Annotated in this window: 92 protein-coding genes, 1 pseudogene and 3 riboswitches; of the genes and pseudogenes, 30 read left to right on the top strand and 63 right to left on the bottom strand. The window is 68.0% G+C overall.

Annotated features, from left to right (window positions below; translation table 11 throughout):
• The 5 genes from L0977_RS25630 to L0977_RS25625 all read right to left on the bottom strand — a co-directional run.
• A partial coding sequence (locus tag L0977_RS25630; RefSeq protein ID WP_326491089.1) for a methyl-accepting chemotaxis protein occupies window positions 1-1,219 on the bottom strand: 1,219 nt, incomplete at its 3' end.
• Window positions 1,220-1,221: 2 nt separating this feature from the next.
• The gene (locus tag L0977_RS19975; RefSeq protein WP_234266622.1) at window positions 1,222-3,204 is read right to left on the bottom strand and encodes a Cache 3/Cache 2 fusion domain-containing protein; all 1,983 of its coding nucleotides are present in this window, start codon (window positions 3,202-3,204) and stop codon (window positions 1,222-1,224) included.
• 22 nt (window positions 3,205-3,226) lie between these two features.
• On the bottom strand, window positions 3,227-3,757 hold the full coding sequence (locus L0977_RS19970) for a chemotaxis protein CheW (protein WP_234266621.1): 531 nt from the start codon (window positions 3,755-3,757) through the stop codon (window positions 3,227-3,229).
• Between the two features lie 214 nt (window positions 3,758-3,971).
• On the bottom strand, window positions 3,972-4,502 hold the full coding sequence (locus tag L0977_RS19965) for a chemotaxis protein CheW (RefSeq protein WP_234266620.1): 531 nt from the start codon (window positions 4,500-4,502) through the stop codon (window positions 3,972-3,974).
• A 13-nt stretch (window positions 4,503-4,515) separates the two neighbouring features.
• The gene (locus L0977_RS25625) at window positions 4,516-6,276 is read right to left on the bottom strand and encodes a methyl-accepting chemotaxis protein (protein WP_326491088.1); all 1,761 of its coding nucleotides are present in this window, start codon (window positions 6,274-6,276) and stop codon (window positions 4,516-4,518) included.
• Window positions 6,277-6,570: 294 nt separating this feature from the next.
• Here L0977_RS25625 and L0977_RS19950 point away from each other — a divergent pair, with 294 nt between their 5' ends.
• Complete coding sequence (locus L0977_RS19950; protein ID WP_234266619.1) at window positions 6,571-7,263, top strand: transglutaminase-like domain-containing protein; 693 nt, start codon at window positions 6,571-6,573, stop codon at window positions 7,261-7,263.
• A gap of 21 nt (window positions 7,264-7,284) precedes the next feature.
• On the opposite strand, the gene L0977_RS19945 is transcribed toward L0977_RS19950, so the two are convergent.
• From L0977_RS19945 to metX, 3 genes are all read right to left on the bottom strand, one after another.
• The gene (locus tag L0977_RS19945; RefSeq protein WP_234266618.1) at window positions 7,285-7,860 is read right to left on the bottom strand and encodes a TMEM165/GDT1 family protein; all 576 of its coding nucleotides are present in this window, start codon (window positions 7,858-7,860) and stop codon (window positions 7,285-7,287) included.
• A gap of 5 nt (window positions 7,861-7,865) precedes the next feature.
• Window positions 7,866-8,050, bottom strand: a riboswitch (yybP-ykoY riboswitch).
• A 36-nt stretch (window positions 8,051-8,086) separates the two neighbouring features.
• On the bottom strand, window positions 8,087-8,668 hold the full coding sequence (gene metW, locus L0977_RS19940; RefSeq protein WP_234266617.1) for a methionine biosynthesis protein MetW: 582 nt from the start codon (window positions 8,666-8,668) through the stop codon (window positions 8,087-8,089).
• Window positions 8,665-9,870 carry a homoserine O-succinyltransferase MetX gene (gene metX / locus L0977_RS19935; protein WP_234266616.1) on the bottom strand — a complete coding sequence of 402 codons (1,206 nt, stop codon included), beginning with the start codon at window positions 9,868-9,870 and terminating at the stop codon, window positions 8,665-8,667. Before metX ends, metW begins: the two co-directional genes overlap by 4 nt.
• Window positions 9,871-9,917: 47 nt before the next feature.
• A riboswitch (SAM riboswitch) is annotated at window positions 9,918-9,993 on the bottom strand.
• A gap of 267 nt (window positions 9,994-10,260) precedes the next feature.
• On the opposite strand from metX, the gene L0977_RS19930 reads away from it, so the two are divergent.
• Window positions 10,261-10,656, top strand: coding sequence for an RNA recognition motif domain-containing protein (locus L0977_RS19930; protein WP_234266615.1), 396 nt, complete (start codon window positions 10,261-10,263; stop codon window positions 10,654-10,656).
• Between the two features lie 111 nt (window positions 10,657-10,767).
• On the opposite strand, the gene L0977_RS19925 is transcribed toward L0977_RS19930, so the two are convergent.
• From L0977_RS19925 to L0977_RS19910, 4 genes are read right to left on the bottom strand one after another with little or no spacing between them, the layout of a single operon-like run.
• Entirely contained in the window at window positions 10,768-11,589 is an 822-nt protein-coding gene (locus L0977_RS19925) for an SDR family oxidoreductase (protein ID WP_234266614.1), read from the bottom strand.
• Window positions 11,564-12,223 (bottom strand): LPS export ABC transporter periplasmic protein LptC, encoded by a 660-nt coding sequence (lptC, locus tag L0977_RS19920; protein ID WP_234266613.1) that lies wholly within the window; start codon window positions 12,221-12,223, stop codon window positions 11,564-11,566. The genes L0977_RS19925 and lptC overlap by 26 nt, the downstream gene beginning before the upstream one ends.
• Window positions 12,220-12,786 carry a KdsC family phosphatase gene (locus tag L0977_RS19915; RefSeq protein ID WP_234266612.1) on the bottom strand — a complete coding sequence of 189 codons (567 nt, stop codon included), beginning with the start codon at window positions 12,784-12,786 and terminating at the stop codon, window positions 12,220-12,222. The genes lptC and L0977_RS19915 overlap by 4 nt, the downstream gene beginning before the upstream one ends.
• Before the next feature lie 38 nt (window positions 12,787-12,824).
• Entirely contained in the window at window positions 12,825-13,823 is a 999-nt protein-coding gene (locus L0977_RS19910; RefSeq protein ID WP_234266611.1) for a KpsF/GutQ family sugar-phosphate isomerase, read from the bottom strand.
• 61 nt (window positions 13,824-13,884) lie between these two features.
• Here L0977_RS19910 and L0977_RS19905 point away from each other — a divergent pair, with 61 nt between their 5' ends.
• Both L0977_RS19905 and L0977_RS19900 read left to right on the top strand, forming a co-directional pair.
• Complete coding sequence (locus L0977_RS19905; RefSeq protein ID WP_234266610.1) at window positions 13,885-15,870, top strand: monovalent cation:proton antiporter family protein; 1,986 nt, start codon at window positions 13,885-13,887, stop codon at window positions 15,868-15,870.
• Window positions 15,871-15,927: 57 nt separating this feature from the next.
• A complete protein-coding gene (locus L0977_RS19900; RefSeq protein ID WP_234266609.1) occupies window positions 15,928-16,473 on the top strand; it encodes an adenine phosphoribosyltransferase in 546 nt (181 codons plus the stop codon).
• A gap of 32 nt (window positions 16,474-16,505) precedes the next feature.
• On the opposite strand, the gene L0977_RS19895 is transcribed toward L0977_RS19900, so the two are convergent.
• The 7 genes from L0977_RS19895 to rpmH form a co-directional block, all read right to left on the bottom strand.
• Complete coding sequence (locus tag L0977_RS19895) at window positions 16,506-17,177, bottom strand: hypothetical protein (RefSeq protein ID WP_234266608.1); 672 nt, start codon at window positions 17,175-17,177, stop codon at window positions 16,506-16,508.
• 81 nt (window positions 17,178-17,258) lie between these two features.
• Window positions 17,259-17,750 carry a Crp/Fnr family transcriptional regulator gene (locus L0977_RS19890; protein ID WP_234266607.1) on the bottom strand — a complete coding sequence of 164 codons (492 nt, stop codon included), beginning with the start codon at window positions 17,748-17,750 and terminating at the stop codon, window positions 17,259-17,261.
• 103 nt (window positions 17,751-17,853) lie between these two features.
• Entirely contained in the window at window positions 17,854-19,275 is a 1,422-nt protein-coding gene (mnmE, locus tag L0977_RS19885; RefSeq protein WP_234266606.1) for a tRNA uridine-5-carboxymethylaminomethyl(34) synthesis GTPase MnmE, read from the bottom strand.
• A 157-nt stretch (window positions 19,276-19,432) separates the two neighbouring features.
• The gene (gene yidC / locus L0977_RS19880; protein ID WP_234266605.1) at window positions 19,433-21,130 is read right to left on the bottom strand and encodes a membrane protein insertase YidC; all 1,698 of its coding nucleotides are present in this window, start codon (window positions 21,128-21,130) and stop codon (window positions 19,433-19,435) included.
• The gene (gene yidD, locus L0977_RS19875; protein ID WP_234266604.1) at window positions 21,127-21,417 is read right to left on the bottom strand and encodes a membrane protein insertion efficiency factor YidD; all 291 of its coding nucleotides are present in this window, start codon (window positions 21,415-21,417) and stop codon (window positions 21,127-21,129) included. Before yidD ends, yidC begins: the two co-directional genes overlap by 4 nt.
• Window positions 21,407-21,826: a ribonuclease P protein component gene (locus L0977_RS19870; RefSeq protein ID WP_234266603.1), complete on the bottom strand. Its 420-nt coding sequence runs from the start codon at window positions 21,824-21,826 to the stop codon at window positions 21,407-21,409. The genes yidD and L0977_RS19870 overlap by 11 nt, the downstream gene beginning before the upstream one ends.
• An 85-nt stretch (window positions 21,827-21,911) precedes the next feature.
• A complete protein-coding gene (gene rpmH / locus L0977_RS19865; protein ID WP_234266602.1) occupies window positions 21,912-22,046 on the bottom strand; it encodes a 50S ribosomal protein L34 in 135 nt (44 codons plus the stop codon).
• A 259-nt stretch (window positions 22,047-22,305) separates the two neighbouring features.
• Between rpmH and dnaA the strand changes: the two genes are divergently transcribed.
• The 5 genes from dnaA to L0977_RS19840 all read left to right on the top strand — a co-directional run bounded on the left by dnaA (window position 22,306) and on the right by L0977_RS19840 (window position 29,766).
• Window positions 22,306-23,694 carry a chromosomal replication initiator protein DnaA gene (gene dnaA / locus L0977_RS19860; RefSeq protein WP_234266601.1) on the top strand — a complete coding sequence of 463 codons (1,389 nt, stop codon included), beginning with the start codon at window positions 22,306-22,308 and terminating at the stop codon, window positions 23,692-23,694.
• Window positions 23,695-23,795: 101 nt separating this feature from the next.
• The gene (dnaN, locus tag L0977_RS19855) at window positions 23,796-24,902 is read left to right on the top strand and encodes a DNA polymerase III subunit beta (protein ID WP_234266600.1); all 1,107 of its coding nucleotides are present in this window, start codon (window positions 23,796-23,798) and stop codon (window positions 24,900-24,902) included.
• An 81-nt stretch (window positions 24,903-24,983) separates the two neighbouring features.
• Window positions 24,984-27,620 carry a DNA topoisomerase (ATP-hydrolyzing) subunit B gene (gyrB, locus tag L0977_RS19850; protein ID WP_234266599.1) on the top strand — a complete coding sequence of 879 codons (2,637 nt, stop codon included), beginning with the start codon at window positions 24,984-24,986 and terminating at the stop codon, window positions 27,618-27,620.
• Between the two features lie 59 nt (window positions 27,621-27,679).
• Window positions 27,680-28,825 carry an ATP-binding protein gene (locus L0977_RS19845; protein ID WP_234266598.1) on the top strand — a complete coding sequence of 382 codons (1,146 nt, stop codon included), beginning with the start codon at window positions 27,680-27,682 and terminating at the stop codon, window positions 28,823-28,825.
• Between the two features lie 98 nt (window positions 28,826-28,923).
• Window positions 28,924-29,766 (top strand): DUF3883 domain-containing protein, encoded by an 843-nt coding sequence (locus tag L0977_RS19840; RefSeq protein ID WP_234266597.1) that lies wholly within the window; start codon window positions 28,924-28,926, stop codon window positions 29,764-29,766.
• A gap of 32 nt (window positions 29,767-29,798) precedes the next feature.
• On the opposite strand, the gene L0977_RS19835 is transcribed toward L0977_RS19840, so the two are convergent.
• The 7 genes from L0977_RS19835 to L0977_RS19805 form a co-directional block, all read right to left on the bottom strand.
• Window positions 29,799-30,584, bottom strand: coding sequence for an NYN domain-containing protein (locus tag L0977_RS19835; RefSeq protein WP_234266596.1), 786 nt, complete (start codon window positions 30,582-30,584; stop codon window positions 29,799-29,801).
• Between the two features lie 47 nt (window positions 30,585-30,631).
• Window positions 30,632-30,913: an acylphosphatase gene (locus L0977_RS19830; protein ID WP_234266595.1), complete on the bottom strand. Its 282-nt coding sequence runs from the start codon at window positions 30,911-30,913 to the stop codon at window positions 30,632-30,634.
• Window positions 30,914-31,010: 97 nt separating this feature from the next.
• The gene (locus L0977_RS19825) at window positions 31,011-31,928 is read right to left on the bottom strand and encodes an EamA family transporter (RefSeq protein WP_234266594.1); all 918 of its coding nucleotides are present in this window, start codon (window positions 31,926-31,928) and stop codon (window positions 31,011-31,013) included.
• Window positions 31,925-32,968, bottom strand: coding sequence for an SDR family oxidoreductase (locus L0977_RS19820; protein ID WP_234266593.1), 1,044 nt, complete (start codon window positions 32,966-32,968; stop codon window positions 31,925-31,927). Before L0977_RS19820 ends, L0977_RS19825 begins: the two co-directional genes overlap by 4 nt.
• A gap of 5 nt (window positions 32,969-32,973) precedes the next feature.
• Window positions 32,974-33,906, bottom strand: coding sequence for a bile acid:sodium symporter family protein (locus L0977_RS19815; protein ID WP_234266592.1), 933 nt, complete (start codon window positions 33,904-33,906; stop codon window positions 32,974-32,976).
• A gap of 18 nt (window positions 33,907-33,924) precedes the next feature.
• Window positions 33,925-35,289, bottom strand: a complete 1,365-nt coding sequence (locus tag L0977_RS19810; RefSeq protein ID WP_234266591.1) for a flavin-containing monooxygenase — start codon at window positions 35,287-35,289, stop codon at window positions 33,925-33,927.
• Window positions 35,290-35,332: 43 nt separating this feature from the next.
• Entirely contained in the window at window positions 35,333-36,166 is an 834-nt protein-coding gene (locus tag L0977_RS19805) for an SDR family oxidoreductase (RefSeq protein ID WP_234266590.1), read from the bottom strand.
• A 95-nt stretch (window positions 36,167-36,261) separates the two neighbouring features.
• Here L0977_RS19805 and L0977_RS19800 point away from each other — a divergent pair, with 95 nt between their 5' ends.
• Entirely contained in the window at window positions 36,262-37,032 is a 771-nt protein-coding gene (locus tag L0977_RS19800; RefSeq protein ID WP_234266589.1) for an IclR family transcriptional regulator, read from the top strand.
• A gap of 30 nt (window positions 37,033-37,062) precedes the next feature.
• Here the strand turns inward: L0977_RS19800 and L0977_RS19795 are convergent, their stop codons facing one another.
• Complete coding sequence (locus tag L0977_RS19795) at window positions 37,063-37,500, bottom strand: PACE efflux transporter (RefSeq protein ID WP_234266588.1); 438 nt, start codon at window positions 37,498-37,500, stop codon at window positions 37,063-37,065.
• A gap of 73 nt (window positions 37,501-37,573) precedes the next feature.
• On the opposite strand from L0977_RS19795, the gene L0977_RS19790 reads away from it, so the two are divergent.
• A complete protein-coding gene (locus L0977_RS19790) occupies window positions 37,574-38,482 on the top strand; it encodes a LysR family transcriptional regulator (RefSeq protein WP_234266587.1) in 909 nt (302 codons plus the stop codon).
• Here L0977_RS19790 and L0977_RS19785 read toward each other — a convergent pair.
• A complete protein-coding gene (locus L0977_RS19785; protein ID WP_234266586.1) occupies window positions 38,475-38,846 on the bottom strand; it encodes a YgiW/YdeI family stress tolerance OB fold protein in 372 nt (123 codons plus the stop codon). The genes L0977_RS19790 and L0977_RS19785 overlap by 8 nt on opposite strands.
• A 218-nt stretch (window positions 38,847-39,064) precedes the next feature.
• Between L0977_RS19785 and L0977_RS19780 the strand changes: the two genes are divergently transcribed.
• Both L0977_RS19780 and L0977_RS19775 read left to right on the top strand, forming a co-directional pair.
• On the top strand, window positions 39,065-40,342 hold the full coding sequence (locus L0977_RS19780) for a M14 family metallopeptidase (RefSeq protein ID WP_234266585.1): 1,278 nt from the start codon (window positions 39,065-39,067) through the stop codon (window positions 40,340-40,342).
• A gap of 20 nt (window positions 40,343-40,362) precedes the next feature.
• Window positions 40,363-41,556, top strand: coding sequence for an MFS transporter (locus L0977_RS19775; protein ID WP_442786655.1), 1,194 nt, complete (start codon window positions 40,363-40,365; stop codon window positions 41,554-41,556).
• Window positions 41,557-41,574: 18 nt separating this feature from the next.
• Here the strand turns inward: L0977_RS19775 and L0977_RS19770 are convergent, their stop codons facing one another.
• From L0977_RS19770 to L0977_RS19750, 5 genes are all read right to left on the bottom strand, one after another.
• A complete protein-coding gene (locus tag L0977_RS19770; protein ID WP_234266583.1) occupies window positions 41,575-42,876 on the bottom strand; it encodes a TRAP transporter large permease in 1,302 nt (433 codons plus the stop codon).
• Window positions 42,866-43,378, bottom strand: a complete 513-nt coding sequence (locus L0977_RS19765) for a TRAP transporter small permease (protein WP_234266582.1) — start codon at window positions 43,376-43,378, stop codon at window positions 42,866-42,868. Before L0977_RS19765 ends, L0977_RS19770 begins: the two co-directional genes overlap by 11 nt.
• 21 nt (window positions 43,379-43,399) lie before the next feature.
• A complete protein-coding gene (locus tag L0977_RS19760) occupies window positions 43,400-44,428 on the bottom strand; it encodes a TRAP transporter substrate-binding protein (RefSeq protein WP_234266581.1) in 1,029 nt (342 codons plus the stop codon).
• A 70-nt stretch (window positions 44,429-44,498) separates the two neighbouring features.
• Window positions 44,499-46,064: an indolepyruvate oxidoreductase subunit beta family protein gene (locus L0977_RS19755; protein ID WP_234266580.1), complete on the bottom strand. Its 1,566-nt coding sequence runs from the start codon at window positions 46,062-46,064 to the stop codon at window positions 44,499-44,501.
• A 13-nt stretch (window positions 46,065-46,077) separates the two neighbouring features.
• Complete coding sequence (locus L0977_RS19750) at window positions 46,078-48,228, bottom strand: thiamine pyrophosphate-dependent enzyme (RefSeq protein ID WP_234266579.1); 2,151 nt, start codon at window positions 48,226-48,228, stop codon at window positions 46,078-46,080.
• 121 nt (window positions 48,229-48,349) lie between these two features.
• Between L0977_RS19750 and L0977_RS19745 the strand changes: the two genes are divergently transcribed.
• Window positions 48,350-49,276: a LysR family transcriptional regulator gene (locus L0977_RS19745; RefSeq protein WP_234266578.1), complete on the top strand. Its 927-nt coding sequence runs from the start codon at window positions 48,350-48,352 to the stop codon at window positions 49,274-49,276.
• Window positions 49,277-49,286: 10 nt separating this feature from the next.
• Here L0977_RS19745 and pncB read toward each other — a convergent pair whose 3' ends face one another.
• From pncB to L0977_RS19715, 6 genes are all read right to left on the bottom strand, one after another.
• Entirely contained in the window at window positions 49,287-50,477 is a 1,191-nt protein-coding gene (gene pncB / locus L0977_RS19740) for a nicotinate phosphoribosyltransferase (protein WP_234266577.1), read from the bottom strand.
• A 22-nt stretch (window positions 50,478-50,499) separates the two neighbouring features.
• The gene (locus tag L0977_RS19735; RefSeq protein WP_234266576.1) at window positions 50,500-51,363 is read right to left on the bottom strand and encodes a cysteine hydrolase family protein; all 864 of its coding nucleotides are present in this window, start codon (window positions 51,361-51,363) and stop codon (window positions 50,500-50,502) included.
• 27 nt (window positions 51,364-51,390) lie between these two features.
• The gene (locus L0977_RS19730) at window positions 51,391-52,677 is read right to left on the bottom strand and encodes an O-acetylhomoserine aminocarboxypropyltransferase/cysteine synthase family protein (protein ID WP_234266575.1); all 1,287 of its coding nucleotides are present in this window, start codon (window positions 52,675-52,677) and stop codon (window positions 51,391-51,393) included.
• A 4-nt stretch (window positions 52,678-52,681) separates the two neighbouring features.
• On the bottom strand, window positions 52,682-53,149 hold the full coding sequence (locus tag L0977_RS19725; protein WP_234266574.1) for a CoA-binding protein: 468 nt from the start codon (window positions 53,147-53,149) through the stop codon (window positions 52,682-52,684).
• A gap of 75 nt (window positions 53,150-53,224) precedes the next feature.
• Entirely contained in the window at window positions 53,225-53,680 is a 456-nt protein-coding gene (locus L0977_RS19720; protein WP_234266573.1) for a BON domain-containing protein, read from the bottom strand.
• 52 nt (window positions 53,681-53,732) lie between these two features.
• Window positions 53,733-53,951: a CsbD family protein gene (locus L0977_RS19715; protein ID WP_234266572.1), complete on the bottom strand. Its 219-nt coding sequence runs from the start codon at window positions 53,949-53,951 to the stop codon at window positions 53,733-53,735.
• Between the two features lie 234 nt (window positions 53,952-54,185).
• Between L0977_RS19715 and L0977_RS19710 the strand changes: the two genes are divergently transcribed.
• Both L0977_RS19710 and L0977_RS19705 read left to right on the top strand, forming a co-directional pair.
• Complete coding sequence (locus L0977_RS19710) at window positions 54,186-54,428, top strand: ATP-binding protein (protein WP_234266571.1); 243 nt, start codon at window positions 54,186-54,188, stop codon at window positions 54,426-54,428.
• Between the two features lie 124 nt (window positions 54,429-54,552).
• Window positions 54,553-55,218 carry a nitroreductase family protein gene (locus L0977_RS19705; protein WP_234266570.1) on the top strand — a complete coding sequence of 222 codons (666 nt, stop codon included), beginning with the start codon at window positions 54,553-54,555 and terminating at the stop codon, window positions 55,216-55,218.
• Window positions 55,219-55,249: 31 nt separating this feature from the next.
• On the opposite strand, the gene phnN is transcribed toward L0977_RS19705, so the two are convergent.
• The 3 genes from phnN to phnF are packed head-to-tail and all read right to left on the bottom strand — an operon-like array spanning window position 55,250 to window position 57,280.
• A complete protein-coding gene (phnN, locus tag L0977_RS19700; RefSeq protein WP_234266569.1) occupies window positions 55,250-55,822 on the bottom strand; it encodes a phosphonate metabolism protein/1,5-bisphosphokinase (PRPP-forming) PhnN in 573 nt (190 codons plus the stop codon).
• Window positions 55,819-56,532 carry a DUF1045 domain-containing protein gene (locus L0977_RS19695; RefSeq protein WP_234266568.1) on the bottom strand — a complete coding sequence of 238 codons (714 nt, stop codon included), beginning with the start codon at window positions 56,530-56,532 and terminating at the stop codon, window positions 55,819-55,821. The genes phnN and L0977_RS19695 overlap by 4 nt, the downstream gene beginning before the upstream one ends.
• Complete coding sequence (phnF, locus tag L0977_RS19690; protein WP_234266567.1) at window positions 56,522-57,280, bottom strand: phosphonate metabolism transcriptional regulator PhnF; 759 nt, start codon at window positions 57,278-57,280, stop codon at window positions 56,522-56,524. The genes L0977_RS19695 and phnF overlap by 11 nt, the downstream gene beginning before the upstream one ends.
• Window positions 57,281-57,763: 483 nt before the next feature.
• Here phnF and L0977_RS19685 point away from each other — a divergent pair, with 483 nt between their 5' ends.
• From L0977_RS19685 to L0977_RS19675, 3 genes are read left to right on the top strand one after another with little or no spacing between them, the layout of a single operon-like run.
• Window positions 57,764-58,102, top strand: coding sequence for an NIPSNAP family protein (locus L0977_RS19685; RefSeq protein ID WP_234266624.1), 339 nt, complete (start codon window positions 57,764-57,766; stop codon window positions 58,100-58,102).
• Window positions 58,099-58,443 carry an antibiotic biosynthesis monooxygenase family protein gene (locus L0977_RS19680; protein WP_234266566.1) on the top strand — a complete coding sequence of 115 codons (345 nt, stop codon included), beginning with the start codon at window positions 58,099-58,101 and terminating at the stop codon, window positions 58,441-58,443. Before L0977_RS19685 ends, L0977_RS19680 begins: the two co-directional genes overlap by 4 nt.
• Window positions 58,444-58,447: 4 nt before the next feature.
• Window positions 58,448-59,143 (top strand): ArsR/SmtB family transcription factor, encoded by a 696-nt coding sequence (locus L0977_RS19675; protein WP_234266565.1) that lies wholly within the window; start codon window positions 58,448-58,450, stop codon window positions 59,141-59,143.
• Window positions 59,144-59,155: 12 nt separating this feature from the next.
• Here the strand turns inward: L0977_RS19675 and bla are convergent, their stop codons facing one another.
• Entirely contained in the window at window positions 59,156-60,049 is an 894-nt protein-coding gene (bla, locus tag L0977_RS19670; RefSeq protein ID WP_234266564.1) for a class A beta-lactamase, read from the bottom strand.
• Window positions 60,050-60,153: 104 nt separating this feature from the next.
• Here bla and L0977_RS19665 point away from each other — a divergent pair, with 104 nt between their 5' ends.
• Window positions 60,154-61,020: a LysR family transcriptional regulator gene (locus L0977_RS19665; RefSeq protein ID WP_234266563.1), complete on the top strand. Its 867-nt coding sequence runs from the start codon at window positions 60,154-60,156 to the stop codon at window positions 61,018-61,020.
• A 1,203-nt stretch (window positions 61,021-62,223) separates the two neighbouring features.
• Window positions 62,224-63,048: a hypothetical protein gene (locus L0977_RS19660; RefSeq protein ID WP_234266562.1), complete on the top strand. Its 825-nt coding sequence runs from the start codon at window positions 62,224-62,226 to the stop codon at window positions 63,046-63,048.
• Here L0977_RS19660 and L0977_RS19655 read toward each other — a convergent pair.
• The 5 genes from L0977_RS19655 to L0977_RS19635 form a co-directional block, all read right to left on the bottom strand.
• On the bottom strand, window positions 63,005-63,487 hold the full coding sequence (locus tag L0977_RS19655; protein ID WP_234266561.1) for a DUF488 domain-containing protein: 483 nt from the start codon (window positions 63,485-63,487) through the stop codon (window positions 63,005-63,007). The genes L0977_RS19660 and L0977_RS19655 overlap by 44 nt on opposite strands.
• Window positions 63,488-63,709: 222 nt before the next feature.
• Window positions 63,710-65,335, bottom strand: coding sequence for an ABC-F family ATP-binding cassette domain-containing protein (locus L0977_RS19650; protein ID WP_234266560.1), 1,626 nt, complete (start codon window positions 65,333-65,335; stop codon window positions 63,710-63,712).
• 169 nt (window positions 65,336-65,504) lie between these two features.
• Complete coding sequence (locus L0977_RS25715) at window positions 65,505-65,759, bottom strand: hypothetical protein (protein ID WP_234266559.1); 255 nt, start codon at window positions 65,757-65,759, stop codon at window positions 65,505-65,507.
• Window positions 65,760-65,934: 175 nt separating this feature from the next.
• The gene (locus tag L0977_RS19640) at window positions 65,935-66,384 is read right to left on the bottom strand and encodes a carboxymuconolactone decarboxylase family protein (protein ID WP_234266558.1); all 450 of its coding nucleotides are present in this window, start codon (window positions 66,382-66,384) and stop codon (window positions 65,935-65,937) included.
• Window positions 66,385-66,544: 160 nt separating this feature from the next.
• Window positions 66,545-67,474: a sigma-70 family RNA polymerase sigma factor gene (locus L0977_RS19635; RefSeq protein ID WP_326491087.1), complete on the bottom strand. Its 930-nt coding sequence runs from the start codon at window positions 67,472-67,474 to the stop codon at window positions 66,545-66,547.
• 119 nt (window positions 67,475-67,593) lie between these two features.
• Here L0977_RS19635 and L0977_RS19630 point away from each other — a divergent pair.
• Window positions 67,594-67,743 (top strand): annotated as a pseudogene (locus L0977_RS19630) (DUF1428 domain-containing protein); the annotation flags it as partial.
• A gap of 12 nt (window positions 67,744-67,755) precedes the next feature.
• Here L0977_RS19630 and L0977_RS19625 read toward each other — a convergent pair.
• Entirely contained in the window at window positions 67,756-68,361 is a 606-nt protein-coding gene (locus L0977_RS19625) for a glutathione S-transferase family protein (protein ID WP_234266556.1), read from the bottom strand.
• Window positions 68,362-68,475: 114 nt separating this feature from the next.
• Here L0977_RS19625 and L0977_RS19620 point away from each other — a divergent pair, with 114 nt between their 5' ends.
• On the top strand, window positions 68,476-69,444 hold the full coding sequence (locus L0977_RS19620; RefSeq protein WP_234266555.1) for a helix-turn-helix transcriptional regulator: 969 nt from the start codon (window positions 68,476-68,478) through the stop codon (window positions 69,442-69,444).
• Window positions 69,445-69,756: 312 nt separating this feature from the next.
• On the opposite strand, the gene L0977_RS19615 is transcribed toward L0977_RS19620, so the two are convergent.
• From L0977_RS19615 to L0977_RS19585, 7 genes are all read right to left on the bottom strand, one after another.
• The gene (locus L0977_RS19615) at window positions 69,757-71,535 is read right to left on the bottom strand and encodes a retron Ec67 family RNA-directed DNA polymerase/endonuclease (protein ID WP_234266554.1); all 1,779 of its coding nucleotides are present in this window, start codon (window positions 71,533-71,535) and stop codon (window positions 69,757-69,759) included.
• Between the two features lie 502 nt (window positions 71,536-72,037).
• Window positions 72,038-73,873: an allophanate hydrolase gene (gene atzF, locus L0977_RS19610; protein ID WP_234266553.1), complete on the bottom strand. Its 1,836-nt coding sequence runs from the start codon at window positions 73,871-73,873 to the stop codon at window positions 72,038-72,040.
• A 32-nt stretch (window positions 73,874-73,905) separates the two neighbouring features.
• On the bottom strand, window positions 73,906-77,532 hold the full coding sequence (uca, locus tag L0977_RS19605) for an urea carboxylase (RefSeq protein WP_234266552.1): 3,627 nt from the start codon (window positions 77,530-77,532) through the stop codon (window positions 73,906-73,908).
• Between the two features lie 267 nt (window positions 77,533-77,799).
• Entirely contained in the window at window positions 77,800-78,468 is a 669-nt protein-coding gene (locus tag L0977_RS19600) for an urea amidolyase associated protein UAAP2 (protein ID WP_234266551.1), read from the bottom strand.
• A gap of 156 nt (window positions 78,469-78,624) precedes the next feature.
• Window positions 78,625-79,467, bottom strand: a complete 843-nt coding sequence (locus L0977_RS19595) for an urea amidolyase associated protein UAAP1 (protein ID WP_234266550.1) — start codon at window positions 79,465-79,467, stop codon at window positions 78,625-78,627.
• A gap of 21 nt (window positions 79,468-79,488) precedes the next feature.
• Window positions 79,489-80,349, bottom strand: a complete 861-nt coding sequence (locus L0977_RS19590; RefSeq protein ID WP_234266549.1) for an ABC transporter ATP-binding protein — start codon at window positions 80,347-80,349, stop codon at window positions 79,489-79,491.
• 5 nt (window positions 80,350-80,354) lie between these two features.
• The gene (locus L0977_RS19585; RefSeq protein WP_234266548.1) at window positions 80,355-81,263 is read right to left on the bottom strand and encodes an ABC transporter permease; all 909 of its coding nucleotides are present in this window, start codon (window positions 81,261-81,263) and stop codon (window positions 80,355-80,357) included.
• A 79-nt stretch (window positions 81,264-81,342) separates the two neighbouring features.
• Window positions 81,343-81,467: riboswitch (guanidine-I (ykkC/yxkD leader) on the bottom strand.
• A 414-nt stretch (window positions 81,468-81,881) separates the two neighbouring features.
• On the opposite strand from L0977_RS19585, the gene infA reads away from it, so the two are divergent.
• Both infA and L0977_RS19575 read left to right on the top strand, forming a co-directional pair.
• Window positions 81,882-82,145 carry a translation initiation factor IF-1 gene (infA, locus tag L0977_RS19580; protein WP_234266547.1) on the top strand — a complete coding sequence of 88 codons (264 nt, stop codon included), beginning with the start codon at window positions 81,882-81,884 and terminating at the stop codon, window positions 82,143-82,145.
• A 79-nt stretch (window positions 82,146-82,224) separates the two neighbouring features.
• The gene (locus L0977_RS19575; RefSeq protein WP_234266546.1) at window positions 82,225-82,521 is read left to right on the top strand and encodes an RNA recognition motif domain-containing protein; all 297 of its coding nucleotides are present in this window, start codon (window positions 82,225-82,227) and stop codon (window positions 82,519-82,521) included.
• An 84-nt stretch (window positions 82,522-82,605) separates the two neighbouring features.
• On the opposite strand, the gene L0977_RS19570 is transcribed toward L0977_RS19575, so the two are convergent.
• Both L0977_RS19570 and L0977_RS19565 read right to left on the bottom strand, forming a co-directional pair.
• Window positions 82,606-83,502, bottom strand: coding sequence for an NAD(P)/FAD-dependent oxidoreductase (locus tag L0977_RS19570; protein WP_234266545.1), 897 nt, complete (start codon window positions 83,500-83,502; stop codon window positions 82,606-82,608).
• The gene (locus L0977_RS19565) at window positions 83,489-83,962 is read right to left on the bottom strand and encodes an Rrf2 family transcriptional regulator (protein ID WP_234266544.1); all 474 of its coding nucleotides are present in this window, start codon (window positions 83,960-83,962) and stop codon (window positions 83,489-83,491) included. The genes L0977_RS19570 and L0977_RS19565 overlap by 14 nt, the downstream gene beginning before the upstream one ends.
• A 152-nt stretch (window positions 83,963-84,114) precedes the next feature.
• On the opposite strand from L0977_RS19565, the gene L0977_RS19560 reads away from it, so the two are divergent.
• Together L0977_RS19560 and L0977_RS19555 are read left to right on the top strand one after the other, a co-directional pair.
• Window positions 84,115-84,531 (top strand): ankyrin repeat domain-containing protein, encoded by a 417-nt coding sequence (locus L0977_RS19560; RefSeq protein ID WP_234266543.1) that lies wholly within the window; start codon window positions 84,115-84,117, stop codon window positions 84,529-84,531.
• 126 nt (window positions 84,532-84,657) lie between these two features.
• Window positions 84,658-84,867 (top strand): hypothetical protein, encoded by a 210-nt coding sequence (locus L0977_RS19555; RefSeq protein ID WP_234266542.1) that lies wholly within the window; start codon window positions 84,658-84,660, stop codon window positions 84,865-84,867.
• 50 nt (window positions 84,868-84,917) lie between these two features.
• Here L0977_RS19555 and L0977_RS19550 read toward each other — a convergent pair whose 3' ends face one another.
• The 4 genes from L0977_RS19550 to L0977_RS19535 form a co-directional block, all read right to left on the bottom strand.
• Window positions 84,918-85,286, bottom strand: coding sequence for a hypothetical protein (locus L0977_RS19550; RefSeq protein WP_234266541.1), 369 nt, complete (start codon window positions 85,284-85,286; stop codon window positions 84,918-84,920).
• 124 nt (window positions 85,287-85,410) lie between these two features.
• Window positions 85,411-85,890: a DUF2127 domain-containing protein gene (locus L0977_RS19545; protein ID WP_234266540.1), complete on the bottom strand. Its 480-nt coding sequence runs from the start codon at window positions 85,888-85,890 to the stop codon at window positions 85,411-85,413.
• A gap of 93 nt (window positions 85,891-85,983) precedes the next feature.
• The gene (locus L0977_RS19540; protein WP_234266539.1) at window positions 85,984-86,598 is read right to left on the bottom strand and encodes a YitT family protein; all 615 of its coding nucleotides are present in this window, start codon (window positions 86,596-86,598) and stop codon (window positions 85,984-85,986) included.
• Window positions 86,599-86,606: 8 nt separating this feature from the next.
• Window positions 86,607-87,446 carry an AraC family transcriptional regulator gene (locus L0977_RS19535; protein WP_234266538.1) on the bottom strand — a complete coding sequence of 280 codons (840 nt, stop codon included), beginning with the start codon at window positions 87,444-87,446 and terminating at the stop codon, window positions 86,607-86,609.
• A 136-nt stretch (window positions 87,447-87,582) separates the two neighbouring features.
• On the opposite strand from L0977_RS19535, the gene L0977_RS19530 reads away from it, so the two are divergent.
• From L0977_RS19530 to L0977_RS19520, 3 genes are all read left to right on the top strand, one after another.
• Window positions 87,583-88,530, top strand: coding sequence for a DMT family transporter (locus L0977_RS19530; RefSeq protein ID WP_234266537.1), 948 nt, complete (start codon window positions 87,583-87,585; stop codon window positions 88,528-88,530).
• An 80-nt stretch (window positions 88,531-88,610) separates the two neighbouring features.
• Window positions 88,611-90,980 (top strand): heavy metal translocating P-type ATPase, encoded by a 2,370-nt coding sequence (locus L0977_RS19525; protein WP_442786654.1) that lies wholly within the window; start codon window positions 88,611-88,613, stop codon window positions 90,978-90,980.
• Entirely contained in the window at window positions 90,977-91,699 is a 723-nt protein-coding gene (locus tag L0977_RS19520; RefSeq protein WP_234266536.1) for a transglutaminase-like domain-containing protein, read from the top strand. The genes L0977_RS19525 and L0977_RS19520 overlap by 4 nt, the downstream gene beginning before the upstream one ends.
• A gap of 23 nt (window positions 91,700-91,722) precedes the next feature.
• On the opposite strand, the gene L0977_RS19515 is transcribed toward L0977_RS19520, so the two are convergent.
• Window positions 91,723-92,631, bottom strand: coding sequence for an MFS transporter (locus L0977_RS19515; RefSeq protein ID WP_234266535.1), 909 nt, complete (start codon window positions 92,629-92,631; stop codon window positions 91,723-91,725).
• Window positions 92,632-92,766 lie beyond the last annotated feature (135 nt).

Below are 92,766 nucleotides of genomic sequence, written 5' to 3'. Positions count from 1 at the left end.
CCTCGGCACTGCGCTGCGCCAGGTTGCGCACCTCACCGGCCACCACCGCAAAGCCCCGGCCCTGCTCGCCCGCTCGCGCCGCTTCCACCGCCGCGTTCAGCGCCAGGATGTTGGTCTGGAACGCAATGCCGTCGATCACGCCGATGATGTCGCTGATCTTCTTGCTGCTGTGGTTGATCGCTTCCATCGTCGAGACCACCTGCGACACCACCTGGCCCCCGCGCGCTGCCGTCTCGGCCGCGCTGGCCGCCAGTTGGTTGGCCTGCCGCGCCGCTTCGGCGCTCTGGCGCACCGTGCTGTTGAGCTCTTCCATCGACGCTGCCGTCTGTTGCAGGTTGCTCGCCGTCTGCTCCGTGCGCGAACTCAGGTCCTGGTTCCCGCTCGCAATCTGCGTCGACGCCGTCCCGATGCTCTCCGTCGCCGAACGCACCTGCACCACCGTCTTGAACAGGGATTCGCGCATGCTGCCCAGCGACCGCAACAGATCGCCCAGCTCGTCGAGCCGTCGGGTCTGCACCGAATGCGTCAGGTCACCCCGGGCCACGGTTTCCGCGACGCCCACGGCTTCGCGCAAGGGCGTGGTCACCGAGCGGGTGATCCACCAGGCGATCACGATGCCCAGCGCCACCGCCACCAGGGCGATGCCCAGCAAGGTCCAGGACTCGGTCTTCAGCCCCTCGCGGCTGTCGGTCACGGCCTGGTCAACCAGGCCATGCTGCAGCTTGCGCAAAGCTTCCATGGCCCCCATGTAGCGCTCGACCGCCGGCACCAGGTCGTTTTGCAGCATCGCACCGGCCTTGTCGACATCGCCCGAAGCCAGCGTGCTGAAGTAGGCCTTGCGAACGTCGATGTACTCCTTGCGCCGCGCCGTGATGCCCTCCAGCAGCGCCTTGCCCTGCGCCGACTCGATGGACTTCTCCAGGTCGCTTTGCAGGGCATTGATGCGCTCCGAGGTCTGCGCAATCAGCGGTTTGAAGTACGCATCCACCTCTGCATGGTTGCCCGACTTGGCCAGGGCCATCACCCGGTTGATGTTCAGGTTCGTGTTCTGCAGCCACTCATCGGCCAGCATCGCCCGGCGCTCCATCTCGACCATGCGCTGCTGCTCTTGTCCGGCCAGCGACAGCGAATACAGGGCCACCGCGGTCAAGCCGGCCAGCAGGGCCAGCACGATCCCGAACCCGCCCCCCAAACGCCATCCGATTTTCCAATTGCCCATGTTCATGACTCCTCTGCGGCCGTGGCTCCGTGCACGACCGCGGCCTGACTGGCGGAGGCGTCGACGCGGAACACCTGCACCACCTGCGCCAACCGCTGCGCCTGCTCCCGCAGGCTCTCCGCCGCCGCCGCACTCTCTTCCACCAACGCCGCGTTCTGCTGCGTCATCTGGTCCAGCTGGTTCACCGCCACGTTGATCTGGCCGATCCCCTGGCTCTGCTCGCCCGCCGCCGCCGTGATCTCGCCGATGATGTCGCTCACCCGCTGCACCGAGGCCACGATCTCTCCCATCGTCTGCCCCGCTTCGCCCACCAGCCGGCTGCCCGCGTCCACCTTGTCCACGCTGGCGCCGATCAGGCCCTTGATTTCCTTGGCCGCTTCGGCACTGCGCTGCGCCAGGTTGCGCACCTCACCAGCCACCACCGCAAAGCCCCGGCCCTGCTCGCCCGCTCGCGCCGCTTCCACCGCCGCGTTCAGCGCCAGGATGTTGGTCTGGAACGCAATGCCGTCGATCACGCCGATGATGTCGCTGATCTTCTTGCTGCTGTGGTTGATCGCTTCCATCGTCGAGACCACCTGCGACACCACCTGGCCTCCGCGCGCTGCCGTCTCGGCCGCGCTGGCCGCCAGTTGGTTGGCCTGCCGCGCCGCTTCGGCGCTCTGGCGCACCGTGCTGTTGAGCTCTTCCATCGACGCTGCCGTCTGCTGCAGGTTGCTCGCCGTCTGCTCCGTGCGCGAACTCAGGTCCTGGTTCCCGCTCGCAATCTGCGTCGACGCCGTCCCGATGCTCTCCGTCGCCGAACGCAGTTGCTGCATCATCCCGGCGAAGCGCGACCGCATGCCTTCCACCTCGGTCACCAGGCGGCCGATTTCGTCGCGCCGGTCGGAGCGGAACACCTGCGTGAGATCGCCTTGCGCGACGCTGGTGACCGCCCCGGTCAGCTCGGACAGCGGGCGGCTGACGTTGCGCTGCACCAGCAGATACAGACCGACGCCGAGAATCACCGTCGTCAGGGCCAGCAGCGCCCAGAAGGCCTGGATCGTCGACCAGTACGAGGCCATGGCCTCGCGGTCCGACACCTCGGCCACCACCCACCAGCCCCCGGCCTGGGCCGTGCGCTTGACCAGCCAGGGATCGGCCATCCCGGCCGCCACCAGTGGCACCGCATCGCGAATGAACACGTTGGCCGATCCGCGCAGCGTGGCCAGCATGGGCGCAGCGCCGGGCATGGCTTCCAGCACCTTGTGGCCGGCCGCTGTGGGATGCATGACAAACACAGCCTCTTCATCGCTGCGGCGCGGGTCGATGACCACGGTGGCGCCAGACTCATGGAAGCGGGCATTGGTCACCAGCTTTTCCAGCGACGTCTGGAAATCGGTGATGTCGTAGCCGATGAACAGGATGCCCACCACCTGACCCGCCTCGTTGCGCACCGGCTCGTAATGCGTCATGTAGGGCTTGCCGAACAGCACGGCGCGGCCGGTGAAGGTCTTGCCTTCGAGCATCAGCGCATAGGCCGGGTGGTCGCGCGCCAGCAGCGTGCCGACGGCGCGCTCGCCGTCCTCTTTTTTCAGCGACGTGGTGATGCGCTCGAAATCATCGCCCTTGCGCATGAACACGGTGGCCACGCCACCGTTGGCCTGTGCGAAGGTGTCGACCTCGCCGAAATCACCGTTGAGCAGCATGCCCCAGCTCTTGAGGTGCCCGCTGTCGGCGTCCAGTTCAAAATGCTCTGCAAACTTCTTGCGAAAGGGCTGGTAGGCCCGTTCGGTCATGAGGCGCGCCGTCGCATCGAAGGCGTCCACCGCCTCGGCCACCGAGGCGGCCTTGTCGCCCACCACCTCGACCAGGCGATCGCGCGAGCGCTCTTCGGCCACCACAGCCATGCCGGCACTGAGCACCACCAGCACCCCGGCCAGCAAGGCCACTGCCAGCAGGGCCACGCGCCGGGCCAGGGATTGTTTGTCGGGCGAAGAGGTCTTCATCGTGGCGGCTCCGGTCAGCGCATCAGGCCATCTGGCGGGTGGCGTCGATCAGGCCCATGTCGGCACTGCCCATCAGCCCTTCGATGTCCATCAGGATCAGCATGCGCTCGCCCACGCTCGCAATCCCCGTGATGAAGCTCGTGTCCACCGCCGTGTGCATCTCCGGCGCCGGCTTGATCAGGTCCGCCCCCAGCTGCAGAACGTCCGAGACCGAATCCACCACCGCGCCCACCACCCGGCCGTGCACGTTCAGCACGATCACCACCGTGAACCCGTTGTATTCCACCGTCGGGCAGCCCAGCTTGATGCGCAGGTCCACCACCGGCACGATCACTCCGCGCAGGTTCACCACCCCCTTGATGAACCCCGGCGCGTTCGCGATCCGCGTAGGTTCTTCGTACGAACGGATTTCCTGCACCCGCAGGATGTCGATGCCGTACTCCTCACCTCCCAGACGAAAGGTCAGGTACTCCGCGTTGGCCTTCTGGCCCAGCGCCGCCGTCCTCACCCCTTCCTGGCTCGCCAACTGCTGGCCTTCTTTGAGCATGTCCATGAGCATCGTCCCCCAATAAACAGACAAGGTTCATGAACTATCGGCCCCCGGGCCGCCGGCTGAAGTCGGAATAAGGTGCTCAAAACGGGGACAAACCCGGGCGCGCGGGTACTTTTGGGTACCTAAGCATTCATTCAGCGCCCCGTCGGCCACCATGACCGACGAACGGCACACCGCCTGACCGCGCCCGCGAAGCGCATGCCGCCAGCCTGTTTCAGGCCATGCGGCGGGTGGCGTCGATCAGGCCCATGTCGGCGCTGCCCATCAGCCCTTCGATGTCCATCAGGATCAGCATGCGCTCGCCCACGCTCGCAATCCCCGTGATGAAGCTCGTGTCCACCGCCGTGTGCATCTCCGGCGCCGGCTTGATCAAGTCCGCCCCCAGCTGCAGAACGTCCGAGACCGAATCCACCACCGCGCCCACCACCCGGCCGTGCACGTTCAGCACGATCACCACCGTGAACCCGTTGTATTCCACCGTCGGGCAGCCCAGCTTGATGCGCAGGTCCACCACCGGCACGATCACTCCGCGCAGGTTCACCACCCCCTTGATGAACCCCGGCGCGTTCGCGATCCGCGTAGGTTCTTCGTACGAACGGATTTCCTGCACCCGCAGGATGTCGATGCCGTACTCCTCACCTCCCAGACGAAAGGTCAGGTACTCCGCGTTGGCCTTCTGGCCCAGCGCCGCCGTCCTCACCCCTTCCTGGCTCGCCAACTGCTGGCCTTCTTTGAGCATGTCCATGGTGCGCCCCGGATCAGAAGTTTTCCCACTCGCCTTCGTCGGAAGACGCTTTGGCCACCGACGCCGATACCGGCCGCTTGAGCTCGGGAGCGGCGAGGGCCGGCCGCTTGGGTGCCGACGCCACAGGCTTGGGCCGCTGTTGCGGCCTGGACAGCGGGGTCGCTGGCGGACGGTGCGCCGCTGCGGAGGGCGCCGAAGGCGCCCAGGTCGTGACCGCGGCGGCGGCGTCGGTGCGGAACACGCTGACGGCCTGCACCAGCTGGTCGGCCTGCTGGCGCAGGCTGGCGGCGGCAGAAGCGCTTTCTTCCACCAGCGCCGCGTTCTGCTGCGTGGTCTGGTCCATGCTGCTGACCGCTTCGGCCACTTGGTTGACGCCGGCGTTCTGCTCCTGGCTGGCGCTGCTGATCTCGCCCACGATGTCGGTCACGCGCTGAATCGACTGCACCACCTCCTGCATGGTCGAGCCGGCCCGGTCCACCAGGGTCGTGCCCTGTTCCACGCGCTCGACGCTGGCGCTGATGAGCTGCTTGATTTCCTTGGCCGCTTCGGCGCTGCGCTGGGCCAGCGTGCGCACCTCACCAGCCACCACCGCAAAGCCCCGGCCCTGCTCGCCCGCTCGCGCCGCTTCCACCGCCGCGTTCAGCGCCAGGATGTTGGTCTGGAAGGCAATGCCGTCGATGGTGCCGATGATGTCGCTGATCTTCTGGCTGCTGTGCTGGATCTCGCGCATGGTGGTCACCACCTGGCTGACCACCTCACCACCCTGCACGGCCACGCTGCTGGCACTGGCCGCCAACTGACTGGCCGCACGCGCGTTGTCGGCGTTCTGCTGGGCCGTCGAGCCCATTTCCTCCATCGATGCCGAGGTCTCCTCCAGCGCAGAAGCCTGCTGCTCGGTGCGGCTGGACAGATCCTGGTTGCCCTGCGCAATCTGCGCGCTGGCCGTGGCCACGCCTTCAGCGTTCTGCCGCACGCTGCCGACCAGCTCGGACAGCGCCTTCTGCATCTTCTGCATCGCCGTCAGCAACTGCCCGGTCTCGTCCTGGCGGCCACCGGCATCGATGGTCTGGGTCAGGTCGCCTGCGGCGATGTGGTCCGCCACCCGCACCGCGTCGTTGAGCGGCCGCACGATGGAGCGGGCGATCAGCCAGGCAAACAGACTGCCCAGGGCGATCACCGCCACCAGCATGCCGATGATCAAGTTGCGCGATTCGCTGAACAGCACATTGCCCTGGTGGCTGGCGTTCGAAGCGCCGGTGGCATTGAGGTCGACCAGCTTCAGCAGCGTGGCCGACGCCGAGTCGAACAGCTTCTGCGACTCCCCATTGAGCAGCGCCATGGCCTCTTCAGTGCGGTTCTCGCGCGAAAGGGCCAGCAGCTTCTGGTGTTCGGCCTCGTAGCGGCCCCATTCCGCCGAAAAGCCCTCGTACAGCGTCTTTTCCTCCGGCGAAGCAATGAGTTTGGCGTAGGCCGCTCGCTGGGTTTCGATCTCGCCCTTCAGCGTCTCCATCAATTTTTCCAGATGGCTCATGCTGCCCGCGTCCTGCGCCAGCACGTGACGCAGCTCCAGGATGCGGAAGTCCGAGGTCTGCGTATTGATTGCCGAGGTGATCGACGCACTGGGCAACCAGTTGGTTTCGATATCGAACGAAATCCGGTTGAGGCCGTTCATGCTCGATAAGGCAAACAGGCCAAAGGCCAGCACCAGGGCCAGCACCAACGCGAACGCACCGCCCAGCCGGGAGCCAATGCGAAGGTTAGAAATGAAGTTCATGGGGTCTCTCTCTTGTCGACGGATCGGCACACGTCTCCACCTGTGCAGAAGAACCGGGGTGTCAAGCGCCCCCGTGGCGCGCTCGGGTGTCTCATCGCGACGAATGTGGCCCCCGTCGCACCGGCTATCGACCAAAACTACCGGGAGTAAAGCCCCGACTACATCACCGTCTGTCGAAAATTCACTGATTTGCGCCAGATCAAGCCCCTGACTGAAAGGCTTAAGTGACCTCTTAAGAGTTCACCGTCGCCCAGGCGTCTTTTGCGGCCCGGCGCCTGCTGATAAGGTGGTGCCATGAGCCCGACGCTTTTGCCCCCCGAAGCCGCCCGCTGCCTCGGCCCCACCGCCGCCATCGACAGCGATCACCCCGCCGTCATCGCGTTTTCCCGTACCCATGCACAGGGGAGCACCGACAGAGAGCGGGCGATCGCCCTGTACCGGGCCGTGCGCGACGGCCTGCGCTACGACCCGTACCGCATCGACCTCAGCCCCGAAGGCCTGAGGGCCAGCACCGCGCTGACCCAGGGCCATGGCTGGTGCGTGCCCAAGGCGGTGGCGCTGGCGGCGGTGGCCCGGGCTGCCGGCCTGCCGGCCCGGCTGGGTTTTGCCGACGTGCGCAACCACCTGTCGACCGAAAAGCTGCGCCAGACCATGCAGACCGATGTGTTCATCTGGCATGGCTACACCGAGCTGTGGATCGACGGCGCCTGGCGCAAGGCGACACCGGCGTTCAATCTGTCGCTGTGCGAAAAGTTCGGCCTGCTGCCGCTGGAGTTCGACGGCGTGAACGATTCGCTCTACCACCCGTTCGACCGTGCCGGCCAGCAGCACATGGAATATGTGAACCAGCGCGGCGCCTTCGACGATCTGCCACGGGACGCCATCGTGGCCGACTTTGTGGCCGTCTATCCCGGCCTGCTGGCGGCCGGTCAGGCACCGGCCGGCGACTTCGCCGCCGATGCGGTGCGCGAGCAGGGCGGCGCGTAAACAGGCCGCCTGCCCGCAGCCTCAGAAGAAGCGGTCGATGCCCAGCAGGGTCAACACCCCCAGCACGGCAAAAATGCCGGCCGAAATGCTGTGCACCAGCTTCATCGAGACCCCACGCGCAATGCGATCGCCCAGGTAGATCGCCGGCACGTTGGCCAGCATCATGCCCAGGGTGGTCCCGGCCACCACCGCGAAGAAGTCGGTGTAACGCGCCGCCAGCGCCACGGTGGCGATCTGGGTCTTGTCGCCCATTTCGGCCAGGAAAAAGGCCAGCACGGTGGTGCCGAACACGCCCAGTCGCAGGGACTTGGCATCGGCATCGTCTTCATCGATCTTGTCGGGAATCAGCATCCAGATCGCCATGGCCAGGAACGAGCCGCCGATGATCCAGCGCATCCATTGCGGACCGATGGCCTCGGCCACCCATTGGCCGACAGCGCCGGCCATGGCATGGTTGGCCAGGGTGGCCACGAAGATGCCGAGCATGATGGGAAGGGGTTTGCGGAAACGGGCCGCGAGCAGCATGGCCAGCAACTGGGTCTTATCGCCCATTTCGCCCAAGGCGACAATGCCGGTGGAAACGAGAAAAGCTTCCAAGGTGGGGACTCCAGGGCCAGAAAACACAAAGACCACAACGCGCTCCCGGCCCAACCGGAGGCGTTGTGGTCAAAGGTCTTGCCAGGCTTGGAGCTGCCTGCGCCATGGCCGTGGGGACCAAGTGTGTTGACGCAAGCTCCTGCGGCCCGTAGCGGGCTCGTCAGGTCGGCTACTCCCCAATGACGGGTAGGCGGCGATTCTAGCCGACCCGCGGGCGAATGGGTGGTCAGTTTTTCAGCTTGAACACGGCCGTGCTGGCCAGCAGGTTGGGCAGGCTGCGCACTTCCCGCCCCTCATGCAGCCCGAAACTGTCTTCGACGCTCAGACCGCAACTGCGCGCCAGCACCTCGAAATCGGCGTAGGTCCCGACACGGATATTGGGGGTGTCGTACCACTGGAACGGCAGCCGCTTGGTCACCGGCATGCGTCCCTGCAACACCGCCACCCGGTTCGGCCAGTGGGCAAAGTTCGGGAACGCCACGATACCGATCCGGCCCACGCGCGCGGTCTCCCGCAACATGGTTTCGGCGTTGCGCAGATGCTGCAGGGTGTCGATCTGCAGCACCACGTCGAAAGCGTCGTCCCCGAACATGGTCAGCCCGGCTTCCAGGTTGAGCTGCAGCACGCTGACACCGCGGCGCAGACAGGCCTGTACCTTGGTGTCGTCGATTTCGACGCCATAGCCCGTGCACTGCCGGGTGTCGCGGAGGTGGGCCATGAGGGCACCGTCGCCGCAGCCCAGGTCCAGCACGCGCGAGCCGGGCGGCACCAGGCGGGCAATCGATTCGATCATCTGGTGTTCGCTCATGCCGCCCTCCGGCTCGGGGCACCCACGGTGTGCTCGAAGTAGGCCCGCACGGCCGCGTGGTAGCGAGGGTCGTCGAGCAAAAAGGCGTCGTGCCCGTGAGGCGCGTCGATTTCGGCGTAGCTGACCTCCCGGCGGTTGTCCAGCAGCGCCTTGACCATCTCGCGCGAGCGCGCCGGCGAAAACCGCCAGTCGGTGGTGAAGCTCACCAGCAGGAATTTGGCCGTCGCGCGCGCCAGCGCCGCGCTGAGCTGGCCGTCGTAGGCGCGCGCCGGATCGAAATAGTCCAGCGCCCGCGTGATCAGCAGATAGGTGTTGGCGTCGAAATACTCGCTGAACTTGTCGCCCTGGTAGCGCAGGTAACTCTCGATCTGGAACTCGACATCCTGCGTCGAATAGCGATAGCCCCACGGTCCTGTGGCGGGTGGCTCCCCGCCGGCCAGGGCATCGGCCAGATCCGCCGGCTTGAGCGAACGGCCGAATTTCTCGTTCATCACGTCGTCGCTCAGGTAGGTGATGTGGCCGATCATGCGGGCGATGCGCAGGCCTCGGCGCGGCAGGGTGCCATGCCGCAGATAGTGCCCCCCGTGAAAGTCCGGGTCGGTCACAATGGCACGGCGGGCAACCTCGTTGAAGGCAATGTTCTCGGCGGTGAGGTTGGGAGCGCTGGCCACCACCACCGCGTGCCGCACCCGCTCGGGGTACTGCAGCGTCCAGCTCAGGGTCTGCATGCCCCCCAGGCTCCCCCCCATCACCGCCGCCAGGGTGTGGATGCCCAGGGCATCCAGCAGCCGCGCCTGCGCGTCGACCCAGTCCTCCACCGTCACCACGGGAAAGTCGGCGCCCCAGGGCTGCCCGGTGGCCGGATTGGTGTGGGTCGGCCCGGTCGAGCCAAAACACGAGCCGATGTTGTTGACGCCGATGACGAACCACCGGTCGGTATCCACCGCCTTGCCCGGCCCGATCATGTTGTGCCACCAGCCTTCGCTGCGCGGCAGGGGCTGGCCCTGGGCGTCGGCGTGAAACCCCGCAACGTGGTGGCTGGCGTTGAGGGCGTGGCAGATCAGCACGGCGTTGGACTTGTCGGCATTGAGCGTGCCGTAGGTTTCCACCACCAGCTCGTAGGCCGGCAGCACCGCGCCACTGCGCAGCGGCAAGGGCTGGTCGAACCGAAAGGTTTGGGGTGTGACGATCACGTGGCGCATCCCCGTCGTGCGGGGCCCAGAAAAACAAAAACCCGGCTCCACCAAGAGGCAGACCGGGCATCCCCCCTTTAGCGGCATTTCTATAGCGCCCGCAATCCGGAACAAATCGGCGCTGAAAACACAGTATATAAGGCTTGCACGCCATGCGCACCTGCACCAAAGCTGGGCAATGGGCCCGGAATTGTTGTGATAACACGTCGAACAGGAGGCCGGGCCTTGACGGACCTTGAAAAAATTGTTCCTGTTCGAACAATCTTGGGCCCATAATGATCTAGGCGTGCGCCAAGAGGCGGCGCCCAGTTAAGTGATCGGGCGGTTTCGCGTGCTACAGGTTTATGTGCTGACGGGGCTCCATCGCTATTTCTTTCAGTGTTCTTAGGAGTCCCATAGATGGGCAACAAACTGTACGTCGGCAACCTGCCTTACACCGTACGCGACGAAGATCTGCACAAAGCCTTTTCGGACTTTGGCAATGTCAACAGCGCCAAGGTCATGATGGAGCGCGATACCGGCCGCTCCAAGGGTTTTGGTTTCGTCGAAATGGGCAGCGATGCAGAAGCACAGTCGGCGATCGAAGGCATGAATGGCCAGTCGCTGGGCGGCCGCAGCCTGGTGGTCAACGAAGCCCGTCCGATGGAGCCGCGCCCGCCCCGTACCGGTGGCGGTGGTTTCGGCGGCGGCCGTCGTGAAGGCGGTTTCGGCGGCGGCGGCCAGGATGGTGGCTTCCGCAGCCCCTACGGTGGCGGTGGCCGCCGTGATGGCGGTGGCGGTCGCGGCGGCTACTGAGCCCCCACCCCCCCAGAGTCTGATCCGGCGCACCGCGCCGGATCGCCTCGCGAAGCCCCCAGGCATGCCCGGGGGCTTTTTTGTTGGGGCGCGGTTGCTGGCGCTGGCGGCTCAGCCCGGGGTGGTCTGGTCCTGTCCGGCCCGGTGTTTGCGGGGCCGGCCGGCCAGCAGGCGGTCGAACACCGCATTGGGCAAGCCCCTCAGCAGCTTGGCCACCACCCCCATCTGCCAGGGAATGACGCGGTAGCTGGCGCCCGCCGCAATCGCGGTCATGGCGCGTTCGGCGAAGGCCTCGGCCGTCATCAGAAACGGCATGGGATAGCGGTTTTCGCGGGTCAGCGGCGTGTCCACATACCCCGGCAGCAGCGTCACCACCGCCACACCGGTCCCTCGCAGCTCCCCGCGCAGGCTTTCGCAATAGGCCACCACCGCCGCCTTGCTCGCGCAATAGGCTCCGTGCCCGGGCAGTCCCCGGATCGCGGCCACGCTGGCAATGCCGACGAGGCGGCCACGGCCCCGTTCGCGCATGGGAGCGACAAAAGGATGAAACGTGGCCGCCATGCCCAGGTTGTTGACCGCCAGGGTGCGTTCCATCACCACCAGGTCTTCAGCGATCGCCGTGTCCATGCCGACGCTGATGCCGGCATTGGCGATCACCACCTCGGGCACGCCCTGGTCCGCCAGACAGGCCCGGCCGGCCGCGACGATGCTGGCGGTGTCGGCCACGTCCGCTGGGTAGACCCGGCAGCGGGTGGCGTCCAGGCCTTGTCGGGCCGCCCAGGCGGCCATGTCGTCGGCCCGGCGCGCGACCAGCGCCAGCCGCCAGCCCGCACGGGCGTAGCGCGCCGCCAGGGCTTGGCCGATGCCGCTGGACGCGCCGGTGATGAACACCAGCGGTGGCAGGGCGTCAGGGACGGGGAGCGAACTGGACACGCACGGCCCCTTCCATGTCGGCCACGCGCTGGTCACCGTCGAAGTCCAGGCGCTGCGAAACCAGTTGATCCTGCCCCCGGATGAGCAGCACAGGGCGGTCCGACGAGAGGTGATCGGGCTTGAGGGTCACGCGCAGGTAGTCGCCATGAAACTCCATGCGCGGGATCACCGAACCGTCGTCGGCCCGACCCGCCTGGCGCACCACCACGGCGTCCTTTTCGAGGATGAAGACGTCACCGGCCGCGTTGGCGGTGATCTGCTGGGCGGTGGCGGTCGTCAACTGACGCCGGTCGTTGAAGGCGCGGATGCGGGCCTGGTCGATCACGGTGTTGCCGGTGTCGGGATGGTGTCGGGCCTCGGTACCGAACACTTCGGAACGCAGCGAGCCGTCGGCGTTGAAGTTGCGGACCGAAAACCCCTGCATGAAGTTGTCGGGCTCGCTGCTGATCGCGCGCGGGGCCGGTGGCGCTACAGGCTCGGGCGTGGCCTGCAGCAGCAGGAACGAGGCCAGCGCCAGCAACAGCATCAGCAGCGCCGGAATGTAGAGCGAGAGCTTGTCCCAGACAAGAAACGGCAGGCGGCGCAGCAGAGGAGCGCCGTCGTGCGAGGGCAGGGGCAGGTTCGTGGTGCTCATTGCGAGGCGCTTTCCAGTTCGCGGGCGTACACGCCCTGGGCCACCAGCAGCAGGTCGCACAGTTCGCGCGCCGCGCCGGCCCCCGGCAGGCTGCGGGTCACGATCTGGGCCACGGCCTGCACCTCGGCATGGGCGGTGGGCGGGCAGCAGGCCAGAGCGGCCCGGCGCAGCACCGGCAGGTCGGGCCAGTCGTCCCCCATGGCCGCCGCCTGCGACCAGTCCAGCCCCAGCTCGGCCAGGATGGCCTCGGCCGCCGGGCGTTTGTCTTCAGTGCCGAAGCGGGTGTGGGTCACACCCAGGGCGGTCAGCCGCGCGCGCAGCGCGGGCGAGTCGCGCCCGCTGACCACGGCTGGCGTGATCCCGGCGCGCTGCAGCAATTTGATGCCGTGGCCGTCGAGGGTGTGGAAGCGTTTGAGGGTTTCGCCCGCTTCGCTGAAATAGAGGCCGCCGTCGGTGAGCACGCCGTCCACGTCGAAGAACACCACCCTCACCGGCTGCGCACGCAACAGCAGTTCAGGCGAAAAGTTCAGCGTGGGACGCAAGGACGGCAAGGGCACAGACATCCGGCAATGCTAACGCGAGTGCGGCGGCCGTCGCCGCCTCAGATCACCTTGGCCCGCATGAGGTCGTTGCTGTTGAGGGCGCCGATCAGCCGGCCGGCGCCGTCCACCACCAGCACGCTGGTGATGCGGTGCGCCTCCATGAGGTCGGCCGCCTCCACCGCCAGCGCATCGGCCCGCACAGTGCGGGGGTCCGGACGCATCACGTCCCGCGCCGTCAACGCGCGCAGGTCGGTGCTGTGGCCGGTCTTTTCGATCAGACGGCGCAGATCGCCGTCGGTGAAGATGCCCTGCACGCGGCCATCGGCGTCGACAACGGCACTCATGCCCAGACCTTTGACACTGATCTCGCGCATGAGGGCCATCAGCGGCGTGTCGGGCAACACCTGGGGCAGATGTTCGCCAATGCGCATGATGTCGCTGACCAGGGTGAGCAGCTTGCGGCCCAACGCGCCGCCGGGGTGCGAGCGCGCAAAGTCCTCGGCACGAAAGCCCCGTGCGTCGAGCAGCGCCACGGCCAGCGCGTCGCCCAGGGCGAGCTGGGCGGTGGTGCTCGTGGTCGGCGCCAGGTTGTGCGGGCAGGCTTCCCGGGCCACGGAGGTGTCGAGCACGACGTCCGCGTGCCGCCCCAGCGTCGAGGCGGTGCGCCCGGTGAAAGCGATCAATGGCACGCCCATGCGTTTGATCAGCGGCAGGATGGCGGTGAGTTCATCGCTGTCGCCGCTGTTGCTGATGGCGAGCACCACGTCGGCCGCGGTGATCATGCCCAGGTCGCCATGGCTGGCTTCGGCCGGGTGCACAAACATGGCCGGCGTGCCGGTGGACGCCAGCGTGGCCGCGATCTTGCGCCCGACATGCCCGCTTTTGCCCATGCCCGTGACCACCGCCCGGCCGGTGCAGGCCATGAGCAGGCCCACCGCCTGCACGAAGCGGTCGTCGAGCCGGCCGGCCAGCGCCTGCACGGCCTCGGCCTCCATGACCAGGGTCTCGCGGGCCATCTCCAGCGCCCGCGCCGGATCGAAAGAAATGGGTGAATGCATGCCGGGATTATCCCGTCCGGCGCGCGCCGGCGGGGAACCCTGGCGCCCCATAATCGGCGGCATGAATTCGCTGGACCTCACGCTTCTGTACCTGCTGGCCGCGGTGCTGGGCGTGGTGGCCTGCCGTTCGCTCAAGCTCCCGCCCATGCTCGGCTACCTGACCGTGGGGGTGCTGATCGGCCCCCATGCGCTGGCGCTGGCCCAGCAGTCGGCCGGCATCCGGCATCTGGCGGAGTTCGGCGTGGTGTTCCTGATGTTTGTCATCGGGCTGGAGTTTTCGCTGCCCAAGCTCCGAGCCATGAAGCGCCTGGTGTTCGGCCTGGGCCTGTCGCAGGTGGTGTTCACCGTGCTGATCACCACCGCCGGCTCGCTGACCCTGGGTCTGCTGCTGCCGCACTGGTGGAAGCTGTCGTGGCAGATGGCGCTGGCGCTGGGCGGCATCATGGCCATGAGCAGCACCGCCATCGTGGTCAAGCTCATGGCCGAGCGGCTGGAACTCGACACCGAACACGGCAAGCGGGTGATGGGCATCCTGCTGTTCCAAGACCTAGCGGTGGTGCCCCTGCTGGTGCTGATTCCCGCCCTGGGCTCCGACCCGGACGACCTGCTGCGCGCCCTTGGCCTGGCCCTGCTCAAGGCCACGGTGCTGCTGACCGTGCTGCTCACCGGTGGCCAGCGTGTGATGCGCTGGTGGCTCACGCTCGTGGCCCGGCGCAAGAGCGACGAGCTGTTCATGCTCAACCTGCTGCTGATCACGCTGGGCCTGGCGTGGCTGACCGAGCACGCGGGCCTGTCGCTGGCGCTGGGTGCGTTCGTGGCGGGCATGCTGATTTCCGAGACCGAATACAAGCACCAGGTGGAGACCGACATCCGCCCCTTCCACGACGTGCTGCTGGGCCTGTTCTTCATCACCATCGGCATGATGCTCGACTGGCGCCTGGTGCTCGAACGCTGGCCCCTGGTGCTGGTGCTGCTGGCGCTCTCGATGGGCTTCAAGGTGGCGGTGATCGCCGGCCTCACCCGGGCCTTTGGTGCGCCGGCGGGCGTCGCGCTGCGCACCGGTCTGTACCTGTGCCAGGCCGGCGAATTCGGCCTCGTGCTGCTGTCGCTGGCGGGCCGCCACCAGTTGGTGCCGCCAGCGCTGTTCAACCCCATCCTGGCCTCGATGGTGCTGTCGATGCTGACCACGCCATTTGTCATCCTGTACGCCAACGCCGTGGTGACCCGCCTGGCCGGCAGCGACTGGCTCATGCAGTCGGTGCAGATGACCCGCATCGCCCGGCAGGCGATCAATGCCGACCAACACGTGATCATCTGCGGCTACGGGCGCTGCGGCCAGAACCTGGCCCGGCTGCTGGAGGCCGAACGCATTCCCTACATGGCACTGGACCTCGACCCCGACCGCGTGCGTCAGGCGGCCGCGGCAGGCCATTCGGTCGTGTTCGGCGATGCCGCCCGGCTGCAAGCGCTGATGGCTGCCGGCCTGCACCGCGCCAGCGCGGTCGCCATCACCTACCTCGACACGCCCAGCGCGCTCAAGGTGCTGCACCACACCCAGGAGCACGCGCCCCAGGTGCCGGTGGTGGTGCGCACGGTCGACGACCGGGACCATGCTCGCCTCACCGAAGCCGGTGCCGCCGAAGTGGTGCCCGAAGCCATCGAAGCCAGTCTCATGCTGGCCAGCCATGCGCTGGCGCTGGTCGGCGTGCCGATGCGGCGCGTGATCCGGGTGGTGCAGGACCAGCGCGATGCCCGCTACAACCTGCTGCGTGGCTACTTCCATGGCGCCGACGACGACACGCCGGACGACGCCGACCAGGAGCGCCTGGCCTCGATCACGCTGCCCATGGCCAGCCGCCATGCCGGCAAACCCCTGGCCGGGCTGGCCCTGGAAGCCCTGGGCGTGCGCGTGGCCGGTCTGCGCCGGGCCAATGGCCGCACCGTGGGCGCACACGCCGACGCGGTGCTGGAAAGCGGCGACACCCTCGTGCTCAGCGGCCGGGCACCGGCACTGGCGCTGGCCGAAGACAAGCTGCTGGCCGGGTGAGCATCGCCCCGCTGCCGCCCACAGCCCCGGACGGTGCCCTCAGCGGATAATCCGCCCATGGACACCACCGCCTTCCTCCGCGCCCACATCCGCACCGTGCCCGACTGGCCCGCGCCGGGCGTGCAGTTCCGCGACATCACCCCCCTGCTGCAGAACCCCCAGGTTTTTCGCGTGCTGATCGACGCCTTTGTGCACCGCTACATGGCGCCCGAATTCCGCCCCAGCGTGGTGGCCGGCCTGGATGCCCGCGGTTTCATCATCGGCTCCGTGCTTGCCTACGAACTCGGCGTGGGCTTCGTGCCCATCCGCAAGAAGGGCAAGCTGCCGTTCACCACGGTCGAAGAAACCTACGAACTGGAATACGGCAGCGCCACCGTGGAGCTGCACACCGATGCCGTGCAACCGGGTGACCGCGTGGTGCTGATCGACGACCTGATCGCCACCGGCGGCACCATGATGGCCGGCCGGCGGCTGCTGGAAAAGCTGGGCGCCCACGTCATGGAAGGCGCCGCCATCGTCGACCTGCCCGAACTCGGCGGTTCGCAGAAGCTGCTGGCGTCGGGCCTGCCGCTGTTCACCCTGGTGGATTTCGCCGGCCACTGAGAACGGGCACAGAGCCGGCGGCGACCGGCCCCCTAGAGCTTGCCGTACTGGGTTTCGCTCAGCGCCGTGAAGTCGCTGTGCGATTCGGGCGGGTGCGGGGGCAGATCGGACTCGCCAGCGCCCTTGGTGCGCAGGACCGGGCCTGCACTCTGCAGCGCCTGGCGGAACGCCGTCACCTCGTCGCTGCCCACCGGCTGCACACGGCCCGCCGGGTGTTCGAGTTGCGGCAGCGGAATCGCCGTTTCGTGGTGGGCGATGACCTCGCGTCGAGCCTGCGCCACCACCGCCGCACGCAAAGCCATGCCCTGCTGGTCGTGTGCCGGCTTGCGGCGCCAGTAGACCCCGCGGACGCCCATGCCGTGGCGGGATTCGGCGCTCAGCGTGATCCAGCGCTCGATCTCCAGCAGGTACTCGTCGGGCATGGCCTCGGCCGGCAGGGCGAGGTCGACCAGCACGATGAAACCGTCACCGTTCGCGTCCAGCGTGAGCACCTTGAATTCATAGCTCGAAGACAGCACGCCCCCCCGGATCATGGACTCGCGCACCACCGAAAACAGCTGCTCACGGCGCAGGATGCGGCGGCCCCGGCGGGGAGAGACCAAGGGCAGCGTGGTGTCATTGACGCCTTTGCGTCCCCGCAGACGGCCGCCTTTGCGAGCAGCGGCGGCGGGTTTTTTGGCTTGGAGCCAGTTCAGCAGAAACATGATGGGTGCGCCAACGAGGTTTTTCGTCTTATATCGGCAGATGCCGCGCCCCATTGAACCGCTCGACCCGACAATTCGACCTCAGGTCACCGCGACGCGTTTGGGGCGGTTGTACAGGCGCCGCGCAAGCACGGCCGACATGGCCATGGACAGATCCAGCGCGATCTCCGGGTGGCGTGTGCCCAGTTCGCGAAAGCGCAGCGGCGTCAGGCACCAGAGCCGACAGGGGACACTGGCATTCACCGTGGCCGAGCGGGGCAGATGGCTGAAAAACGCCCCCTCCCCCAGCACCGAACCTGCGCCCACAATGGCCATGCGCACGCGCTCGCGGTGGTCTTCGTAGTGCACGGTGAGGCTGCCACTTTCGACGAAATACACCGTGCGCTCCTTGACGCCCTGCTCGATCAGCACCTGCCCGCCCTCCAGGCCCATGGACTGCACGTAGTCGCCCAAAGTCAGCCACTGCACCTCGGACAGGTTCAGGGGCAAGGCATCGAGCGCGCCGCTGCTGCGCACGGCCTGAGCCAGTGCCAGGATGTCGGCGCGCGCTGCGGGGCGCAACAGGGTGTTCATGCGCCACACGGTAAGGCCGACAGACCCACCGGTGCAAGAGGTCCTTACCGCCGCTTACACCTGCGCTCCCGGCGGCACACCGCAGCACGGCATGCGGGCACGGTCACTTGCCGATGCAGAAGCGCGAAAAAATCTCACCCAGCAGGTCGTCCGCGCTGAACTCGCCGGTGATCTCGCCCAGCGCCTGCTGGGCCAGGCGCAGCTCTTCGGCCAGCAGATCGAGGTGTTCGGCCTGCGCCGCCAGCCAGTCACTGGCCGCGTCGAGGTGGGCGCGCACCCGATGCAGTGCCTGCAGGTGGCGCTCGCGCGCCATGAACAGGCCATCGCCCGCGTGCTGCCACCCAGCCAGTTGCAGCAGGCGCTGGCGCAAGGCTTCCAGGCCTTCGCCCTGCTTCGCCGACAGCGCCAGCCCGCCATCGGCACCTGCCTGCGCCAGCAGCGGCCGGGCACCGGGCGCGCACTGGTCGAGTTTGTTCCAGACGTGCAGCACCGTCACGTTTGCGGGCAGCCCGGCCGCGATGCCGACGTCGGCAGCCTGGTAGGCCGGCTGGTCGCAGCGGCTGAGATCGTGCAGGAACAGCACCGCGTCGGCCCGGCCGATCTGGTCCCAGGCGCGCGCGATGCCGATACGCTCGACCTCGTCCACCTCTGGACTGTCGCGCAGGCCGGCGGTATCGATCACGTGCAGGGGCACGCCTTCGATCTGGATGGTCTGCTGCACCACGTCGCGGGTGGTGCCCGCGATGGGCGTGACGATGGCCAGCTCGGCACCCGCCAGCGCATTGAGCAGCGAGCTCTTGCCTGCGTTGGGTTGCCCGGCAATCACCACCTGAAGCCCGTCGCGCAACAGCGCGCCCTGGCGCGCCTCGTTCAGCACCGCCGCCAGCTGTGTACGCAGCCGTCCGAGCTGGCCCGCCGCGTCGGCCTTTTGCAGAAAATCGATTTCCTCTTCGGGAAAATCCAGCGTCGCCTCCACCAGCATGCGCAGGTGGATGAGCGCGTCGCGCAGCGTGTGGATGCGTTCGGAAAACACCCCCGCCAGCGAACGGCTCGCGCTGCGGGCCGCCGCTTCGGTGCTGGCGTCGATGAGGTCGGCCACGGCCTCGGCCTGGGCCAGATCGAGCTTGTCGTTGAGAAAAGCGCGTTCGGTGAACTCGCCCGCCCGCGCCGGGCGCAGGCCGCGCAGCAGCGGCTGGCCATCGGCGTCAAGGCTCTGTGCCACCTGCAGGCAACGCGCCAGCAGCAGTTGCAGCACCACCGGCCCGCCGTGGCCCTGCAGTTCCAGCACGTCTTCGCCGGTGTAGGAGTGCGGCCCGGGAAACCAGAGGGCCAGGCCATGGTCGATGGGCTGGCCCGCCGCATCGGGGAACGGCAGGTAGGTCGCTTCGCGCGCCCGGGGTGCGCGCCCGATCAGCGCCCGCACAAAAGCCATCAGCCCCTGGCCCGACACCCGCACGATACCCACCGCCCCACGCCCGGGTGCGGTGGCGATGGCAACGATGGGATCGCGCGAGGCGGCAAGCATGGTCGGATTCTGCGGCAGAGGGTTTCAGAAACAGCAAGGGCCTGCCAAAGCAGGCCCAGCCGAGCGAAGTGTCCCTGTCCAGGATGCCGCGGAACCGGCTTTGCCGGGCCGCCAGCATCGTCCCCCTGGGGGGAGGCCGCGACAGCGGCGCAGGGGGTTACTTCTTGAACAGCTCGAACGGGTTGGTGATCTTCAGCGGCACGCCCAGCTTGTTGTTGATGTAGGCCTGCTGTGTGATGGTCAGGATGTTGTTCGTGATCCAGTACAGCACCAGGCCGGCCGGGAAGAAGAAGAACATCACCGAGAACACCAGCGGCATCAGCCACATCAGCTTGGCTTGCATCGGGTCCGGCGGCAGCGGATTCAGCGCGGTCTGCACCAGGGTGGTGATGGCCATCACCACCGGCAGCACGAAGAACGGGTCCTTGGTCGAGAGGTCGGTGATCCAGCCGATCCAGGGCGCGTTGCGCATTTCCACCGACGACAGCAGCACCCAGTACAGGGCAATGAACACGGGGATCTGGATCAGGATCGGGAAGCAGCCACCCAGCGGGTTGACCTTTTCCTCCCGGTACATCTTCATCATTTCCTGCTGCATGGCCTGCGGGTTGTTCTTCAGGCGCTCACGCATTTCCATGATGCGGGGGTTGATCGCCTTCATCTTGGCCATGGAGCGGTAGGCGCTGGCATTGAGCCAGTAGAAGGCGGCCTTGATCAGCACCACCAGCAGCACGATGGACCAGCCCCAGTTGCCCACGAAACCGTGGATCTTCTCCAGCAGCCAGTACAGCGGCTTGGCCAGGATGGTCAGCCAGCCGTAGTCCTTGACCAGTTCGAGGCCGGGCGCGATCTTCTCCAGCACCTTTTCTTCCTGGGGGCCGACGAACAGCCCGGCGTCCAGCTTCAGGCTCTGACCCGGTTCGACCGCCGCCAGCGTGGTGATGGCGCCGACCGCGTAAAGGCTGTTGTCCACCTTGCGCACGAAGTTTTCGCGCGCCACTCCATTGCCCAGCAGCCAGGCTGAGGCGAAGTAATGCTGCACCATGGCGACGTAGCCACTGGTGGCGCTCTTTTCGAAATCGGCCTTGTTGTCATCGATCTTCTTGAACTCGACCTTCTGGTACTTCTGGGTCTCGGTGTAGACCGCCGGCCCGGTGAAGGTGGAATAGAAGGGGGTTTCGCTTTCGGCCTTGCGCCCGTCGCGAACGAGCTGCACGTACAGCTGCGGCGTGACCGCTGCGGCGCCGGCGTTGATCACCTCGTGGCTCACGCCGATTTCGTAGCTGCCGCGCCGCAGGGTGTAGGTCTTGACCAGCTTGACGCCCCCCACCTCGGCCGACTCGAACTTCACGGTCAGCGTGTCCTGGCCATCGACCAGCGTGGTCGGCCCCGGCACCAGGGTCATCGGCGTCTTGTGGTTGGGGAACGCGCCACCGATCAGGCCACTCTGCGCCACATACGTGTGGTTGGCGTCCTGGGTCAGCAACTGGAAGGGCGCGGTGCCCAGTTGGCCGCTGGCGTGCTTGAGCAGGGTGGCGCCGACGAGCGAGCCACCTTCGCTGTTGAAGGTGAGCTTGAACACATCGGTGCTGACCTCGTGGCTGACCGTCACCGGCGCCGGCGCGTCGGCTGGCGCCTGGGCCGACGTGCCCACGCCGGCAGCACCGCTGGCCGCCGGCAGGCTGGCATCGGCGGCGGCAGCGGCCGGTGCGGCCCCCGCATCCTTGGGCGCCGACACGGACGCCGAAGGGAAGAAGGTCGGCTGCCGCCCGTTGTGGATCTGCCACTTGTCCCAGATCAGGACCATCGAGAAACCAAAGACCACCCAGAGGATGGAACGGCGGATGTCGTTCATGACGGGATCTTCTTTTCTTCAGGAGAAGCCGCCACCAGGCGGCTGAACAGGCGGGGCGGACGCTCCGGCACCGGATCGTGGCCGCCATCGCACCAGGGATGGCAGCGGCCGATGCGTCGCAGCATCAGGTAGGTACCCGCCAGGGCCCCATGGCGCTCCAGAGCGCCGATGGCGTACACCGAACAGGTGGGTTCGAACCGGCAATCATTGCCGATCCAGGGGCTCAGAAGCAAGCGATAGGCCTTGACCAGCCCAACCAGCGCGCGGCGGGGCCAATCAGCCAGCATGGGGCACCTCGGGCGCGGTCGGCGCAGGAACGGCCGGGCGCGCGACACGACCCAGCAGTTGCTGCAACTCGGCGCGCACCGCACGCTTGAGCAGATCCGACGAGGCGCTGACGAACTGGTCGCGGCTGAACGTGGCGCGCAGACGCACCACCAGCGCGGCCTGCGGCAGGCCGGCAGTGTGTCGAGCCACTTCGTAGATCTGGCGGCGGATGGCGTTGCGCGTCACCGCGCGGCGCGCCCAGCGCTTGGGCAGCATCACCCCCAACCAGGTGTCGGCTGCCGGAAACAGCAGCCGACCATCCCGCTGGCCGTCGAGGGCCGCGCGGTGCAAGGCAAAGTGGAGCGTTTTGGCCACCGGAGGGCCTGCCAGTGTGGCCTGGAACTGCGGCTTCGACCGAATGCGCTGCATCAGTCCACCGGCCGAAGCACCCGCGTGCAGAGCACCGGCCCAGCAGTCATGCGGGTCCGGCACCTTTCTGGCCTCGGTCCTGACCTCAGACGGCCAGGCGCTTGCGGCCCTTGGCGCGGCGAGCGTTGATGACCGCGCGGCCACCGCGGGTCTTCATGCGCACCAGGAACCCGTGGGTGCGGGCGCGCTTGGTCTTCGACGGCTGGTAAGTACGTTTCATTGCCATGGCAGTGCAGGCCCGGGCAGTGCCAGGGCGTCTCAAGTTAGAGGAAAACCCGCAATTATCGCCAGAAATGGGGTGTTCCGGCAAGTCACCCCCGCTCAACGGGGTTTCCGACCCGGGCACGGAGGGGTTCTCCACATCGGCCGCACGGTGTGGATAAGTCCCCTTGGCAACGTACAATCCCGGACCCGCCCCGAGCCATTTGTCCACAAGAGCGCGTTTTTCTCCCGTTTGCATGATCGAGGGCCTCTCCCCCATGACCACCGACAGCGAAGCCCCTTCGCTGTGGCAAGCCTGTGTCGACCTTCTGGCACAGGAAATCCCGCAGCAGCAGTTCAACACCTGGATCCGCCCACTCGCCGCGCAGGTGTCGGACGACGGCGGCAAGCTGACGCTGCAAGTCGCCAACCGCTTCAAAATGGACTGGGTCCGCGCCCAGTACGCAGCCCGCATCACGGCCTTGCTGGAGGCCGTACAGGGCCGCCCCGTTGTTTTGGAGTTGGCACTCGCTCCGCGTGAAGCCCCCGTCCGTACAAGCCCTGCTCCGCGCACGATGCAAGACCAGGTGCTGTCCGAACTGCCCGACGTGGCGACACCGGTGGAAGCCGCAGTGCCGGCGCCCAACCGCTCGCGCCTGAACCCACAGCTGACCTTCACCACGCTGGTGGAAGGCTCGGCCAACCGCATGGCCCGCGCGGCCGCGATGCACGTGGCCGGCTCGCCGGGCCAGCTGTACAACCCGCTGTTCATCTACGGCGGCGTGGGCCTGGGCAAGACCCACCTGGTCCACGCCATCGGCAACCAGATGCTGGCCGACAAGCCGCAGGCCAAGGTTCTGTACATCCACGCCGAGCAGTTCGTGACGGATGTGGTCAAGTCGTACCAGCGCAAGACTTTCGACGAGTTCAAGCAGCGCTACCACTCGCTGGATCTGCTGCTGATCGATGACGTGCAGTTCATCGCCGGCAAGGAGCGCACGCAGGAGGAATTTTTCAACGCCTTCGAAGCGCTGCTGGCCAAGAAGAGCCACATCGTGATGACCTCGGACACCTACCCCAAGGGTCTGACCGACATCCACGAACGCCTCGTGTCGCGCTTCGATTCGGGGCTGGCGGTGGCCATCGAGCCGCCCGAGCTGGAAATGCGCGTGGCCATCCTGATCAACAAGGCCGCCGCCGAGGGCGCCGAAATGCCTGAGGAAGTCGCGTTCTTCGTGGCCAAGAATGTGCGCTCCAACGTGCGCGAGCTCGAAGGCGCGCTGCGCAAGATCCTGGCCTACTCGCGCTTCAACCAGAAGGACGTGTCGATCCAGCTCGCCCGCGACGCGCTCAAGGACCTGCTGTCGATCCAGAACCGGCAGATCAGCGTCGAGAACATCCAGAAGACGGTGGCCGATTACTACAAGATCAAGGTCGCCGACATGTATTCCAAGAAGCGGCCGGCCAGCATTGCCCGCCCGCGCCAGATTGCCATGTTCCTCGCCAAGGAACTCACCCAGAAAAGCCTGCCCGAGATCGGCGAACTGTTCGGCGGCCGCGACCACACCACCGTGCTGCACGCGGTGCGCAAGATCGCGGCGGAACGGCAGAAGGTCAGCGAACTGAACCAGCAGTTGCATGTGCTGGAGCAGACGCTCAAGGGCTGATTTCCCGGCCCCGGAACGGCGCGGCGGCGCCCTCCGGGAACGGCCATGCAAAATGGTGAAAATAGCGTGATTCGGTATTGGTCCCAGAGCGAAAGAGCAACATGATCGTTTTCAAGTCGACCCAGGACAAGGTTTTGGCCGCCCTGCAGTCCGTGGCGGGCATCGTCGAACGCCGCCACACCCTGCCGATCCTGGCCAACGTGCTGCTGCGCAAGACCGGCCCGACCTTGCAGCTGACCACCAGCGACCTGGAAATCCAGATCCGCACCACCGCCGAACTCGGCGGTGACGACGGCAGCTTCGCCACCACGCTGGGCGCGCGCAAGCTGATCGACATCCTGCGCACCATGCCCGCCGACCAGACCGTGAGCCTGGAAAACACCGGCGGCAAGCTGGTGCTCAAGGGCGGCAAGAGCCGCTTCACGCTGCAGAGCCTGCCGGCCGAGGATTTCCCGCTGGTGCAGGAGTCGGCCAGCTTCGGCCCCGCCTTCAGCGTGCCGCAGAAGGCGCTCAAGAGCCTGCTGAGCCAGGTCTCGTTCGCGATGGCGGTGCACGACATCCGCTACTACCTCAACGGCATCCTGTTCGTGGCCGAAGGCAAGAAGCTCAGCCTGGTGGCCACCGACGGCCACCGCCTGGCCTTCGCCAGCGCCGAACTGGAAGTGGAAGTGCCCAAGCAGGAAGTGATCCTGCCGCGCAAGACGGTGCTGGAACTGCAGCGCCTGCTGTCCGACAAGGACGGCGCCATCGAACTGCAGTTCGCGGCCAACCAGGCCAAGTTCAGCTTCGACGGCATGGAGTTCGTCACCAAGCTGGTCGAGGGCAAGTTCCCGGACTACAACCGCGTCATTCCCAAGAACCACAAGAACATCGTCACGCTGGGCCGTCAGCCGCTGCTGGCCAGCCTGCAGCGCACCGCCATCATGACGAGCGAAAAGTTCAAGGGCGTGCGCCTGAATGTCGAGCCGGGCACGCTGCGCGTGGCGTCGAGCAACGCCGAGCAGGAAGAAGCGGTCGACGAACTCGACATCGACTACGGCGGCGACGCCATCGAAATCGGCTTCAACGTCACCTACCTGATCGACGCGCTGCAGAACATGGGCCAGGAAATGGTCCGCATCGAACTGCAGGACGGCAACAGCTCCGCGCTGGTGACCAACCCCGACGACAACGCGTTCAAGTACGTCGTGATGCCAATGCGCATTTGACGCGTTCACCACCGCAGTCACCTTGCATGCCAACCCGCTGACCAGCGGGTTTGGTGTTTCTAGAAGTCAGAGAAATTCACCATGTCCGAAGCCAACAAGCCCGCCGATTCCGGAAAAGACACCGTCCACACCGGTGAAGCGGGCGCCGACAGCTCCAATTTCCAGCCCAAGATCGACGCCCACCAGGCCGGCGCGAGCGAGGGTTATGGCGAAGGCGCGATCCAGATCCTGGAAGGCCTGGAAGCGGTGCGCAAGCGCCCGGGCATGTACATCGGCGACACCTCCGACGGCACCGGCCTGCACCACCTGGTGTTCGAAGTCGTGGACAACTCCATCGACGAGGCGCTGGCCGGCCACTGCGACGACATCGTCGTCACCATCCACACCGACAACTCGATCAGCGTGACCGACAACGGCCGCGGCATCCCCACCGGCGTGAAGATGGACGACAAGCACGAGCCCAAGCGCTCGGCCGCCGAAATCGCGCTGACCGAATTGCACGCGGGCGGCAAGTTCAACCAGAACAGCTACAAGGTCTCGGGTGGCCTGCACGGCGTGGGCGTGTCGTGTGTGAACGCGCTGTCCGTGTGGCTGCGCCTGACGGTGCGCCGCGAAGGCCAGGTGCACCAGATCGAGTTCGCGCGCGGCTTTGTGCAGAACCGCATCGTCGAGATGAAGGACGGTGTCGAAGTCTCGCCGATGAAGGTGGTGGGCCAGACCGAGAAGCGCGGTACCGAGGTGCACTTCCTGCCCGACACCGAGATCTTCAAAGAGAACAACGACTTCCACTACGAGATCCTGGCCAAACGCCTGCGCGAACTCTCGTTCCTGAACAACGGCGTGCGCATCCGCCTCAAGGACGAGCGCAGCGGCAAGGAAGACGACTTCTCCGGCGCCGGTGGCGTCAAGGGCTTCGTGGAGTTCATCAACAAGGGCAAGCAGGTGCTGCACCCCAACTGCTTCCACGCGCTGGGCGACCGCACCAGCGACCAGGGCACCAACATCGGTGTCGAGGTCGCCATGCAGTGGAACAGCGGCTACAACGAGCAGGTGCTCTGCTTCACCAACAACATCCCGCAGCGCGACGGCGGCACCCACCTGACCGGCCTGCGCGCGGCGATGACCCGCGTCATCAACAAGTACATCGAAGAAAACGACTTCGCCAAGAAGGCCAAGGTCGAAGTGAGCGGCGACGACATGCGCGAAGGCCTGTGCTGCGTGCTGTCGGTCAAGGTGCCCGAGCCCAAGTTCTCCAGCCAGACCAAGGACAAGCTGGTCAGCTCCGAAGTGCGCGGCCCGGTGGAAGACGTGGTGGCCCGCCTGCTGACCGACTACCTGCAGGAAAAGCCGAACGACGCCAAGATCATCTGCGGCAAGATCGTGGAGGCCGCCCGCGCCCGCGAAGCCGCGCGCAAGGCGCGCGAAATGACGCGCCGCAAGGGCGTGCTCGACGGCATGGGCCTGCCCGGCAAACTGGCCGACTGCCAGGAAAAAGACCCGGCGCTGTGCGAGATCTACATCGTGGAGGGCGACTCCGCCGGGGGCTCCGCCAAGCAGGGCCGCGACCGCAAGTTCCAGGCGATCCTGCCGCTGCGCGGCAAGATCCTGAACGTGGAAAAAGCACGCTACGAGAAACTGCTGTCGTCCAACGAGATCCTCACCCTCATCACCGCGCTGGGCACCGGCATCGGCAAGGCCGGCGGTGGCGAAGGCGGCCACGGTAGCGGTGAAGGCAAGGACGACTTCGACGTCGCCAAGCTGCGCTACCACCGCATCATCATCATGACCGACGCCGACGTCGACGGCGCGCACATCCGCACCCTGCTGCTGACCTTCTTCTACCGCCAGATGCCCGAGCTGGTCGAGCGCGGCCACATCTACATCGCGCAACCGCCGCTGTACAAGGTCAAGAACGGCAAGGAAGAGCTGTACCTGAAGGACGCGCCCGCGCTGGACCAGTTCCTGCTGCGCATCGCCCTGAACGGCGCCAAGGTGCAGACCGGGGGCGCCACCAGCACCACGCTCGACGGCGACACGCTGGCTGAACTGGCGCGCAAGCACCAGGCCGCCGAGCGCGTGATCGACCGCCTCTCCAACTTCATGGATGCCGAGGCCCTGCGCGCGATTGCCGATGGTGTGGTCGTCAAGCTCGACACGGTGGAAGAAGCCGAAGCCAGCGCTGCCGCCATGCAGGCCAAACTGGCCGAACTGAGCACCACCGGCGTACCGCCCGAAGTGGCCGGCGAATTCGACGCGCGCAGCGACAAACCCATCCTGCGCATCAGCCGCCGCCACCACGGCAACATCAAGAGCAGCATCCTTACGCAGGACTTCGTGCACGGCGCCGACTACGCCGCCCTGGCCACCGCAGCCGACACCTTCCGCGGCCTGCTGGGCGAAGGCGCCAAGGTGCAGCGCGGCGAAGGCGACAAGCAGAAGGAAGAAAAGGTGAGCGACTTTCGCCAGGCCATGCAATGGCTGATCGGCGAAGCCGAACGCACCACCGCCCGCCAGCGCTACAAGGGCCTGGGCGAAATGAACCCCGAGCAGCTGTGGGAAACCACCATGGACCCGGCCGTGCGCCGCCTGCTGCGCGTGCAGATCGACGACGCGATCGAGGCGGACCGCGTGTTCACGATGCTGATGGGGGACGAGGTGGAGCCGCGGCGGGACTTTATCGAGACCAACGCGTTGCGGGCGGGCAACATCGACGTTTGAAGACCATGAAATTCCGCCATGGTATCACCGAATTTCATGGTGTTTGATATCGTGGCGGCATGTTCATCGAGCGCCGCCAACTCACTTCCCAGCTCACCGGGCTGCTGAACTCCTTCCGCGCGGTCGAGCTGGTCGGCCCGCGGCAGGTCGGCAAGACCACGCTGGCGCGGCAGTTCATCGACGTCGCCAGCCCCCAGTACTTCGACCTCGAAGACCCGCTCTCGCGCCAGCGTCTGGCCGACCCGATGAGCACGCTCGCCGGCCTGAACGGACTGGTCGTGATCGACGAGATCCAGCACCTGCCCGCCTTGCCCGAAACGCTGCGCGTGCTGATGGACCGGCCCGATCGCATGCACCTGAACGGCCAGTACCTGTTGTTGGGCAGCGCCGCGCCGCGCGTGATGCACAAGAGCGAATCGCTGCTCGGCCGCGCGGTCACGCTGGAGGTTGGCGGCTTCGACATCAGTGAGACTGGCACCGACCCGGAAGCCCTGCAGCAACTCTGGCTGCGCGGCGGCTTCCCGGCCGCCTACCTGGCCCCGGACGACGCCGTCAGCACCCAGTGGCGCCACGCCGCCATCCAGCGCCATGTGAGTGGCGACCTGCCGCTGCTGGGCATGAACGCCCCTGCGCCGCTGATGACGCGCTTCTGGCAGATGCTGGCGCATTACCACGGCCAGACCTGGAACGCCGCAGAACCGGCCCGCTCACTGGGCATCAGCGAGCAGACCGTGCGCCGCTATCTGGACTACCTGACCCAGACCTTCATGGTTCGTCAGCTGCAGCCCTGGCATGAGAACCTGGCCAAGCGGCAGGTGAAGGCACCGAAGATCTATTTCCGAGACACCGGCCTGCTGCATGCGCTGCTGGGCATCCGGACGTTGCCGCAGCTACTGGCGCACCCCTTATGCGGTGCCAGCTGGGAGGGCTTCGCGCTGGAACAGGTGCTTCGCATCGCCCAGCCCGATCAAGCTTACTTCTGGGCCACCCACCAAGGGGCTGAGCTGGACCTGTTGCTGTTCAAGGACAACCGTCGCATCGGCGTGGAGTTCAAGCGCAGCGATGCGCCCAAGCTGACGCCCAGCATGCGCATCGCGCTGGAAGACCTGAAGCTGGATGCGCTGTATGTGGTGTATCCCGGGCTGCACCGATATGCGCTGGCGTCGGAGGTGGAGGCGGTGCCTTTGACGGCGCTTTTGAACTAACCGCGTTCACAAGCCATGAAGTTTTTTCCACCGACTGACTTTCCTGAAAAGTTGCCGTCCATCATCACTGCATCCCGCCCCACAAGCATCGTCAAACAATGAGCCACGTCGACTGGACCCATCTGGAAGTTGAAGCCATCGTCGCCGACTACTTGAAGATGCTCAGCCTTGAGCTGGCGGGGCAGTCATTCAGCAAGGCCGCACATCGTCGGGCACTCCAACAAAAGCTCAACGGGCGTTCAGATAGCGCCATTGAGTTCAAGCACGGCAACATCAGTGCAGTGATGATTGATCTCGGTTTTCCCAACATTCGCGGATACCAACCTCGTTCCAACTACCAGAGCTTGTTACGCGAAGTCGTCGAAGCGCAGATCAATCGACAGGCTGCACTCGATTCATTGGCGCTGGCAGCAGTGGAACAGCCCGCCGTCAGCCCGGAACTTGTCGATTTCTCCAAGGTGGTCGCGGGTGCACCAGCGCGCCGGAACATCGCATCTGAGGCCGCTCCGTACAGAGACTACTCGCCCGTCAAACGCGACTACATCGCTAGAGAGGCTCGCAACACGACCCTCGGTATTGCCGGAGAAGAGTTTGTGGTTCGTTTCGAGCACTGGCGATTGAATCAGCTCGGCATGCCCACGCTGGCAGATCGCGTCGAGCATGTTTCACAAACCAAAGGAGACGGTCTTGGCTACGACGTGCTGTCGTTCGACGCCAGTGGAAGGGAGCGCTTCATCGAGGTGAAGACGACTGCCTTTGGCAAAGAGACGCCCTTCTTTGTGACCCGCAACGAACTGGACTTTTCAAAAGAGGCCCAAGAGCACTTCGTCCTTTGCCGTCTGTTCGAGTTTCGACAGACCCCACGTCTGTTTGCCCTCAATGGAGCACTCGATCAGCACTGCGCGCTGGACCCTGTGACCTACCGAGCGAGCTTCGCGTAGCAACGCGAGACGCCCTTGTGCAAGGGCTGAACTCAGTCGGCGGCGCCGGTCAACCGCACCTGATTGGGCTGCTTCTCCGGCTTCAGTTCAAAACTCTGCGGAAAACGTTTGAAGAGGCGTGCGCTGGAGGCGCTCTTGCTCAGCAGCTTCTTGTCGTGCAACGCCTTGGCCGCATCCGATATCGGAATCCACTCACCGGTCTTGAGCTTGGGGATGGCCTCCAGCACCATGTCCTTGGTGACCCGGTCAGCGGGTGTGGCGTTGACGGCCGGCGTCAGTTTCTCGGCCACTTTCTTGGTGGCGGGTGCCTTCTTGGCAGGCGCCTTCTTGGTAGCAGGTGCTGGAGCTGCGGCCTTCCTGGCTGGAGGCGGCGCCTTGGGAGTCGCGGCCGTGCGGGCGGCAGCGGTTCGGCCCACGTAGATCACACCGTCATAGGCCTTCAGTGCTTCGGGCGCCATCTTGCGGTACTCGGACACGCACAGGACCTTGATGCCCCGTTCACGCAGGCGCACAACCAAGGGCACGAAGTCCGCGTCGCCCGAACCGACCACGACGGTGTGCGGAGCCGGCGTCTGACAGGCCAGTTCCATGGCGTCCACGGCGAGCGCCATGTCGGTGGTGTTCTTGGTGAGGTAGACATTGAGGAACGGCCGGATCGCCCAGTCTCGCAACGGTTCGGCCAGGCCCTTGAGGTTCTCCGCGCTGCCGTAGGCTCGCCGGACAGCGATGGGGCCTTCGGTGGCTTCGATGGCGGTGATGGCTTCGTTCACCCAGGCGGGCGAACTGAGGTTGTCGGCGTCGATCAGGAAAACAATCATGTCGGGCTCCCTAGGGTTTGGAGGCCATCTTATGCGGGGAAGCTGCTCTACGCCGTCTCCCGCTGCTCAAACCCGCCCAGCACTTCCCCGCTCTCCACCTCGGCCACCGCTACGCCTTCCACCCGCGCCATCGCCGGACCGCGCTGCGCCCAGTCGATGAGTGCCTGCACCGCATCGACCGGGCCGGTGGCCAGGGCTTCGACACTGCCGTCGCGGCGGTTGCGCACCCAGCCGGTGAGGCCTAGCGCCCGGGCCTGCTGCGCCATGTTCCAGCGGTAGCCCACGCCTTGCACGTGGCCGGTGATGCGCAGGTGGCGGGTGGTGGTCATGGGGTGGGGAGGGGTGGATTCCCGCCTTCGCGGGAATGACGGGGGAAAGAGGCGGGAATGACGGCTGAGGGGGGTGGGAATGGCGCCGATAAAAGGCTCAGGCGGCATGGTGCCGCCGTCGCGGGCGCCAGCCGCCGCTCTGGTTGACCACCATGCCGGCGAGCACGGTGGCGGTGCCGGCCCATTGCAGCGGCGTGGGCACTTCGCCCAGCAGGGTCATGGCGGCGACCAGGCCAACCACCGGGACCAGCAGCGAAAACGGCGTGACGCGGCCGGCCGGGTGGCGTTGCAGCAGCTTCGTCCACAGGCTGTAGGCGAGCAGGGTGGCAAGCAGCGCCAGGTAAAGCACGGCGAACAGGGCGCGGCCGTCGAAGCCGACGATCTGCGCGGCCATGCTGGCGGGGCCATCGACCGCGGCCGACAGCAGCAGGAAGGGCACGATGGGCACCAGGCTGCTCCAGACGATGAAGGGGAAGGGCTGGTAGGCGCCGGCGCGCGCGGCCTGGCGCGCCACCAGGTTGGACACGGCCCACATGAAGGCGGCGCCCAGGGTGAGCACGAAGCCGGCCAGGGTCATCTGCAGGGCGCCTTCGCCGTGGGCGCCCGCGATCATGAGCAGGCCGAGGAAAGCGATTGACAGCCCCAGCCACTGGCGGGGCATCGCGCGTTCGCCCAGCAGGGCCGCAGCCATGATGAGCGTGAAGAAGGCCTGGGTCTGCATGACGACCGAGGCCATGCCCGCTGTCATGCCCAGGCGCAGCCCCAGGAACAGCAGGCCGAACTGGCCCACGCCCTGGGCCAGGCCGTAGGCCACGACGTAGCGCCAGGGCAGCGCGGGGCGGCCCACGAACAGCACGAAGGGCAGCGACGCGGCCATGAAGCGCAGCGCGCCGAGCATCATGGGGCTGAGCGACTGCAGGCCGATCTTCATGACGACGAAGTTGAGCCCCCAGATGACGATGACGCCCAGGGCGCGCAGCAGGTCGCCGCGCGAGAGGGGGCTGTGCCCGCTCATGCCTTGACCTGATGCGGGGCCTGCGGGCCGGGCAGTGCGCCCACATGCACCGGCCGGCCTTGCTGCGCGCGCGCCAGGATGAAACCGTCCAGCGCCTGCGCGCTGGTTTTGCGCGGGGTGTAGCCGAATTCGCGCTTGAGCGCGGTGTTGAGCAGCACCGGTCGGTAGCGCAGAAAGTCGAGCTGTTCGGGGTCGTAGCGGGTGAGGCCCAGGCGCGAGCCCACGGCCAGCGCGGCCGTCAGCAGGCCGGCGGGCAGGTTGCGCGTGCGTTTGCCCAGGCGCGCGGCGATCTGGTGGATGCTGAGCGCGCCGTCGCCGGCGAGGTTGTAGCAGCCAGGGGGTGCGCCGTTGAGCGCGTGCAGCACGGCGCCGGCCACGTCTTGGTCCCAGATGAAGACGAAGGGGCTGTCGCTGCCGCGCACGGCGAGCAGGCGGGGCTTTTCAAACAGCGCGGTGATCTGGTTGTCGACCCGCTCACCCAGGATGGTGCCGATGCGCAGCACGGTCTGCGCCAGTTGCGGGTGGTCCGCGCGCCACAGCGCGAGCATCTCTTCGACCAGGCGTTTGTGGTGGGCGTAGGCGAAGCTTTCATTGCCGCGCAGCGGGTGTGCCTCGGTGAGCCAGTCGGGGTTGTCGGCGTGGTAGCCGTAGGCCGCGCCGCTGGAGGACACCACCACGTGCTGCACGCCCTGCGCCACGCAGGCGGTGAGCACGTTGCGGGTGCCGTTGACGTCGACGTCGTACTCGAAGGCGCGGCTGGAGTCGCGCCCGGGCGTGACGATGGAGGCCAGGTGCACCACGGTGTCGATGGCGTGTTCGCGCAGCGTGTCAGCCAGCGCGGGATCGCGCACGTCCTGCACGCGGTAGGCCACGCCGGGCTGGCGGCGCTCGGCCGGCACTTCGCGCACGTCGAGCGCGACGATGGCGTCGGTGTCGGGCCGCTGTGCCAGCGCGGCCACCAGGCCCCGGCCCAGAAAACCGTCGCCGCCGGTGATGAGGATGCGGCGCGCGCGCGGGGTGTTCAGAGCGTGGTCGTTCATGGGAATCATGCCTGCACCCCCGTCGCGGCCGGGGCCCCAGCCGGTGGGCGGCGGCCCCACCATCCGGCCAGCGCGAGGCCGGCGATGATGTCCCAGAAGCCCCAGACGCCGGCCACCACGGCCATGCCGCCCAGACCACCGAAGAAGCTGAAGATCAGCACCAGGCCCAGCCCGGCGTTGCGGATGCCGACCTCGATGCTGACGGCGCGGCGGTCGTAGTCCTGCAGGCCGGTGACGCGCGCACACAGGTAGCCGGTGCCGAAGGCCAGCGCGTCGTGCAGCGCCACGGCCAGCAGCACCAGGCCCACGTAGTCGAGAAAGAAGCGCCAGTTGCCGGCGATGGCGCCGAGGATGAAGCCGATCAGCGCGACGAAGCTGAGGATGCTCACGCCGCGCTTGACGCGCTGGGTGAAGGCCGGGAAGCGGTGCGCGCACCACAGGCCGAGCACGAAGGGCAGGCCGATGATGGCGACGATGTGGCCCACCATTTCCAGCGGGTCGAGCGCGATGGTCTTGAGCAGCCCGGAGGCCTCGGGGTGCAGGCTGCCCCAGAAAGCGAAATTCAGCGGCATGACCACGATGGCGATGGCGTTGGAGATGGCGGTCATCGACACCGACAGCGCCACGTTGCCTTTGGCGCGGTGGGTGAGGATGTTGGACACGTTGCCCGGCGGGCAGCAGGCCACCAGGATCATGCCCAGCGCCACGCTCGGGCCCACACCCAGCAGGCGCGTGAGCACATAGGTGACGGCGGGCAGCACGATGAACTGCGCCGCCACGCCGACGCTGATGGCCAGCGGCATGCGCAGCACGCGCCGGAAGTCGTCGACCCGCGTGTCCAGCGCGATGCCGAACATCAGGAAGCCCAACACCGCGTTGAGCAGCGCCAGCGAGGCGGGGTTGAAGTTGAGCCGGATTTCGTCAACGGGCAGCATCATGGGCGTCTCCGGTGGGCCTCAGGCCAACGCCGCCGCGGCCTGGCGCACGGCATGGCGGTAGCTGTCCTTGTGCACGTAGTACGCCATGCGTTCGAGCTTGAGGTACTTGTAGCCACCGCTCAGGTCGGGCGGCGGGCCCTGGATGGCGGCGCCGAAACGCGCCGCGGCGGGTGTGCCCGCGTCCAGCGCGTGGAAGTAGCGCGCCACCAGCTCGGCCTGTTCGTACCGGCCCTGCCAGCCGATGCCGCTGGCTTCGATCATGCCGAGCACGGCCAGGCGCTGGTATTTGGGCGAAAAGATGTTCAGGTGCAGCCGCGGCGCCATGCCCTGCCAGTTGAGGTGGGCGCGGTCGATGAAGGGGTAGTGCAGCAGGTAGCCGGTGGCGGCCATGACCATGTCGTACTCGCCCTGGCTGCCGTCCTTGAAGTGCACGGTGTGGCCGTCGAAGCGCGCGATGTCGGGCCGCACGCGCACATCGCCATGGCCCAGGTGGTAGAGGATGAGCGAATTCACCACCGGGTGCGATTCGTACATCCTGTAGTCGGGCTTGGGGAAGCCCAGGCGCACCGGGTCGCCGGTGAACCACTGCAGCACCTTGCTGTCGATGCGCTGCTTGAGCCAGGCCGGCAGCGGCTTCTTGCCGCCCAGCGTGTCGGCCGGTTTGCCGAAGATGTACTTGGGCACGAAGTAGTAGCCGCGGCGCACCGAGATGTCGACGCTGGCGGCGTAGTGCACCGCGTCGACCGCGATGTCGCAGCCCGAATTGCCGGCGCCGACGATCAGCACGCGCTTGCCCTTGAACTGTTCGGCGCGCTTGTAGGCCGAGGTGTGCAGCAGCTCGCCGGCAAACTGCCCGTCAAAGCGCGGCATGTTGGGTTCGGCCAGCGTGCCGTTGGCGATGACCACCCCTTGGTAGACCGCGCTGTGTTCGCTGCCGTCGGCGTGCTGCACCGTCACGCGCCAGGGGGTTGCCGGCGTGTCGTCGACAGGTTCGACGCGCAGCACGCGGGTGCTGAAGCGGTAGTGCCGGCGCAGGTCGAAGTGGTCGGCGAAGTCGCTGAAGTAGCGGCACAGCTCGCGGTGGCTGGGGTAGTCGGCCGTGCCTTCGGGCATGGGGAATTCGCTGAACTCCGTGGTGCGCTTGCTGGAGATCAGGTGGGCCGATTCGTACACCGTGGAACGCGGGTTGGCGATGTTCCACAGGCCACCCACGTCGCTCCAGGCCTCGAAGCCCTGAAACGGGATGCCGAGCTTTTGCAGACAGCGCGCACCGGCCAGACCCGACGGGCCGGCGCCGATGAGGGCGATCATCTGTTCGGTGGGCACGCCCGCCGCGAAGGTGGGGCTGGCGGTGGTGGCCGCCTGGGGATCGTTGTCTCGCATCGTTGTTGTGTAGGGGCAGGTTGCGGGAAAGGGACCCGGCGCTTCAGCGGTCCGGCGGGCGCACCAGCCCGGGAATGGGCGTGCTGCCCGCCTCACCCGGCCGGGGCTTGCGCGGCTGGCCGCGCAGCAGCTGGTCGTGCCAGCGCGCGGGCAGGGCCGACAGCAGGCGCGAAAGCCAGCCGATGCGGCGCGGCAGCACGATGTGTTCGCGCCCGCGCGCCACGCCCTGCAGCAGCGCGCGCGCCGCCTGGTCGGCCTCCATCAGGCCGGGCATCGCGAACCGGTTGCCGGCGGTCAGCGGCGTGCGCAGGTAGCCCGGGCTGACGGTGTGCACGCTCAGCGGCGTGCCGCGGTATTCGGCGCGCAGACTTTCCAGGTAGCGGATCAGGCCGCCCTTGCTGGCGCAGTAGGCGCCGTTGCCCGGCATGCCGCGCCAGCCGGCGATGCTGGCCACGCCCACCAGCGCGCAGCGCGCGCCGGGCTGGGCGCGCAAGGCCCGCACAAAAGGCTGGAAGGTGGTGGCCGGGCCGAGCAGGTTGATCTCCAGCATGCGGCGCATGACGGCCAGATCGCCAGCCTCGGCGGTGTCGAAGCCCCCGGCCACGCCGGCGTTGGCCACCACCAGGTCGGGCAGGCCGGCGCGCGCCATCCAGTCGGCGGCCATGGCCTGCATGGCGGCGCTGTCGGCCACGTCGGGCGTGTAGACGGCGGCGCGGCCGGGAGCCTGCGCGGCCAGCGCGTCGAGCGCCGCGCGGTTCAGGCCCACCAGCGCCACCTGCGCCCCGGCGGCCAGCAGTTCCTGCGCGAGCGCCTGCCCCAGGCCTCCACAGGCACCGGTGATGACGGCTTGGCGAAACGGCAGGGCGGGGGTGGACATGCGGGGGTCTGGAACAAAAGCGCTTGTCCTGCACTGTAGAAGGGCGGCAGAATGTTCCGGAAATTTTTGCGATTTCGTCTCGGATTCAGAGATTCATGAGTGCAACCACCCCCGCTTCCCCCGGCCTGCGCCTGTTCGACCTGCTGGACGTGCTGGTGCGCGAAGGCCGCCCGCTGACCCTGGCCGAGGCGGTGGCCGCCAGCGGCTGGCCCAAGCCCACGGTGCACCGCCTGCTGGCCCAGCTCGAAGCCGGCGAACTGCTGGCGCGCGAGCCCGATGGCCGCCGCTACGCGGTGGCGCCGCGCCTGCTGCGCCTGTCGGAAGCGGCGCTGGCCGGCAGCACGCAGCAGGGCGTGCGGCACGCGGTGCTGCGCCAGCTGGTGGCCGACGTGGGCGAAAGCTGCAACCTGACCGCGCTCTCGGGCGCCGAGGTGGTGTACCTGGACCGCATCGAATCGGCGTTTCCGCTGCAGTTCAACCTGCGGCCCGGCACGCGCGTGCCCATCCACTGCTCGGCCAGCGGCAAGCTGCTGCTGGCGCACCTGCCGGCCGCCCAGCGCAAGGCCCTGCTCGACGGGCTGCCGCTGGCGCGCCACACCGCCACCACGCTGACCAGCCAGGAAGCGCTGGACGCGGAGTTCCGCCGCATCCGCAAGGACGGCTACGCGGTCGACGCCGAGGAGTTCGTGGAAGGCCTGGTGTGCGTGGCGGTGCCGGTGCCCGCCAGCCAGCCCGGCGGCATGCCGCGCTGCGCGGTGGCGCTGCAGGCGCCGGCCGCGCGCATGACGCTGGCGCAGGCCATCGACCGCCTGCCCCGCCTGCAGGCCGCGGCGCAGGCGCTGGCGCGCACCTGGGGCGGCAGCTGAAAACCGCGGAAAGTGCGGCGGCGGCCCGGGTCAGCCTGCCTGCGGCGCCGGCTGCGCCGACAGCGGCAGGCCAAACACCTTGTCGAACGCCAGGTTGAAGACGAAGGTGTAAATCAGGAAAAAGACGATCAGCCAGGCTTCCAGCAAAAAGGCCTGCCACAGCGTGATGCCGAACCACCAGGCAAACAGCGGCACCAGCGTGAGCACCAGCCCACCTTCAAAACCCACCGCGTGCGCCACCCGGCGCCAGAACCCCCGCCCGCGCGTGGCCTGCCGGGCTTCCCAGCGCTCGAACAGGGTGTTGAAGACGAAGTTCCACACCACGGCAATGGCCGAAGCCGCCACCGCCGCCACACTGGCGTGGCCCGCACCCTGGCCCGACAGCAGCGCCAGCCCGACGCTGGACGAGGCGATGGCGATCAGTTCGTAGAGGGTGATATAGACGATTTTTCGTTGAAGACCTTGCATGGGGGCGGATATTAGGCCGGCCTGACTGAACGTAAAAGTCAGATAGTTTCAGTTTTTCTGATATGTTGCCGCCATGGCATTCACCAGCGACAACGTGCGCGTGTTTCTGGCCGTGCTCGACCACGGCTCGTTTTCAGCGGCCGCGCGCCAGCTCGGGCGCGTGCCCTCGGCGGTGAGCATGACCATCGCGCAGCTGGAAGCCGAGCTCGACCTGACCCTGTTCGACCGCAGCACGCGCGAACCCCGACCGACCGACGTGGCCCGGGCGCTGGAGCCCCAGGCGCGCCAGCTCGCGCGGCAGCTGTGGCAGTTGCAGGCGCACGCGGCGCAACTGCACCAGGGGCTGGAGCGGCGCCTGACGCTGGCGATCGCGCCCGAGCTGCTGTCGGCGCCCTGGAGCCAGCCGCTGGCGGTGCTGGCGCAGGAATTTCCGTCGCTTGACGTGGAGGTGCTGTCGGCGCCCCAGGCCGACGCGCTGCGCCTGCTCTATGCCGGCGAAGCGCAACTGGCGCTGGTGTTCGAGCGCCCCGGCACCGACGACCGCGAATCGTTCCAGGAAGTGGGGCAGGAGATCCTGGTGGCGGTGATGTCGCCCGACCACCCGGTGGTGGTGTCGCACGCCGACGCGCTGCGGCTGGAAGACCTGGTGGGTGTGCGCCAGATCGTGGTGGCCGGGCGCGACGGCCGCGGCAGCGACCCGCGCCTGCGCGTGGCGCGCCAGATCTGGCGCACCGACAGCCACCTCAGCACCCTGAGCCTGGTGCAGGCCGGCCTGGGCTGGGCCTACCTGCCGCGGCGGCTGGTGGAGCCGCTGGTGCGCGCCGGGCAGCTGGTGGAAGTGCGCTTCGGCAACATCACCGGGCAACTGCGGCTGTGGGTGGACGTGGTCTGGCACAACGACCGGCCGCTGGGGCTGGGGGCGCAGCGCTTCATCGCACTGATGCGCCAGGCGGTCCGCCCCGAAGCCGCGCCGCTCAGTTGAGCACGCGCAGCGCGTCGACCTCGATTTCGGCGCCCTGGCGGCGGTGCCGGTCGACCTCACCGGCGATTTCCACGCGGGTGGTCTCGCTCACCGGCTGCGCGGCCAGCAGGCGCGGCTTGATCTCGACGCGGATGTCGGCCTGGCCGTCGGAGAACAGGAATTTGTCGCTGGACAGCTGGCGCACCAGCCGGCCCTGCAGCCGCACCGGCTGATCGTCGACCGGTTTGTCGAGCACGGCCTGCACCGAGGTCAGCGTGGCCCGCGCGCCGGGACCGGTGTACTGGGCGGCGGCGGTGCCGGCGGCGAGCAGCGCGGCCGCGGCCAGGACGGCGGCGCCAAGGGAGGTGGCAAGGTTTCGGGACATGGCGTGTTCCTTTCTCAAAGGGATGCGAGGGAATGGCGGGGTGCCGATGCGGGCCCGCAGCCCCATGGCATCGACGGGAGCCATTCTGGAAAAGCGCCCTTGTACCGGGCCTGAACCACCGGTTCATCGGCGGTTCAGGCGTCACAGGCCGGACGCGGGATTCGGCGATGATGCGCAGCGGAGCACACCGCGCATCCGCGCACCGAGGAGACCCGACCATGACCCTGAAACTGCTGTGGCGCGCCGTGGCCGGCCTGGCCGTGCTGGCGCTCGGCGCCGCCGGCTGGAGCGCCTGGCGCCTGGCCACCTACGCCCCCCGCGACACGCCCCAGCCCGCCGACCCCGCGGCGCTGGCCTGGTACCTCGACGACTACGCCGCCGCGCGCGCCGACTTCCTCGCGCGCGGCGACGCGCTGGCGGCGCGCTACGCCGGCGTGGAGCGCTTCGCGATCCCGGTGCCCAGCGCCAGCGGCGTGCCCGGCCTGTTCGTCGACGGGCTCTACATCCCGGCGCAAAGCGGCTCGAAGCAGCGGCTGCTGCTGGTCACCTCGGGCGTGCACGGCGTGGAAGGCCCCACCGGCAGCGCGGTGCAGCGCCTGTTCATGGACGAATTCCTCACCCCCACGGCCCTGGGTGGCCCGCTGGCCGACACCGGCGTGCTGCTGCTGCACGCGCTCAACCCCTATGGCTTCGCGCGCTACCGGCGCTTCACCGAAAACAACGTCGACCTCAACCGCAACGCCAGCACCGACGACGCGCTCTACCGCAGCGTCAACGCCGGTTACCCGGTGGTGGACCCGCTGATCAACCCGACCGAACCGGCCGCAGTGGGCGCCCCCGCCAACCGCTTCTTCCTGCTGCGCGCGGTGGCCATGCTGGCGCAGCACGGCATGCGCCCGCTGCGCCAGGCGGTGTTGCAAGGCCAGTACCAGAAGCCCGAGGGCATTTACTTCGGCGGCCAGGCGCTGGAGCCGCAGTACCGCGCGCTCGGCCCGGTGATCGCGCCGCTGCTCAACGCCTACCCGCTGTCGATGGCGATCGACCTGCACACCGGCTACGGCGCGCGGGGCACGCTGCACCTGTTCTTCGACCCGCCGCAGGACCCGCGCGTGCGCCAGGGCCTGGAGACCGCGTTCAGCGGCCTGCCCATCGACTGGGGTTCGGGCAGCGACTTCTACACCGTGACCGGCGACTTCGCGAGCTGGCTGGGCCGCCTGCGCCAGGGCGGCCTGCACCTGCCGGCGGTGTTCGAGTACGGCACCATGGACAGCCAGACCACGCTGGGCGCCATCAAGTCGCTGCATGTGACCCTGCTCGAAAACCAGGGCGTGTTCCACGGCTACGCCAGCCCGGCCGACGAGGCCGCCATCCGACGCGACTACCGCGAGATGTTCTACCCCTCGTCGCCCGACTGGCGCACCAAGGTCATCCACGACAGCCGCGCCGTCTTCGCGCGCGTGCTGGCCAACTGGGCCGCTGCGGGCACGGCCCGCTGACCGGCCGCCCAGGCCCCATGCTGCCCGCCCGCCCCGTTTCCGCCCAGGCCCGGGTGGTGGCCCTGCTGGGCAGCACGCAGACCCTGGCCTGGGCCTCGTCGTACTACCTGCCGGCCCTGCTGGCGGCCCCGATGGCGGCGGAACTGGGGCTGCCGGTGCACCAGGTCTTCACCGCCTTCACGCTGGCGCTGGTGGTGTCGGCCCTGGTCGGTCCGGCGGCCGGGCGGGCCATCGACCTCCACGGAGGCCGGGTGGTGCTGCGGATCACCAGCGGCCTGTTCGCCGCCGGGCTGGCCGCCCTCGGGCTGGCGCAGAACGGCTGGCAGATGGCGGCCGCGTGGGCACTGATCGGTGTCGGCATGGGCAGCGGCCTGTACGACGCGGCCTTCGCCGCCCTGGTGCGCCTGTACCCGGTGAGCGCGCGCAACGCCATCACCGGTATCACGCTGATCGCCGGCTTTGCCAGCACCGTGGGCTGGCCCCTGACCGCGTGGTGGACCGAGACCCTGGGCTGGCGAGGCGCCTGCGGCGTCTGGGCCGCCCTGCACCTGCTGGTGGGCCTGCCGCTGCACGGCCGCCTGCCGCGCCAGCCGGTGGAAACCGCGCCCGCACCGGCCCCGCTGCCGGCCGGCCACGCCGCCCCCGCCACGGCTGCGGCACCGGCCGCCCGCACCGGGTGGGCGGTGGTGCTGTCGGTGGTGTTCGCCATCACCTGGTTCACCAGCACGGCCATGGCGGCCCACCTGCCGGGCCTGCTCGCCGGGCTGGGTCTGGGCAGCGCCGCAGCCCTGGGCGTGGCCATGCTGGTGGGGCCGGCGCAGGTGGCGGGGCGGTTGCTGGAATTCGGTCTGCTGCGCCGCGCGCACCCGCTGCTTTCGGCGCGGCTGGCGGCGGTGGCGCACCCGATCGGCGTGGGGCTGCTCATGCTGGCCGGGCCCTGGGGTGGCTGGCTGTTCGCGGGCCTGCACGGCATGGGCAACGGCATCCTGACCATCGCCAAGGGCACCTTGCCGCTGGCGGTGTTCGGGGCCGCCGGCTATGGCGCGCGCCAGGGCTGGCTGATGGCGCCGGCCCGGCTGTCGCAGGCCGTGGCCCCGATGCTGTTCGGCCTGGCCATGGCCCGCTGGGGCAGCCAGGCGCTGTGGCTCACCGCCGCGCTGGGGCTGCTGGCCTTCGTGCTGCTGCAGGCCCTGGCGCGGCGCCTGCCGCCCTGAGGCCCGCTGCCCGCCGCCTCAGGCGATCAGCGAGGGCAGCCACAGCGACAGCGAGGGAAAGGCGCAGAGCAGGAACAGGCGCACCACGTCGGCGGCGATGAAGGGCATGGTGCCGCGGTAGATGGTCCACAGCGGCACGTCGCGCGCGATCGAGTTGATGACGAACACGTTCATGCCCACGGGCGGGCAGATCATGCCGAAGGTCACGGCCATGACCACGATCACGCCGAACCACACCGGGTCGAACCCCAGGTGCACCATGGCCGGCAGCACGATGGGCACGGTCAGCAGCAGCATGGCCAGCTCGTCCATGACGGCGCCGAGCACGAAGTAGCCCACCATCACCAGCGCCAGCACGCCGTAGGGACCGACCGGCAGGTTGACCAGGAAATCCACCGCGTTCTGCGTGAACTGGGTGATGGTCAGGAAGTAGCCGAACAGGTAGGCGCCCATGACGATGGTCATGATGGCCGAGGACACGCGCAGCGCGCTGATGAGCGATGCCTTGATCTGCGGCCAGCGCAGCCGCCCGCGCAGCATGCCGATCAGCAGCGTGCCGGTGGCACCGACCCCGGCGGCTTCCTGCACCGTGAACAGGCCGCCGTAGATGCCGCCGAGCACGAACAGGAACAGCACGATCACCGCCCACAGCGGCCGCAGCGAAGCCAGGCGCTCCGGCCAGCTGTGGCGCTCGCCCCGGGGCATGGCCTCGGGCCGCAGCCGCGCGATGAGCGCCACCACCACCGAGTAGAAGGCGATCGCCATCAGGCCGGGCACCACGCCCGCCGCGAAGAGCTGGGTGATGTCGGTCTCGGTCATGATGCCGTAGAGCACCAGGATCACCGAGGGCGGGATCATGATGCCCAGCGTGCCGCCAGCGGCGATGAGCCCGGTCGACAGGCCTGCGTCGTAGCCGGCGCGGCGCATCTCGGGCAGGGCCACCTGGGTCATGGTCGCGGCCGTGGCCACCGACGAACCGTTGATGGCCGAGAAGCCGCCACAGGCCGCCACCGAAGCCAGCGCCAGGCCGCCGCGGCGGTGGTGCAGCCAGGCCCGGCCGGCCGCGAACAGCTCGGCGCTCATGCCCGAATGCGACGCGAACGAGCCCATCAGCACGAACATGGGGATGACGATCAGGTTGTAGTCGGTGAGCACCGACAGCGGCACGTTGGCCAGCAGGTTCAGGCCCGGGCCCAGGCCCGAGAGCGCGGCGAAACCCGCCACGCCGACGATGCCCATGGCCACACCGATGGGCACACGCAGCGCCATCAGGCCAAACATGCCCACAAACCCCAGCAGGGCGACCAGGTCACGGTCCATCGGGAGTCTCTCCGGCGCCGCCAGGGCGCCCCTCATCGTTGTCGGTATCGCCGCGGATCAGGCGCACCAGCCGCAGCAGTGCCAGCACCGCCGCCACCGTGGCACCGGCGGCCGCCGCGCTGTAAAACCCCTGCAGCGGCAGGCGCAGGTCCATGGTGCCCTGGCTGCCGGTGCCGCCAACCTTGACCCAGACCATCCAGGCCAGGGGCACCAGGAAAGCCAGCGTGATCGTGGCGGCCAGCAGGTCGATGCCGCGCCGGCCGCGCGGGCCGGCCATTTCCCAGAGCACGTCCACCGCGATGTGGGTGCCCTGGTAGGTGGTCAGGGCGATGCCCCAGAACAGCGCGATGCCCAGCAGCATCTGCGTGCCGTCGAACCAGTCGGGGATCTGCCAGTTGAAGGCATAGCGCACCAGCACATTGCCCGCCGTGAGCAGGGCAATGAACAGCAGGAACAGGGCGGCCACCGTCTCGGTGGCCGCCATCAGGCGTTTGATCAACATGCCTGGAAAGCCTGGGTGGGCTTACTGGGCGCCGCGGGCCGCCAGTTCCTTGCGCAGGCTGTCGAGTGCCGCCGTGCCGTTGACGCCGGTGGCGTTCGCGGCTTCCACCCACTTGGTGTAGACCGGCTCGACCGCCTTCTTCCAGGCGCCCAGCTGCTCGGGCGTGACCTTGACCAGCGTGTGGCCGGCGCGCGCTTCCAGCGTCGTGCGGCCGCTGTCCTCTTCATCCCCCCAGGAGGCACCGACCTTGCTCGCCCAGGTGTTGTTGCAGTGGTCGTCGATCACCTTCTTCTGGCCGGCGGCCAGACCGTCGTACCAGGGCTTGTTCATGACCCACACGAAGGCCGAGGCGTAGAAGCGCATGTCGGTGTGGTACTTCACCGCCTTGTCGATGCCGAAGGAGATGATGGAATTCCACGGGAAGGTGATGGCGTCGGCCAGGCCCTTCTGGATCGCGTCGCGCGACTCGGGCGCCGAGACCTGCACGTTGGTGGCGCCCAGCAGGCTCATGGTCTGGGCCACGGTGCCGTTGGCCGAACGGATCTTCATGCCCTTGAGCTGGCCGGGCTCGGAGATCGGGGTCTTGGAGTGGAAGGTGCCGACGTGCACGTGCGCGAAGCAGAGCTTCACGTCCTTCATTTCGTTGCCGGCGTAGCTGCGGTACCACTGGTCCAGCGCGGCCGAACTGGGACCGGGCTTGCCCAGCAGGAAGGGCAGTTCACCGGCCGCGATCAGCGGGAAGCGGCCGGCCTGGTAACCGGGGTTGACCCAGGTCATCTGGGCGATGCCGTCGCGCGCCATGTCGTAGTGGTCGGCCGCCTTGCCCAGTTGCTGGGCCGGGAACAGCATGACCTTGATCGAGCCCTTGGAGGCCTCTTCCACCGACTTGGCCCAGGGCTCGAAGCCGAGCTTGGCCAGCGGATGGCTGGCAGGCAGCCAGTGCGCGAACTTGAGTTCGACGCTCTTGTCCTGCGCCTGCGCGCCGAGCGCGCACAGCGACAGGGCCAGGGCAGCGGCGGTGCGCCAGGCCGGGCGTTGGAATCGGTTCATGGTGTGTCTCCTGTGGGTGGAAAAATGGTTGTGATGGGGAACCGGGAAAACAGGGATCGGACCCGCCGGATCAGGGCGGCCCCGGGCGGGCAGCGGACGCCTTCGGCATCCAGAACACGGGCTGCTCGGCACGCGGACGGTGCGCGGCGTTGAGCCGCCCTTCGGGATCGGCCAGCGTGGCCTTGAGCGCCTGCGACAGCGCCTGGGCCAGCGCAGCGTCGTCCAGGGCGGTGGCCTGCAGCGCGGGCGCCACATGCGTCTGCCAGAGGCGCTGGTGGTTCTCGCGGCCGCGCCGCTGCGTGTCGCCATAACCCTTGAGCACCTGCGGCAGGCCGGCCACTTCGGCCGCCAGGCGCGGCGCGCGCGGCATCAGCTGGCACAGGGCATCGAGCCAGGCCTGCCAGGCGGCCTGCTCTTCGGCGAAGCGCAGCGAACGCGGGCGCCAGGCGCGCAGGCCGGCCAGCGTGCGCAGCATCAGAAAACCCCAGACGCTGGTGGTGCGGATGTGCAGCCCCACGTGCGCGCTGCCCAGCCAGCCCCGGCGTTCGGCGGTGCGCATCAGCGCCTGCCCCAGGCGCTGCGGCAGCACCGAGGCGATTTCTTCCGGGCCGGGTTTGAAGTGTTCGGTGATGCGCACGATCTCGCCGGGCCGGGCCTCGGCCTCGCGGCGCACCCGCTCGAAGCGCGAAGCGCGGCTCTTGAGGTCGGCCACGCGCACCACGTCTTCGTAGCACATCCACAGCGCGAGCTGGCGCACCGCCTCTTCGAGCGCCGCACCGGCCGCGGCCGGTGCGGCGGCCACCAGGCGTTCGACCTGGGCCAGAAAAGCCTGGGCGTGCGCCGTGTGCTGGTAGTCCTGGCAGCGCCGCGCGCCGTGCACGGCCAGCGCCTGCACGGCCGGCGGCCAGGCGGCGGCACGCGGTGCCCAGGCGTCGCGCAGCGCCTCGGGCCAGTCGGGCAGCGTGCCGGCCGACACGGCGGCCACGGGCGGCCGCTCTTCGGCCGGCGTCGCCACCGCGTCGAAGGCCGCCCCGAAACCGGCCAGGCTGGCTTCGACGCCACGGCCCGAATCGCGGATCACGGCCTCGCACAGGTCGCGCGGCCAGGGCAGCACGCCGGTGCCGGCCATGGCGCCGAACATCACGGCCGACACCACGGTGCCGTGCTGCCGGGTGAGGGCGTCCATGTCCATCAGGCAGGCGCGGCCGGCCAGCGTGCGCGCAGCGAGCGAAAGGCGGTCGGTGTCCTGCCGGCCGTCGGCCATGTGCATTTTTTCCAGCGTGGTGTAGACGCGGTGGGTCGAGGCCACGAGCGTGGTGCGCGCGTTCACGAAACCGCGTTCGACCATGCGCGCGGCCTCCAGCAGTTCGCTGGCCACCAGCACGTCGACCTGGCCGGGCACCGGCGACAGGGCGAACACCGGCGCCGGCGCGCCGGCCGGCACCGGGGCGCGCAGCAGCTCGATGTAGTAGCTGGTGGCGCCGGTGCGCTGGGCCACGCCGGGCACCGAAGTGGCCTGCACCGGCAGGCCGCTGCGCACGGCGCATTCGACGATCCAGTCGGCCAGCACGCCCCCGCCTTCGCCGCCCAGGGCGGCCACCAGGATGCAGCAGGGTTCTTGCACGGAAGCGGTCATGGAAAGCGGTTCCTCATGCGGGTTGCAGCCAGCCGATGATCCGCCGGTTGATGCGGTCGGTCAGGCGGTCCCAGAAGCTGGGGTGGGTGACGATCTCGATCTTGTGGAACGACGGGCAGAGCACCGCCGCGTCGGCCACCTCGCCGCACAGGCCGCAGCCGACGCAGCCGTTGGTGACGTGGGCCACGGGCTCGCGGCGCAGCGGGTCCGACGAGGGCTTCACGGTCAGCGTCGGGCAGCCCGAGAGGCGGATGCAGGAGTGGTCGCCCGTGCAGGTGTCTTCGTCGATGCCGTAGCGGGTGCGCAGCGTGCGCAGGCCTTCCTTGAGGCGGCGCGCGCGGATCGGCCGCAGGCGCCGCTGGCGTTCGAGCTGGCATTCGCCTTCGGCCACCACCACCTTGAGGCCGGGGAAGGGCGAGCGGATGGCCTCGCGCAGCGTGTCGCGCACGCGCGAGACGCGGTAGTTGTGCACGGTGCGGATCCACTTCACGCCCATGCCCTTGAGCGTGTCCTCGATGGTGGTTTCGCTGGCGGTGGCGCTGCCGCCTTCGGCCAGCTGTTTGGCCTGCTGGGCCGGCGTGGAGATGGTGTCCTGCGTGCCGGTGGCCGAGGTGTAGCCGTTCTTCATGATCACCAGCACGCCGTCGCCCTGGTTCAGCAGCGCCGAACTCACGCCCGAGAGCAGGCCGTTGTGCCAGAAGCCGCCGTCGCCCATGATGGCCACGGGCCGCTGGGCGGTGAAGTTCTTGACCGCCGCGCTCGACGCCATGCTCATGCCGTAGCCAAGGATGGAGTTGCCGAACGAGAAGGGTTCGAAGGTGGCGAAGGAGTGGCAGCCGATGTCGGTGGCGATGTGCAGCTTGCCGGTGTCGCGCTCGACCAGCTTGAGCGCGGCGAACACCGGGCGTTCGGGGCAGCCGGTGCAGAAGTTCGGTGGCCGCGCGGGCACGGGTTCGGCCAGCAGGGCGGCGGCCTCGCCACGCAGTTCACCCAGGCGGGCCAGGTGACCGGCAGCAGCGCTGGCGCTGGCCGGCGGCAGGTAGGCGCCGGCCAGGCGTTCGAGCGCGCCCAGCAGCACCTCGGCCGTGTACTCGCCGCCCATGGGCAACCAGTCCTTGCCGTGCAGTTGCGTGGCATGCACACCGGCGCGGCGCAGGTGCGTGCTGATTTCCTGCTCGATGAAATCGGGCTGGCCCTCTTCAACCACCAGCACCGCGCGCTTGCCTTCGCAGAAGGTCGCCACCTGTTCGGGCACCAGCGGGTAGACCACGTTGAGCACCAGCACCGGCACCGCGGGGTCGCCCGCCTCGTCGGTGAGGCCGGCCAGTTGCAGCGCCCGCAGCAGGGTGTTGGTCAGGCCGCCCTGGACGATGATGCCCACGTCCGCGTGGCGGCCGGGCAGTTCTTCGTTGAGGCCGGCTTCGACGATGAAGCGCCGCGCCGCGGGCATGCGCACGTCGTACTTGAGCTTTTCGTGCCGGAAGGTGGCCGGCGGGTGCGACAGCCGGTCGTAGCTGAAGGCCGCGGGTTGCGCCTGCAGCTGGCGCGTGGAGATGGCCGGCGCCACGTTGTCGCGGGTGGGGAAGCTCCCGCGCACGTGGCAGGCGCGGATGCGCAACTCCAGCATCACCGGGGTGTTCGACGCCTCGGACAGCTCGAACGACTTCTCCACCATGCGCACGATGGTCGGCAGGTCGGGCCGCGGGTCCATCAGCCACAGGGCCGACTTCATCGCGAAGGCGTGCGTGCGCTCCTGGATCACGCTGGCGCCTTCGCCGTAGTCTTCACCCACCACGATGAGCGCACCGCCCATGACCCCGGGCGAAGCCAGGTTGGACAGCGCGTCGGACGCGACGTTGGTGCCGACCACCGACTTCCAGGTGACCGCGCCGCGCACGGGGTACATGATGGACGCAGCCAGCATGGCCGCCGCCGAACTTTCGTTGGTGCAGGCCTCGACGTGCACGCCGAGTTCGTCCAGGTAATCGCGGGCCTGCACCATCACGTCCAGCAAGTGGGTGATGGGCGAGCCCTGGTAGCCGCCGACGTAGGTCACGCCCGACTGCAGCAGCGCCTTGGTCACGGCGAGGATGCCCTCGCCATGAAACACCTGGCCGTCGCCGAGCTGGAGTGCCTCGATCTCGCGGTGGAAGGATCGTTCCACGACTGTTGTCTCCGTTGTTGTGGGGAACTGTGGTTGTGAGGGCACTGTAGGGGCCGGTACGCACATCTGTCCAACCGATTGTTTGGATGAAGTACATCCATGGAATGGATAATTCCGGCGCATGAACTTCCGCCAGATCGACCTCAACCTGCTGCGCGTGCTGGTCGCCATCCACCGCACCCGTTCGGTGACCGAAGCCGGCAAGTTGCTGGCGCTGTCGCAGTCGGCCACCAGCAGCGCCCTGGCGCGGCTGCGCCACCACCTGGGCGACGAGCTGTTCGTGCGCACCGCCCAGGGCCTGACGCCCACACACGCCTGCGAGCTGCTGGCGCCCGAAGTCACCGAGTTGCTGAACCGGCTCGAATCGGCGCTGTCGGCCGGCCAGCGCTTCGACCCGGCCCACGCCGAGGCGCGCTGGCGCCTGTCGCTGTCCGACCTGGGCGAGATGATGTTCCTGCCGCCGCTGGCGGCCACGCTGCGCGAACAGGCGCCGCTGTCGCGGCTGGCCAATGTGTCGGTGGTGGCCGAAGACCTGCCGACGGCCCTGGAGGCGCGCGAGATCGACTTCGCCATCGGCATCCTGAACCCGCGCCACCGCGGCGTGCGCGCCGACCTGCTGTTCACCGAACGTTATGTGGGCCTGACCTCGGTCGACTGGCAGCCCGAGGGTGGCGCGCGCGCCGGCGCTCAGCGCCTGACGCTGGCGCAGATGGCGCGCGCCTCCATGGTCGTGCCCTCACCCACCGCGACCTTCCACGGCAGCGTGGAAAAGATGCTCTGGCGCCTGAAGCTGCAGGAGCGCATCGTGCTGCGCGCGCGCCATTTCGGCGCGCTGCCCGAGCTGGTGCTCCACACCGACCTGATGACCATCGTGCCGCTGATGTACGCGGAAAAGCTCAGCCGCCTGCAGAAGGTGCGCGTGTGGGAACTGCCGCGCGAGGCCGCACCCGAATACGAGGTGCGCCTGGTGTGGCACACCAGCACCGCACGCGACCCGGCGCAGGTGTGGATCCGCGATCAGGTGCGGCGGCTGTTCGCCACCGGCTGAGCGCGCCCGCTCACGGCGCCGGCACCTGGAACACCTGGCGCAGATAGGCCAGGAAGGTGGCGTCATCGCACAGCGTCTTGCCGGGCGAGTCGGACAGCTTGGCCACCGGCTGGCCGTTGGCGCTGGTCAGCTTCATGACGATGTGCAGCGTCTGCAGCCCGACGTCGTTGGACAGGTGGGTCCCGATGCCGAAGCCCAGCTGGGTGCGGTCACCCAGCGCGCGGTAGATCGCGATGGCCTTGTCCACCGTCAGCCCGTCGGAAAACACCAGGCGTTTGGTGTGTGCATCGATGCGCAGCTTCTGATAATGGGCCAGGGCTTTTTCCGCCCAGACCAGCGGGTCGCCCGAGTCGTGGCGCAGGCCATCGAACAGCTTGGCGAAGTACAGGTCGAAGTCGGCGAGGAAAGCGTCCATGCCGACCACGTCGGTCAGCGCGACGCCCAGGTCGCCGCGGTATTCCTGCACCCAGTCCTCGAGCGCGGCCTTCTGCGAATCGCGCAGGCGCACGCCCAGCGCCTGGTAAGTCTGCAGGTACTCGTGCGCCATGGTGCCGATGGGCACCAGGCCCAGGTCGAGCGCCAGCCGTACGTTGGACGTGCCCTTGAATACGCCGGGCAGGCGCGTGCTCAGGGCCTGCACCACGTCACGCTGCCAGGGTTTCGAGAAGCGGCGGCGCACACCGAAGTCGAACAGCTCGAAAGGGTGGCGCCGTGCGGGCTGCTGCACGAAGGCTTCGATGGCGCCGATCTTGGCCGCCAGCCGGCGGCGGCCTTCGGCCTCGGCGGCGGCACGGTCGAAGCGACGGAAGTACAGCTCGTTGACGATGGCCAGCACGAAAATTTCGAAGGCCATGACGTGGACCTGCGGCCCCCGGGCGACGATCTGCAACTGGTCGCCTTCGGCGAAGGCCTGGATGAAGCCGCGCTGGAAACGGAAGATGCGCAGGAAGTCGACGAAGTCGCTCTTGATGTAGCGCAGGCCACCCAGGTAGCGCAACTCGTCCTCGCTGAATGCCAGGGCACACAGCGCGTCCAGTTCGGCGTTGATCTCGGGCAGCAGTTCGGTCAGCGGGAAGGCCGGCCGGTTGCGGCAGACGAAGCGGTATTCGGCCTGCGTCTGCGGGTGGCGATGCAGCATGGTCTGCCACATCGTGAACTTGTAGAGGTCGGTGTCCAGCAGGCTGGTGATGACGGGTTCCATCGGGACTCCGGGTCGGCGGTGCTCAGGCCTCGGCCCGCAGCAGGGGCAAGACCTCGGCGCAGGTGGCCAGCTGCGCGCCCTGGTGCCGCAGGTCGGCCAGGAAAGCCTGCGCCTGTGCTTCGAAACCGCTCACCGGGCTCATCGCGTCGGTCAGCAGCACCAACTTGTCGAGCCGGCGCGAGGGCAGGTGCTGCGCCAGGTGTTCGACGGTGGCCTTGACACAGTGGCTGCTGGCCTCGCCCGCGATGACGATCCGGTCGGCCTCGTCGAGGCGGGCGATCAGCCCCCGGTTGAGCTGCGTGCCTTCGTCGGCCGGATCGGGCACCTCGGCCTGCAGCGCGCTGTAGTGCTCGGTCCAGGGATGGCTGCCCTTGGCGATCTTCTCCACCACGCCCAGGCGCCGGTCCTCCCAGCGGTTGTAGGCCGCCTTGACGGCCGGGTGCACGTTGTGGCCCCAACTGCCGATTTCGCAGTGCACCGGCCAGACCATGAGGGTGTAGCGCCCGGCCTCTTCCAGCGCGTCGAGGTAGGCCAGGGCGCGCGGCAAGGCACCGGCGTCGCGGGGCCGGTATGCGCCCGCACGGACCTGGGCCGCGGTGATGGCGGTGAACGGGTTCACCGCCGCGCCCGCGCCGGTCTGCCAGAAGGTGGGGTGGGCAATGTCGCAGCGGTGGTGCGAATCGAAGGTGACCACGATGCGCGCCACGCCGTCACCGGCCTCGTCGATCAGATCGGCCAGGCGCAACATGTCGGCGTGGGCGCCCTGGACCGGCAGCGCGGGGGCGATGGGGACGTGGCGCAGCGGGTCGGTGCCGCGCCAGCTTTCGGGCAGATCGCAGAAGTCGTTCTGCGGATCGATGATCAGCAACGTGGTTGCGCGGCTCATGCTGTGTTCCTGTTTCGATGGCCGGGCTCAGCCGCCCACCGCGCGCGCCAGCGCCTGGTCGATGTCCCAGAGGATGTCGTCGATGTGCTCCAGCCCGACCGAGATGCGCACCATGTCCGGCGGCACACCGGCCGCCAGTTGCTGGGCCGCGTCGAGCTGGCGGTGCGTGGTGCTGGCGGGGTGGCTGATGAGGGTGCGCGTGTCGCCGATGTTGACCAGGTGGCTCATGAACTGCGCGCTCTCAATGAACTTCACGCCCTGTTCGAGCCCGCCTTTGACACCGAACGCCAACAGGCCCGACGCGCCGCGCATCTGCCGCTTCATCAGATCGTGCTGCGGGTGGCCCGGCAGGCCCGGGTAGCTGACCCAGCCGACGCGCGGGTCGGCCTGCAGGTACTGCGCCACCGCCAGCGCGTTGGCACAGTGGCGTTCCATGCGCAGCGGCAGGGTTTCGACGCCCTGCAGGATCTGCCAGGCGCTGGTGGGGGCGAGCGCCGCGCCGAACACGCGCAGGCCTTCCATGCGGCAGCGCATGGTGAAGCCGAAGTTGCCGAAGGTTTCGTAGAACTTGACGCCGTGGTAACCGGGCGACGGTTCGGTCATGCCCGGGAATTTGCCGTTGTCCCATGGAAAGCTGCCGCTCTCGACCACCACGCCGCCCAATGTGGTGCCGTGGCCCGCCAGGTACTTGGTGGCGCTGTGCACCACGATGTCGGCGCCGAAGCGGATCGGGTTGCACAGGAACGGGCTGGGCACGGTGTTGTCCACCACCAGCGGCAGGCCGTGGGCGTGCGCCACGTCGGCGATGGCCGTAATGTCGAGCACCACCATGCTGGGGTTGCCCAGGGTTTCGGCAAAGAAGGCCCGGGTATGGGGGCGCACGGCAGCGGCGAAAGCGTCCGGGTCGGTGGCATCGACAAAGGTCGTCTCGATGCCGAATTTCTTCAGCGTCACCGCGAGCATGGTGACGCTACCGCCATAGAGCGCGCCGGCCGCGACCACGTGGTCGCCGGCCTGCAGCAGCGTGGTCAGTGCCAGCGCCTCGGCCGCCATGCCGCTGGCCGTGGCCACCGCGGCGCGCCCGCCTTCGAGCGCGGCCACGCGCTCTTCGAGGGCCGCCACCGTGGGGTTGGACAGGCGTGCGTAGACGTTGCCGAAGGTCTGCAGGTTGAACAGGCTGGCCGCGTGCTCGGCGCTGTCGAACACGAAGCTGGTGGTCTGGTAGATCGGCAGGGCGCGCGCGCCGGTGGCGGCGTCGGGGATCTGGCCCGCGTGGATGGCGAGCGTCTCGGGCTGGAAGTTGCGGTCGGCCATGGTCTCAGCCCTGCTGCGGCCGCTGGGCCGAGATGACTTTGGTGTTCACGCCGGCCCAGTTCAGGCCGCCGAAGAGGCGCGCGTGTTCGATCTTCACGCAGCGGTCCCAGACCGAATCCAGGCCTGCGTCGGTGGCGATGCGGTCGGCCTCTTCGCTCATCAGGCCGAGCTGTTGCCACAGGGTCTTGGCGCCAATGGCCACCGCGCTTTGCGCGATGGCCGGGATTTCTTCGACCTTGCGGAACACGTCGACCATGTCGACGGGAAAAGGGATGTCTTCGAGCCGGGCGTAGCTCGTTTCGCCCAGGATCTGGGGGTAGCGCGGGTTCACCGGCACGATGCGGTAACCCCGCTCCTGCATGTATTTGGCGGCGAAGTAGCTGGGGCGGTGCCATTCGGCCGAAAGGCCGACCACGGCGATGGTGCGGTCGCGCGCCAGGATGCGGCGCAAGGTGGGAATGTCGTCCTGCATGGGGGTCTCCTGCGCCGCGAGGCGCGGGAGCGACATTACCACCTTGGCGCCCCCCGGCGCGCCGAGCCGCGGGGGTCAACCTGCGCCCTGCGTGACCACCAGGCGGTTGTCGACCGCGACCACACCGTCCACCGCGCGGGCCAGCACGGTGGCGCGTTCGCGCGCAGCGGCGTCGGGCGCCGGGCCGGTCATGGTGACGTGGCCGGCCTTGGTGTCGACGTCGATCTGCAGGGCCTTGAGGCTGTCATCGGCCGCCAGCGCCGCGCTCACCTGCGCGGTGATGGTGGCGTCGGCCGCCGCAGCGGTCGCGGTGTCGGCCATGTCGCTGGTGGCCTGGCGCGCCTGGTCGATGGCGCTGCCCATGTCCTGGCTCACCGAGGCGGCGGCGCTCTGGGTGTTTTCGATGGCCTGGTCCACATGCTGGCCCACGCTCATCTCGTCACTGGCCTGCCCGCAGGCGGCGAGGGCGAAAGCGGCGGCCGTGGTGGCCAGCACGGTGGTGATGCGGCGTTGGATGGGGGTCGATTTCATGGTGTTCTCCTGAATAAGAATAGGTAGGTGCCAAGCGGGCCGGGTGTGGCGCTCAGGGCTTGAACCACTGATCGGTGGCGCGGCGCTCGAAATCCGCCACCTGTTTTTCGGCCTCTTCCTTGGCGATGCCGTAGCGCTCCTGGAGCTTGCCGGCGAGCTGGTCGCGGCGACCGGCCACCACCTCCAGGTCGTCGTCGGTGAGCTTGCCCCACTGCTCGACGACCTTGCCCTTGACTTGCTTCCACTGTCCCTGGATCTGGTCCCAATTCATGTGTTGACTCCTTGCTGACTTCGTGAACATCGGGGTACGGCGCTGGCCGGTCCCCATGAGGGCAACGAGGTCCGGTACGGGTACGAACAACGTTGTGTCTTTACTGTAGGCAAGCGCCCCCGCGCTGGCTGTCGGCCCGGGCTGGCTCGGCGTGTAGGACAACATCCCGGGTCGCATGTCCGGATGTTTCCGCTGGTAAACACCGCGCCGCGCCAGCGTCCGCACAATCGGCCCATGGCGTCCCCCGAATCGCGCAAGGCCCTACCGGTCATCGACCCGGCCCGCTGCACCGGCTGCGGCTGGTGCGTGGGCGTGTGCCCGCCGCGCGTGCTGTCGCTGCAGACGGTGCCGGGCTGGCAGAAAAAGAGCCACCTGGACGACGCGGCCGGGTGCACCGGCTGCGCCCGGTGCGCGGTGCGCTGCCCGTTCGACGCGATCGCGATGCGGCGTATACCCGATCCGCCACCGGGCTGCTGAGCGGCCGGTACAAAGGCGTTCCGGGCCGGACCTTCCGCGCGGACGCCAGCGCGGCTTCCTGCGCTGCGGCAAGATGCCGGCGTGCGCCCGCACGGTGTGGGTGCCCCTCCTTCGGAAACCCGTCATGAGCGACCTATCCCAACCCCAGAACCCGCCCGTCCTGCTGGACAAGCTGCAATGGCGCTACGCCACCAAGAAGATGGACCCGGCCAAGACCGTGCCGCAGGACAAGATTCACCGCATCGTCGAAGCCGCCCGCCTGGCGCCCACGTCCAGCGGCCTGCAGCCGTTCGAGGTGATCGTGGTGAAGAACCCCGCCGTGCGCGCGCAGATCCAGGCCATCGCCTGGAACCAGGCGCAGGTGACCGAGAGCACCTGCGTGCTGGTGTTCGCCGCCTGGGACAACTACACGGCCGAACGCATCAACCACATGTTCGACCTGACCAACCAACAGCGCGGCTTCACCAACGAAGGCTGGGAAAACTACCGCCAGATGCTGCTCAAGAACTACCCGGGCCGTCCGGCCGAGGTGAACTTCGAACACGCCGCGCGCCAGGCCTACATCGGCTTCGGGGCCTCGGTCATCGCTGCGGCGTTCGAGGAAGTGGACGCCACGCCGATGGAAGGCTTCGACCCCGCCGCGCTGGACGACATCCTGAAGCTGCGCGAGCGTGGCCTGCGCAGCGTGACCATCCTGCCGCTGGGCTACCGCGCGGCCGACAGCGACTGGCTGGTCAACCTGAAGAAGGTGCGGCGCCCGCTGGACCAGTTCGTCACCGAAGTGAACTGAGCGCCTTCAGGCCCGCCGGCCGCCACCGCTGTCAGCGGCTGGCGGCTTTTTCTTGGCCGGCCCACCGGGCACACAGCCCCTCGCGCAGGGCCTGCACCGCCGACGCCAGCGCGCCGTCGTTGACGATCTGCACGGCGCCCGGCGGCAGTTCGGCCGCCGCGTCGCGCGCCAGCCGCTGCGCGATGGCGGCGCCGTCCTCGCGGCGGCGCCCCAGCAGGCGCTGCTCCAGCACCGCCGCCGGCGCGGTGATGTGGACCACGCTGGCGTCGGGCCAATGGCGCAGCACCGTGGGCAGGTAGGCGCGCGAGCCGTTGACGAAGACGCCGTGCCCGGTCGACAGCGGGGCCAGTTCGGTGCGCCGCACGCCGTACGACAGGCCGTTGGCCTGCCAGGCCATGGCAAAGGCCTGCGCTCGCTGCAAGCGCTCGAAAGCGCTTTCGCTCACCCCTTCGTGCGCCTCGCCGCCGGCCTGTGCCGAGCGGGTGATGGTGCGCCGCGCCCAGTGCGCGGGCGGCATGCCGTCCCAGGCGGCCCGCAGGCCGAGCAGCACGCTGTCCTTGCCGGCACCGGAAGGACCGATCACGTAGACCAGGCGCCGGCTCATGGCGCCAGCCTTGGCTGTTCGAGCAGCAGGAAGTCGGCGCCCGGCGCCGGTTCGATGAAGATCGACAGCCGGTCCAGCCGCCACGGCGGCAGCGCCGCAAAGTGCGCTTCGGCGGCCTGCTGCACACGCCGGATCGTGGCTTCGGGCACGTCGTCCAGCGGTCCGGTCAGCGAATAATGGAAGCGGAATTTCTGCAGCACCCAGGGGTAGCCCCAGGCCAGCAGCAGCGCGTCCTCCTCGGGCGTGAGCGGCGCACGCCGGCGCCGCACCAGTTCGTTCGCGCTCAGCGGGGCGGCCAGTGGCTGCAGGCGGCGCACGCAGTCGTCGGCCAGCGCGCTCAGCGCCGCCGGCGTGTGCGCCGGGCGCAGCGCCAGAAACCGGCCCAGCCGCGACACCTGCAGCGCGGGCATCGGCAGCGCGCGGTGCGCCTGGCACAGTGCGGTCACCGCGTCGCGCAGCGCCTGCAGATCCACCGCGTCGGCCAGCCGCATCGGGGCTTTGAGCGTGGCGTGCCAGCCGTAGCGCCGCGGGTCGGCGGTCAGGGCCGCCAGGGACGCCGGGTCCAACCCGTCGATGGCGGGCTGGGGCAGGGACCAGCGCCGCAGCGCGCAGCGGCCCAGCCAGGCGCTGCCGCGCGCCCAGGCGTCGGATTCGGGATCGGGCGCCGCATAGATCGCCACCCGGTGCGGCCTCAAAGGTTCATGCGCCATGGTCGTGGTCCACGGTGAGGGTGACTCGGTCGCCGGCAAACCAGGTGCAGGCGTATTCGATCGGCGTGCCGTCGGGGCCGACGTTCACGCTGCTGACGTACAGCGCCGGCCGGGTGGCCGGCTGCTTCAGGTGGGCGGCCACGGCGGCCTCGGGCAGCCGCGCCGAAATGCGGCTCTGGCGCCGCGTGTAGTCGGGCACGCCCAGCGCGGCCAGGGCCTGGGTGATGGAGCCGCTTTCGCGCACGTGGGCGTCCAGCCCGGCCAGGCGCGGCAGCGGGAAGTAGCGGTCGCTGACGTGCAGCGGCTGGCCCCCGCCGTCGCCGATCACCAGCAGGTGCAGCACCGCGCTGCCGGTGCGCAGGCCCAGCGCCTGGGCCACCTCGGCGCGGGCGCGCTCACTGCGGGCGGCGAGCACTTCGAAGCCACCCGGCAGGCCGGCCTGCGCGAGGTTCTGCCGGTGCCGGGTGCGCCGGCCCAGCACCAGATCGACGGCGAAATCCTCCACGTAGGTGCCGCTGCCCTGGCTGCTGCGCACCAGGCCGATCTGGCCCAGGCTCGCCAGCGAGCGGCGGATGGTGTGGCGGTTGACGCCGTAGCGCTCGGCCAGCGAATGTTCGGACGGCAGGCGCTCGCCCGGCACGTAGACGCCGCGGCGGATGGCGTCGGCCAGTTCGTGGGCGATGCGGGCCCAGAAGCTGTGGTCCGGCTCGGGCAATTGCAGGGGAAGGGTGGCGCTGGCTCTTGTCATGAAAAGGACACAGGTCAAACCTAAGCTGGCGGTCGACAACAAGTTGTCTACACAAATTGACCGCAGGCTATCACGACGATGTTTCACGCGTTTGACAACCCCGGGCCACCCCGCGCCCCGAATCCTTCTTCTACAACGACGCCAAGACCGGCCCGCGCGCGCGAGATCGTCTTCAAGCTCGCCAAGCTCTCGGGCTTCAAGCCGTCGAGCAACGCGCAGCCGATCCCGATTCGCGAACTCGACCTGTTCAGCCAGCGCAACAAGATCGACGCCGACACCACCCTGGCCAAGCTGTTTTCGGAAGCGGTGGAGGGCATCCGATCCACGGTCGCTTCGGTACTGCACGACATCGGCCACCTGCTCGCCGCCGAGAAGGCCGGCACCATCCCCAACACGCGGGCCGCACCCTTCGGCCCGCACCGAAACATCCGAAGGCCCGCCCGCTGCACAGTGGACACCCTGTTCCACCCCTGTAGGGCCACCATGTCCGTCACCTGCTTCATCCGTTACCAGATCGACCCTTTCCAGCGCGAAGCCTTCCACCGCTACGCCGAGGCCTGGGGCCGCATCATTCCCCGCTGCGGCGGCAACCTGCTGGGCTACTTCCTGCCGCACGAAGGCAGCAACCACATCGCCTGGGGCCTGGTCGGATTTGACGATCTGGCCGCCTACGAACGCTACCGCGCCGTGCTGCGCAACGACCCCGAAGGCCGCGCCAACTTCGAGCTGGCGCAGACGCAGCGCTTCATCCTGCGCGAAGAACGCAGCTGGCTCGAAGACGTGGCCGGCACCGTCCACCAGGCCCGGCAGGTGGCGCCGTGATCGCGGTCATCTTCGAGGTGGAACCGCACGACGGTTCGGCCGCGCCTTACCTCGACCTCGCGGCCGGCCTGCGGCCCAAACTGGAAGCCGTGGACGGCTTCCTCTCGGTCGAGCGCTTTGAAAGCCTGGCCCGACCGGGGCGCTACCTGTCGCTCAGCTTCTGGCGCGACGAAGCCGCCGTGTGCGCCTGGCGCAACCACGAACACCACCGCGCCACGCAGCAGGCGGGCCGCGCCGGCGTGTTGGCGCACTACCGCCTGCGCGTGGCCGCCGTGCTGCGCGACTACGGCCTGCACGACCGCGCACAGGCGCCCGACGATTCGCGCGCTGCGCTACGCTGAGGCCATGACCCGCAGCACCCCGAACGAACCCCGCCTTGCCCGCGTGGCCGCCATGGTGGCCGACCCCGCGCGTTCGCGCATGCTGGCCTACCTGCTCAGCGGCGAATGCGCCAGCGCCAGCGAACTGGCCCGCGCCGCATCGGTGACGCCCGCCACCGCCAGCGGCCACCTGGCCCAGTTGCTCGAAGCGCGCTTCGTGGTCTGCGAACCGCGCAGCCGCCACCGCTACTACCGCCTCGCCGACGCCGACGTGGCCCACGCACTGGAAGCCCTGGCCGTGGTGGCCGAGCGCGGTGAGCATGAACAGCAATGGGCCGCATCGCCCGAACGCGCCCGCCTGCGCGCAGCGCGCTGCTGCTATGGGCACCTGGCCGGGCGGCTGGGCGTGCAGGTGTTCGACGGCCTCATGGCGGCCCAGGGGCTGCAGCCGGTGAGCCCCGGCTACACGCTCACCGACAGCGGCCGCGCGTGGTTGCAACGGCTGGGGTTCGACGCGCCCGAGCCCGGCAAGCAACGGCGCTACGCCTACCCCTGCCTGGACTGGTCCGAACGGCGCGACCACCTGGCGGGCGAGCTGGCCGACCAGCTGTACCTGCACCTGGTGGCGCAGGGCTGGGTGCGGCGGGGGACAGGCAGGGATGTGGCCATCACGCCGCTGGGGCAGCGGGTCCTGCTGCCGCTGCTGGCGCCGCCAGGCTGACCCGCCCCGGCATCAGAGCGCCCAGCCCTTGAAAACCGCTGCCGCCACCTGCGCGATGGCGGCTTCGCGCACCGCCAGGCTGGCCTTCGATTCGGTCAGGAACACGGCCACCACCAGGGGCGCGCGCCCCTCGGGCCCATAGACACCCACGTCGTTGGTGGTGCCGTGCGCGCCGGTGCCCGTTTTGCTGCCCACGCGCCAGCCCGGGGGCAGGCCGGCCGCCAGGCGCCGGGCATTGGTCTGGGTGGCCTGCAGCCACTGCACCAGTTGTTGCCGGCTGCCGGCCGACAGCGCGTTGCCCAGGGCAAAGCGGTTCAGCAGCGCCGCCATGGCGCGCGGACTGCTGGTGTCGCGCGGGTCGCCCGGCGTGGCTTCGTTCAGCGCCGGCTCCCAGCGGTCCAGCCGCGTGACGGCGTCGCCGGCCTGCCGCGCAAACGCGGTCAGCCCTTCGGGGCCGCCGAGCGTCTGCAGGATCAGGTTGGCGGCCGCGTTGTCGCTCTGTGCCACGCTGGCCAGGCACAAGTCGCCCAAGCGCATGCCCGCGCCATCGGCGTGCTGCTCGGTCACCGGCGACCAGGGCAGCAAGGCATCGCGCCCGAAGCGGATACGCCGGTCCAGCCGCTCGGCGCCCTGGTCCACCCGCTGCAGCACCTGTGCCGCCGCCAGCCATTTGAAGGCGCTGCACATCGGGAAGCGTTCATCCAGGCGGTGCCCCGTGAGCACGCCCGTCTGCGTGTCCAGCACCGCCACGCCCAGGCGGCCCTGGCTCTGCGCCTCGATCGCCGGCCAGGGCAGGGCCTTGGCCGGGTCTGGGCTGCCGGCCTCGGCCGCCGCAGCCCGGGAAAACTGGGGCAACAGCAAGCTGGCGGACAGCAGCGACACCCGGTGGAAATCTCGGCGCTTCATGGGATTGGATCTGTGAAATAGAGAAAGAATTGGGAGATGCTAGGCCGGTCCGCCGCTCCAGACAAACGGTGATTTTTGGCGCCAAACCCCAGAAAATCTGGGGCATGAACCTGCCCTTGAACGCCTTGCGCGCCTTTGAAGCCTCGGCCCGCCACCTCAGCTTCACCCTCGCCGCCACCGAACTGCACGTGACCCAATCGGCGATCAGCGCCCAGGTCAAGAACCTGGAGCAGCGCCTGGGCTCGCCCCTGTTCCGGCGCCTGCCGCGCGGCCTGGCGCTGACCGACGAAGGCCTGGCCCTGCTGCCCATGCTCAGCGAATCCTTCGCGCGCATGGGCGCGATCCTCAGCCAGTTTGAAAAAGGCCGCCTGCGCGAGCCGCTCACCGTGGCCGCCGTGGGCACCTACGCCGTCGGCTGGCTGATGCCGCGGCTGCCGGCCTTCCTGCGCGACCACCCGTTTGTCGACCTGCGCCTGATGACGCACAACAACCGCGTCAACCTGGCCGGCGAAGGGCTGGACTTCGCCATCCGGTTCGGCGACGGTTCGTGGCACGGCACGCAGGCCGAGCCCCTACAGCAAGCGCCGCTGACGCCCGTGTGCGCCCCCCAGATCGCGCAGCGGCTGCGCAACCCCCAGGACCTGGCCGGCGAAACCCTGCTGCGCTCCTACCGCGCCGACGAATGGCCCCAATGGTTCGCGGCCGCCGGGCTGGCGCCGCCCGTGCTGCGTGGGCCCGTGTTCGACACCTCACTGGCCATGGCCTCGGCCGCCGTGCAAGGCTTCGGCATCGCGCTACTGCCGCCCAGCATGTTCACCGCCGAACTGCAACAGGGCCGGCTGGTGCAACCCTTTGACGTGCAGATCGCCCACGGCCGGTACTGGCTCACCTGGCTGAAATCGCGCAGCCCCAGCGCGGCGATGGGGGAGTTTCAGGCGTGGTTGGTGGGGGAGGTTGTGGGGAGCGGTTGAGGCTGAAAGTGCTCCATCGTTCTACCGGTGATCGAGGCCTGGTTTCGACCCAACGAAGCCCTGGGCGCTTTTTCTGTCGACCGACCACTTCCACAAAGAAGTCGCCACTCGCTGAGTCTGTCTCAAGAAATGGCATTGCCCAAAAAGCAGCCTTTCCGGGGATTGTCCGACAGAGTACCCGGCTGCGCTGGTGCTGCAAGGCACTAAAGCCCGCGGACATGGTGGTAAGAATTCCACTCCGCACCTCCGCGAAGTTCGTTGCATTTAACGTCCGTTGGACTATTGTTTCTGACGCAGTCTAGGCAGGAGCGAAAAGTAATTAGATTATTTTTTCGGCACCAAAGGCTGGCCGAAGGAAAAGCTTCGGGATAAACTCCTCCGCCTCGATACCAAGTGCGCGCAATCATTTTTAATCTTTTCGGCCCCGAGGGGGCGACGCCGCCGTGACCGATAAGCGAAGGATGCAGACCAAGTTAGACAAAATCACTGCAGATTTAAAGCGGGGAGGCTTATCGGAAATAGAAAGTATGGAAGAGGTAATGGCTCGTATCAACTTAAGGAAGTAGCCCAATGCAGACACCGACGCGTGCCCACAATCTGTTCTTGGCCCGTTCCCTGGTTGGAACTGAACGGGGGCAACTTGAAGCCTTAAAGGGGGCGTTTCGCAAGCCACGCTACAAAGGCAAGTAAAGAATCAAAAGCCGATGCCGTCCGCTATGCGAAGGGGTTCGGTCTGCCCCCAGATTGGTTCGATCGAGACAATGAGAAACTGCTGCGGATGAGTGATGAAGATTACCGCCTAGTTGCGGCAGTTCTGCAACTGCAAGCCGCCAAGAAAGCGGGCCTTTTGTCCCTTCTGGAACCATGACTAGAGGGTAGACGGTCTGACCCCGATGGCGGCGGAAATTGCTGGAGGATTAACGACGGGAATGTCAGGATCTCGAATTATTCGAAGAAGTAGTCGACCCTGAAGAATCCTCAGGGCCCGCATGAACACTGGGCGTGCCGAGGTGAATCGGGGTTACAGAACTCCCAGTTTTATGTCCAATAGGGGCGCTTTTCTGGAAGCTCTGCCGTGCTGTTTTCCTGCCAGGGGGATGCCATGATATTTCCGCTGCCGACGCTGGATCGGAGAGCATGGTTGTGGTTTGATGTGCTGGTCAATCGGCTGCGTTGGAGCAGTCTTTTCAGGGAGAAACTCACGTGGCATCAGACCACCAACGCATCCTGATTCTGTGCAAGACCTACCCGTCGCCCAGCGCTCGGTATGTCGAAACCTCCTGCGTCGCCGGGATGACCGACGATGGGTGCTTGATCCGGTTGTTTCCCGTGCCGTTCCGGCTGGTGGAGGATGACCAGCAGTTCAAGAAGTGGCAGTGGATCTCCGCCCGGGTGCGCCGCGCGCAGGACGATGCCCGGCCCGAAAGCCACCGTATCTCGGTGGACACGATCGAGGTGGAGGGCGATCCGCTTCCCACGCGCGACAACTGGATGACCCGCCGCGAGGTCATCAAGGGCGTTCCTGTGTTCGATTCGTACGAAGCGCTGGAGGCATCACGCCAGGCGAATGGAACGACCCTGGGGTTGTTGAGGCCGAGCCGCTTGCTGGGCCTGGACATCAAGGCAGTGGACTCTCCCGACTGGACGGAAGATGAACTGGCCAAGCTGCTGCAGGAGCAGCAACAGGGCAGCTTGTTCGACGCGGTGGAGGATCAGCGCACCCTCAAGACGCTCAAGAAGCTCCCCTACGACTTCCACTACCGCTACGAATGCCAGACCCCGGAGGGGGTGAAGGCGTTCAGGCACAAGCTGGTGGACTGGGAAGCGGGGGCGCTTTACTGGAACGTGCACCGCCGACCGGACTGGCAGGAGGCGATGCGCCACAAGTTCGTCACCCAGTTCAGCGAGCTGGATGTCATGTTCCTCATGGGGACCATCCACCGCTTTCCGGGGCAGTGGTTGATCGTGAGCGTGCTGTACCCGCCTAAGCTGCCAGAGACTCTGGCGCGTCAGCAAACACTGTTTTAGCCGTCAGATGGTGCACCGCTGGGCCGCCAGCAGCCCGCACGGCGCGGGCTACGTAGGTGCGGTGGCAGGCAGAAAAATCCGCCTCGAAACAGACCAGGCAGGCCCGGTGGTCGCGGGCTGTCGCGGCCAGATTCCGCACCTCGGTTTTCACGGTACCCAGATGGGCCAGAAAACCACGGGTGTAGTCAGCCCAGTCGCCGTCTTCGCGGTATTGGTCGCGCACGGGCTTGGGGCAACCCAGGGCAGGCCGATGCTCATAGCCGATGCCTGCCGCAGCCAGATGCTCTCGGAACGCACTTTTCGAGAAACCCTTTTTGCGTGAGAGTGGCAGCTCGCGCACGTCCACGATCAGGTTCACGCGCGAGTCCTTCAGGCGGGCGATGAACCCGTCGATGGTCAGACCTTCGTAGCCGAAGGTAAAGAGCGCAGGTGTGGTCACGAGAAGGCGAGGGTTGGAACATCACCGATAAGTGATGTGAGCAAATTGTCTCACGCGAGCTTTGACAAGGTCGGATGCAGTCCAGAACTTCGCGGGGAAGCAGCGACTGTCGGGAAGCGCCCGTTCGTCAAGGTCCGCTCCTGGCCAAGACCCGTCCGTCAATGAGTTGGACCAACCGACAGCAACCGCTGCAGCACCGACACCCACAGAAGCCCATCCCCTTCAACCCACCGCACCCAACCGCCACCCCTTCCCCGTCGCCTCCAACCGATCCGTCAATCCCAGCGCCTCCAGAAACACCGGATCGTGTGACGCTACCAGCAGGGCACCCTGGTAGCTCGTCAGCAGGGTTTCCAGCGCGCGCAGCGAAGGCAGGTCCAGGTGGTTGCTGGGTTCGTCGAGCAGCAGCAGGGGCGGTGGTGGGTCGGCATAGAGCGCGCAGGCCAGGGCGGCTTTCAGGCGTTCGCCGCCGCTGAGCAGGCGGCTGGGCAGCGCCACCTTCTGCGCGTCCAGGCCGAGTTGCGCCAGGCGCATGCGCAGCGCGCTTTCGTCCAGGGTGCGTTGGGCTTGCTGCAGTTGTTCCAGCACCGGGCGGCCCGGGTCGAGATGGCCCAGGCTCTGGTCGAGGTAGACCGTGCCTGTGATCACCTGGCAGCGGCCCGCCAGCGGTTGGATCTGCCCGGCCAGGACTTTGAGCAGGGTGGATTTGCCGCTGCCGTTGGGGCCGGTCAGGCCGATGCGCTGGCGGCCGCGCACCTGCAGGCTGATGCGGCGCAGGGCCTCGGGCACGAAGGGCAGTTCAACGCCGTCCAGCTCGGCCACCAGGCGTTGCGCGACACCGGCGGTGGGCGGCGCGTGCAGGTGGATGGCGGCCTCGTCGGCCACCTGCTCGGCCGCTTCGCGCACGCGCTGCGCCAGGGCCTGCCGCGTGGCCGCCTGCTGCCGCAGCAGCTTGCCGGTGGCATGGTCGCTGCGCTCTTTCTGGCGGTCGAGCAGGATCTTCGCCTGGTTGGCCTGCTGGCCGGCGCGCGCGCCGCGGGCCTGGCGCTTTTCCTGCCGTTCGCGCTGCGCGCGCAGGGCCTGTTCTTCGCGCCGGCGGTCTAGCATCGCGCGGTCGAGTTCGGCCACGGCGTTCTGCTGTTCGTGCGCCTTGGCCTGCGCATAGAAAGCGTGGTTGCCGCCATAACTGCGCAGGCCCAGCGGCGACAGTTCGACGATGCGGTCCAGCGTGTCGAGCAACTGGCGGTCGTGGCTGATGACCAGCAGCCCCCGGGGCCAGTGCGCAAGCTGTTCGATCAGCGCGTGGCGGCTGGGTTGGTCGAGGTGGTTGCTGGGTTCGTCCAGGATCAGGAAGTCGGCCTCGGAGAGCAGCGCACCGATCAACGCCACGCGCATGGCTTCGCCGCCGCTGAGGCGGCTGGCCGGGGTGTCGGCCCGCAGGTGCGCCAGACCGTGTTGTTCAAGCGCGTGTTGCAGTTGCTGGCGGATGTGCCAGCGCTCGCCCACGGTGTCGAAATCCGCCGGTTCGGTGCTGCCCGCCTCGATGCGTTGCAAGGCAGCCAGCAGCGCCTGCACGCCCGCCAGATCGGCCACGGTGGCGCCGGGCGCGGGCGTGCTGATCTGCTGGGCCAGGTAGTGCACCGAACCCGCACGCACGCAGCGCCCGCCGGAAGGTGGCTGCAGCCCCGCGAGCATCCGCGCCAGCACGGTCTTGCCGCTGCCGTTGCGACCGACCAGGCCGGCGCGGCGCTGGTCATCGAAGGTTTCGGTGAGGTGGGCGAACAGCAGGGTGCCGTCCGGGAGGACGCAGGACACATCCTCCAAAGCGAGGTAATGGGTGGTCGCCATACACAGTCCAAAGATGCAAAGAGCTCCCCCGCGTTTGGGGGCAGTGGAGATTTGCCGTCAGGTCGACGGCGGCATCAGTGGCGCATGGGACGGGTACCTCGCTGGGGTGTGAAAGGCCGGATTGTAGGAGCGGCACCTTGATCGACCCCCTGGCCGACCGAAAGTTCGGTCAGGCGTCGAGCACGGTGAGCAGTTCGTCCAGGGCCTGGTGCGCCGCGGTGCCGTGCGCGTCGTCGGGCGTGCCCATGTTTTTCGCGGCCTGCAGATTACCGCGGCCGGCACCGTGAGCGGTGTGGAAGAACGCTCGCTGCGCGCGCTGGTGCAGCGCATGGGGCCCACCATCGACGCCAGCGTGCTGGCCACCCTGGCCACGGCCTGCCGCGACCAGCTTCAGGTGGGCTTCAGCTACCGCGCACTGCCTCATGCTCTGCGGCACCGGCCAGCTGGACTCGCTGGTCTACTGGCTCATGGCGCTGGACGTGGAGTTTGATGTGCTGGAGCCGCCCGTGCTGAAGGAGCGGCTGCGCCGGGCGAGTGAGCGGGTCGGGCGGAGTCCCGCCTTAGAAAGGACACAGGCAAGCATTGGCGGCCCGACAGGTTCACGCTTTGGCCCGCGGCTTCATACGGAAACTCACGCCCATGCGATTGATGGCGTTCATGGCGGCAATCGTGAGCGTCAGATCCACCAGATCCTTCTCACCAAACACGGCCAACGCGGCCGCATAGGCGTCATCGGAGGCGTGGGTCTCGCTCACGCGCGTCACCTCCTCGGACCACGCCAGCGCGGCGCGCTCCTGCTCAGAGAAGAGGTATTCTGCCTCGTGCCAGGCGGGAACGAGCACCACCTTCTCCACCGACATGCCTTCGGCAAGCAGGTCCCGCGTGTGGATGTCGATGCAGTGCGCGCAGCCGTTGATCTGCGACACGCGCAGGAAGACCAGGTGCGTCAGCAAGCTCGGAAGGCCGGTGCTCTTGGTGACAAAGTGGTGCAGCGTGCCGACAGCCTTGGCACCCTCAGGAGAGACTTGGAACCAAACAGCGCGATTCATGAATCCATTTCCTTCGATGTGAATGATGGGCGGAGGCCAAAACCGACCTCCCGCTCACAAGACGTTTGACCCGAAGGCGCTGTGACACCAGTTGGAAAAAAAGCCGCGAACGCCGCCAGGCCGCGCACGTTGTCGCGGCCACACACCGGAACCGGCGGCATCAGTGCGGATTCGGCCGGGGCAGCAAGTAGCTCTGGCGTTTGACACCCGCCAGCTTCGCAGGATTGCGCTGTATCCGCACCTGCGAGATGCGGCCAGCGTCGAACTCAAAGGCTTGGACGGACTCCAGTTCCCCTTGCAGGTAACGCAAGAGCGCCCACTCGCCGTTCAACCAGGCCAGTTCGAGTCGCATGTTGTCGCCATGTCGCCGGTGGTGCGCGTAGTAAAGCTGGGCAATGCGCCGGGCCCCGCTCAAAGGTGAGCGCAAGCTTGGGCCGACCCCGCCAAAGTCGCCCATCAGGGCGACCTCCTCGGCCAGCAGCGCCTGGATCCCCTGGAAGTCACCCTCCGTGATGGTCTGGATCAGGCGACGCAGAATCGCGTACTGCTCCTGCGGCGGGGTTCGCGCGTGCTGCCGATCTGCGCCGCGCACTTTCTTCAAACGTTGCTTGGCGCGGTGCACGATCTGGCGGGCAGACGCCTCGCTCTTGCCAATGGCCGCTGCGACCTGCTCGTAGTCGACTTCAAAGACCTCCCGGAGCAAGAACGCAGCCCGCGCCTCCGGGGTCAGGCAATCGAGCAGCACGAGGAAGGCGATGGAAACGTCATCGGCGAGTTCGCGGATCTGCTCCGGCGAGGCTGGTCCATTCTCGACCAGGGGCTCGGGAAGCCAGAGGCCCGGGTAGGCTTCACGTCGCAGCTTGGCAGAGCGCAGTCGATCGATGGCCATGCGCGTGGTGACCGTGACCAGCCAAGCCTCTGGAATGAGCACGGCGGCATGTGGATCCTTGAGTTCATCGTGCCAACGCAGCCAGACATCCTGCACCAAGTCCTCGGTCTCCTGGACGGAGCCAAGCATTCGATAGCCGATGGCCATCAACCTTGGTCGCAAGCGTGAAAAGACTTCTTCAGACGGTGGGGACAAAGTCACCTTTTAGATATTCCTTCTATCGCCGTTCCTGCACGCGCAGCGCGGAGCCTGACCCATTGTGAGACATCCATTGAGCACCCCATCGCAAAGATGTCGGGCTGCCTACAGTCCAGCGACTCCCGAGCGAGGCCTGGGGCGACGCCGGCATGAAAAAGATGCTGGAAGACCCGCGCATGGACCCGACCAACCCCGACAACCCGCCCATGCCCTTCGACGGCAAGCGCATGATCTTCGGCGGGTTCGAAGCGGTAGTCGAAGTGAAGCCTTGAGCGGGTGTTGGGTCAGGCTTCGATCTGCATCGCCGGACGCGCCTGCACCTTCTGGAGCCAGGCGTTCGTGATGGGGTGCTGGTCCACCGGCGCACCGAGGTAGACGCTGTAGCCGATCACCGACACCACGATCAGGTCGACCAGCGAGTAGGCGTCGCCGAGCAGCCAGGGGTGCTGGCTCAGGCGACCGTCGAGCACGGTGAGCAGTTCGTCCAGCGCCTTGTGCGCCGCGGTGCCGTGGGCGTCGTCGGGCGTGCCCATGTCTTTCGCGGCTTGCAGTCGGAACACCTGCGCGCCGTAGGTCACGTAGGCCCAGGTGCTCCAGGCCATGGCCTGAAGGTGTTCGGGCGTGCCACCGGCCGGCCACAGGCCGCTCTTCACGCCATAGGTGTGGCCCAACCACAGCTCGATGGCCAGCGCCTCGAACATCGGCGCGCCGTCCACGGTCAGGGTGGGCACCTTGCCGTTGGGGTTCAGGGCCAGGTAGTCGGGCCGGCGCTGCTCGCCGGTGGTGATGTCGACCTTGATCCGCTCGTGCGGCACGCCGAGTTCGGCGAGGGCGCAGGCGACCGGGGTGGCGCTGGACATGGGGTGCCAGTAGAGAACGATCTTGGACATGGTGGGCTCCTTGAAGATGGTGGTTGGCGGGCCCGGCACCGCGCCGAACCCGTGACCGCAATGTCGCGCCCATTGCGGACAGCTTTGGCCCGCAATAAAAGCTAGAGTGCCCCCATGCTTTCATCGTCCTCGCGCCTGCTGCGGGTGCTGTCGCTGCTGCAGACCCGCAGCCACTGGGCCGGCCCCGAGCTGGCCGAGCGGCTGGCCGTGCACCCGCGCACGCTGCGGCGCGACATCGACCGGCTGCGCCAGCTCGGCTACCCCATTCACGCCAGCAGCGGCGTGGCGGGCGGCTATGCGTTCCGGGCGGGGCAGTCGCTGCCGCCGCTGCTGCTGGACGACGAAGAGGCGCTGGCCGTGGCCATTGCCCTGCAGATCGCCGCGGCCGGCACCGTGAGCGGTGTGGAAGAAAGCTCGCTGCGCGCGCTGGTGAAGCTGGAACAGGTGATGCCCACCCGCCTGCGCCGCCGCACGGGTGCGCTGCGCTCGGCCATCGTGCCGGTGCAGCGCATGGGGCCGACCATCGACGCCAGCGTGCTGGCCACGCTCGCCACGGCCTGCCGCGACCAGTTGCAGGTGGGGTTCAGCTACCGCGACCTGCGCGGCCAGGCCACCATGCGCCAGGTGCAGCCGCACGGGCTGGTGCACACCGGCCACCACTGGTACCTGGTGGCCTGGGACCCGGCGCGCGACGACTGGCGCACCTTCCGCATCGACCGCGTGCAGGGCACGCCCCGCACCGGCACGCACTTCGCGCCGCGCCCGCCGCCCGCGGGCGACCTGCGCGCCTACGTCACCGGGGCCATGGCCGGCGTGCACCAGCAGGGCGAGCAGGCGCGCGTGGTGCTGCACCAGCCGCGCGAGGTGATGGCGAAAACCATTCCGCCATCCGCCGCCACGCTGGAGGCGATGGACGACACGCACTGCCTCATGCTCTGCGGCACGGGCCAGCTGGACTCGCTGGTTTATTGGCTCATGGCGCTGGACGTGGAGTTTGATGTGCTGGAGCCGCCGGTGCTGAAGGAGCGGCTGCGCCGGGCGAGTGAGCGGGTGGGGAGGAGCTTGGCGCGGGGTGGTGGGTGAGGCTGGTGGCTGTGGCGAAAAGTTCGACTCAACTCAGCGAGTGCTGCCTGTGGAGCCGGCCCTTTAACGGCTCCACCCCTAAGTACCAGCCATTCCGCTCCCAGAAATTCTCCGATTGGTCGGCATCTTTAGATGCTGACCTTCCTGCATGCTTTTGCGGAGGACGTAGGGCAGACCGCGGTATGGCGGTACGTGAGAGGCCCCAAGATCAGAGGACTCGCATTCGAAATGAGAAGGTCGGATTGGCTGAATTCATGGCGCCAGCAAACATTCAACCTAAATAGGATTGAGACAAAATCCTTCACTTCTCAGTCATGCTTTTTTTGTCGCAGGCTGCACTTGGACTCTGCTCGAAAAATCCGCAATTACCTCCACCAACGTGTCTAGCAATTGGGAGAATCCCGAGAAGTCTTTTGGGTCAGCATGTGGAACAACATGCTTAGCAAAATACATTTTTCCATACTCATTGTCGCCGACTTTCTGATTACTAAGCGTCAAGACTTTACCACCCAACTTGGTATTTAAAAGATGGGCAGGAAATAGATCCTCGATAACACAATCCGGTGCGTTCGCAGGTGATTGAATCGAAACCACATAAAGATTTGGACGAGTGAATACGTAATTGAGGCCTTTGATAGCAGGAAGTCCTTGATTCTTGGCGATGCCCTTCGCGTAGTTAACGACATCACGTCCGGCCTTGTCGTTATCGACAATCACTATGGTCGGCTGGGAAAGGAGTCCACCTTTAAATTTTTTTGTCTGATCAACGTAAATGCGACAGAAATTCTTTAGCGCGTCAGTTCCACCGTTCAGCTCCAAGAGTCGCCCCGCTATGGAGCTGTGCTTAAAAAATCGCACATTAAATCTATTTTGCTCACCCGGCTTTAGCTTCGCATCTATCAAATCAGGATAGTAACCACCCATTGCAGAAATAGCAGCCGCAATGTAAATCGAGTCTGTTTCGCCTTCACACACGATGACTGGTTTTTCAGGAACATAAAACTTCGTGTAAAAGAGGAAGCGCCGATACACGTGTTCATCCGAATTCAATTCATCGGGAGCGTGGTGCAATGCTCTGCCCAATGCCGCCTGACTACGCTGGAACCTGTGCGCGTTATAGATATGTGAGAGGCATCCCTCTAGGTGATCGAGCGATCCAGCATCTGGAGTGGCAGGCTGTGGTCCAATGAATCCCTTTGGCGTAGGCTTGAAATAAGCCCCTGTTTTCACCAATCGTGCGACGGCTGCACGCGCCCAGCGCCGGTACTCAACTGGAACGCTTACCTTATCGTTTACAACAAGTCCAGTGACCTCTTGCCTCGACGACCTGTATAGCATTCGAGTCTTTAGATCGTTGATGCTGAAGCCACAACTTCCAATTGTCGAAATCAACTCAGGACCAAGCTGCCATACGTGTTCTGAGACCCGCTTTGCCACAGCCTCCGGAAAAACGTTCAAGTTTGTCGAGAAGGTCAAATCATCGGCATACCGTGTGTATGTGAGTCTATTTCGCTTCGCCAACTTCGCAAGGTGGATGTCAAGCATCCGCGCAAGCAGATTAGAGACTACAGGAGAGCTAGGCGAACCCTGCGGCAGTGATGATTTATGACAAAGAACGTTTGCCAAAATTCTTGCAATCTTCGGATCCAATCCGAAGTCCCTGCTCTTCTCAAAATAACCGGCAATTCTTCCAAAATGGATTGATGGAAAAAAATCCTTGAGGTCCAGATTAAGCACGTAACGCCGCCCGCGATGATGAGCGGCATTGGTAAAAATTGATCGTCCTAGTTTGAATCCGTGAGCGGGCGAAGATAGTTTCCCCTCTATCTCCGCTAGACAATCATTGAGAAGAGTAGAAATCTTCTTCTGCAAAAGCATCAAGCGAGGCACAGGGGCCGAGATCGACCTCCTGCCGCCACTTCGCTTGGGGATGGTAAAGGAATTGTATTTCTGTGCATCTGGAAGCTTGAACAGAATATAGCCAAGCGCGCTAGCTTTAAAACCAAGAAGATCTGCAAGGCCGTTGATAGACTTGACAGATTTCAGTGCTTCAATTTTTCGCATCTTGTAGGTGGAGCCCCAGGAACTCATTAGGCATCGCAGATTGACAGCGATGAATACTGGAAGATACGCCGGGAGCAATCCACCCAACGTTGATTTCACTCAGCCCGATACAGGCCAAAAAATTCTTCCTGAGGCTCCATCGGCAGTGTAACAAACATATCGATCGTCAATCGTTTGTCCTCCCTCAGAAGCCCAGAGCAGAACCAGACTCGACCCGATGCGCGTCGGCAAGCGATTCAAGAGGGTCCTCACTCTCGCAGCGGTCGATTGCTTCATCCGTCTAAACGAACACCCTCCATAACTGCCGGTGTCGGTTGTTCTATATGTTGTGGGTTGTTGAACGAGCGGTGACATCGATCCCGTCGATCATCATCCCGTGGTCCTACACCTTGAGCGCCTGTGCCTTGATCAGGACCGCTGCCCACTGTGAATGACTGCATTCTGTAGATGAACGCCCAGCGAGTGTGCACGCATCGCTGAAATCAATCGCTGCATCTCGGTCAATCGAGCAAATGGCGAGCAACGAACTTCAGCCCTGCTTCGTCAACCAAGCCCGCCAGCTCCCCAGCGCAGTGATCTCGGTCCCTCCCTCGACCCCAACCGCCTCACACACAAACCCGCTCACCCAAGACCCATCTGCCAGCTTGACCTTGCCAATCCCCAGCGGGGCGGGGATGCCGTCGACGAAGCTGCCGAAGTTTTCGGCGGGCAGTTCCCACACTTCCATCTCAATCGCGGCGCCGCCTTCTTTGACGCGCACCATGCCGGGCCGCTGGACCGGGCCGCCGGCCAATGCGTAGAACTTGTATTCGGGCGCGGACTGCACCGCGCCGAGCAGGCGCGCGCCGCGCTGGGTGAGTTGCCAGTTGAGCGGCAGGCCGCTGAGGTGGGCGCCGCAGACGGCGACCTTGACGGTGCCGGCGGTGTTGCTGCCTTTGGGCAGGTCGGTGGCGCTGATGGCGGGGGTGTCGGCCAGCGTGGCGGGGGTGGCGCCGAGTGACAGCGCCTGCGCGCGGTGGAAGCGGTCGGCCAGGCGCAGCAGCGGCACGTCCTTGAACGCGGGCGCGGCCAGGGTCACGCCCCAGGGCAGGCCTTGCGCGTCGCCGCTGGCCTGCAAGCCCGCGGGCACCGCGACGGCGGCGTAGTCCAGCAGGTTCATGAAGTTGGTGTAGTAGCCCAGGTTGCTGTTGAGGCGGATCGGGTCGGCCTGCATGTCGGCGATGCGGTAGATGGTGCCGGCCGTGGGCGTGAGCAGGCAGTCCACGTCTTGCCACACGGCGTCGCAGACGCGCTTGAGGGCCTTGAGCTTGTAGCTGGCCGCGAACGCGTCAGCGGCGGTCTTGGCTTTGCCGCCCTGGATGATGCTGCGCACGGGCGGGAACACGGCCTCGGGCTGGGCTTCGATGAAGTCCTGGATGGCGACGTAGCGCTCGGCGACCCAGGGGCCTTCGTAGAGCAGGCGCGCGGCTTCGAGGAAGGGCGTGAGGTCCACCTCGACGGCGGTGCCGCCGAGGGCGTGCAGGCGTTCGATGCTCTGCGCGAAGAGCCCGATGGCCGCGTCGTTGCCAAAGAAAGCGAGGTCCTGCGGGCGCGGCACGCCGAAGCGGAACGGGCCGGCCGAGAAGTCCACGCCAAAGGGTTTGGCCGCGCGGCTGAAGGCGTCGGCTGCGTCGGGCACGGCGGCCACCGCGAGCACGGCCTGCGCGTCCGCCGCGGTGAGCGCGAAGATGGACACGGTGTCCACCGACCGGCAGGCCGGTACCACGCCGGTGGCGGAGAGCAGGCCGAGGCTGGGCTTGAGGCCGATGAGGTTGTTGAAGCTGGCGGGCACGCGGCCCGAGCCGGCGGTGTCGGTGCCCAGCGAGAAGCTGACCCAGCCCTTGGCCACGCTCACGGCGGAGCCGCTGCTGGAGCCGCCGGAGACGAACTCTGGGTTGAAGGCGTTGCGGCACGCGCCGTAGGGCGAGCGCGTGCCGTTGAGGCCGGTGGCGAACTGGTCGAGGTTGGCCTTGCCCAGCGGCACGGCGCCGGCCGCGATGAGCTGCTGCACGAGGAAGGCGCTCTGCGTGGGGGTGTAGGCGTATTCGGGGCAGCCGGCGGTGGTGGGGATGTGCGCGAGGTCGATGTTGTCCTTGATCGCAAACGGCACGCCGTAGAGCGGCAGGCTGGCCGGGTCCACGCCGTCGAGGTGGGCGACGTAGGGCTCGATCTCCGCGTCGGTCAGGCGGTGGATGAAGGCGTGGTGCGCGTCGCTGGCGCAGCGGCGCATGGCTTCGGCGATGACGGCGCGCACGGGGGTGCCGGCGGCGTAGGCGGCGCGCAGGCTGGCGAGGTCGAAGGACAGGTCTTCAAGGTTCAGGGGCATGGTGTGCTCCGGGGTTTCTGTTCGGTTCGCGTTCAGTCTTCGGTGACCAGCACCAGCACGTCCTGGCCGGCGGCCACGGGCGCGCCTTCGCGGCACATGAGGCGGTGCACGGTGGCGTCCTGCGGCGCGAGCACGCTGAATTCCATCTTCATGGACTCGACGACGAGCAGCACGTCGCCGGCCGCAACGCGCTGGCCTTCGCTGACCAGCACCTTCCACACGCTGCCGGGCACGCTGCTGGCCAGCGGCCGGCCGCCGGGCGGCAGGTCCAGCTCGACGCTGGCGTCGGCCGCGGCCACGTCGGCGTCGCCCGCGTAGGTGAGTTGTCCGCTCGCGGCCCAGCGTTCGCGCTCGGCGTCGAAGGCGGCCTGCTGCTGCGCCTTGAAGGCGCCGATGCTGGGCGCGTTCTCGGCCAGGAAGCGGCGGTAGCCGCGCAGGCTGAAGGTGGTCTCTTCGATCTGCAGCGCGTAGCCGCCGTGCGGGAAGGCGGCGCGGATGCGCAGCAGCTCGTCCTGCGCCACCGGCACGAAACGGATCTGGTCGAAGAAGCGCAGCAGCCAGGGCTGCTCGAACACCGAGCCCGGCTCACCGTGGCGCCAGCGGTTCCACATCTGCAGCGTGCGGCCGACGAACTGGTAACCGCCGGGGCCTTCCATGCCGTAGACGCAGAGGTAGGCGCCGCCGATGCCCACGGCGTTCTCGGGCGTCCAGGTGCGCGCGGGGTTGTACTTGGTGGTCACCAGGCGGTGGCGCGGGTCCACCGGCGTGGCCACCGGCGCGCCCAGGTAGACGTCGCCCAGGCCGAGCACGAGGTAGCTCGCTTCGAACACGACCTTGAACACGTCGTCGATGCTGTCCAGCCCGTTGATGCGGCGGATGAACTCGATGTTGCTCGGGCACCAGGGCGCGTCGGGCCGCACCGACTGCATGTACTTCTGAATGGCGAGCTTCGTCTGAGGATCGTCCCAGCTCAGCGGCAGATGCACCACGCGGCTGGGCACGACCATGTCGTCGACCGCGGGCAGCGCGGCCTCGGCCTCGACCAGCACCTTGAGCAGCTCGGCGCGCGAGACCTTCGAAGGGTCGAAGTGCAGTTGCAGCGAACGGATGCCGGGCGTCATGTCGACGATGCCGGGCAGGGTGCCGGCCTCGATGCGCGCTTGCAGCGCCTGCATGAGCACGTGCACGCGCAGGCGCAGTTCGATGTCCAGCACCAGCGGGCCGAACTCGACCAGCAGGTAACGGTCGCCGGCCTGGCGCACCACCATGGCGGGCACGGCCTCGTCTTCGCGTGCGGGGTCCTCGTGCACCACCGGCGTGGGGTGGGCGGTGGCGTCGTCGGCCGGCGCGGCGGGCAGGGCCTGTTTGAGCGTGGCCAGCGCGGCTTCGACGGTGGCGCTGCGGTCCAGCGCCTGATCGAGCGAGAGGCGGTGGAAGCGCACCGTGTCGCCGGGGCGCAGCTGGCCGAGCTTCCAGAGTTCGGCGTCCACCACCACGGCCGGGCAGACGAAGCCGCCGAGGCTGGGGCCGTCGGGGCCGAGGATGACCGGCATGTCGCCGGTGAAGTCGATGGCGCCGATGGCGTAGGCGTTGTCGTGGATGTTGGACGGGTGCAGGCCCGCCTCGCCGCCGTCGCTGCGCGCCCACTGCGGCTTGGGGCCGATCAGGCGCACGCCGGTGCGGCTGGAGTTGTAGTGCACCTCCCAGTCGGTGGCGATGAAGGTGGCCACGTCGTCGGGCGTGAAGAAGTCGGGCGCGCCGTGCGGGCCGTAGAGCACACCCACGTCCCAGTGGTGGCCGAAGGCGGGCACGGTGTCGCCGGATGCGCTCACGTCCGCCGTGCCGGCGCCGGGCGCGGCCAGGTGCAGCACGTCGCCGGTGCGCAGGTGGCGGCCGGCGTGGCCGCCGAACTGGCCGAGAGTGAAGGTGCTGCGGCTGCCCAGGTAGAGCGGCACGTCGAAGCCGCCGCCCACGGCCAGGCACAGGCGCGCGCCAGCCTCGGCACGGCCGATGGCGAGCACGCTGCCGGCGGCCACGCGGTGGCTTTGCCACATCGGCAGCGGCGCGCCGTCCAGCATGACGGGAGCGGGCGCGCCGGTCACGGCGATCACCGCGTCGGCGTTGAAGCGCAGCGTGGGGCCCGACAGCGTGATCTCCAGCGCGGCCGCGTCGGCGTCGTTGCCCACCAGCCGGTTGGCCATGCGGTGCGCGTACGCGTCCATGGGGCCGCTGGGCGGCACGCCCACGTCCCAGTGGCCCAGGCGGCCGGGCCAGTCCTGCACGCTGGTCTGCACGCCGGGCTCGACCACCTCGACGGTGGCGGGGCGGAAGTGGAAGCTGTTGAGAAAACGCGTGACCTGCCGGCCTGTGCGGAACACCGGGTCGCGCACCACCTGGCGCAGGTAGCCCAGGTTGGTCTCGATGCCGGCCAGGCGCGTGGCGGCCAGCGCCGCGTCCAGCTTCGCCAGCGCCTGCTCGCGGTCGGGCGCGGTGACGATGAGCTTGGCCAGCATGGGGTCGTACCAGGCGGGCACCTCGGTGCCGCGCTCGACCCAGCCGTCGACCCGTGCATCCGATGGAAACACCACCTCGGTCAGCAGACCGGCGCTGGGCTGGAAGTTCTTGGCCGGGTCTTCGGCGTACAGCCGCACCTGGATGGAAGCGCCCTGCGGCGTGGGCGCGAGCGTGGCCAGCGGCGGCAGGTCGTGGGCCGCGAGGCGCACCATCCATTCGACCAGGTCGACACCGGTGACCTGCTCGGTCACGCCATGCTCCACCTGCAAGCGCGTGTTGACCTCCAGGAAATAGAAGGCCCCGGTGGCGGCGTCGTAGACGAACTCCACCGTGCCGGCCGAGCGGTAGTTCACCGCCTGCGCGAGCCGCACCGCGGTGGCGTGCAGCTCGCTGCGCTGCACGTCGGTGAGGCCCGGCGCGGGCGTCTCTTCGATCACCTTCTGGTTGCGGCGCTGCACCGAGCAGTCGCGCTCGCCCAGCGCGAGCACCGTGCCGGCGCCGTCGCCGAAGACCTGCACCTCGATGTGGCGCGCCTGCTCGACGTACTTTTCGAGGAACAGGCCGGCGTCCTTGAAGTTGGCGCTGGCCAGGCGCTGCACCGAGGCGAAGGCGTCGCTGAGTTCGTCTTCGCTCCACACCAGGCGCATGCCGATACCGCCGCCGCCCGCCGTGCTCTTGAGCATGACCGGGTAGCCGATGCGCAGGGCTTCGGCGCGGGCCTGTGCCGCGTCGGCCAGCAGGCCGGTGCCGGGCAACAGCGGCACGCCGCGTTGTTCGGCCAGATCGCGCGCCGTGTGCTTCAGGCCGAAGGCGCGCATCTGCGCGGGCGTGGGGCCGATGAAGGCGATGCCTGCGTCTTCGCAGGCCTGGGCGAAGCCGGGATTCTCGGACAGGAAACCGTAGCCAGGGTGGATGGCTTCGGCGCCGCAGTCCTGGGCGATCTGCAGGATGCGCTCGGCCTTGAGGTAGCTCTCGGCGGCGGGCGCGGGGCCGAGCAAATACGCTTCGTCGGCCTCGCGCACGTGGCGCGCCTGCGCGTCGGCTTCGGAATACACGGCCACGCTCTGCACGCCCAGGGCTTTGAGGGTGCGGATGATGCGGCAGGCGATGGCGCCGCGGTTGGCGATCAGGACCTTGCGGAACATGGTGTCTCCGGTGGCAGGCCGTCCTGCCCAAACAAGGAAATCGGACGGGTCGTCCCGTCGTCGGGAGAAGAGGATGTGGTTGGATGAGGTGATGCTGTTGCTGACGTGGTGCTGTTGCCGACGTGGGTCACACCTTCCTCGTCATTCCCGCGAACGCGGGAATCCACGACAGGCGGGGTGCTTCCTCGTTCGTGGATTCCCGCGTTCGCGGGAATGACGGAACGGGCGGGAATGACGGAACGGGCGGGAATGACGGAACGGGGGGGTTCATGTCGGGTTCCAGACCAGCAGCCGCGTGGGCGTGGGGTTGTAGGCGTTGCAGGGGTTGTTGAGCTGCGGGCAGTTGCTGATGAGCACCCAGAGGTTCATCTCGGCGCGCATCTCCACGTACTTGCCGGGGCCGGACACGCCGTCGGCGAACTTGAGGTCGCCGCCTTCGGTGACCGGCACGTTCATGAAGAAGTTGATGTTGGGCACCAGGTCGCGCTTGCCCAGGCCAATGTCGGCGTGTTGCAGCGCGATCAGGTAGTTGTCGCGGCAGCTGTGCATGAACTTCTTCTGCAGCGCGTAGCGCACGGTATTGCTTTCGGCCGCGCAGGCGCCGCCCAGCGTGTCGTGCCGGCCGCAGGTGTCGGCGACGATGGTGAGCATGGGCCGTGCGTCGTTGCTGCGGATGACCGAGCCGGTGGTCAGGTAGATGCCGCCCTGGTGCAGCATGGTGTCGGTGGCGCTGTAGTGCTCGGCCGGGTCGTCGCGGTTGTAGAACAGCACGTCGGCGGCCTGGTTGCCTTCCAGATCGACGATGCGCAGGACCTGGCCTTTGTCGAGCGGGAACAGAATGGGTTCGCCCGCAGGATGGAACTGGTCGATCACGGCGTCGGCCGGATTCAGCGCGCTTTCCTGGAGGCGGACGTCGGTGGCGGTGATGGCGTTCATGGTGCAAATTTCCTGATCGTTCAACTCATGTCTGCGCGCAGCGGTGCCTGTTCCAGACGCACCGCAGAACCGGCTTGGCCGGGCGGCTGGTGCGGTCCCCCCTCCGAGCCGAAGGCACCAGAGAGGGGGGACGACGCGAAGCGGCGCAGGGGGGTGTCACGCATACAGCATGTCGGTGTTGTGCAGCGCCCGCGCGTTCTCGGGGCGGAAGGCGCGGCACGCGTCGTCGGCCGGCGCCGGGCCGCAGCGCCAGGCGACCAGGCCCACCTTTTTCGGCGCGTACGCGGGGTTCGGGTCGAGCGCGTGCGGCGCGGCCGAGACGGCGAGGATCGCGTCCATGTCGAAGCGCAGTTCCACGAAGCTGCCGGCCGGGGCGTGCCCGGGCTCGAACACGAAGCGGCCCTGCGCGTCCACCTGCACCTTGCTGAACAGGTTGACCGGCGCGATCAGGTCGCGCTTGCCCAGGCCGTATTTGCCGATCTCGATCAGCAGGCCGTCCTTGCCCGATCGGTGCATGCCGTTGCGCGCGGCGGCGTAGGGCTTGTCGCCGTACCGGGCGGTCATGCGCTCGTGGTCGAGCAGGGCGCCCAGCGGGTCGTGCCAGCCGGTGCTGTCGGCGGTGAAGCTGGCCATGGCGCGGCCCATGTCGCTCATGAGCACGTGGCCGCGCGTGTAGTGCGCGGTGTGCTGCGCCTTGAGGCTGTCGGGCATGTTGTAGCGCTCCAGTTTCTCCAGCGCCGAATACAGCACCAGGCTGAGGTTGGGGCCGTCTTCCAGCGCCACGAAGCGGATGGCGGTGCCGCGCGGCATGCGCCAGCTCCAGTGGCCGCCACCGGGCACGACCTCGCTCCACACGATGGCGCCGGTGTCCACGCCCTGCAGCGCGGCGGCCGGGAACCGCGGCCAGAAGGTGGGCACGTCCACGGGTGCGGTGGCGGGCGGGTTGGGGGCGACCGGCACGTCGGGCTCGGTCCAGGGGGTCGCGTGGGGGGCGTTCATGGGGTTCTCCGGAAAACGGGCTCAGGCGGCGGCGCTGTCGGTGGCCAGCGCGCCCGAGAGGCGCTGCAGTTGTTCGAGGTCGGTCTTCATGCCCGCGGTCTCGCGGATGCGGCCGAGGATTTCGCGCTTGAGCGCGAGGAATTCGGGCGCGTGCTTCAGGTCCTGGTCGCGCTGCTCGCCGAAGGGCACGTCGTAGACGGTGTCGATGCGGCCGGGGCGCGGCGCCATCAGCACCACGCGGCCCCCGAGGTAGATGGCCTCTTCCACGTCGTGCGTGACGAAGACGACGGTGGCTTTTTCGAGCTTGTGCACGTGGCGGATCAGGTCGTGCATCACCTCGCGCGTCTGCGCGTCGAGCGCGCCGAAAGGCTCGTCCATCAGCAGGATGCCGGGCCGGCCCATGAGCGCACGCGCAATCGCCACGCGCTGCTGCATGCCACCCGAAAGCTGGTTGGGCCAGGCGTGTTCCGACGCCTGCAGGCCCATCAGGCGCAGCAGCGCGTCGGCCCGGCCCGAGGCGGCCTCCACGTCGCTGGACGTGCGGTTGCGCGTGTGCGCCGCCAGCTGGCGGCAGAAGCGGATGTTTTCGCCCACCGTCATCCACGGGTACAGGCTGTAGTGCTGGAACACCATGGCGCGGTGGATGTCGGGCCCGTCGACCGGCTGCCCGTCCACCAGCAGTTCGCCGCTGGTGTGGGTCTCCAGACCACCGATGGTGCGCAGCAGCGTGCTCTTGCCGCAGCCCGAGGCGCCGACGAAGGTGACGAACTCGTTGGGCGCGATGTCGAGGCTGATGTGTTCGAGGGCGTTCAGCGCCGCGCCGTCGAAGCGCTTGAACAGGTCGCGGATCTGGATCTTGGGCGTGGGGGTGGGCGTGTTCATGTCCATCAGCCTTTCAGATACAGCCAGGGGAAGGCCTTGCGGTGCGCAAGGCGGAACAGCTGGTCGGTCAGCAGGCCGATGAGCCCGATGACGATGATCCCGGCGAAGATGGTGTCGGTCTGCAGGAAGCGCTGTGCGCGCAGGATGGCGAAGCCCAGGCCCGAGTTGGCGGCCACGAGTTCGGCCACCACCAGGTAGGTCCAGGCCCAGCCCATGGTGATGCGCAAGGTGTCCACCAGCGCGGGCTTGGCGCTGGGCAGGATGACTTTTTCGATCAGTTCGCGGCGGTTGGCGCCCATGGTCTGCGCCGCCTCGACCTGCGCGGCCGGCACGCGCCGCACGTCTTCGGCCACCATCAGCACCATCTGGAAGAAGGTGCCGATGAAGATGATGGCGATCTTGGAGCCCTCGTCGATACCGATCCACAGCATCACCAGCGGGATGAAGGCCACCGCCGGCATGTAGCGGATGAAGTCGGTCAGCGGCTCCAGCAGCGCCTGCACCGCGCGGAAGGTGCCGATCAGCAGCCCCAGCGGCAGCGCGATCACGGCCGAGATCAGGAAGCCGGTGACCACGCGGTAGATGCTGATGCCCGCGTCTTCCAGCAGGCCCGATTCGGTGGCCCACAGCCAGGCCTTGGCGACCACGGCGGCCGGTGAAGGCAGGAAGGTCGGGTCCATGCCGCCGAAGGCGGCGAAAGCGGCCCACACCAGCAGCGGCGTCAGCAGGCCGACGGCGGCCAGCACCCAGTAGGCACGCTGGCTGATGGGGGCGCGCACCGTCAGCCAGCGCGGGCGGCGCCGGGGAGGCGGGGAAGGGGGGGCCGCAAGGGCGGGGGACACCGGCCCGGCCGGCAGCACGACGGGAATCGCAGCGTCGGACACCGGTACGGTGATGACATGGCTCGAAGACATGCGGGCTCCTGTTCAAGAGGGACACAACCCAGAGAGGCTCGTGCGCACATCACTGCAAGTGATTCGTGTGCCAGCAAGCATCTCCCGGGCTTTTGTCCCTCCGTGGAGCCACGACGATCCGCGGCCGACCGCTCTCGGACCAGACAGCGCTGCACTGGCTTCACACCCCAGCAGACAGCGCCCGGAACCCTAGCGGTCTTCAAGGCTGCGTGTGACCGATTTGGTGCACGAAGCCTCTCTGTACCGGGAGCTATGCAGGATTGATGCCAGCCCTGTACAATGGAGGGCTTGCGCTGTGGCTTGCTCGCCGTTGCAGCGCGCCTGCTCTGACACGGTTCGCGGCTTTCCTCAAGCCGCATCCCCTGCCGGCAAACGGCATCCGGCCTGGCCGGCGATCCGCAGCCTCTCTCGGCGAGCCTCACCGGCCCCGTACCCACCGGGCCACAACCTGCCGGGCCACCAGCCCCCAGCGTCCCACCGTGTCTGCGGTCCGGTGACCTGCGGCTGTGCACCACGGCAAACCCCGGCGTGCTCCACGGTGCGGCCGCCCAGGGCCTTTGCGGGCCCGGCATTGCGAAAGCGCCCGAACGCCATTCGAATACAGCAAGGACACATCCCATGGCCAAAGAAGAGTTGATTGAAATGCAGGGCAAGGTCGACGAAGTGCTGCCCGACTCCCGCTACCGCGTCACGCTGGAAAACGGGCACACGCTGATCGCCTATTCCGGCGGAAAAATGCGCAAGAACCACATCCGGGTGCTGGCCGGTGACCGCGTTTCGCTGGAGCTCTCGCCCTACGACCTGAACAAGGGTCGCATCACCTTCCGACACCTCGAGCCACGCTCGGGTGGCGCCCCGGCGCCGCAACGCCGCTACCGCTGATCGGCCACACCCCCCTGGCCCTGCTCCGGATGGGTGACCATCTGGTACGGCAGCGCCTCGACTTTTTCAGAAAGCATTCATGACCCAAAAACTCTATGTCGGCAACCTTCCCTATACCGTCGACGACAGCGCGCTGACCCACAATTTCTCGGGCTACGGCACCGTCCAGTCCGCCAAGGTCGTGATCGACCGCGACAGCGGCCGCTCCAAGGGCTTCGGCTTTGTCGAGATGGCCACCGCCGCCGAAGCGCAGGCCGCCATCGATGCGCTCAACGGCATGTCCGTCCAGGGCCGCAGCATCACCGTCAACCTGGCCCGCCCGATGGAATCCCGCTCGGGTGGCGGCCGTTCCGGCGGCGATCGCCGCCCGTACTGACCGGCAGACGCCCGGCCGGTGCACCGCCACCGGCCTGCGCAGCAGGGCGCCTTCGGGCGCCCTTCTTTTTTTGGCGGCGCGGTCTCAGAACATGACCGAGCGGTGTGCCGCCGCGCCGGTCATCGCCCCATCGCCCACGGCCAGCGCCACGTTGCCGGCCGCGCGGGCGGCGTCGCCGCAGGCAAACACGTGGGGCACGCTGGTCTGGCCCATGCGGTCCACCTGGATGAACGGGCCCATGGGCCCTTGTTCAAAGGCGCAACCGAGCTGTTCGGCCACCGGACTGGCCATGTGCACCCGCGCCTGGGCGAACAGACCGGCCATGGCGCAGCGGCGGCCGTCGGCCAGCACCACGTCGGCCACACCGTCGATGCGCGCCACGGGGGTGCGCTCGATCTGCGTGCCGCGCCGGGCCAGCAGGGCCAGCTCGTCGGGCGACGGGGTGAAGGCCTCGTTGAGAAACAGCGTGGTCGGGCCCCAGTCGGGCAGCATGGCGGCCTGATGCACGGCCATGGGCGAGGTGGCGATGACGCCGATCGCGCCCTCTTCCAGCTCGTAGCCGTGGCAGTACGGGCAATGGAAGACGCTGCGGCCCCAGCGCTCGGCCAGTCCGGGCACGGGCGGCATTTCGTCGCGCAAGCCGGTGGCGAGCACCAGGCGCGCGGCGCTGACCCCGGTGCCGCCCACGCGGAAGCCGAAGCGCCCATCAGGCCGGCGGTGCGCGTCTTCGGCCAGGCCGTCGATCCACCGCACGTTCGGGTAGGCCAGCAGTTGCTGGCGCGCTTCGGCCGCGATGGCAGCGGGTGCGCGGCCGTCCTGCCCCAGAAAGCCGTGCGCCGTGGCGCCGGCCTCGTCGACGAAGCGGTTGCGGCGCTGGCCGGCGTCCACCACCAGCACCGGGCGGCGCGCCCGCGCCAGTTGCAAGGCGGCCGACATGCCGGCGTAGCTGCCGCCGATGACGGCGAATTCAATGGAGATCATGCAAGTGCTCCTCGGGCCGGCGGGGGTGCGCCCCGCGAACCAACAGGCGTTGATGGAAATCGCGCGACAGCGTGGCCAGCGTCACCCCGTCCAGACGTTGCAGCAGGGCGGCCTCGGCCGCCTGCACCGCGCCGCTCAGCGCGTCATTGACCGCCTGCGCCACCAGGCATTCGGGCCGGTCTTCGCGGAAGCCCAGCGACACCAGCGCCGGTGCGCCCAGCGCTTCGTGGACGTCGCGCAGGGTCACCTGGTCCAGCGAACAGGTCAGCACCCAGCCACCGCCATGCCCCCTGGCCGACCCGACAAAACCCGCCTCGCGCAACCCGCCCATGAGCCGGCGCAGCACCACCGGGTGGGTCTGCATGGCCAGGGCCAGGGTTTCGGACGTCAGCGGCGTTTCGCTCTCGGCCATGTGCAGCAGCACATGCAACACGTCGGACAACTGGCTGTTTTGTTTCATGCAACATTATGAGTTGCATGATAAAAACCCTTCATTATGCAGGGCCATCCGTTCAGGCTGGCACCTCCCGTGCCCCGCTTGAAACCGGTGGAGCCCACCGGAGCGACGCCATGGCGTACGCTCGGCACCCTCCCTCTTCACACGCTCCGCCCATGTCTTCCTGGCAATTCCAGCAAATGATCAAAGCCTCCGGCTGGCCTCTGGCCGCGGAACAGCTCGCGCCCGGCGCCGATTTCAACGCGCGGCTTGAGGGCGGCCTGGTGCCGCTGCACTGGGCCTGCGCGGCCGGCAAGGCCAGCCTGGTGAAGCACATGATCGAACACGGCGCCGACGTGTCCGATGCGGCGCCCGACGGGCAGACCCCCCTGACGCTGGCGCTGCAGGCCGGCAACTTCCAGAGCGTGATGCTGGTCATCGACCGGCTCAAGGCGCTGGGCGCGCCACCGCCCGACGATCCTTTGCGCCAGCGCCTGACCACCACCTTCCGCGAGAGCCACACCGACGCCAGGAACCGCCTGCAACAGACCCTGAGAGACTGGGACCGCATCGCGAAGAAGGCGCGCGGCTGAGCTTTGCGCCGCCTGCACCGGGCCCACCCCCGGCGTAGGACACCGCTGACCGCCCGGTTGCTTGGTGTCTGATGGTCCCGCGGCCACACTGGCCACAGAATGGTCTTCAACAGCAAGGAGACCTTCATGACACAGACCGGAAACATCGTTGGCACCGTGGAATTCCGCCCCGGCGACGGCCCCATGATCCCCATCCCGTGCGGCCCGGTGGACATCGAAACCACCCACACCGAAGCCACCCTGAGCTGGCTCGATGGCGACACGCACGGTGTCGCCGCCATGCCGTTGACGGAGTTCAAGCGTTACCTGAACGAGGGCGCGATCAGGCTTGCCTGAGCGGCCCCGGGGCCGACCGCCTCAGCCTGGGTGAATCGGCCTTTGGCACCTCAATGTGGGTAGGCGCGGATCGCCTCGCGCACCGCGTCGCCGGCCAGCACGGCACCGGTGTGCACCCCGACGCGCGCAGCCCCGGCACCCCGGCCCAGTTCCAGAAACACCCGGTGCTCGACCTCGGTCAGACCGCCTTCGATGCGCTCCATCGGGTGCCTCAGCATCACGGGCGCCCACAGCCCGCGGCGAACGGTCTTCACCAGCGCCGACAGCTCCCCCGCCGCCACCGCGAAGGCCCCGATCAGCATGCGCGGCGACACCGACTGCGGATCGCGCGGAACTTCACGCACGACGCCCGAGTCGATGTTGCTGGCGACGAAGCGGTGGGCGAAGACCTGGATGTAGAGGGTATCGGGAAGAAACATCGGACAAGCGGGGGTCAGTGGGAAGGGTGAATAGGCGGAGCAGGTGCGCCCAAGTTACCGGCAACCCCCTATCCCGTCCATCGCCCAAATGGGTGAGGGCGCCGCCCGGGTCACACCCGGCCGCTCAGAGCGCGCCAGCCGCGCGCCGGCGCCACAGCGCCCGCAGCATGATCGCCACCACCGCCAGATTGGCGAGCAGCAGCGCGGCGCTCAGCGCACCAGGGTGCCGCACGAGTTCGGCCACTTCGAAGGGCACGTACACGGCACCGCTGCCGGCGGCCAGCAGTTCGGCCCAGGTTTTGCGGAAAAACAGGCCCCAGGCCTCGGCAAAACGCAGGCTGGCATAGGCCAGGGCGCCCAGGGCCAGCCAGAGCACGCGGGTGTTCTGCAGCTGGTCGATGGCGGCCAGCCACACGCCCGGGTAGTGCGCGGCAGGGTTGAGGTGGGCGTGCGCCATCAGGCGGGCCGCCAGCGCGTGCAGGTCGTGGTGCACGAACGTCAGCACCCCGGACGCCGCCAGCAGCACCACGGTGCCCTTGAGCGCTTCGAACGCGGCGATCCAGCGCACGGCGACGGCGGCATCGGGGGCGGTGGCGAAGTTCATGCCGCTCAGCATGGCACAAAAGGACGCCGGGACACGGCGGGCACCGACCTGCCAGGCGACAGGCCCCGGCGCAGGCGGCGCTCCGCGCCGGCCCTACACGCCGAGATAACGCCCCGGCCGGTGGTTGAGCGCGAGGATGGCACCGATGGCCACCGCACCCACCACGGACTGCGCCACGCGCACGGGCGGCACCACCACCAGGGCGGCGAGCACGACGACGATGTCCACCGACATTTGCACCTTGCCGGCGCTCAGGCCCCGGGCCTGCTGCAGCCATTGCGCCAGGATGTTGACGCCGCCCACGCTGGCGTGGTGGCGCAGCAGGGCCAGCAGGCCGAAGCCGATCAGAAAACCGCCCACGACCGACGCCACCCAGGGGTTGATGAACTCGAAACGCACCACTTTGGGCGCCACGGCGGTGCAGGCCGACACCAGCGCCACCGCGCCAAAACTCTTGAAGGTGAATTCGGCCCCGAGCCGGAACCACGAGAGCACGAAGAACGGCAGGCTGAACAGAAAGAAGAACAGGCCGAAGTTCCCGCCCGTGGCGTAGCTGGCCAGGAAGGCCACGCCCGCCACGCCGCCGGTGAGCAGGCCGGCGTGGCCGAACATGGTCATGCCCAGCGCCACGAACAGGGAGCCGGCCACGAGGGCGTGCATGTCGTCGAGCCAGGAATGGCGCATGGGGGGCGGGGCGGGTGGGGTCATGCGCGGGATCAAGCACGCAGCGTGCCGTGCCCGGCGGCACGGCCGGCGCGGCGGTGCTCGTCGGGGCTGAGGCCGGTCATGCGGCGGAACATGGCGGTGAAGGCCGAGGCGCCGGCATAGCCCAGGTCGAAGGCGATGCTTTCGACCTTCTCACCGGCGTCGAGCCGGGGCAGGGCCTTGATGACGCGCAGGCGCTGGCGCCATTCGGCGAACGACATGCCCAGATCGCGCTGGCAGCGGCGGCTGAGCGTGCGTTCGGTGCTGTGGAACTGGCCAGCCAGTTCGGCCAGGGAGCGGCTGTCGGCCGGGTGTTCCTGCAGCCATTGCAGCAGCGCCCCCAGCGCCACGTCACCCGACTGCGGCAGGTAGCTGCCCACGCGGCGCGCGTGGCCGATCTGGTCGACCAGCACCTGCAGCAGGCGCTGCTGCTCCGCGCTGAGCGCCAGCACCGGGCCGGCCGCCGCACCGCTGCGCAGGTGGTCGAGCAGGGCGCGCATGAGCGGGCTGACGGCGATGACGCCCGCCTCGGCCGGCAACGGGCCGCAGAGTTCGGGGCTGACGTACAGCGAGCTGTGCACCGCCGCCTGCCGGTTGGAACCCCGGTGTTCCACCCCCGGCGGCAGCCAGATGCCGAACTGCGGCGGCGCCATGAAATGCCGGTCGGCCAGCGCCACCTCGATCACGCCGCTGAACGAATAGACGAACTCCCCCCACGCATGGCGGTGCTGCGGGTAGACGGCGCGCGCCGGCATCTGCGCGGTGCGGAACACCATGGCCGCGGGCAGGGCGTCGCGGTAGGGCGGCTGGTGCAGGCTGGGCGCCAGCGGCGCGCGGCGGGGGGTCGGCATGGCGTCTGGGGCGGCGGTGGGGCGGCAGAAGGACACAACGGCGGAAAGCCGCCATCGATTGTCGGGAAATCGATGGCTGCTGCCAACTCGCCACGCGGACAATGGCGCTCCTTTCGCCGATCGCCTGTTTTTGTTCATGGACACCCGCCAACCGCTGGACGCCCGCGCCAGCCTGCTCATGCTCTCGCTGTGCCTGCTGTGGAGCCTGCAGCAGATCTCGCTCAAGGCCGTCGCCGGCCAGGCCAGCCCCATGCTGATGGTGGGCCTGCGCTCGGCGGTGGCGGCGCTGCTGCTGGTGGGCTGGATGCGCCTGCGCGGCGAACGCGTCGTGCTGCAGCGTGCGCACTGGGGCCCCGGCCTGGTGGTGGGGGCGCTGTTCGCGCTCGAATACCTGCTGGTGGCCGCAGCGCTGCAGCTGACGCACGCCTCGCACGTGGTGGTGTTCCTCTACACGGCACCGCTGTTCGCCGCCCTGGGCCTGCAGTGGCGCCTGCCCTCGGAGCGGCTGGACGCGCTGCAATGGACCGGCATCTCGGTCGCGTTCGCGGGCATCGCCATCGCCTTCCTCTCGCGCGGACCGGGCGCCCAGGCGCTGGGCGGCCCGGTGCTGCTGGGCGATCTGCTGGCCCTGCTGGCCGGCGCGTCGTGGGGCGCCACCACGGTCACCATCCGCTGCACCACCCTGTCGACCGCGCCGGCGGCGGAAACCCTGCTCTACCAGCTGCTGTGCGCCTTTGCGCTGCTGGTGCCGGCCGCCTGGCTGACCGGGCAGTCCCACTTCGCCCTGAACGCGCACACGCTGGGCCACTTTGCCTTCCAGGCCGTGGTGGTGTCGTTCGCCAGCTTTCTGGTGTGGTTCTGGCTGCTGCGGCACTACCTGGCCTCGCGGCTGGGGGTGTTTTCCTTTCTGACACCGGTGTTCGGCGTGCTGCTGGGCATCTGGCTGCTGGGCGAACCGCTGGAAGCGAGCTTCCTCGCGGGCAGCGCCCTGGTGCTGCTGGGCATCTTCATGGTCAGCGCCGGGGGCTGGCTGCGGCCCTGGTGGGGACGGCTGCGCGGCCGCCCTCACGCCGTCCCGCGCTGACCGCTGCGGGCGGGCTCCAGGGCGGGCTTGACCTTGTAGTCACTTCAGGGTTTTCAATACCCCTGAAGCGAGGCTGCACCATGAAAACCTTCCCGATCCGTTCCGACGCGCCCCCTGCCGCCGACACCGCCTGCGGTTGCGGCAGCGACGCCTGCGCCAGCCCGCTGGCGCTCACCGACACCCCGGCCACGTCCGCCGGACCGGGGCACGCACACGGCCCGGCCGACCACGACCATGCGGACCACGATCACGCAGGCCACGACCATGGCGGCCACCCCCACGGCGCGGCGCCCGCCGCTGCCGCTTTCCCCTACGGTGCGGCTGGCCTGCGCCTGCGCATTCCGGCCATGGACTGCGCGGCCGAAGAGAGCCAGATCCGTGCTGCGCTCGACAGCGTGGCGGCCGTGCAGGGCCTGCGCTTCGACCTGGCCGCCCGCACCCTGCTGGTGGACGCGCCCGAAGCCGTCTGGCCCGAGGTGGTGCAGAAGATCGAGGCCAAAGGGTTTGCCACCGAAGCGCTGGCCCAGCCCGTGAGCGTGGCCGACATCGCCCGCCAGCAGCGGCGCGAGATGGGGCGCCTGGGCGCGGCGCTGGTGGCGGCCGTGGCGGCCGAGCTGCTGCACTTCTTCACGCCCGACACCCTGGGCTGGCAACTGGCCGGCATGGCGGTGGCGGCGCTGGCCATCGCGCTGGCCGGCACGGCGGTGTTCAAAAAGGGCCTGTTGGCACTGCGGCGCGGGCAGCTCAACATCAACGCGCTGATGACGGTGGCCGTGACCGGCGCCTTCGCCATCGGCCAGTGGCCCGAGGCCGCGATGGTGATGGCGCTGTATTCGCTGGCGGAGGTTATCGAAGCGCGGGCCGTGGAGCGCGCGCGCAACGCCATCAAGGGCCTGCTCGATCTGGCCCCGGCCGAAGCCGAGGTGCGCCAGCCCGACGGCAGCTGGCAACGCCAGCCGGTGGCCGGCATCGCGCTGGGCGCCACGCTGCGCGTGAAGCCGGGCGAGCGCCTGCCGCTGGACGGCCGCATCACCGCCGGCCAGAGCGCGGTGGACCAGGCCCCGGTCACGGGCGAGAGCGTGCCGGTGGAAAAAGGCCCGGGCGACGCTGTGTTCGCGGGCACCATCAACCAGAACGGCTCGTTTGAATTCGCCGTGACGGCGCCGGCCAGCGACACCGTGCTGGCGCGCATCATCCACGCGGTGGAGGCCGCGCAGGGCAAGCGCGCGCCCACGCAGCGCATCGTGGACCAGTTCGCCAACATCTACACACCGGCCGTGTTCGCCATCGCGGTGGCGGTCGCCATCGGCGGGCCGCTGCTGGCCGGCTGGGCCTGGGGCACGGCGGTCTACAAGGCGCTGGTGCTGCTGGTGATCGCCTGCCCCTGTGCGCTGGTGATTTCCACCCCGGTGACCGTGGTCAGCGGGCTGGCGGCGGCGGCACGGCGCGGCATCCTCATCAAGGGCGGCGTCTACCTGGAAGAAGCGCGCCGCCTGACGCAACTCGCGCTGGACAAGACCGGCACCGTCACCGAGGGCAAGCCCCGGCTGGTGGCGCACGAGGTGCTGGTGGAGGGCGCCGATGCGGCGGCGGTGCGGGACATCGCGCACGCCATCGCCGCGCGCTCCGACCACCCGGTGTCGATGGCGATCGCGCAGGGGCTGGTGGAACAGACCCGTCAGGAAACGGGCGCCGTGGACGACTTCGCCGCCGAAGTGGGCCGGGGCGTGCGGGCACGCATCGCCGGGCGCGGCTACGCGCTGGGCAACCACCGCTGGATCGAGGAACGCCAACAGTGCTCGCCCGCGCTGGAGGCGCGCATGCGGGCGCAGGAGGAACAAGGCCGCACCGTCACCCTGCTGGCCGACGACAACGGCGTGCTGGCGCTGTTCGCGGTGGCCGACACCATCAAGCCCAGCTCGCAGGCCGCCATTGGCGAGCTGCAGGCGCTGGGCATCACGCCGGTGATGCTGACCGGCGACAACGCCGCCACCGCGCAGGCCATTGCGGCGCAGGCCGGCATCACCGCCGTGCGCGCCAACCTGCTGCCGCAGGACAAGCTGGAGGCCATCCGCACGCTGTCGGCCCAGGGCCCGGTGGGCATGGTGGGCGACGGCATCAACGACGCGCCCGCGCTGGCCGCCGCGTCCATCGGCTTCGCCATGGGCCAGGCCGGCACGCACACCGCGGTGGAAGCGGCGTCGGTGGTGATCATGAACGACGACCTGCGCCGCGTGCCCGAGACGGTGCGCCTGTCGCGCCGCACGCACACGGTGCTGTGGCAGAACATCACGCTGGCGCTGGGCATCAAGGCGGTGTTCCTGGTGCTGGCGCTGGCCGACAACGCCTCGATGTGGATGGCGGTGTTCGCCGACATGGGCGCCAGCCTGCTGGTGGTGTTCAACGGGCTGCGGCTGCTGCGCGGCGCCCCCGGAAAGGCCACCGGATGACGGCCACCACCGACCCCGGCCCGGCGCACCTGGCGACCACACCGCTGCTGGACTTCAACCACCCAGCCATCGAGCGCCTGGTGAACGAACGCGGCTGGCGCACGCTGTCGGCCTACGAACGCATCGGCGCCGCCTACGGCTTCGTGCGCGACGAAGTGGCCTTCGGCTACAACGCGTCGGACGAGCTGCCGGCCTCGGCGGTGCTGGCCGACGGCATCGGCCAGTGCAACACCAAGGGCACGCTGCTGATGGCCCTGCTGCGGGCGCTGGGTCTGCCCTGCCGCTTCCACGGCTTCACCATCGACAAGGCGCTGCAAAAAGGCGCCATCACCGGCCTGGCCTACCGGTTCGCGCCGCCGGAGATCATCCACAGCTGGGTGGAGGTCTGGCACGCGGGCCGGTGGGTGAACCTCGAAGGCTTCATCCTCGACAGCGCCTACCTGGGCGCCCTGCAACGGCGCTTTCGCACGCACCAGGGCGCGTTCTGCGGCTACGGCGCGGCCACGCCCGACCTGCAGGCCCCGGGCGTGGACTGGCGGGGAACCGATACCTACATCCAGCGCGAAGGCATCCGCCAGGACTTCGGGCGCTTCGACGCCCCCGACGATTTCTACACCCGCCACGGCAGCAATCTGTCGGGCCCGAAACGCTGGCTCTACAGCCACGTGGTGCGCCACGCCATGAACCGCACGGTGGCGGCGATCCGGCAGGGCGGCTGACCCGCCGGGCGCGCGCGCCGCGCTCAGCGGAGCGCCCGGCGCAGCCCCAGCGCGACACCGGCCAGGACAAGCGCCATGAGCGCATAGGGTGCCCGGATGTCCAGCCCGTACACCGCGGTGCCCAGCAGCGGGCCCAGGATCATGCCCCAGCCATGCGCGGCGGCCACGGCGCCCGCAGCGGCCCCCTGCTCGCCGGCCTGCACGGCATCGGCCGCCAGACCCGCCACCGAGGGAAAGACCCAGCCCATGCCGAAGGCGGCCACGAAATAGCCCAGCCAGAGCGCCAGCGGCCCCTGGGCGAAAGCGACCGAGCCGAACCCGACCGCCGACACCGCAGCGCCCAGCCCGATCCAGCGCGCGGCCGGCCACACCAGGGCACGCAGCACCAGTTGCGCCAGCACGAGCGCCAGGCCCACCCCGGTGAGGGCGATGCCGGCCGTCCGCCCGGCGGCGGCGGGGTCCAGGTGCAGGCGGTCCAGCGCGAAGAAACCGACCGAAACCTGCGCGATGCTGACGCACAGCATGGCGCAGAAGGCGACAGCGACGGGGCGCCGCAGGCGGGCATCGCGCCAGGCGGGGGGCGCCACCACGGCGGCGGGTGCAGCGGCATCGCGCGGCAGCCACCACGCCATCACCAGCCAGGCCAGGAACGGCAGCGCCGCCGGCAGGGCCACCGGCAACAGCAACCCGGCGCCGGCCAGCCCCGCGGTCAGTCCCGGCCCGGCGATCAGCCCCAGCGCGCTGGCAGCGCCCAGGCCGGCCAGGGCGCGGGTGCGCGCGCCCGGGGGCACGTGGTCGGCGATCAGGGCGGCTCCGGTGGCCGGCACCGCCGCGTAGAACAGGCCCGAGCAGGCGCGCAGCAGCAACAGCCCGCCAAAGGCCCAGCCGACCGGCAGGATTTGCTGCAGCGCCAGCCCGATAAAGCCACTCATCGCCAGGTGGCCGCGGGGTCTCCTCGTTTTCAGTGCAATAAGTGACGGTACGAAAAGCTAGCACTGGCGCGGAGGTGGTGTTGGTAGATCGTTGATTTCATTGACTTTCCTGTTCACTTTCAAATCTGCGATTCG

The sequence above is a fragment of the Hydrogenophaga sp. NFH-34 genome, assembly GCF_021401345.1.
Classification (GTDB): Bacteria; Pseudomonadota; Gammaproteobacteria; order Burkholderiales; family Burkholderiaceae_C; genus Hydrogenophaga; species Hydrogenophaga electricum.
Note: the sequence above shows the minus strand (reverse complement) of the source record. Positions and strands in the feature narration are given on the sequence as shown.

Bases quoted from the DNA above. Each gene is read 5' to 3' on its own strand.
- metX (WP_234266616.1), bottom strand. From the start codon at position 9,870: ATGCGCCACGTGATCGTCACACCCCAAACCTTTCGGTTCGACCAGCCC.
- L0977_RS19555 (WP_234266542.1), top strand. From the start codon at position 84,658: ATGACACAGACCGGAAACATCGTTGGCACCGTGGAATTCCGCCCCGGC.
- L0977_RS19530 (WP_234266537.1), top strand. From the start codon at position 87,583: ATGGACACCCGCCAACCGCTGGACGCCCGCGCCAGCCTGCTCATGCTC.
- L0977_RS19930 (WP_234266615.1), top strand. From the start codon at position 10,261: ATGGGCAACAAACTGTACGTCGGCAACCTGCCTTACACCGTACGCGAC.
- L0977_RS19715 (WP_234266572.1), bottom strand. From the start codon at position 53,951: ATGAATTGGGACCAGATCCAGGGACAGTGGAAGCAAGTCAAGGGCAAG.
- lptC (WP_234266613.1), bottom strand. From the start codon at position 12,223: ATGAGCACCACGAACCTGCCCCTGCCCTCGCACGACGGCGCTCCTCTG.
- L0977_RS19720 (WP_234266573.1), bottom strand. From the start codon at position 53,680: ATGAAATCGACCCCCATCCAACGCCGCATCACCACCGTGCTGGCCACC.
- L0977_RS19800 (WP_234266589.1), top strand. From the start codon at position 36,262: ATGAGTGCAACCACCCCCGCTTCCCCCGGCCTGCGCCTGTTCGACCTG.
- L0977_RS19710 (WP_234266571.1), top strand. From the start codon at position 54,186: ATGGCGTCCCCCGAATCGCGCAAGGCCCTACCGGTCATCGACCCGGCC.
- L0977_RS19615 (WP_234266554.1), bottom strand. From the start codon at position 71,535: ATGAGTTCCTGGGGCTCCACCTACAAGATGCGAAAAATTGAAGCACTG.
- L0977_RS19665 (WP_234266563.1), top strand. From the start codon at position 60,154: ATGAACCTGCCCTTGAACGCCTTGCGCGCCTTTGAAGCCTCGGCCCGC.
- L0977_RS19550 (WP_234266541.1), bottom strand. From the start codon at position 85,286: ATGTTTCTTCCCGATACCCTCTACATCCAGGTCTTCGCCCACCGCTTC.
- L0977_RS19815 (WP_234266592.1), bottom strand. From the start codon at position 33,906: ATGATGCTGCCCGTTGACGAAATCCGGCTCAACTTCAACCCCGCCTCG.
- L0977_RS19970 (WP_234266621.1), bottom strand. From the start codon at position 3,757: ATGGACATGCTCAAAGAAGGCCAGCAGTTGGCGAGCCAGGAAGGGGTG.
- bla (WP_234266564.1), bottom strand. From the start codon at position 60,049: ATGAAGCGCCGAGATTTCCACCGGGTGTCGCTGCTGTCCGCCAGCTTG.
- L0977_RS19845 (WP_234266598.1), top strand. From the start codon at position 27,680: ATGTTCATCGAGCGCCGCCAACTCACTTCCCAGCTCACCGGGCTGCTG.
- L0977_RS19755 (WP_234266580.1), bottom strand. From the start codon at position 46,064: ATGACCGCTTCCGTGCAAGAACCCTGCTGCATCCTGGTGGCCGCCCTG.
- L0977_RS19770 (WP_234266583.1), bottom strand. From the start codon at position 42,876: ATGGACCGTGACCTGGTCGCCCTGCTGGGGTTTGTGGGCATGTTTGGC.
- L0977_RS19675 (WP_234266565.1), top strand. From the start codon at position 58,448: ATGACCCGCAGCACCCCGAACGAACCCCGCCTTGCCCGCGTGGCCGCC.
- phnN (WP_234266569.1), bottom strand. From the start codon at position 55,822: ATGAGCCGGCGCCTGGTCTACGTGATCGGTCCTTCCGGTGCCGGCAAG.
- L0977_RS19765 (WP_234266582.1), bottom strand. From the start codon at position 43,378: ATGTTGATCAAACGCCTGATGGCGGCCACCGAGACGGTGGCCGCCCTG.
- L0977_RS19745 (WP_234266578.1), top strand. From the start codon at position 48,350: ATGAACTTCCGCCAGATCGACCTCAACCTGCTGCGCGTGCTGGTCGCC.
- L0977_RS19900 (WP_234266609.1), top strand. From the start codon at position 15,928: ATGGACACCACCGCCTTCCTCCGCGCCCACATCCGCACCGTGCCCGAC.
- L0977_RS19965 (WP_234266620.1), bottom strand. From the start codon at position 4,502: ATGGACATGCTCAAAGAAGGCCAGCAGTTGGCGAGCCAGGAAGGGGTG.
- yidC (WP_234266605.1), bottom strand. From the start codon at position 21,130: ATGAACGACATCCGCCGTTCCATCCTCTGGGTGGTCTTTGGTTTCTCG.
- gyrB (WP_234266599.1), top strand. From the start codon at position 24,984: ATGTCCGAAGCCAACAAGCCCGCCGATTCCGGAAAAGACACCGTCCAC.
- L0977_RS19585 (WP_234266548.1), bottom strand. From the start codon at position 81,263: ATGTCTTCGAGCCATGTCATCACCGTACCGGTGTCCGACGCTGCGATT.
- yidD (WP_234266604.1), bottom strand. From the start codon at position 21,417: ATGCTGGCTGATTGGCCCCGCCGCGCGCTGGTTGGGCTGGTCAAGGCC.
- dnaN (WP_234266600.1), top strand. From the start codon at position 23,796: ATGATCGTTTTCAAGTCGACCCAGGACAAGGTTTTGGCCGCCCTGCAG.
- L0977_RS19975 (WP_234266622.1), bottom strand. From the start codon at position 3,204: ATGAAGACCTCTTCGCCCGACAAACAATCCCTGGCCCGGCGCGTGGCC.
- L0977_RS19620 (WP_234266555.1), top strand. From the start codon at position 68,476: ATGCTTTCATCGTCCTCGCGCCTGCTGCGGGTGCTGTCGCTGCTGCAG.
- L0977_RS19590 (WP_234266549.1), bottom strand. From the start codon at position 80,349: ATGAACACGCCCACCCCCACGCCCAAGATCCAGATCCGCGACCTGTTC.
- mnmE (WP_234266606.1), bottom strand. From the start codon at position 19,275: ATGCTTGCCGCCTCGCGCGATCCCATCGTTGCCATCGCCACCGCACCC.
- L0977_RS19790 (WP_234266587.1), top strand. From the start codon at position 37,574: ATGGCATTCACCAGCGACAACGTGCGCGTGTTTCTGGCCGTGCTCGAC.
- L0977_RS19905 (WP_234266610.1), top strand. From the start codon at position 13,885: ATGAATTCGCTGGACCTCACGCTTCTGTACCTGCTGGCCGCGGTGCTG.
- atzF (WP_234266553.1), bottom strand. From the start codon at position 73,873: ATGCCCCTGAACCTTGAAGACCTGTCCTTCGACCTCGCCAGCCTGCGC.
- dnaA (WP_234266601.1), top strand. From the start codon at position 22,306: ATGACCACCGACAGCGAAGCCCCTTCGCTGTGGCAAGCCTGTGTCGAC.
- L0977_RS19795 (WP_234266588.1), bottom strand. From the start codon at position 37,500: ATGCAAGGTCTTCAACGAAAAATCGTCTATATCACCCTCTACGAACTG.
- L0977_RS19810 (WP_234266591.1), bottom strand. From the start codon at position 35,289: ATGCGAGACAACGATCCCCAGGCGGCCACCACCGCCAGCCCCACCTTC.
- L0977_RS19835 (WP_234266596.1), bottom strand. From the start codon at position 30,584: ATGATTGTTTTCCTGATCGACGCCGACAACCTCAGTTCGCCCGCCTGG.
- L0977_RS19915 (WP_234266612.1), bottom strand. From the start codon at position 12,786: ATGTCTGTGCCCTTGCCGTCCTTGCGTCCCACGCTGAACTTTTCGCCT.
- uca (WP_234266552.1), bottom strand. From the start codon at position 77,532: ATGTTCCGCAAGGTCCTGATCGCCAACCGCGGCGCCATCGCCTGCCGC.
- L0977_RS19950 (WP_234266619.1), top strand. From the start codon at position 6,571: ATGAGCCCGACGCTTTTGCCCCCCGAAGCCGCCCGCTGCCTCGGCCCC.
- L0977_RS25715 (WP_234266559.1), bottom strand. From the start codon at position 65,759: ATGAGGCAGTGCGCGGTAGCTGAAGCCCACCTGAAGCTGGTCGCGGCA.
- L0977_RS19780 (WP_234266585.1), top strand. From the start codon at position 39,065: ATGACCCTGAAACTGCTGTGGCGCGCCGTGGCCGGCCTGGCCGTGCTG.
- L0977_RS19540 (WP_234266539.1), bottom strand. From the start codon at position 86,598: ATGACCCCACCCGCCCCGCCCCCCATGCGCCATTCCTGGCTCGACGAC.
- L0977_RS19545 (WP_234266540.1), bottom strand. From the start codon at position 85,890: ATGAACTTCGCCACCGCCCCCGATGCCGCCGTCGCCGTGCGCTGGATC.
- pncB (WP_234266577.1), bottom strand. From the start codon at position 50,477: ATGGAACCCGTCATCACCAGCCTGCTGGACACCGACCTCTACAAGTTC.
- infA (WP_234266547.1), top strand. From the start codon at position 81,882: ATGGCCAAAGAAGAGTTGATTGAAATGCAGGGCAAGGTCGACGAAGTG.
- L0977_RS19870 (WP_234266603.1), bottom strand. From the start codon at position 21,826: ATGCAGCGCATTCGGTCGAAGCCGCAGTTCCAGGCCACACTGGCAGGC.
- L0977_RS19890 (WP_234266607.1), bottom strand. From the start codon at position 17,750: ATGAACACCCTGTTGCGCCCCGCAGCGCGCGCCGACATCCTGGCACTG.
- L0977_RS19805 (WP_234266590.1), bottom strand. From the start codon at position 36,166: ATGTCCACCCCCGCCCTGCCGTTTCGCCAAGCCGTCATCACCGGTGCC.
- rpmH (WP_234266602.1), bottom strand. From the start codon at position 22,046: ATGAAACGTACTTACCAGCCGTCGAAGACCAAGCGCGCCCGCACCCAC.
- L0977_RS19725 (WP_234266574.1), bottom strand. From the start codon at position 53,149: ATGCAGGACGACATTCCCACCTTGCGCCGCATCCTGGCGCGCGACCGC.
- L0977_RS19565 (WP_234266544.1), bottom strand. From the start codon at position 83,962: ATGAAACAAAACAGCCAGTTGTCCGACGTGTTGCATGTGCTGCTGCAC.
- L0977_RS19600 (WP_234266551.1), bottom strand. From the start codon at position 78,468: ATGAACGCCATCACCGCCACCGACGTCCGCCTCCAGGAAAGCGCGCTG.
- L0977_RS19625 (WP_234266556.1), bottom strand. From the start codon at position 68,361: ATGTCCAAGATCGTTCTCTACTGGCACCCCATGTCCAGCGCCACCCCG.
- L0977_RS19525 (WP_442786654.1), top strand. From the start codon at position 88,611: ATGAAAACCTTCCCGATCCGTTCCGACGCGCCCCCTGCCGCCGACACC.
- L0977_RS19595 (WP_234266550.1), bottom strand. From the start codon at position 79,467: ATGAACGCCCCCCACGCGACCCCCTGGACCGAGCCCGACGTGCCGGTC.
- L0977_RS19650 (WP_234266560.1), bottom strand. From the start codon at position 65,335: ATGGCGACCACCCATTACCTCGCTTTGGAGGATGTGTCCTGCGTCCTC.
- L0977_RS19785 (WP_234266586.1), bottom strand. From the start codon at position 38,846: ATGTCCCGAAACCTTGCCACCTCCCTTGGCGCCGCCGTCCTGGCCGCG.
- L0977_RS19570 (WP_234266545.1), bottom strand. From the start codon at position 83,502: ATGATCTCCATTGAATTCGCCGTCATCGGCGGCAGCTACGCCGGCATG.
- metW (WP_234266617.1), bottom strand. From the start codon at position 8,668: ATGAGCGAACACCAGATGATCGAATCGATTGCCCGCCTGGTGCCGCCC.
- L0977_RS19840 (WP_234266597.1), top strand. From the start codon at position 28,924: ATGAGCCACGTCGACTGGACCCATCTGGAAGTTGAAGCCATCGTCGCC.
- L0977_RS25625 (WP_326491088.1), bottom strand. From the start codon at position 6,276: ATGAACTTCATTTCTAACCTTCGCATTGGCTCCCGGCTGGGCGGTGCG.
- L0977_RS19520 (WP_234266536.1), top strand. From the start codon at position 90,977: ATGACGGCCACCACCGACCCCGGCCCGGCGCACCTGGCGACCACACCG.
- L0977_RS19575 (WP_234266546.1), top strand. From the start codon at position 82,225: ATGACCCAAAAACTCTATGTCGGCAACCTTCCCTATACCGTCGACGAC.
- L0977_RS19735 (WP_234266576.1), bottom strand. From the start codon at position 51,363: ATGAGCCGCGCAACCACGTTGCTGATCATCGATCCGCAGAACGACTTC.
- L0977_RS19560 (WP_234266543.1), top strand. From the start codon at position 84,115: ATGTCTTCCTGGCAATTCCAGCAAATGATCAAAGCCTCCGGCTGGCCT.
- L0977_RS19910 (WP_234266611.1), bottom strand. From the start codon at position 13,823: ATGCATTCACCCATTTCTTTCGATCCGGCGCGGGCGCTGGAGATGGCC.
- L0977_RS19685 (WP_234266624.1), top strand. From the start codon at position 57,764: ATGTCCGTCACCTGCTTCATCCGTTACCAGATCGACCCTTTCCAGCGC.
- L0977_RS19705 (WP_234266570.1), top strand. From the start codon at position 54,553: ATGAGCGACCTATCCCAACCCCAGAACCCGCCCGTCCTGCTGGACAAG.
- L0977_RS19820 (WP_234266593.1), bottom strand. From the start codon at position 32,968: ATGAACGACCACGCTCTGAACACCCCGCGCGCGCGCCGCATCCTCATC.
- L0977_RS19825 (WP_234266594.1), bottom strand. From the start codon at position 31,928: ATGAGCGGGCACAGCCCCCTCTCGCGCGGCGACCTGCTGCGCGCCCTG.
- L0977_RS19640 (WP_234266558.1), bottom strand. From the start codon at position 66,384: ATGAATCGCGCTGTTTGGTTCCAAGTCTCTCCTGAGGGTGCCAAGGCT.
- L0977_RS19515 (WP_234266535.1), bottom strand. From the start codon at position 92,631: ATGAGTGGCTTTATCGGGCTGGCGCTGCAGCAAATCCTGCCGGTCGGC.
- L0977_RS19760 (WP_234266581.1), bottom strand. From the start codon at position 44,428: ATGAACCGATTCCAACGCCCGGCCTGGCGCACCGCCGCTGCCCTGGCC.
- L0977_RS19830 (WP_234266595.1), bottom strand. From the start codon at position 30,913: ATGACCACCACCCGCCACCTGCGCATCACCGGCCACGTGCAAGGCGTG.
- L0977_RS19895 (WP_234266608.1), bottom strand. From the start codon at position 17,177: ATGTTTCTGCTGAACTGGCTCCAAGCCAAAAAACCCGCCGCCGCTGCT.
- L0977_RS19730 (WP_234266575.1), bottom strand. From the start codon at position 52,677: ATGGCCGACCGCAACTTCCAGCCCGAGACGCTCGCCATCCACGCGGGC.
- L0977_RS19535 (WP_234266538.1), bottom strand. From the start codon at position 87,446: ATGCCGACCCCCCGCCGCGCGCCGCTGGCGCCCAGCCTGCACCAGCCG.
- phnF (WP_234266567.1), bottom strand. From the start codon at position 57,280: ATGACAAGAGCCAGCGCCACCCTTCCCCTGCAATTGCCCGAGCCGGAC.
- L0977_RS19695 (WP_234266568.1), bottom strand. From the start codon at position 56,532: ATGGCGCATGAACCTTTGAGGCCGCACCGGGTGGCGATCTATGCGGCG.